We start from the raw sequence: 115,343 nt of genomic DNA, 5'->3' as shown, positions 1-115,343 counted from the left end.
TGTCCTTCCGGAGTCAGACCCGTATAATAAAAGAATAATATACAAAACGCGAGCGAAATCAGAATTGAAAGGACGAACTTGGTTCTCGCGCGCATCCCGCCCTTGATCTTTTTCACGGACTTCATGTAATCGTCCGCAAAACCGAGGGCCGAAAAACAAAGGGAAAATACGGACAACAAAACTATATTCGAATTTTTTAAATTACCCCAAAGAAGAACCGAAAGCAGAAGCGATCCGATGATCATCAATCCCCCCATCGTGGGAGTTCCCTTTTTCGCTTCGTGGGTTTTGGGACCGTCGTCTCGCACCGATTCGCGGAACTTGAGTCCGTATAAAAAGTCGATCACCCTGTGTCCGAGCCAAAACGTAACGAGCATGGAGGTCAAGCCCGCCATCAAAGCGCGAAAGGTGACGTAGCTGAAAATCCTAAGAGAATCGAGATGATTGAAGTAAAGATCGTAGAGATAATAAAACATTTTGCCTGTCCTGTTTTCCAGAAAACGGAGGGTTCTTTTTTTGTATCGGAAAATTTCTAAAAAAGGCCGAACGCTTTTTGAACTTCTTCCACGTCGCTGAAATGACGTTTTTCTTTGCCGACGATCTGATATTCCTCGTGCCCTTTTCCGGCCACAAGAAGACATCCGCCTTCGGGTAAAACCGCCACGCCTTCCGCGATCGCCTTGGCCCGATCCGCCTCGCGCAACAGAGGGATAAACCCTTGCGAAAAGCCGGCTTGAATCTCGTCTAAAATCGCCTCGGGTTGTTCGGTTCTCGGGTTGTCCGAGGTCAAAATCACCTGATCGGAAAGTTCTTCCGCGATACGCGCCATCTTCGGCCGTTTGGTTCGATCCCGATCGCCTCCGCAGCCGAACAACGTAATCAAATATTTCGGGCGAGAATCCCTCACACTGGAGATTATATTTTCAAGAGCGTCCGGCGTATGCGCGTAGTCCACAACCGCCATCCGCGAACGGTCCTTGCTGTAAACGATCTGAAACCGTCCGGGAATCTGAGGAATTCTTTCCAAAGAAGAAAGCATCTTCTGGCGATCCCAACCCAAACGCGCGCCCGTAATAAACGCAAGTGCGGTATTCCGAACGTTAAACGAACCCAATAGATTCGTTCGAATCGTGCAGGAACGATCGCCTGCCTGCGCGTTCCCGTCGTCCGGCAAACTCAAATCGTATGAAGTTCCTTGCAGAGTGAGAGAAGCGTTCGCGACCTGCCATTCGCTTGCTGTTCCGTCTAACGCGCTCACGGACAAACCCGGCAATCTGTTTAGAAGTTTCCGATAGAGTTCCTTTCCTCCGGGAGAAGCGAAGTCCAAAACCGCAAACGGAGATTTCGAAACGTCCAGGATCTCGAAAAGACGAAACTTGCTTTCAAAATAATCTTCCATGCTCGGATGGAAATCGAGATGATCCTGAGTGAGATTGGTGAACACCCCCGCCTTCAGGGAAATTCCGCCGATTCTCCCGAGCTTCAAGCCGTGAGAACTCGCTTCCATAAAGACGGTGTTCACACCCTCGTCCTTCATCTGTTTGAGAATGAGGTTTAAGGAGGAAGCGTCCGGCGTCGTATAACCCGTGTCGATCAGTCGATCACCGAATTTGACTCCGATCGTTCCTATGAGGCCGCAGATTCTTCCCTGATCTTTTGCTAATGCGAAGAGAATATTGGTCAGGGAGGTTTTTCCGTTCGTTCCCGTAACGGCGACGATTTCCAAATCGCGAGAAGGATGACCGAGCAGAAAAGAAGCGATTCGTCCTTGAAGTTGTTCCGGATCGTCTTCGCATTCCAAAACGGTTTTGGAAGAAGGAATCTTGAAAGCGGCGGAAAAACCTTCGTTTATCGAATGAGAAGCGGAATTTCCGCCCTGCGAAGCCGTCGTGTTCGAAGTTTCATTTCCCGAGTTTGCGGCCGCGCTCGAACCCGCGCGCACTAAAATCAAAGAAGCCTTCGTGTTCGCAATAAATTCTTCCCTTTTTAAACCGATCGAATCGGAAACGCAGAAGATATCGTTTTCGTTCGTTCTTCTCGAGTCGGATTGAATGTATTCGACTTCGATCGAATCGGCGCTCTTTCCGGGAGAAAGAGACTTCAGTTTGAGTTCGGGAAATTCATGGAGAAGATTGGTTAACTTCATTCTCATCTTCGTTCTTTTCAGGAGGTAAATTCAATGTAATGATTCTATCTCCCACGGTGATGGGAAGATAGTTGTATGTTTTACGATAAAGAGTTTCGATTCTTCTCGCGGAAGTATAAGTCGCGACTCCGATCTTTAAGTCGTCGTTTTTTTTGATTTGTTTGATCTTTTCACCCGTTGCGATTCCGATCTCGCGGTTCAGTCTCGCAACCTGCACGTTCTGCCAAACGTAAAGAAAGAATAAACTTAAGAATAGAATCACCTTTCCCAGGTTCCAAAATAAAATCCCGAGATCCTTCCAAACGGGTCGGCTGAAAAACGCGGAAAGCGACGACATTCTATTCTTCCTCTTCCTCGAAATCTTCCTTTCTATATTTCTTATCGACCGATTTCGTTTTTCGGAGCACTCTCAATTTTGCCGAACGGGAAGCGGGATTCTCCTTTGTCTCCTCTTCGGAAGGAAGAATCGGTTTTTTAGTAAGCAGTGTAAATCCGTTTTGTTTCGCATAATCGCGAAACGCGTTCTTTACGATTCGATCTTCGAGAGAATGAAACGAGATGACTTGGATCACGCCGCCGAGGCGCAGAAGATGGAGAAGGGAATCGAGTCCCTTTTCGATATGAGCGAGTTCTTGATTGACTTCGATCCGAAGCGCTTGAAAGATCCGAGTCGCCGGATGTCTTCCCGGGGGCCAAAACTTGCGCGGTATGATTTTGGAAACGAGATCGGCGAGTTCGGAAGTAGATGAGATCGAATTCTGCTTTCTTCGATCGACGATCACCTCGGCGATTTTTTTGGACCAGCGCTCTTCTCCATAGGTATAAAAGATGTGCATGAGTTTGTCTTTGGAATACGTATTGAGAACGTCTTCCGCGCTGAGCCCCGCGCTCGGAGACAAACGCATATCCAAGGGCTCTGCTTCCCGAAAACTGAAACCTCTTCCCGAATGGAAAAGATGAAACGTGGAAATCCCGAGATCCAAAAGAATTCCCTGAGGAGCTTCCGCGACTCCGTGCGATTGCAAAAGGGAAGAATCGATTTCGGAGAAGTTCGTTTCGATCGGAATGACTCTGCTCTTGAACTCGTCGATGCGTGCCATCGCTCGGGACAACATCACAGGATCGCGGTCGCAAAGAATCACTTTGGAATTGGGGAATTCCTTTAAGAACAAAAGGCTATGTCCGCCTTCTCCCGCTGTTCCATCTAAGAACAACACGGGATCTTCTTTGGAGAAATTCTCCGCAAAGATTTGAAGGATCTCCTTTCCCTGAACTGAATAATGAACCGGTTCCAAACTGTTTCCATTCTTTTCCAAACAGTCGGTCCTGCAAGGAGATTCTCTTTTGACACGGATCGGCTCGGAATTATTCTGGGGTCAATGGAAGAATCGAATTCGCAATGGGACGAACCTCGTAAAAATCTTTTTTCAATTCATAAGCTGGATTACGCCCGAGGAAAAAGACCCGAAGTGGATTGTATCCTTTGCGGAATTTGCAGAAACGATCCCGAGGTTCCGAACCTGATCGTTTCCGAAACGGAACTCACCGTAGTTTCCGTGAACTTATATCCATACAATCCCGGACATCTCATCCTCTTTCCGAAACGTCATATTCTTTCCTACGAAGAACTCACCCGAGAAGAAGCCCTTGAGATTCACGAAGGAACGGTGAAAGCGATTTCCATTTTGAAAAAACTTTGGAACGTTCAGGGTTTCAATCTCGGTTATAATTTAGGGAAGAATTCAGGCGGATCGATTCCTCATATCCACGAACATATCGTTCCTCGCTTTCCGAACGAGGCCGGGTTTTTGGACGTATTAGCAAATTCAAGAATTGTAATCTACGAACCGTTCGAGATGCAGAAAGAATGGATTCGAATCTGGAAAGAATTCAAATAGGGAAATTTTGTCGGACTTCCGACGATTTGACCGTGAAACGCCCCCACCCGAGTTAGGGTGGTGGAGGTGGGTTTGCGGGAAGTCTTGTGCAAATTTCCTATATCAGAAAAATAGCATAGAGTCAAACAGAATTTGTTCGTCGTTGTTTGTCGGAACTCCGACAATTCTTACCCGAATTCCCGTAGTTCAAATAACCGGCTTTTTCTGATAGATCGTGTGCCCGAGAAACTTATAACTTTCCGAAATTCCGAACAAGGTCTCCGAATGACCGATCACGAGAAGTCCGCGGTCCTTTAAGACCTTTTCAAAATTCTCGAAAATCTTTTTCTGAGTCTGCTTATCGAAGTAGATGATTACGTTTCTGCAAAATACGCAGTCCATCTTTTCGGAAATAGGATACGGGGTTTCCAAAAGATTGACCTTTCTAAAATCGATCAAAGCCTTGAGTTCCGGTTTGGCCTGATACGTGAGCTCGCCTCGATCCGGGTCCTTGTGTTTGATGAAGTATTTGTTTTTGAGTTTTTCGTCCACGGGTTGAAGACGATCCTCTCTGTAGATTCCTTCCTTCGCGGTATTGATGACGTTCGTATCGATGTCCGAAGCGTAGATCTTGATGTCCCATCCGGGTTTAAATGCGAAGTATTCGAGACATGTGATCGCGATCGTATACGGTTCTTCTCCCGTCGAACACGCGCTAGACCAGATTCTCAAGGTTTTTTTCCCGTTCTTGGATGCCTTCTCTTCCACGGAAGGAAAGAATGTGGATTTCAAAAATTCAAAGTGATGATTCTCCCGAAAGAAATCGGTCTTGTTGGTCGTGATCCGATTGATGAGTTCGGTCAGTTCGCTCTTAAAAAAACCGTGATCGGCCCGGAGTCTTCCGATGTATTCCGAAACCGTCTTTAAACCGAAATGTCTGGCCCTTCCGTTCAAACGGGATTGAACCATGATTTTTTTATGATCCGCGAGAAAGATTCCGGTCTCTTTATACATAAGAGATTTGATGAATTGAAATTCCTCGTCGGAAATCGTAGTCATGCCGAATTGGCTTTCTGTCATAGTATGATGGTTTATAAAGAGCCGAAAACTCTGTCAAGAGATACAAGTCTTAGAATCTGCTTCAGACGCGGAGAAACGTTGATCGCTTCCACTGCGATTCCAAGACCGCGCACGCGATTGGTAAATCCCACCAGAGTGCCGAGAGCAACGGAAGAGATCACTTCGATTTGGGAAAAATCCAAGACGACGGAGGTCGGATTCGTTTCAAGATAAGAATTCAGATAATTACGCAGGTCCTCATATTCCATAGTTAGGTCGTTCAATTTCAGAGAGATAGTAACTTTCTCGTTGAAAACCATTGATAAAATAAGACGATATAAAAAATAGAATTCAACCGTAATATTTTTTTGAATCAGCCATGGAACCATTCGAAAGAAACGAACAAGAAGACGAGGGAGATTTTTCGGCCCACTGGGAAACCGGGGACCCGATTCTTCTTTCTATCGTAAAATCTTTCCTGGACGCGCACGAAATCCATTATTTCGTCGTGGGGGAAGAATTGTTCTTTTTGGAAGGAGCGGCCGTTCCGGCAGCAAATCACAGCGCGATTCTATACTTGTCCAATCGGGACTATCCAGTCTTATTAGAGTTTTTAGAAAGAGAGCACAGTTGAAAATAGGAATCGTCAAACATCTGAACGCAAGACCCCTGACTTGGGGTTTCGAAAAAAACAAAGAACACGAAATCATTCCTGAAAACCCGGCGGTCCTCAAGGACTATCTTTTAAACGGAACGATCGATCTGGGTTTGATCTCTTCCATAGAATGTCTTCGGAACGCGGATGTTCTCAACACATATTACGCGACTGGGGTTTGCGCGAAGGAAAAGGTTCGATCGATTTTATTCTTTAAAAATAAAAAGGAAGCCTTTCCTCCCCGACTGATCTTAACGGACAACGGTTCCAAAACGAGTATGTCCTTAGTGCGGGTTTTGGTGCATGAAGAAAGCGGATTCGTTCCCGAAGTGGAGCCGACCGATTCCAAACTGATTCAGGAAAGAATCGCGAACGGAATCGGATCGCACATGCTTTTCGGCGACAACGCGCTGCTCGCACAGTGGAACCCCGATCATTACGAAGTCAAAGACTTGGCGCAGTGGTGGAACGAAATCACGGGTCTCGGATTCATATTCGCGTTGTGGGCGAGCAAAAAGCCTTTGCAGGTGAACGACTCCATCTTCATTCAATCTTTGGAATATGGAATCTCCCACATAGAAGAGATCATCACGCACGAGTCCCGCATGTCCGAATCCGTGGTCCGCGAATATCTCACGAATGAACTTCACTATAAAGTCACGGAAGAGGACTATAAGGGTTTTCTTTTGTTCGGAGAGAAGTGCAGAAAGTTGAATTTGTTGTAGAGCGGATTCTTAAAATGCCTTTTTGAAAACGTAAATCTTAAACGATCATTACGATCTAAGAACGATATTGATTTTTGGATAAAAATTCGGAATTGTTTGAGAAACTCACGTTTCATTATGACAAGAATTTAATTTTACTTGTTCCGACAAACCATTGAGCTGAAAAATTGCTTGTAGTCGAATTTTAAGTTCGGTCAGAACGGCGAGGCGCTTTGTGAAAAATAAAATCCCAAAAGAAGAATTCGAATTCCATCATACTCTGCGAGTGCGTTATGCGGAATCGGACCCGCAAGGAATCGTATTCAACGCGAATTATCTGGTTTACTTCGACGTCGCGATTACGGAGTATTTCCGTTCCTTCGGTCTTCCCTACGGAGAATCGGTTTCGAAATACGGAATCGACTTTCATGTCGTTCATTGTTCCATAGATTACAAATCTCCCGCTCGTTTCGACGAAGACATTCAGATCTACGTAAAGGGTTCGTATTCGGGCGTGAAAATTTTCTGGGACATCGCGATCTTTCGCGGCGAATCCTTTCTTTGTTCCGGTGTTTTGATCTACGCCTGCGTGGATGCAAACGGCGGAGGCTTGAAGAAAATCGATCCGCAACTCGCCGCTCTCTTGAAGTTAAAAGTAAAAGATTGAAGACTTCGACAAACCCTGCTTTGTAAAAATTTATTTCTCGAATGCGAACCTGCGTTCCAACTATTTCTTTGGAAAAAAATTCACTCCGACTAAATCTTTAAAATCTTCATCTTGCGTCCATAAGACCGCATCGTGTTGATAAGCGGTCGCTAAAATAATACTGTCTGCCATTGGAATTTTACGATCCTTACTTAACTTTGCGGCAAGAATCGAAATAGAAGTATCAAGATCGATTACTCGACCTTGTTGCATATGAGCGATCGCTTTTAAAGCGCTGTTTTCGTCCCTTTCCAAATAAATTTTTTTGAATACTTCAAAGAGTGAAATCGTAGGAACTAAGAGTTTATCCGTCTTTTCGATAGCTTCCGCAAACAAATCAGCCCTCTTTGTTCCCGCAAAATACTCCAACCAGCCGGAGGAATCTACGATATTCAAAAACGATCTTTTCCCCGATCGATTTTCGTATCCATTCCGTTTAAAAACCCTTTTAGCTTTTTGATCGGTTCCAAAGGAATCAATTCGATCCGATTTCCATAAGAAAGCACTTCGAAATGACTTCCTATCCTAATTCCGGCTTTTTCACGTATTTCTTTCGGAATTACTACCTGAAATTTTGGGGATACGGTTACCTTGTTCATAAGATCGATCATACAAACGTAAGACAAACTGTCGATCGATAAATCGAAGTTTTAAATTACGAATAACCGATCCATTTCGAATCAATAGATAACCGTGATTCTATAATCCCAGGAGTTGTTCCCGGTTTTTTCAATGGTTTCGGCGAGAGGCAAACGATAACTGAGTCGACCGAGATTTACGTCTCCTCGATTGGATCTGCAAACGGACGCGATCGGAAAGTTCACCTTAAACAAAATGGAACTCGTCCGAAGCAAACGAAGCGTTTCGGAATAGATCTTCTTTTCGCCGTCTTTTTTGAGAGTTTCGGGAGCGCGGCTGATCGTAGGAATTTCCCGTTTCACGTAGATGGTATTTCCTTTTTTACGAACCTGGACTTTTCCGAGCATCGCATCTTCGATCTGAGAAAGGTCCTGAAATTCTATCTTGTAATAGACCTTCGCTTTTTCGCGGAACAAACTCGGATCGGTTTCGGGAGTCACGATCTTTTGAAACGTGTAATCCTTGACGCCAACGTTCTTGGAAAAGAACCCCTTGTTAAGTCTTCCCAAGATTTCGTCTTTTTGGGTCGGTAAAAATTTAATAAGAGATTCGTCCGAATTTCTGCGGGTCGGAACTACATACGAAACTTCTAATGTTCCGGAAAAATCCGAGTTGATCGTAAGAGTTTCCTCGTAATCGAAACAATTGGAGATGAATAGTAGCAGAATACCGAAGAGGAAAAACTTGGAAATTCGGCCGGAAACGAGGCTCATGCATCAAATCTGAGACCGAAAAGGATTCCGTCAACGAAAACTGTTCCACGAGATTGGCGAAGGTCCGACAAACTCGGCATGATTGACGTTCGTTTAACTCCGGGTTCCGTCCCGATTTCTCCGTTAGAGCAAGAAATGTGGGAACTCCTGCAAAGTACGGGACTTACCGTAAAACTTGGATTGTGGGAACTCTAACAAAAAACGGCGGCCTCTTGCAAGACCGCCGCCTTTTCCCCTAACCAAATGAGACCAAAAGCTATTTGGAAATCGGATATGCCTCGTTTCCGTGTTCCAGAATATCCAATCCCATGATTTCTTCGTCTTCGGAAACCCGTAGTCCCAAAGTGTATTTCAGAATCAAAAAGATGATCGAGCTGACTCCAAAAGACCAGACAAAGGCGATTCCGATTCCGGTGAGCTGCGTAAGAACCACGCTCAATTCTCCCCCGAAAAAGAGACCGTTCACCCCGCCGTAACTCTCCTGTGCAAAAAGTCCCGCGGCCAAGGTTCCCCAAGCCCCGCAAACTCCGTGAACCGAAACTGCTCCGACAGGATCGTCGATATGAATCCGATCAAAGAACAGAACGCTCAACACCACGAGAATTCCCGCGATAAATCCGATGATGACCGCGGAAGAAATGCTGACGTTCGCGCAAGGAGCGGTGATCGCCACAAGACCGGCTAACGCGCCGTTTAAGGAAAGACCGATATCCGGCTTTTTGAACATGATCCAAGTCACGATCATCGAAGCCAACGCTCCTGAAACCGCCGCCATGTTGGTCGTAACCGCGATGACCGCAAAGTTCCCTCCGTTTACCGAAGTCGTGGAACCGGGGTTGAATCCGAACCAACCGAACCAAAGAATAAAAACTCCGAGCGCGGCCATGGACATGTTGTGTCCGAGAATCGGAAATAATTTTCCGTCTTGGTATTTCCCGATCCGAGGTCCGAGGATTAACGCGCCTGCAAGACCGGCCCAACCTCCGACCGAGTGAACCACGGTCGAACCCGCAAAGTCGATGAATCCTTGTTGTTCCAAAAATCCTTTTCCGAGTCCCCAAAGTCCGGCCCAAGCCAAACTACCGAAGAACGGATATACGAGCGCGGTCATCAAAACGGAGAAGATGATATACGAAACGAACTTGGTTCTTTCCGCCATCGCACCCGAAACGATCGTCGCCGCCGTTCCCGCAAACACCATCTGAAAGATGAAGAATGCGAATCCCCACTTATCCGGAACTCCGTCTTTGACGATCAGATTCTCCGCAAGCCCGGGCATTCCGATTCCGAAACCGGGCAACAACTGAGGACCGAACATGATCGAAAAACCGAGAAGCCAGAAAAAGATCGAACCCAAACAGAAGTCGATGAAGTTCTTCATCAGAATATTCACGACGTTCTTAGCTCGGGTAAAACCCGCTTCCACATAGGCGAAGCCCGCCTGCATAAAAAATACCATAAAGGCCGCGATACAAGTCCAAAGCCAATTGATCTCCGATCTAAGAGTTGCAACTTCGTCGCTGACCGCTTTAACGGCCGCAGGGTCCGGAGTCGCAACGACGGTTTCGGCGACCGGCGCCTCTTGTGCGAAAATTCCCGTAGTCAACAAAGCGAGGATTAAAATAAAACACCAACGCATGCAGAGCTAATCTCCTTTTTTATTTATTTGAATCGAATCGGTTCGTTAAACCGCAAGTTTCGCTTGTGCTTCTCCGGAGGGAGAAGAGTCTTCTTTCTTACGCATCAGATCCTCCAATTTTTTGAGAGAGATCTTTAAGTATTCGTTCGTAGGTGCGGATTTGATTCCTTGCTGAAGAACCTTGATCGCTTTCGGACTTTGATTCTCCTTGAGATAACATCTCGCCAAACGAAGACTCGCTTTCGAATACGTGTGATCGATCGCGAGAGAACGTTTGAGCGAACGTTTCGCTTCGTTGATGTTCTCCGTCTCGTAATACGCTCTTCCGATCAGATAATGGATGTAAGCCGAATCTTCTCCGGAGGTTTTTACGAACTTATCCAGGAATTGAATGGCCTTCGGAAAATTCCGGTCCCTGTAGTACATTCTTCCCAAAAGAAGAAGGCTGTCCTTGATCGAATCGTCCAAAGAATACACGTCGAGAGCCTTATCATACGCGAGAGAATCGTTCTTCTCCTTCGCGGCTGCCTTTGCGACGTTCATCATCGACTTCGCCTTATTCAAAAGCGGATTACATTGAAGAGCCATGATGGAAATGTCGTCTCCGTTTCTCGCTTCTCCCTTATAACGTTTAAAACGGGAAATCAAAGAATCGACCAGATCCGCAACGTAGATGCGGTCTCTTTGTTCTTCGAGAGTTTGTTTTTCCTGACGAATCCATTCCAAAAAGCGCGCGTTGCCGAGTTCCTGACGTTCGGGATTTTTTTGTTCCACGATTCCGTCCGAGGTGAGAATGAGAATGTCTCCCGGATTGATGCGTCCGTGTTTTTCCTCGAAGTTGCTTCTGCTGACTTCGAAAATTCCCATCGGAACGCCGTTGGAATCGAGTTCGTCGATCACACCGGTATCGTTTCTGAAATGAATGAGCTTTTGATGCGCTCCGTTCACATAAGAATACGAATAATCTCCGTAGATTCTCAGGATAAAGGCCGTAAAATACGTTCCGTCCGGAAGCTGAGGACGAATCGATTCACCGAGTTCGGTTAACGTTTCGGTCAAACCCAAACCGAGGGACGTACATCTTCTGAATTGATAGTGAATCGACATCGTTACGAGGGCCGCGGGAATCCCGTGACCGGAAACGTCCGCGATGATGACCGTAACCGCGTTCCCGTGACGCACAACGTCGAAGTAATCGCCCGAAACTTCGGTCATCGGTTCGTAATACGTTCCGAAATGAATTCCGTTCCAAGGCGAAATGCTCGTGTTGATGATCTGACTCTGAACGTTTCTTCCCATCTTCATATCGAACTCGAGCTGCTTCAGGATGGAAGCCTCTCTTTGGTTCGCTTCGACGAGACCTTCGATCAAACGAACCGAGGTCAGAGCCAGCGCGAGTTGTGCCGCGAGCGCCTCGAGAATTTCGATATCATCGTCGATGTAAAAGAAACTGTGTTCCGATTCGACCGCGATCGTTCCGAGAACTTCGTCCTTGTAAAGAATCGGAACGCACATCACGGAAAGAGTGGATTCTCCCTCGTCGATGTATTCCGGGTGATAGGCGAGATTTTGAACGAGCAAAGAGGACTTCGTTTTGAACGTGTGACCCGAATAACCTTCGTTTTCACTAACGCTTCTTCTCGGAGGGGTCGTTTCCAAAAGATAACGGACCGGAACGAGAAGTCCCTTCTCCCAAATTCTCAATGTCGTATTATCGCACTCGAAGATGTCCTTACAGATGTTGATTACGGATTCATAAAGTTCTTCGTGTTTATCGACCGAGGAAAATTCCTTACTGATGTAGAGAAGAATATCGATCTTATTCTTTTCCGTAAGGCCGCCGACGACCTTATGACTTCCCCGAAAACTGACTACTTTGCGCTGACCAAATTTTATATCTATCATAAACTGCACTCCAAGGAAAGGATTGAGCTCCTTGAATTCGCTTCTGCTCTTATCTTGCAAGAAACGTACCAACGAAAATGCACAAAAGTTTGCTCTTTTTATAAAAGAAAAGGACAGTTTCGAGACCATACGCCGAAAAATGCCCTTTTTACAGGCAGAGAAAAATCAGATTTATTAAAAATATAGCAGCTTTTAGGTGAGAAATTATCTACGGAAACGGGAGAATGTGGAGAGAATTCCTTCTTTGATTTTGGAAGCAAAACCCGGTTGCGCGCGCAACCCGTATTTTTTCAAAAAAGCTTCCACGTATTGAAAGACGTCGTCTTCGGCCCGATCCCCCATCACGAGACAAGCGTGACCGTAGTCGTCCGAAGATCCGTTGGCCTTCGAGATCACTCTGAATTCTTTTTTCTTCGAGCTTGCGTTCTCGTAAACGGAGCGAACCGCGTCCGGCGTTGCGATCACGTCCTTCTCCCCCGCGATGAACAAAGCGGGAACGGAAATATTCTTTTGAAGTTCGACGTAATCGTAAAAACCGTTGAGGGAATGCATGCGTTTGGTTTCGATCCAGTTCATGAATTGTTCGGTGACTCCGTCGCTGATGTTTTCGATCGCGTTCTTCATGATCTTCTTCACGGTTTTGGAAGAAGTCACCTTCGGGTTGTAAAGAATTTCATCAATCGGAGTGTACAATTCTCCGGCGAGGGGCGCCAAGATCGAAGCTCCGAATTTCAAATCCAGCATCTTTCTCGCGCGGGGAAAACGGGACAAAAGACCGATGAGGGTGATTCCGATATGATTCAGATTTCCCGGACCGCCGAGAGAAACGAACGCCGCGATATCCTTGGTTTCCTTTTTGTTTTCGGACATGCAAAAATGTGAATATAGAATCATCGCCCCCATCGAATGTCCCACATACGAAACACGATCGGAACCTGAAATTTTTTTCACCTTTTCGATCATCGCGGGAACGTCGTATTTCACGATATCGTCGAACGTAAAATCCTCGTAACGGGTCGGACTTTCGTGATAGGATCGGCCGCAGCCCCGCAAGGAAACCGCAAAAACTTCGTATCCTCTCAACTTGAGATAATACGGAAGGGAATGTCTTCGATCGAGATCGACCACGAACTTGTTCGTCGCGATTCCGTGAACGACCAACACCGGAGCGAGTTTGGGATTCGGCTGCGGAGGAATATGTCTGTGAAGCGCGAGATTCCATCCGTCCTTCGTTTTCGCAAAGTGAACCTCGTCCGCGATGTCTTCCTGTCCGTATAACTTTCCGATCCAGTTTAACAAAAGAGGATGGATGAGAAGAATGAGAATCAGAACGCCGGTAAAGATAAATGCGAGCGTGGATGCGAACAACGCGAATAAAAGAAGAATGAGAAACGTAGTCGCTAAGTAGAAAGGACTTCTACGATTCTTAAGAATGGCGATCACAGAATTAAAAATAATCGAAATTCCGAATTGTCAACCAATAGAAGCTGCTTGCCCGAAAAATCCAAGAAAAGAATCTGGTAAGGAATCCAGAGTTCCACGATGTCTCAAAACCCGGAATATAAGCTCTACACTTCCCCCAACGGATGGTATTCCATGGTCGTTCCCGCGCATTGGGTTCACATGGTGATCGAAGGAATTCCCGCATTCTTTGAGGAAAACGGAACGGGCGCTCTGCAAGTTTACGCGTTTGAAAACAAAGCCGGAAGTTATAATCTTCGGGAAGAATTGGAACGTTATCTCAAAACCCACGAGATCGACTTTGAAGAGGATAAGATCGCTTCTTTTGAAAACGAAGAAGGAAGCAAGATCATGGCCTGCGAGTTCGTAAAGGACGATCGTTTTTGGATGATCTATATGATCGCCAACCAAAAAAGAATGACTTTGCTAACGTATAACAGTGATGAGATGCCTCCCGCGTATCTCGTAGGCGAACTCACCACCGTCATCAGTTCCATTCGATTCAGCCGATAATCGGCTTCGTTCAAAGGATGAAGCGAATCCGATTTCCGCAGAGATGAAAGGAATTCCTCCTTTCATCCGCTAACGGTTTTAGAAACAATACAAGTCGTTGCCGAAACGTTCCGATTTTTTATTCGATCGAAAGAGTAGCTGCGACCGCCTTCTTCCATCTCTGAATCTTTTGCGTTCTCTTGGTCGGATCCATTTTCGGATCGAAAGACTTGTATCCTTTCTGAAGAGTCTTGAGTTCTTCGAGATTCTTCCAAAAACCGATCGAAAGACCCGCGAGATAAGCGGCGCCCGTTGCGGTCATATCCGGTTCGGGCGCGCGATCGACGCGAACACCCGAAAAATCCGCAAGACATTGCAGAAGAATATCGGACTGAGAAACTCCTCCGTCCACTTTGATCTCCTTGATCTTTACTTTCGTATCTTGTTGAATTCCTTCTAAGATTTCATAAAGACTCAAGGAGATTCCTTCGAGGACGGCTCTTGCAACATGTCTTCTGTGAGTCGCAAGGGAAAGTCCGATCACGGACGCTTTGGCGCGCGGATTGAAATACGGAAAGCGGGCGCCGGTCGGAGTCGGAATAAAGACGACGCCTTCGGTGTCTTCGGATTGGGACGCGAGTTCGTTTAACACTTTTGGAGTGTCGGAAAGTCCGATCCCTTTTCCGAGCCAGTCGATCAGGGTTCCCGCGGTCGCGACAAAACCTTCGAGCATGTAAGTCGTCTTACCGTCGATTCTCCACGCGATCATAGGAAATAAACCGCGACGGGAAAGCTTCGCCTTCGGTCCTATGTTGATATCCACGAACGCTCCCGAGCCTTGGGAAATTTTCACTTCTCCCGGTTCAAAACAACACTGACCGAAGAGAGCCGCCATCTGATCGCCGATCGAAGCGCGAATCGGAACGGAATGTCCGCCCAACAATTCCGGCAAAGTATGACCGAAGTCCCCGTTGCTGTCTTTGACTTCGGGAAAGAGTTTGGAAGGAATTCCGAAGATCGAAAAGACGGGCTGGTTCCAGATCAGCTGAAACGGATTGAACATTCCCGTAGCGACCGCGTTAGACGAATCGGTGAGATGTTGTTTCCCGCCGGTGAGTTTGTAGATGAACCACGTATCCAACGTTCCAAAAAGGACTTCTCCCTTTTTGCATCTTTGTCTGAGTTCCGGATTTCCGTCCAAAACCCATTTGAGTCTGCAAGTCGCGTGATCGGTCGTGAAGCGCAACATCGATGTCGCGATCATCATCGGATGATTGGTAAGAGTTCCTATGATCGTGGAAATAAAACGGATGAACAACCAGATCGGATTGCGGTTCATCTTTTCCGCGGTTTTATGAGAACGAACGTCGGCCCAGCTGATCAGCGGAGTCAACGGTTTCCCGGAAGACTTTTCCCAAAGAAGAAAGGAGCCGCGTTGATTACAAATTCCTAATGCAGCGATTTCTTTTGCGACCTGTTTGTTCTTTTGAATTTTTTTCAGAAGAGACGTTAGAGCCTTCCAGAGAACTTCCGGATCGTGTTCCAAGGCTCCCGCTTCGGGAATATTCGGAGGAGTTTTTTCGTATTGTCTTTCGACGATCTTCCCTTTGCGATCGAGTAAAAACGCGCGGATTCCGCTTCCTCCGCTATCGATGGAAAGGACGTATTTGCCTTGAGATTGGGCCATGAGTATCTCCGAATTTCTATCTTAAAAACGCAAACGTATCCATAACGGATTCAGATCCGAAATGAAATCAAAAAATTAGATAACCGAAGATGGACGATTCTGTCTATTTTTTTACGAATGGAAAAGGTCTTATTTCAAACGAAAGAAGCGGGCAAAAAAATGCCTCCCGAAACTCGGAAGGCATTTCCATCGAACTCCAATTGAGGATCGGATTCGGATTTTAAACGAGGATTCCTCGAAGGTGAGAAAGGATTTCGCGGTTGTTCGTCGCGGTAATGTCCTTTCCCATCTTATGAAAGATCATCGATTGGGATTTTCGATCCATCTTGTCCAAGAGCATTCCTAAAAATCGGGGTTCGGAAACGAGAACGAGGCTGAGGAAACGATTCGACTTTCTTCCTTGAGTGATCACGTCGGAGATCTGGCTGGCGAAGGATTCTGCAACTTTTCGTTTTGGTTCTTGTAGGGAGGACGTGTCATAAGCCACCCTTTGTGCTTTAGCGCTTTTTGCGGGACCGGAGACTCCGATCAATTCGCGGTTTCTCATTCTTCCTTTCGGATTTTCAATACTTTCGAGAAGTTCAAGACCGTTCTTAGATCCCTTATACTCGAAAATTTTCGCTTCGGATCGATTTGCGACCACTACCCATTTATTCTTCATACAGATTCCCTCCAATTTTCAGATCAGAGTTCGTTTGAGAAAAAAGCTCAAACTCGCTCTACAAAAAAGAAAGCAAACAATCTCAGAAAACTATAAATCAAGCTACGAGTGCGGAAGTTTCACCTTGTTCTATACGAGTTGTAAACAAAGTTCAATCCCTTTTTAGGAAAAGGATCAGGAAAGAAGGATCGGCGATGCGGTTGTAGAACGAACGTTTGATTTTGGTCCAAATGTCCGGTGGGAAAATCGGGATCAACCTGTGCGGCAGGCGTACTCTTTTCAGGAAATCGAAACTCTGCCCTTACAAATTGCGGAGGGTTAGTTTTGGCTGGAAGAAGTGATTGGAGACTTCCCAACATCAACGAATTGTTAAGCATCGTCGATTATGCGAGTGCAGGAAATCCTTCGATCTTAACGGCTACATTTCCGAATTTTCCATCGAACGTTTTTTGGACCTCGACCACGAATCAAGAAGCGGGATTGCTTACACAAAGTTTGGCGATCAGCTTCACCAATGGACAAGTAAGCAGCATTGCAAAAACAATAGCTGCAAGCGCGATCTGCGTTACCAGTCCGCCGTAATTCGTTCGGATTACTTTCACATAAAATTCTTCTTATGATCTTTTATGATTTCGATCTGAAGAGAATCAAAAGATAGAATTCTTCCTTTCGATCGCGTCAAGCCGTCCGCGATTCGTGAACCAGGCTATAACCTGAACACTTGAATCCGTAAATTCCGATTCCCAAAATTCCGCGCCGATGTATGTACGATCGAATTCAAAATCCATAATCTATCTTCCAAGAGAGTGTCGTATATGCGCTTCATTCTATTCTTTATTTTATTGATACCCTATTTGTTTTGCGTAAAAGCTCCCGATAAAGTCGATCCTCCTTATTCGATTCTTCAATATCTAAAGGATCAAAATTCTACCGCGAGTCAAGATACAGAGCAGAATACTGTAGATGCCTGCGGACAACCCACAGGACCGTTTAGCCCCGGCTTACTGTTTGATACGGGCTTGACTACTTGCTGGGCCGGAACGTTCGCCATCCTCTGTACGAATACGGGTCAAGACGGAGAATACAACAATATTCCCAACGCCCGCACATTCTCCGGTCCCACGCAACACTGCCAATATCCCGCGGATTATACTACATTAGATACTTTGCATGGACTTACTTGGAAGACATGTGCGCAAGGTCAAAGCGGTCCTACCTGTGCAGTCGGCGGCCCGATTTCAATTTCTTGGGACGATGCGACCGCCGGACTTCCGGGAAGCTGCGCGGATTTAAACATCCAAAACGGCGGCGTAGGTTATGCGGGAAAAACGAACTGGAGAATTCCGAATATTCGAGAAATTGCATCTTTGATTCATTATGGAAACGCACCGCACATCGATACGGCTCGTTTCCCGAACACCTTTTCCGGAAATCACTATTTGAGTGTTACGAATAACGCTCTCGGAGCGGGTTCGGCTTGGGTTGTCAACATAGCGCTTCCCACAGTAGGTGCGTTTACCATCGCAAAGAACCTTCCGGTCAATCTTCGCTGTGTTTCCGGAAATCCGCTCCCGGCTCTTGCCTTGACGGATAACGGAGATCAAACCGTTACCGATCCGAACACCGGACTTCTTTGGGCGCAATGCCAGGACGGAACGTCCGGTTTGGCTTGCGCGTTGGGCGGGGCCAATTTATTGGACTGGAATCAAGCGTTGAACGCCTGCAATGTGATGAATTTTGCCGCCCGAAACGATTGGAGGCTTCCGAACGTAAACGAACTGCAAAGCATCATCAACTTCAACCAAGGCTTTGCGCCGGTTGTCCCGAATATCATCTTTCCCGGTATTGCGGCGGGTCTTTTTTGGACCTCGACCACGTTCGACAATAATAAAGACCGTGCTCACATCGTCGATCTCGGCAGTGGACAAATCGCGACAAACGACAAGGCCAGCACTCTGAATGTGCTTTGCGTTACTACGCAGTAATCCACGCTATTTTTATCACGAATCCGTTCATCCACACGAAACGCCACCGGGTTTCAATGAAAATTCAAACCCAGGAGATTACAAAATATACGAATCGCAAGAAATATCCATTCCACAGGATATAGATTGAGTTCTTCTCCCAGAGTAGAACGGTTCGCAGACCCGCTCTCCTCTATAAGAACGCGAGATTCCGCGTTCGACCTACATCGAATACTCCATCCTTTGTAGGTTATGCTATGAACAATTGAGGGAGCATTTATGATCCGTACCAAACACATTCACTTCCTTGAATGTGTTTTCAATGCGAGGAAACTACAGTTTATAACCGATTTCCTGAGTCAAAGGAATTGCACTCTTTGCGAAATTCCCGATTCCTCGTCCTACTTCTCTTCCTCTCTCATCCCAAAGAGAAGCCTCCGCGATGATCTGATGCGTCGCGTTTTGAACGACCAACCCTTTTGCGAGAAGAACGCCGGATTGAATCGGCCGAAGCAACGTCAAATTGAACGTGGAAGTAAGAACGAAATTCCCTTTTACAAGCGAATTGGCCGCAAAGAAGGCCGCATCATCCGCAGCTTTGAAATAAACGACTCCGTGGGTCGCACCCGCCGCGTGAAAAAAATCTTCTCGAATTTGAATTCGTAGTTCGGAGGAACCTTTTGCGATCGTGAGCTTCGGTTTAAAATATTCATTCACGGGAGCCCCGTGATACATATTCTCGAGCTTACGATAATGTTCCTCTATATTTTGTGCAATGGCCTCGGACATGAACGCATCCTTTCCTAATTCTTCTTTCGATCCCTTTTAGTTTCATATCAAACAAAAGGAGAACAGGTTCTATACAATTGTCCGGAAGTCCTACTTGCAATGATTTTTTCGTTCCGTTTCAACTTGGAAAAGTGCGGAATCCTCACTTAGAAAAAAGGAATCAACGGCAAATCGCAATCCGAGAGAATTTCAGACGCTCTTTTGTTTTTCCCGGAACTCGCTCGGGGTCATTCCCTTCTCTTCCTTAAACGCGCGGAGAAAGGCAGTTTTAGAGTTGAACCCCGCGTCGAGGCCGACGCGCAAAACCGGCAAATCCGTTGTGTGGAGAAGTTTTTCCGCCTCCGCAACCTTGAACTCGCGGCAGAGTTCCAAAAATCCTTTTCCGAAATATCTTCCGATCACCTGAGAAGTCGCATGAACGGAAATTCCAAGCGACGCAGCGAGAGTCCCCAGATCGAAATCCGAATCCAAAAACGGTTTTTGTTCATTCAATATTTGGAATATTCTTTTTCCATGATTCGTTACCGATTCTTCGCTGAGATACGCCTTTTTGTATTTCGCGCCTTCCTTATCCTCCGAACGTTCCGCCGCGTTTTCGGAATAAACCCGAAACCAAGCGAAGACGATCACCCAGATCGACAAGGCCGCAGTGCTGACCGTTTCGGATCGAAGTCCCGGAAAAGTGAAAAACAAACAAACCGAGACCGCCAAAAGGAGAATACAAATCGAGACAAATCTTCTAAAAACGTGCAGTTCCTGAAACGAAGGACCGGAGAATTCTTCGCCTAACGCTCCCAGGCGATAGTAGACCCTTAAAAAAACGGCTAAATTGAAACACAAGGTTACGGCTCCGATGACTACGCATTCCAAATGAGGAGACACCCGATCTTCCAGAACGTATTTCAGTTTTTCGTCCCAGCCCATCGCGTAATGCGGGATCGAATAAAGAAGAATCAAAGCAGGAACCGAGAAGAAGAATAGAACCCAGATTCTTCTTTCCTTCGGATATCCGAAATATTTCTGAAGAGCCAAGGCGAACAAAGGAGCCGCGAGCGCGCTCAGCGGATGTCCTACGCGGGACAAATGCGGGAACTCCAATACGAATCCGGTTTGAAACGCAAGTCCCAAAGAGAACAAAACGGACAATAGCAGGAACGCCCAACCCAAAAGCAAAGCCCTTCCTCCGAACCGATCGGAGCGGAAGAAAAAGAACGCAAGCAATACGGACTGAATCAATCCGCCCATGATTGCAAAGGCTCCTAAATTTAAACCGATCAAAAAATTCTCCTGAAAAACGGGTTCCACCCCATGGGGCGGGGCGACGACACCTTGAATCCGCGGTATTGTAGACTCGTTCGGAGGAACGTCATGTCAAGAATCTTAATCAAAACCCGAATCTCTCTTCTTCTTTTGATTCCCAATCTTTTATTTGCGGAAGGATTTTCCGTGCAAGGCGGTTTGTCGCAGCCGCTGTTGGGCGGTTGGAATTTAGCCGGAACCTACTACGGTAAGAATTTCGTGTTCGAATATTCTCACGGTTCCGATCTTCATTTGGATCGGATGGGCGGCGCCGGTTTAAACGAAACCGAACGAAAACAGGATCTCAAGGTTCACCTGCCTTATACCACGGGCGTCGGGATCGGTTATCTCATCACTCCTAACTTCGATATTCGTCTCGAATTCAAGGAACATTTTTACCGCGTGCAATCGGGGACCTCGCCCGATGAATTGTATCTTTCGCAAGCCCTTGGAATCCGTTCCGATCTTCCGATCGCGGGAAACGGCGCCGAGAATTGGGTTCCTCCTCTTTCTCAAAACGATCACTTTATGGATCTGACCGTTCGCAAAGCGATCGAAGCCGAATTCTTATACGGCGCCAAATACGTTATGCCCGGTTCCACGCATCGTTATCGCAGTCGATCCGCGGGACTCGGCGTTTATTATCGATTCTTTCCGTTCGGCGGTAAGGAGGGTCTTATGATCGAGCCTTCGATTCGTTTCTGGCCGAACGCTTGGACGGATTCGCCCGATCGAGTCGCCTTTGAAAATCAATACGGGGTTTTAGGTCTGCACAAGGCCCACGATCAAGGCCTTTTCGTGAACGTTTCGATCGGGTATTACAAGAGGTTGGAGTGAGGGGCGATGAAACGGCTTTCGATTTTTATCGCACTCCGCGAGAGCGATGCGGAGGGCTTGTCTCTTCGCCATTCTTTCCAAAATTAGTTTCCAGTAATACTGAAAGACGCGAAGAGATGAGCGAACAGCGAACCCGTAGCAGCGCGTTTCCCGCGTTAGCGGGAACTCGCCCATGCAAATATTCGAATATTCTTAAGGAATCTTCGGCGGAAACTTCAGGTTCAAAATTTCCCGCATCGTATTTTCCAATTCGCTGCGGAGAGTTTTATCGTTTTCGGAAACGTAGGCTTCAAAGATCGAAGGAAGGCTGTCCGGATCGTTGATCATCCGGATCGTGATGACTGCCTCGATTCTCAAGTTCAACTTTTCGCGAGAATTACGGGCAAGCACGAGTAACGCAGGCACCGCATTTTTATCTTTCAGTTCTCCCAAGGAATGAATCAACTGCCACTTGACCATATTCTCCTTTTCATCGGAGAGAATTTTCGTGAGCTCGACCGCGCTCGTATTCGCTCCGAGCTTTCCGACGGCAAACGCGGCCTTCGTTCTCAGTTCGGTCTCTTCGCCGTTCGTCAAAACCGCAAGAATTCCCTGACCGCCTCCGTTGCTTCCGAGATCCAAAAGAAGATCGATCATTCTCGCTTTTAGAAAAATCGTATCTTCTTTAGCGAGTTGTTCTGAGACCGCTTTCGCGCCCTGTTTGTCCTGAAAGATCAACAAGGCTTCTAGAGAAATTCTTCGTATATCGGGATTGGGATCGGTAAGGCCCTTGTAAAATAAGGAAATGTTCTGGCGGTTCTTTTTGTTTTTGAGAATTTCCAGCGCGACCAGCTTTACGTCGTCGTCCGGATCGCTCGTAGCCGACTTTTGAAACTGCGAAAACTTTTCGGTGATTCCGAGACGATTGATCGAGATCAGATATTTTTTACGAACGCCCGGACTTTCGTCGTTTGCAAGTTTATGAATCTGAGTTTGAATCCGTTCGTCCTTGATGATCAAAGAAGCTTCCAAAAAATACATTCTCTGAACCGGATCTTTGGAAAGGGACATGTCCAAAAGAATCGGAAGCGCGCGATCGTCCTTGAGAAGATGCATCAGACGATAACTCAACATTCGAACCTGCGTAGAAGGATCGCTGAACGCGGCGATCACCGAATAAATCAGGCGCTTCTCTTTTTTCTTTTCCGCTAAAAGAAGAATTTCCTTTTTCAGGAGATCGTTCGTCGTCTTTTGAAAGACTGCGTCGAGCGCCGAGGTCCAGTTCGGCGCGATCGCATCGAGATCCTCGTATTCTCCGAACAATCGAAGAATCGCGAGTTGGACTTTTTCATCCGCGGATTCGTTTTGAAAGATAACGGGTAATTCTTTGACGAGATCGTTGCGGTTTTTTACGCGGATCTCTCCGATCGCCTGCGCTTGCGACTTGGATGCGTTTAAAACTTTTTCCTTAAATTCGTCTTTAGGAGTTTCGGCCGCGGAAATCGGAAAAAGGAGAAAGAATACAAGTAAAACGCTTACGGAAAAAAGTTTCAGAAGAATCCCTCTCTGCGCGTGGATTCTTCCAGAGCGGCGGAAGCGGCTCGTTTGTTTTCGTAAGCCTCGGACAACGATGGATCCAAGTCGATCGAGCTTTGAAACGCGCGAACCGCACGTTTGAATTCCCCGTTTTTATAATAACAGATTCCGAGATAGTTGTAAGCCGTCGCGGCGGTTTTCGGTCTTACGTCCGAACGCACGATCGCCGTCAATTCGTCGATCGCCTTTTCGCGATCCAGAATCGAATTGGAGTCTATTAGAATTTTTGCAAGTACCAAACGCCCTTCCATATCGTTCGGGTCCATGTGCGCCGAGCGGAATGCTTCGTCCTTGGCGCGGTTTTTTAAATCCGGATCCTTGGATTTGTTGTATAACAACGCGAGCTTTTTGTGGGCGTTCTTCAGATCCGCTCCGTCCCTCGAAGTGTTCAGCACTTTCAAAAGAATCTTTTCCGCGTTCGAATCGTCCTGCATTCCCATATAGGCTTCGGCCATCTTGAGATAAACTTTGTAGGCGTCGTTCTTGTGTTTCACGACTCCCGTATATTCCTCCACCGCCTCGCGGAAGAATTTATTCTCGAGAAGATAATCGCCTAGGGCTTCGCGGCTCTGAACGTTTTCCGGTTCGATCGCCGTGGACTTTCTCCAGTTTTCGATCGCAAGAGTTCCGTTGCCCGAATGTTTATAAACAAGTCCTAATGTATGATACGCCTTTGCGTTTTTCGGATTGAGTTCGATGACTCGGTTCAGCGCGGTGATCGCTTCGGAATACCGTTCCATCTGATCCAACACGACTCCCAAGTTGATGAGCGCCGTTTCGGTAAAACTATCACCCGGAGTGGAAGATACGATTCTTCTGTAGGTTTCTTCGGCGGAAAGAAGATCGCCTTTGTTGTAATACGCTTCCGCGAGTTGAAAGAGGGAATCGATGTCGGTCGGATTGTATTTTAAACTTTTCTGAAGCGCGGAGATGGACATTTCTCCCTGATTCAAATTGGAGAATCCTTCCGCGATCAGTCGATAAATTTCCGGATCGTTCGCTCCCGCGTCCCTCGCAAGTTCGAGATATTTCAACGCTTCTTCCTTGTTTCCGTTCTTTTGCAGAACCACCGCAAGGTTGTAGAGATACTTCGCTTCGTTCGGAGAAAGATTGCTCGCCTGACGAAAATGATATTCCGCGGCGCGATAATCCTGTTTGTTATACGCGATGTTTCCCAGATAAGAATGCGATAAGGCAGCGAGTCTTCCCGAAGGAGATTTTAATACGACTTTCTTAAATTCTTCCTCGGCTTGCGGAATCTCCCCTTTTTTAAAATAACTGACCGCGAGATTGTAAGTCAGATACATGTCGTCGGGTGCGGCGGACAAACCTTCCTTATACGCGTCGATCGCGGCATCGGGATCGTTCAACTCGTTGAACAAGTTCCCCGCAAGAAGAGAAACCCTCGGATCGTTCGGAGCGATTTCCTTCGCTTTGAGCGCGGCCATTCTCGCGTCGGCGAATCTTCCGGCGTGTTTATAAGCGAGGGTCAGGTTGTAATATGCGTAAAAATTCTTTGGATCGTATTGAACCGCTTTTTGCAGCCGCTCGATCGCCTGCGGATAACGCCCGCTTTCGTCGTGAATGACGCCTAACACCGTCAATGCAATCGACTTCTCTTCCTGCGTTCCGGTGGAATCGAGGAACTCGTTGCAATAGTCGAACGCCTGTCTGGTAAAACGTTCCTTATAAAGATTGATGCACTTGGTCAGCTGCGGGTTCGCGTTTCCGTCCGGGAGATACGGTCTTTCCAAAAGGCGATTGATATCGGATTTATTCTGAACGAGATCCTTATTGAACGCGCCGGCAAATTCGGATTCGGGGGATTTAGCGCGGAAGAATTGATAGTAAACGGCAAAACCGAGTCCCCCCAGCACGAGGGCTCCCATCGAAATCCAGAATATTAGAAGTTTATTATACGATCTGCGGATCCGAACAGGTTCTCTGTCTTCCGGGAAATAAAGTTCCTTCTCCTCCATTCCCTCTAAGAACAACCTGTTTTTTCGGATTTCTTTATCCATCGGATTTGATTTCGTTTTTGAGAATCGCGTCTAAGACTCCGTTTACGAAACGGGCCGATTCTTCGCTTTCGAATTCCTTCGTAAGCTCGACTGCCTCGTCGATCGTAACGTTCTTCGGAACTTCCCAGGTGTACAACAACGCGTACACGGACAACCGGAGAATCGCTTTGTTCACGACGCTGATTCTGGAAAAGTCCCAATTCTTGGAGTACTTCTTGATCAGAGTATCGATCTGTTCCTGATTTTTCACAACCCCATTTACGATCGAAACCGCGAAATCCCTTTCTTCTTGTTCCGTTTTTTTATCATACCATTTGAACTTGAGAACCTCTTTGAGAGGAGGCCCCGTTAGTTCCAATTGGTAAAGCGCCATGACGGCGATTTCTCTGGATGTGCGTCTGGCTGACATTTAAAGGAGGGAAAGCAGGTTCACCATTTCCACGGCGGTCGCGGCGGCTTCTGCGCCCTTGTTCCCCGCCTTGGTTCCCGCTCTTTCGATCGCTTGTTCGATCGTATCCGTGGTCAAAACTCCGAACACGACGGGAATGGAATATTGAACTCCGATCGATCCGATCTTTGCGGATTCGCCCGCTACAAAGTCGAAGTGAGCGGTCGCGCCTCGGATCACTGCGCCCAAACAAATGATGGAATTGTATTTTTTGGAAGCGGCCGCCTTTGCGACGACCACCGGCATTTCATACGCGCCGGGAACTCGAACCACGGTCACGTCTTCTTCCTTGACTCCGTGCATACGGAAGGATTCGAGAGCCCCTTTCAAAAGGCTTTCGGTGATAAATTCGTTAAAGCGGGAGACGATTACGCAATGTTTTTGTCCCTTTCCGTTGAGGTCTGCTTTCAGTTCTTGGATCATAGATTCCTGATTGATTCTATTGTTGAGAAATCACATGTTACCTATTGTGGCAAATCAAAAAGTCCTCTCAGGATCGTTTTTCTCCCCTTATCTGCGTTTTGCATTCATTCTTAGTTTGATTCTCACTCTGGTCGACTGTTCGGTTTATCGCAGATGGTTTCCGAAAGAAGATCTGTTTTTAAAATCCCTCAATTTACCGGAATGGGTTTTGGAATCCAACATCAAACTCCGGGTGTTGTCGGGTTTGCAGGATCTTCCCAACCCTGAGGATTCTTTGCCTGAAGACGAGATCGCAACGTTTGAAAACAGGGCGAGAAGAATCTTGGCGACTTCTCCGCAAGCGATGAAGGATTTATTCGAAGCCACGGGTTGTATCGACGGTTCCAAACTTGCGGGAATCCGAGCCAATCGAATCACCGAACGGGAAGAGGATATTTGGTACGGAATTTGTCAGAACGGAAAAGAAGACGCGATCATCTTCCGTTTATTCCAAATGGGCAACACGGACCTTTATCGAAAATACGAAAAGGAAACGATTCCCGCTTGGGAAGAAGCGAGAAAGCTTGCGTCCAACAATCCGGACCGCGCCGTACGTCTCGCCAATCAAGTCATCGAAATGGAACCAGCGCATCCCGCAGCAAGAAAGCTTCTCGGTCAATTGTATTTGAAGGGCGGTTATTGCAGAGGATCGATTCGAAATTATCGATTGTATCTCCGAGTGATGCCTCTCGCAGGGGACAAATGGAAGATCCACGAAAAGCTTACGGAAAAATGCGGTGAGTTTTTAAAACCGGAACCCAAACGAGAAGAAGAAGTGGAACTTCCGGACTCCGATCCGGACGCGATGTAAAATCGATTTTCAAATACCGATTCTTTGTTTTTAAAACTATTTAAGAATTTTCTAAATTAGAATTTTTTTGAATAACAACTAAATTTTTCATTCAAAAAATCGTCCCGAACAGCCTCCTCCAAGAACCGATTTCGACGGAGGACAAAAAAATGCTTGCTAACTACCAGGACGAGAACGAAAATTTTGACGTGCTCTGGGTTCATTCGATTCCGGATAAGTTGGAAGAAATCCTGGGGGTCGACGGCACGGATCAATTCGTAACGTTTCTGAATTCTACTCTAACAAAATTCCGAGGTAATATGCTGACTCATGCATCCGATCGATTTGAAGGAAGACTCAAAGAGGATCATCTTTCCTTGAAGAACGAACTTGCTCTCTGGAAAAATGAGCTCAAGGAAGAATTTGCCGACTTTCGAAAAGAGGTCAACGAATCCAATTATCAATTTCGTTTTAGCATGAGAGCCGAATTGGATCGGTTCAAAGAAACGATGCGAATTGAGTTCAATCTGTTCAAAGAAGCTGTGCGAACCGAGATACACGCGTTCAAAGACGAAATACGAAGCAACCTCAATGATCACCGTTTCGAAACAAAAATCGAACTGAATCAAATCCGCTTAGATATCAGCTCTTTCAAAACCGAAGTGAAAGGCGATATCGCTGATCTTCATAAAACGATCGCGATTCAAACTCGTTGGATTTTAGCGGGGATGCTTGGAATTGGAAGTTTTCTATTGGCCGTTGCAAAAATGTTCTAACGTTGTTTTTCCTTGCCGACCCGGATCACGAGGGAGATTTTCCCGTCCGGTTTTTCCACGACCTCGAAGCCTTCTTCACGCAGGGCTTTTTTGATCTTATAAAGTCCGAAATTTACGACCTTGCCGGAACCGGAAAGAGGTTTTGGAGTGGGTTCTTCCATCCCTTTTTATATCGGATCGGCCGGGGGACGATCTTAAATTAACGAGAACGTTTTCTTTCCGAAAGAAGGTTCCTTGACAATCGACGCCGGAGAATCTGTCATGAAATCGAATGGCTTTCCGCGTTTTCTTTTATTCCACGACCTTTCTTGTTCTGGCCGGCTTGGCAACGGCGGCTTACGCGCCGGATCTATTTCAGTGGGAAACCCTGGAGTGGATCTACGAAAAGAGGACCTTCTTTCTTTTCTTCGTAATTTTTATCGTATCCGTCGTTCTGATCTATCTGATTTATTTCAAAGCGAAGAAGGGAATCCATCATTCCAAAAGCAAAACGGAAATCCATCTGCAAGAATCGTTAAACGAAGTCGTTCAGGACAACCAATCCTTATTCTCCTTTTTAAAGACCGCAAAGGACGCGCTCGAAAAACAGATCGAATCCTCCAGGCCTAATCTTTCCCCCGAGTTCTTTTCCGCGTGTTCGGCGGAATACAAAAAACTGACTCAGGAATTCGATTCTTGTTCGGACATATTCCGCGAAATTCCGCTGGCGCCCGAAGAAAAAGAGGACAAAAAGAAAAAAGCGAAGAATTTTAGAATTTCCGAATATTCGGATTTAATCAATCGTCATCGTAAATTATCCAGAACTCTCGAAAAACTCAGAGAGGATCTCACTCGACTCCGAGACAAGGTTTCCGGTTTATGAAAACTGCACTCGTTACTCCGTTCTTATTTTTGATATTCGTTCTTCAATGTGCTTCTCCTGCGACACAACAGGAAGCTTCCGCACAACCGCAGCCGAGCAAAATTCTTCCGCTTTTCACGCTGGGATTAAGCAAAGAATCCTTGGAGACTATCGGCAAAAAACGCTGGTCCTTCCGGGTAAAATCGATTCTTCTCCATCACACCAACGGACTCAAAGCGGAAGAATATTTGGAAAAAAGCAAAAGCTCCGGCTGGATGGTTCACTTTCTCGTCCTGGAAAACGGAAGCGTCTACGGAGTCGAAGATCCTTCCAAAATTCTTTACAGAGCCGCGCCGGGCATGGACGAAACTACGATTCATGTTTCTTGGGAAGGTGCAAACGAGGCAATCCTCAAAAACGAATCCCAACTCAACGCGTTATCCGAATTGATCGGAGGTTTAGCGAAAGAATATTCCATTCCTCTAAACAACCACGACATCGCTTCGGGCAAAGGAATCTTCACGCATACGCAAAGCAAAAAGAAGTTCGGCAGATTTTTGGATACGGGAGAATGCGGCAGTGAAAAGGTTTTGTCCGCGCTTCTCGCAAAAACGCAGGGGAAATTCTTTCCTGAAACCGAATGGAAGGATCGATTTATTCCGGGTTGGGTTTTACGAAAAGAGAAGTTCGTGGATTCTTCCGGCAAAAAAATCATACAGACATACACCCGCGGAAGAGGGACTACCCCCGCCCCGTCGATCGAGCTCGGTTCGATCGAAAAAACTTCGGACGGAAAAGCTCCCGAAGAAAAAAGACTTCGTTACAACCACAGAGGCACGATCCGTCCGGAGTGCATCGTTCTTCATTACACCGCGATCCCCGATTATCAAAGGACATTGGAAGTATTAGAAAAACGGAATCTATCCGCGACCTTTCTCGCCGATCAGGACGGAAAGGTCTATCAACTTCTGGATTCCATTCTGGATACGGCAGCAGCCGCGACGGGAACGAACGCGAATTGTTTTCAAGTGGAGATCGTGGGCAAGGACACAGACATGCTTCTTGCCAATCGCGAACAAACCAAAGCGGTCGCGCGCTTGGTTAAGGAATTATCCGAAAAGTACAAGATCCCTCTCAACAACGAAAGAGTGGAATCATTGCGCGGCGTATATTCCCATACGCAAGCGAAGAAGAAATGGGGCGGCTCGATCCATCTCGACGGAAAAGACTTTGATCCCGGCGAACCTTATATGAAAGCGGTGATCGAGCAAGTCGGTGGAACGTTTTATTCGGAAGAAAACTGGTTCGAAAGACAGAGCAACGACTGGATTCTCTTATTCACTTCTTTTCAGCCGTAAACCGTTTTGCCATTTTAAAAACATTCTTTGTGTGTTTCCTTTCAAACAAGGAACGAATTTTTCAACAAGTAGTTACATTTTATAATTCGCCTTACTGCTGTACTATGAATTGATACGGCGACGCCTAACGAAAACGAAACGATTCTTCTCTTCAATTCGCAAAGAATAAATTTTTTTACCGTTTCAGAATAAATCATTGATCCCACAATCCTTTGAGATTCTTTCCATACTATCCCCATTGATTTCGATCGGCCGAAATAGATACAGAAGACGTTCGAATTTGAAATTTCTCGATCCAGTTAGAACGATATGAAAAAACTCTTCAAAAATTATTACCGGACGATTCGCATCGTCTTAACTCTCTTTTTAGGAATCGACCTACCGCTGTTCGCCGATTCTCCCGCGCAGGAACTCGCAAAATCGGTGGACCCGCTTTGGATCATCGTCTGTGCCGCGTTAGTTTTCTTTATGCAGGCGGGTTTTCTGATGCTTGAAACGGGACTTTCACGGCTCAAAAACACGATCAACGTCGCTGTCAAAAACTTAATGGATTATATCGTCGGAACAATCGTATTTTTCTGCGTCGGTTTCGGATTGATGTTCGGGATTTCGGAACAGGGCCGTTTCGGAACGAACCTATTTTTTCTGGAAGGTCTCGTTTCCGGAAAAGAATTCGCATTCTTTTTATTTCAAGTCGCGTTTATGGGAACCGCCGCCACGATCGTTTCCGGTGCGGTTGCGGAACGTATTAAATTTTCTGCATATTTAGTCGTTTCCATCGTCGTGTCCGCCGTAATCTATCCGATTTTCGGCCATTGGACCTGGGGCGGAGGATGGATTGCACAAATCGGATTCGTGGACTTTGCCGGTTCTACCGTCGTACACTCGTTAGGCGGCTGGATTTCCTTGGCGGGAATCATCCTTCTCGGAGCGAGAAAGGACAAGTTCAAGGAAGACGGAACACCGCGCAAAATCCAAGGACACAATCTTACGTTTTCGGTTTTAGGGGTTTTTATCCTTTGGTTCGGCTGGTTCGGATTCAACGGAGGAAGCGCGCTTTCATTTACGGAACAAGTTCCTCTGATCATTCTCAACACAAGCCTTGCCGGAAGCGCGGGAGGCATCGTCGCCATCAGCGTTTCCTGGCTCTTTTATAAGATCGCGTCCGTGGAAGATTGTATGAACGGCGTTCTCGGCGGACTTGTTGCGGTCACGGCGGGTTGTCACGAAATTGCGCCTTCGGGCGCGCTTCTTATCGGAGGAATCGCTGGAAGTTCCGTGGTATTGACTTCTTGGATTTTGGAAAAAGTGTTCCGTCTCGACGACGTGGTCGGGGCGTTTCCCGTTCACGGAGTCTGCGGAATCATAGGAACCTTATTGCTTCCCGTTATATCAAAAAATCCTAATATTCAAATAATCCCGCAGTTGATCGGAGTAATTACCTGCGCCGCTTGGGCCTTCGGACTAGGGTTGATTCTTTTCTGGATCTTGAAAATCTCCATGGGAATCCGCGTAAAGGAAGAATACGAAGATAAAGGTTTGAACGTAGCCGAACACGGAGCCGGTTCGAGCTGGATCGATCTCATCCATTCGCTCAAGGATTTGTCCAAAGGCGGAGGCGACCTCACGAAAAAAATCCACGTGGATGCGGGAACCGAAGCCGGAGCCATCGCGTATTTGATGAACCAATATCTCAACAATCTCGGAAAGATGATCTATACGATTAAGGAAAAATCCGGGGAGCTCGAAAATTCCGCTTCCGAAATCTCCTCCGCATGGGGACACATGAGCCATGGAATCCAGCAACAAGCCGCGAGCCTGGAGGAAGTCACATCCATTTTCGATTCGTTCCGAGAATCCTTTCAAAGGATCTCCACTTCGGCGACGGAACAAAAGGAAATCGAGAAAAACGCAAAGGAATTGTTAAACGAACTCGTTTACGGATTTAGAAAGTTCGATTCCGATTTGAAAGCGAGTTCCGAAAGATCGGAAGCCTCGGTCAAAACGATCGATCTCAGCAGAAGGGAACTCAACCATCTCGAATCCGATATCAACGACATCGGAACTTCGGCAAAAAAAGTGGAAGGCCTCGTCAAACTTCTCAACGACATATCCGCAAAACTCGGAATGCTTTCGATCAACGCATCGATCGAAGCGGCTCGTTCCGGAACCTCGGGGAAGGGGTTCGGAGTCGTCGCGGAGGAAATCAACAAACTCGCTTCCGGCACGCAGGAAAGCACGAAAAAAGCCGCCGAGATCCTCGGAGAAATCCAAACCGCAGTTTTCAGGGGAAAGGCGACGGTCGGCAACACGGTGGATTTTTTCAAAAACCTAACGGAAGAATTCAGAACATTAGCACATACGAATATTACAATTCGCGAAAGCAGTTCCCGTTATTCCGATCTGATCGGGGATCTGGATCGGCTCAACTCGTCGATCGCGGCTCAGAGCGAAGTCATCATGTCGAACATCGGGGAACGTTCCTCGGAAATCGGAGGCTTGTATCAATCCGTCGAGTTCATCAACGGAGCGTTTCATGAAATTTCGGCGCAATCGGAAGAATTGTCCGCCACAGGAGAATTTTTAAAACAACTCGCGGGAATTCTCAACTCTCTTGTTCGAAACTTCCGCGTCGAAAAGGACGTGTCCCAGGATTTAATCCCGGGCTGACCGCAGTTCCGTAACGCACGATTACGGTGCAGTTTCAAAAATAGAATTCGGAATCACGACCTCGGGAAAATAATCCGCATAGACAAGTTCGGAACGTTTACTCGGAAAACTCGTATAAAGAATATCGAACGAACTCCGCTTGAGACAATAAGTTCCGCGGTGAATCAGATGCGCCGAAAACACGAGTAAATCTCCCGGAGAATGCGGAATCCTTACCGAATCCGGAAGTTCTTCGTAATTTTTATGTCCGTCCGTCTCCAGCCGGACTTTTCTTTCCAAATCCGTATCCCACCGTTTGTGCGAACCAGGAATCACTTCGATTCCGGGATCTTCCGCAAACGGAATTCGAAAATGATAAACGACATCCCTTTGTAGGATTTCTTTTTGAGTTTCCTCGTCTACTCCGAGGTATTGGACGTCCCGGTGCCAATACGGTCTTTTAGCTGCGTCCTTCGGATTGAAGAACAACTGCGTATTCAAAAAATATACTTTAGAATTGCTGAATGTTTTTGCGATGGATACGAGTTTTTCCTGCTCGATGAATCGGAATAAGAGGTTCCTTTTTTTGTCCTCGGGCAGGAATTTCTTTCGAGTTAAGTACGCGCTGTTTACGTTTTGAGGAAAATCGAATTCTTCCCTCCAACGACGATCCGCCTCCGATACGATTTCCGCGATCGGTTCCCGTTCGGAAGGAGGAAAAAAATTCTTAAATAAATAAAAGCCGTTTTTCGCAAACGATTCCGATTCGAAAGACACGATTTCATTCTGAGAATTGCGCGCTGTTCGTAAAGTAAAATCGTCAAAACTTGAACTGGGAAAGAATGGAATCCAATTCGTTGGCTTGGTGTTGAATCTTTTCCGCGACTCTGGACACCTCGTCCGAATTGGACGCGATCGATTGCGACTCAGTGGTGATCAATTGAATCGTGTCCGCGATCTGATCCGTGGAAAGTTTTTGCTCCTTCGTTGCCGTTTCGATCTGCAGGGATTCCGCGGAAACTTTTCCGATCGTATCGGTGATTTGATCGACTCGATTCGTGTTTTCTTTGACGTTATTGACGAGACCCACCACTTCTTCCTGATATCGATTCGTGTTTTCGATCAAATCCAAAAGAAAGGTCACCACAAAATTGACGTTATTCGATCCTTTGTTGACCGCTTCGTGCGTGTTCGAAACGAGTCGTTCGATATCGCGTACGCTGGAAACGGAACGATCCGCAAGTTTCGAAATCTCCTCCGCGACGACCGCAAATCCGCGTCCCGCCTCTCCCGCGCGAGCTGCTTCGATCGCGGCGTTCAACGATAATAAATTCGTTTGATCGGAAATTCCAGTAATCAACGTAGTGATCGAATTGATCTGCTTTGCCATTTCACGGATTTCATCGATGGCTTTGGTCGCCTGAAGAATCGTTTCCTTTCCTTCCACTGCGGCCGTAGCGGTTCGACGAACGGAATCGCTGAGACTGACGAGTTTTTCACCCGCGAGTCCCATAGAGCTCTTAAGTTCACCCGATCGAATCTTTAAATCCTGCGCGTCCCGCGCCTCTCCTTCCACGGATTGAAGAACGTTCTGCAAAGAAGCGGCGATCTCTTCGAGAGCGGCGGAGGATTGTTCGGTTCCCGCAGCTTGGGACTGCGCCGACTGATTGAGACTTCGTATGGACTCCGTTAGTTGGTTTACGATTTGATTGGAATTGCGCGCCATCCGCGAAAGGGTTTGAAACAACTCGGAAAGATAACGCAGGAATTCGTTCGCGGTCACGGTGATTTCACCGATCTCGTTGTCGTAGACCGCGTCGATCCGCAACGTCAGATCCCTTTCTCCCATAGCCTGCTTTAATCCGAGAGTGATCTTATGAACGGGATCGATGATAGAACGGATAACGACGAAACAGAACAAAGTCGTGACGAGCAGAAGAATCAAAAGACCGGAAATCGCGGCGACGATCCGGAATCGATCGGCCTTCAATCGTTCCTCCAAAAGAACCTGAGTCGTCGATAAAAGATCCCTTTCCAAAACCTTGTATTCCTCGACAAAGACGAGCATTCGTTTTAAGAACGCGTCCGCGGTTTCGGGAGATTGACCGGAAAACGTCTTTTTGCATTGATCCAAGTTTTCCTTTACGTGTTTGTCGAGATTGCGGATTCGTTCTTCGAATTTTTCCTTGATCACTCCGTTTTGCCCGACCGATCGTTCGAGCAACGCCGTGACTTCCTTTTGATTGCTTTCGATATGATGAATCTTATTGAAGATTTGGATCGCCTCCTTGGAAAGAAAATTCGGATTTTCGTTTTCCAAAAGCTGATACCCTGTTCCCCGAATCAGAGCCAGGTCGCTGATTATATTCGGAATATATAATATATTTACGGAAAGTACGTAGAACGTTTCCGGATAGGAATCGAGAATCAGATTGGAATCCTGAGCCACGTAATCCTGATACTCCATCAGAAGTTTAAAGAACGGGTCGTGGGCCTGGATCACTCCATCGATCGTCAGGGACGAATCGGGGATTTTCGGAAGTATTTTCCATTCCTTTCGCATGGAAGCCAGATATTCGGGAGAACGTTTCATAAACCCGATCTCCTTTTCCAATTCCTCGAGTTTGGCAAGAGCGTCTTCCACCGCTTGATTGCTTTTCTTCAAAGCCTCTACGGAAGACTTCCCTTTCATCACATAATAAAAATCCTTCCTGCGATCCACGAATTTGGAATAGAGTTCGATCGCTCCGAAGAAGAAATCGATTCCCCCCACCTCTCGTCTGGTAAATTCGCTTTTGTCCATAAACTCCTTTAAGAAGAAAAAGCTCGCGAGCAAGAGCGGAACTAGGGTCGGAAGAATGACGAGGATCAATTTTTTGATAAGGGAAAGATTGTATATTTTTTGGATCACGGGCTTCGATTCCTTGGAGGAGAAGACTTAATGGGATTGGAAGAGTTTTTTCAAGAATTTATTGCTTCGCGTTTTATAAAAACGGAAGAAAGAAGAGTCTTGTCGGCAGGGAGCCCGCGTCAGCGATGCGGAGCGTGCGAAGCAGTCGTTTCGAGCAGAGCGAGAAAGGACCGCAGCGCGGAGCAAGCGCGGTTCTCACGCAGTGAGAAGACGCCCGCTTGCCATCGTTCGAATTCTCGTTTCGGGATTTTCGATTCCCGAAGGGAATTCGGTTTAAAATTTAGGCGTTATCTACGACCAACATGCTTCGCAGCATCCAAGCCGTTTTTTCATGAACCTCGAGTCTTTGTGTCAACAGATCCAAAGTCACTTCGTCTCCTCCCGCATCGGCCGCAGGTAAGAGTGCGCGAGCCGTTCTGATCACCGTTTCGTGTCCTGCGACAAGATGACGGATCATATCTTCCGCGTGGGGAACTCCGCCTTCCTCATGAATCGAAGTCAATTTGCCGAGTTGATGCGAAGAGCTAGGAGCGTAAAATCCGAGCGAACGAATTCGTTCCGCGATCAGATCGATCGACAGCCAAAGTTCGTTGTACTGCGTTTGAAACATGAGATGCAGCGTATTGAATAACGGACCGGTTACATTCCAATGATAGCTATGCGTTTTAAAATACAGAATGTACGTATCGGCTAATAATTTTTGCAACCCGGTATTGATCGTTTCTCTGTTTTTTTCGGAAATTCCTATATCTATGTCGTTCATATTCAGATCCCCCGTTTCATTTTAGACTGTACCCGTAAAACGACAAGAAAAAACTTGCAAGGCCGTTCAAAACCAAGTTCCTTTATCGTAAAGAACGTAAGATTAGTATCTCAATTAACGAGCATATCGGAAAATTTAATTTTACTTTATTAAAAAATCGAGTAGCAAGAACCCGGTTCGATTTCAGGACAGATTGTTATATTAGAAAAAAGGAGTGGAAGATTTTCCACTCCTTAAGGCTGGAATTATTTTTTCTTGGAGTTGTAAGCGCGAATCGCCGCGAAAACCTCTTCCAATTCCTCGTCCTTCATGTACGGAAACAGTGGATAATTGAGAACGGAAGCGCAGATTCTCCCCGTCGTATGTTTATCACCGAACTTTCCTTTGATATACGGCTTTGCTCCGGGCTGATCGCTCATCGCTCCCGGATAGATATTTCCGAATCCGATTCCCTTTTCCTTCAGCACATCCTGAATATGAGGACGTTCTTCCGGTGTGGAAAGGGTCACGTTGCAATATCCGTTCTCTTCGTAATCCTTAGGCGGATGAATCACTTGGATTCCGAGGCTTGGGAGTACTTCATAATATTTTTGTGCGGCCTTTCTTCTTGAAACGATTCTCGCGTCGAGATGTTTCAGATTGATGTTCAAAAACGCAGCCTGCAGCGTATCGAGTCTGGAATTCCAACCCACGTCTCCGTACGCGTAATGCGAAATTCTTCCGTGATTGGAAAGCATTCTTACTTTGTTTGCGAGTTCTTCGTCGTTCGTAAATACGGCGCCGCCGTCTCCCGCTCCGCCCAATACTTTTGCAGGATAAAAGGAAGTCGTGCTGATCAGCGCGTCCTTGTAGATCGATGCGCCTTTGTATTTCACTCCGTAACACTGAGCTCCGTCTTCCAAAAGCGGAATCCCTTTGGACTTGCAGAGTTTACGGAAGTCTTCGATACGGGAAGATCCCCATCCGTATAGATGAACGATCATAGCGGCTTTCGGTTTTACTTTGTCCACTGCCTTTTCGAATTCGGCGAAGTCCATCTGCAGGTCTTCCGGATCGGTATCGACCGTATAAGGATCGGCCCCTACGTTTACTACGGCCTCGAAAGTCGCCCAAAAAGTGGAATCGGGAAGAAGCACCGCGTCTCCCTTTCCCACGCCTAACGCACGTAATGCGAGCTGAAGCGCGTCCGTTCCGTTCGCGCATGCTACGGAATATTTCGTTTCCGCCTGAGCGGCGAGATTTTTTTCCAGGAGGGAAACTTCTTCTCCTCCGATAAAACTTGCGTTTTTACTGAGAATTTTTACTTTTTCTTCCCATTCTTCCAGTAGTCCCGGTTCAAACCTTTTGATATCGATAAATGGAACGCCCATTCGGCTCTCCTGTTTTTAATTTTATACGTAAGAATATTCTAAAATACTACTTCTTCTTTTTCGCAGCCGTTTTCGAAGGGACTTTCTTTTTTGCCGATGAATTTTTCAGATTCGCGGAATAAGTCGAGGTCTTCTTATTGGCTGCGGCCTTCCGATTCGACGCACCCTTTTTTACGGAGTTTTTTTTGGTTGCCGCTTTGCCTGCATTTTCATCCGAAGCGTCGAGTCTCGTCCGAAACGAAGGATCCGCTTTCAAGAGGAGCTTCTCGTCGAACATCAATGCGGCGACTTCTTCGTAACGACTCACCGGAAAAAAGGTCATCCCCTTTTTCACGTAATCGGGGATCTCTTCGAGATGCTGCAGATTGTCCTTGGGATAGATGATCTTATGGATCCCCACGCGTTTGGCGGCTACGATCTTTTCGCGAAGCCCTCCGATCGCGAGGACTTCCCCCGTTAGGGTCAGCTCGCCCGTCATCCCGTAACCCGCTTTGATCCTCGTATTCAAGGCAAGAGAAAGAATCGCGGTCGCCATCGTGATTCCCGCCGACGGTCCGTCCTTCGGAGTCGCTCCGTCGGGAACGTGAAGATGAATCATCTTGTCCGAGAACAAATCGTCGTTATGTAAGAAATTCTTAATATAGCTGAGGGCGATGCTCGAGGATTCTTCCATCGTTTTACCGATCATTCCGGTTAAAAGAATTCCTCCCTTTCCTTTTACGAAAAGAGCTTCGATCAAGAGAGTCGCTCCTCCCACCGACGTCCACGCGAGCCCCAGGGCGGTGCCGGGAACGGTCGCGCGAACCATTCGTTCGTCCGTAAACTTCGGAACTCCCAAAAAGGTTTCGAGATCCTTTTCCCGAATGACTTTGGGGAAAGATTCCTTTCGTACGATCTTCATCGCGATCTTACGTACGAGCTTGTCCGTGACCTTTTCCAATCCGCGTACGCCGGATTCCCTCGAATACGAATCGATCAGCGCGACGACTGCCTTCTTATCGAATTCGATTCCGTACGGCGCGACTCCGTTTTTCTGGAGAACTTTTTTCCAAAGATATTTCTGAAAGATCTGAACCTTTTCATCCGTGATATATCCGGAAAGATTGATGATCTCCATCCGATCGAGAAGAATTCTGGAGATCGAATCCAACGTGTTCGCGGTCGCGATAAAAAATACATTCGAAATATCGAATGGAAGATCCAGATAATGATCCCGGAAATTTTTGTTCTGCTCCGGATCCAAAACTTCGAGCAGCGCGGAGGCAGGATCGCCTTGGATTCCCACGGCGAGTTTGTCGATCTCGTCGAGAAGAATCACGCAGTCCTTCTCTTTTGTTATGCGAAGCGCCGAAATGATTTTTCCCGGCATCGATCCGATATAAGTCCGTCTATGTCCTTTGATTTCGGCCTCGTCCCGCATTCCCCCCACGGAAAAACGGAAGAACTTTCTTCCCATCGCCTCCGCGATGGACTTTGCAATGGACGTTTTTCCTACTCCGGGCGGTCCGACTAAAAGAAGAATCGTTCCCTTCTCGTCGCTCTTGAGTTTTTTCACGGCGAGAAATTCCAAAATTCGATCCTTAACGTCCTCGAGTTTGTAGTGATCTCGATCGAGAGTTCGTTTGGCTTTGTCGAGATCGATCTCCCGATGGGCTGCGGGTTCCCAAGGTAAAGACTCGAGAATGTCCAAATAGTTTCGAATCACGTTGTAATCGCCCGTGTTCGGATCGGCATACGAAAACTTATCGAGTTCCCTCGTGACTTCTTCGATCACTTCCGGGTCGGCGCCGATGGATTTAAGACGTTCGAGAAATTTTTCGTATTTCTTTTCGAACTTGTCGTCCTTGATTCCGAGTTCGTTTTGAATCGCCTTGAGTTGCTCTCTTAAGAAGAACTGTCTTTGTTGTTTGTCGATCTTGTCCTGAATCTGATCGGAGATTTCCCTTTGGATCGATACGAGTTCGATTTCTTTTTTTAAGAACAGAAGAACCTTTTCGATTCTCTCTTTAAGAACGTTGGACTCGATGACGGATTGATATTCTTCCTTTTCGAGATTGAGAATGGAACATACGAAATCGGCCATCTTTCCCGGCTCGTTTACGTTGAGCATGGTGAGTTTCATCTCTTCGGTGAAGAGAGGGTTGTTCTGCGCGAGTTCGCGGGTCATGACGAGAAGGGTTCTCATCATCGCTTTGATCGTATTCTTAGGCGCGCCCGGTTCTTCCTCGGGATAAGAAACCTTGGAGAGCAACGGATCGATACTTGTATAAGACGCGATTTTAAAACGGCGAACCGTGTTGATCAGAATATTGACCGCACCGTCCGGTAAATTCACTTTTTTTAATATTTTGGCGACTACGCCGTATTGATAGATGTTTTCGGAAGTTTCTTTTTCATTCTCCTCATCCTTTAAAAGAACGAGACCGAGAAACGAATTACCTTTGATGGATTCTTCGACCGCTCTTGCAAACTTTCCGCTCGGAACGATCAACGGCGTAATGATGCCCGGAAATACGGGTCGGGACTTGATCGGAATTAAAAACAGTTCCGGGGGAAGAATCGAGTCCAACGGAATGATCGGATTCTCTTCCATTCCCGACAAATCCTCTAATGGTTCCAATCGCCCTCCTCCATTCCCGCATGTGTTCCGACAAAGGTCGAATTTGTCCAGGTTCCTACGCTGGAAAGGATTCTCAAATCAAATCCGACCCATTCTCCGTCTAAAAAAATCATGAAAGCAATCCAAATGTCCCAATTCGGCGGAAAAGAAGTTCTGGAATGGGTTTCCATCCCGACTCCGGAACCCAAGGAAGGAGAGGTCCTCGTTAAAATTCACGCGGCCGGAGTCAATCCGGTCGATTGGAAAATCAGGGAAGGCAAGCTGCAAGGGAGAATGCCGCACGAATTTCCCGTAATCCCAGGTTGGGAATTTTCGGGCGTGGTGGAAGCGCGGGGTCACGCGGCGAGACGTTTCGAAATCGGCGACGAAGTGTTCAGTTATTGCAGAAGACCTACGATTTCCAAAGGCGCCTACGCGGAATCGATTGCGATCCCGGAATCGTATCTGGCGAAAAAGTCGAAGGCCATGTCGTTCGAGGAAAGTGCGGGAACTCCTCTCGCAGGTTTAACGGCGTATCAATGTCTCTTTCAGTTGGCCGACTGCAAAGCGGGAAATACGGTTTTGATTCTCGGAGCTTCGGGCGGCGTGGGAAGTTTCGCCGTTCAACTCGCCAAGAATGTCGGAGCTACTGTGATCGGATTGGCCGGACCGGAAAATCAGGATTTTCTAAAGAACGAATGGAAGGTCGATCTTGCGTTGAACTACAAAAATCCCGATTGGAAGAAGGAGTTCCTACATTCTTACCCGAAGGGGGCCGATCTCGTGATGGATTTTGTGGGAGGTCCCACGTTCCAAGACGGAGTTTCCTGTCTTCATTCTCAAGGAAGAATCGTGTCCATCTTAGAAAGCGACTTCTCCGCAATTCCGAATGTTTCCGCCGCGTATCATTTCGTGGAACCGAACGCAAAACATCTGGAAACGTTGAGTCGGCTCGCGGACGAAGGAAAACTCAAAACCTACGTCAGTCGCACCTTCCCTCTTTCCAAGGCGGCGGACGCAATGGAAGAAATCGGGCGCTTTCATACGAGAGGAAAGATCGTGTTGAACGTTTGATTATTTTGCGTATCGATTGACTTTCCTTTATGGGAATCCTATAATTGGCGAGTTCAAAAAGATACAGGGGAACGAGAGATAGGAGTTCAACCGATGAAACGACGTGCAATAACCCTCATGGCAATTTGTCTTGTTTTCGCTTTCGCCGACTGCAAGAAAAACGACGATGACGACGACAAAACGATACTGGCTTTAGTCGTAGCGGATTTTTTATACAATCCTTATGAAAAGATCACTCCTTCCGCTGGGACGATCACCGTGGCGGGAGCGAGTTATACGAACAGAGCGTTTACCCCTTCTTGTACGGGAGCCGATGGAAATACGACATTCTCCATCTACCGCAAAAAAGTAAGCGCATCGAATAAGAAACTTCTGATTAACTTTATGGGAGGAGGCGCTTGTTGGAGCAACTATAACTGTTTCGGAAACAGCACGACGACGTATTTCAATCAACTCAATTCCGTTCCGGATCTGTTCGTAAAACTCGCGTTTCAAGGAGTGATGAACGCGGGCAACGCTTCCAATCCATTCAAAGATTATGATGTAGTTTTTATTCCCTATTGCACGGGAGATCTTCACATCGGTTCCAAGGATATGACCTACACCAACCCGAACACAGGAACGGCGACGGTCGTCAAACACCGCGGATACGATAACGTACTCGCCACGTTGAAATACATTCAATCCGAATATACGGGTGTGGAGAACGTCTTCGTGACCGGACAAAGCGCCGGTGGATACGGGGCCTTATTGAATTATCCGATCGTACGGGAAACCGTGAAAGGTCTGAACGCTTCCGTAAAAGTGAATCTACTTTCGGATGCGTCCAACGGAGTCGTGCCCGCAGGATTCTTTAACAACCTAAGCACTCAGTGGGGAGCGGACCCGAATCTCCCGACATGGGTGACGGGAATCGCCGCAAACTATCTCACAGCCGGTGCACCGTCCATTCAGGATTTCTTTACGAAGGTTTCCACGTATTACAACGGTTCGGGAGATAAAACCGGACAATACACGGCTCTCTTTGACGGAAATCAAAGATTCTTTTATAAGGTCATGAACATCATCAACGCGGCGCCGACGTATTCGGATTCTAAAACGACCGATCCTTATGATTCGAGCAAAACGTATTCGGCGTTATTCGGAGATTCGGATGGAAGTTCCGCTCCGGACGGAACACCGGCCTCGACGAACGGATCCAGTTGCGGCTGGTCCCAACAAGCGGTCACTTCTATGACGGGGATTTCAGGCGGAGCGGCGAACTACTCCTATTACATCGCGCCGGGGGACGTACATACGATCACGACCTCGGAAGAAATGTACAACGTAAACGCGGGAGGAACGAACTTCGTAACCTGGCTGACGACGCTTTCCACCGGAGTCAAACCGGGGAACGCGAAGTGTTCCAATAACGGAGAAAATTGTACGAATTCCAATATGGTCAAAAGCAAGATCAATCTTGCGCTCGGGGTGGCAACCTCGGATCAATCCTACGCAAACGCGAGAAGTTTACTGACGACCTGCGGAACGATCACCGGTCTCTAAAAACGAAAATCCGCACGGTCCTTAAAGGAACTCGTGCGGATTCTCATTCTACACAAATGAAGTAATTCTTACTTCGACATCATCCCAGCATCAGATCGGCGTAATCGTCAAAAGCGCCGCAGTGGTAGAAATAGAAGCTCGAACACCATTGCAGGTATAAGGAGAAGTTGTTGAAACTCCAGTTACGCTAATCGAATAAACTGCGTTCGCCGCAACGGTGATGTCTGCCGTTGCACCGGTCGCGGAGCTGGTCAGAACTGTGGTATTTCCACCGTCTTTCACGAGAATTTCGAACTGGTCGCGCTCCGAATTACAGCGACTCGAAGTATGAAGCTGAGAACCATTGACGCCAGTCAATCGATACGTTCCTGCCTTCGTGAACGTTAGGGTCGGGGTTCCGTTTTTGTCTCCGCAAACCGTAAAAGTCTGACCTTCGGGAACGGTAAGGTTAGTCGCGCCGGAGGACAAGCGAGCGCCGCTGTTGCAGGGATTTAAGACATAGCCTGCAATTAAGAGGTTCAGGAAAAGCTTATCGGATTTTTCCTCATCGGTTTCCTTAGGTTTACATGCGATCGCCATAACCAAAATCAAAAGCGCTAAGGTGGCCTTTTTCATATTATTTATATTCCTTCAAAGAGAGTTAACGCTTGATATATGCTCGGAGTTATGCGGATACGGTCAGCAAAGGTTCCCTTTTTCGGAAAAAAAACGCGAAAAAGGATTTTTTTTAAACCGACTTGAAACTGGATGAGAAATTTGGAATATGATTCCGGGCGGCGGACGGGCTCTCCGCTTCAGTCAAGTTATTGAATTCTCCGAACGCCGTTCCTGAAACGGAACAGCAATAACTTGACTCCGCATCGATCCCTGCCGCGTTGTGAACGGGAGTTTCTTACGAAAACGGCCGGATCGGGCCGTTTCTAAACATTAAATATCCTTAATAATCAAATCCATCATACGGATAAAAACCTTACGGATATCTTCGCGGGCTTCCTCCGAAGGAAGAACCTTGTGATTCCAGATTTTTAAACCGAAGCGGATAAAGAAATTATCCAGAAACTCGGATTCCACGTGTGTTTTCAAAAGAGTTTTACCGCCGTCCCGGTTCCAGGATAAAGCGACTTTGGTTCCTTTGTCGCCGTTGGCGTGAACGAGAGTTTCGGTAAACTCGTGGATGATGGATTCCAGATTTCCGGGAATGACCAAATTGATCGCCCAAGTGGGAATCACGTAGGAAAACCCGCCCGAAACGTCGAACTTTTCGATCTTATGGATCTTAAACGAAAGAGAACCGTTATCCGGATGATTTACGAAAACGCCCGAAAGAAGAATTTCAGGATTTTCTAATAAAAGTCCGTAGAGATTGGCTTCGAGAGCGACACGGACCTGAAACGGAAAATGGTTCAGCGAAGGAATCGAAAACGAATCCTCATGATACAAATTTCCTTTCGAGTCATACGGAAGAATTCTCCCGTGAGCGGTGATAAACTTGAACGAAACGTCCGGAGTTTTGGAATTCAGGCGAATCTCCGCGAGGGTTTTTCCCTTTTGATTTTCGATCTTGATGTTCACCCAGCCGAGATACTTGATCGTATCGAGATAATCGCCTAACTCCTCGTAGTCGTCAGCGATGTTTCTGGAAATCGAACCTTTGAAGTTGAACTTGGTGATCGAAGATCCTCCCTTCGATTCCTTATCGTCGGAAAGAACAAGCAGCGAATCCAAACCGAAATAATAATTCAAAAACTTACCGAGATCCGGAAAAGATTTGGAAAGATCGTTCAGAACCTTTCTCGCTTCCGGATTGTTGACCTTTTTAAAGATCATCGTATTCGGAGCGTCGATCTGACGAACGTTATGCGGATCCAAAAATTTCAGACCGGCTTCCATCGCCATCACCGCGTGTTTGTGCGTAAATGGACCGAGATGCGTGACCAGATCCAAATTCCCCGAATAGGAAGTTCCCCCGTACAATGGCTTCGGATTGTGTTTGAGATCGAACTCCGCGCTGAAATCCCCGAACGCGGGAACGGAGATCGTCTTCATCCTTTTTTCTTCGAGACTGATCTTATAACCTTCGGAAGAAAATCTACCCTTGTACGAAACCCAATGTGTTCCGTCCTCTTCCTTTTGCAGAAATTCGGAGTGATAGAGCTTTTTGAGTTCGAACTTTTCCAGAGAAGCTTCGATGTATTTGTGGAACTCCAACGCCTTTCCGTCGTATTGAACCTTCTTGGCGACTCCGCGCAAGAATCCGAGGAATTGTTTGGAAATCTCTCTTCCGTCGGGACCGATCGAAGGGGGAATGTCCTTGAGTGATAAAGCCCCTAAGACGGGAAAAACAAGAAGAATCGAAAGTAGAACAACTCCGCGCAGAATCAAACCTTGAAGCCGAATTCTCACAATCACCACCTTTTATATAACGATCGATATATATTACTGAAGTATTCCTCCCAAACCTAATTCCCGATTTTTAAAATGCAAGATTTTTATAACGATCGCTACACAAAAGATTTCAGGGTTCGATGATAAATCGAATCGGATTTCCCTTTCGTTCGTCCAGATCTTCGAGACATTGATTCACTTCTTCCAGAGGATGGTGCGAGGTAATTGAATGCGTAAGATTGATTTTTCCTTTCAAATACAGATCGATGAGTTCGGGAATCGCGCGCCGATCCGAACCGTACGAACCGGAAACGGAAATCATCTTCTCGATGAGAATGAACGGAATCTGAAATTTGAGAGGCTGCTTGCCGATTCCGACCAAAACGATTCTTCCTCCCCGATTCATCGCTCGAAGAGATTCTTCCACGTTGGACATATAACCCGAAAAATCGGCGAGAAGATCGACTCCGTTCGTAATTTCTTTTAAGGTTTTACCGGGATTCCGAATCTCCTTCAAGTTCACCGATTCGTCGGCTCCGTATTTCGCGGCGTTTTCCAAAGACCCTTTGTCCACATCGAGCGCGATCACCTTACCGCTCGTCAACGCTCTTGCAACCGCAACCGCGTGAATTCCCAAACCGCCGCAGCCGAAAATCGCAACCGTATCTCCGTCTTGAATATTGCCTCGGTAACGAATCGCATGATACGGAGTGGAAACCGCGTCCGCAAGAATCGCTCCTTGATCGAAAGGAATCGCATCGGGAAGAGAATACAAATAACGTTCTTCGACTACGTTGTATTCGGCGAAACTTCCGTCCCGATCGAAGCCGAACACGCCTAAGTCCTTGCAGAGATTTTCATGTCCGGATTTACATTGTTTGCAGACTCCGCAGGAAGTTCCGGCCGCGATCACCACCCGATCGCCTTTTTTAAAACGACTTACGTTTTCTCCGATCTCTTCCACAACGCCGGAAGATTCATGACCGGGAACTCTTGGGTGATGTTTACACTTCATCGTTCCATGAACGACGAGATGAACGTCGGACCCGCAGATGCCGCAGGCTTTGATTTTTACTTTTACTTGGTCGGGTCCGAGCGCGGGAACGGGAACTTCGCGGATGTCTAAGATTTTTTTACCGGATTCTAAAACTGCGGCTTTCATGTTCGATTCTCCAAGGATAAGACGCAACGTAGATTAAGATCGATCGCGGACGAGTCAAGGTGATTTGGGGTTGAATTCGGATTCTACTTTTACGGATCCGTAAATTTCCGGGTATTCGAACGAGCGAATCTTTCCGAAATTTTCGCGGGTTTAGCACTTGAATCGGGAGCATCGGATTTTTTCATGGAAGGAGAATCGATTCGGTTGTAAAATCGGAGGAATTCTCCAAATAGAAAACTCCTTCCGGAGGAACACATGGAATCAGAGACAATCTACCGGGAGATCAAGGCGAGTCAGAACGGTCAAGACTGGCATCATACGAATTGTTTCGGCTGCGGTCCCGATAATCCGAAAGGAATTCACGCAAGTTTCCCCTTTCACGAAGAAAGCGGCGAAGTTCGATTTCCGTTTAAAATAGAAAAAGCCTTTGAAGGCGCTCCGGGTTTCGCGCACGGAGGAGTTCTTGCGACTCTCCTCGACGAAGCGCAAGGCGTGCTTTGTTTTCATCTCGGTCACTTCGTGATGACCGATCAGTTGTATATGCGTTATCACAAAGCGGTTCCTCTCAACGAAGAGGTGGAAGTTCGTTGTTGGGTTACGATGGTTAGAAGAAGAAGGCTTTATACGAAAGCTACGATTCATTTTTCCAAAACGGGAGAACTTCTCGTTTCCTCCAAAGCCCGCTGGTACGATATGTCCGAAAGAACGATGAGAAGAATGTTCCAAGGAACCGTATTCCCGATCGACACTCTTCTGCAGGTGTTGGAAGTGAACCAGAAACGCGGTAAGGAAATCCGCAAACGGATCAAACGGCAAAAAATCGAATCTTAAGAATTCAATTTTCCTAATACACGTTTTTCTTAAGCGTTTCGAAGCGAACGGAATACCTGGCGCACCCAGGTTTCCAAGCCGTCGAGACCCGGCTTTTTGTGTTTTAACAAAAGACGGAAATACAAACCTCCGTACAAAAGATCGATAAAACCTTCCACTTCGCCGTCGCTCACGTCCGGAAATTCTCCCGTGGCGCGTCCGCGTTTGATGTATTCGGCCGCGATCTTTCTTCTCGGCCTTAGATAATCGTCCCGTACCGCTTTTGCCAATTCCGCGTCGTCTTGCGCGGCTCCGATCACGGAAGAGATTACTTTCCCGTAGTCGCCTTGGAAAACTCCGGCAAGTCCTTTCATCTGCTTGAGAATTCCTTCCTCCAACGAAATACCTTCGGGAAAATCCAGAAACGGACTGATCAAAGTAAGAATGGTATTCATCGCAAGAGTCGCCTTGCTCGGCCATCTTCTATAGATCGTGGTCCTCGCAACACCCGTCTTTTCCACGATGTCGTCGATGGAAAAACCGTAAAATCCCTTCGACGCAAGCAACTCGAACGTTGCCTTTAAGATGGATTCTTCGTAATCCTGCGCCCTCGGCCTTCCTCGGCGGGAGACTTCTTCTTTTTCCTTCGTTTTCTTTTTTTCGGCCATATTCTCTTTTTACGAAAAAACTCTTGACCGTCAAGTGAATTACGATACTGCTGGTATCGAATATACGAAACTACCAGTATCGTAATTCTTGAAGGAGAATCATCAATGCGTGCAGCCATATCCACACTCATTCTTTCCACGGTATTCGCGTTCGCTTTAGGCGCGGAAAAAAGATCGAACAACCCGGTCGGAGTCGTAAACGGATTTTTTTCCGCGTTCGGAAAAGGAGATCTTCCCGGAGTCATCGGAAGTTTTCACGAAAACGCGTCCATCACCGCGGTCCGAAAAGCTTCGCGTAAAACCGGAGAACTCTACGGTTCGTATTCCGGTAAAAAAGGCGCGGAAGAATTCGTGACCAATCTCGGTAAGACGTTTAACACGAAGGAATTCGTCGTCGAGAACGTGATCGGAAACAAGGACGTCGTATTTGCAAACGGGCGTTTTAAACACGAATTGAAATCCACCGGGAGAATGTATGAAAGCGACTGGGCTCTGAAATGTATCGTTAAGGACGGAAAGATTTTAGAGTACGTTTTCTATGAGGATACGTCCTCGTTCGACATCGCGAATCGTTAACACATCCGATTCAGCTTCTTTTCCAAGGCGGGTTAGCGTTCGGCTCCCGCCGTTTTTTTGAATATTCTAACTTTAGAATATTTTTTACGGGAGAAATCGTATCAACACCCCGCAGAATGAACGTCGTTTATACGCTCCAAGTTCCCGGATGAATGGCGGTCTTGATCTTGTTTAAGATCTCCACGGTCGCATACGGTTTTTGTAATACTTCGATCACTCCCTCGCGCAAGAGTTCCATCTTCTTGTTCGGCTCGATAAATCCGCTCGCCAGAATCGCGCGGATCGCAGGATTGATCCGTTTCATTTCGTAATACATTTGATCTCCTTCCATTCCCGGAAGCCCTACATCCGAAAGAACGAGATCGATACGATTCCAATGCGATCGATAAATTGCAACCGCATCCAATCCGTTCGCGGCAACGAGAACCTTGTATCCTTCCTTTTCAAGAATCGCGGTCAACACTTCCTTCAGCATTTCCTCGTCCTCGATCAAAAGAACGGTTCCCGCCCCGGGATTGAGAATTCGCACGGAAGATTCTTCGTTCGTATCTTTTGCGACTTCGTATGTTTGCGCGGGAAGATAGATTCGAAACTCGGTTCCCTTTCCGATCGCGCTGTCCACTTCGATAAAACCTCGATGCGTTTCCACGATTCCGTATGTGGTTGCAAGTCCCAATCCCGTTCCTTTTCCCGGAGCCTTGGTCGTAAAGAACGGTTCGAAAATTCTTGCCTTGGTGGAAGCGTCCATTCCGATTCCCGTATCCGCAACGGTGAGTTCCAAGTAAAGAAGAGCTTCGGCTTTTTCATGTCTGCTTCGTATCTCTTCGCCGCGAACCGTTCTGGTCGACAATCGAATCTTACCTCCGTTCGGCTCCAAGGCGTCTCTTGCGTTTACACATAAGTTGAGAAGGACCTGATGGAGCTGCGTATGATCCGCAAGGACCTGAGGCAGATCGCATCCCATCGAAAGATCGATCTCGATCAATTTCGGAAAGGTTTCGTCCATCAGATGTACGATCTCATAGACTACTGAGTTCAGATGAACGGGGCCGAGGGTCATATCCCCTTTCCGTGCGATCGTCAGCAGCTGACCCACGAGATCGGCGCCGCGTTTGATCGTCGTTGCGATCGCATCCGTGCTTTTGATTCTTTTTTGACGGTCCGTGGATTCGTCCTGAAGAATCGACAAATGACAGGATATGATTCCGAGAAGATTGTTGAAATCGTGCGCAATCCCTCCCGCAAGAGTTCCGAGACTTTCCAGTTTCTGCGTCCGAAAGAGCCTTTGTTCGAGTTGCCTTCGTTTCGTGATGTCCATAATCACGCCCGCGACTCCGACTATATTCCCTTCTCTTAATATAGGACGGACCGAAATCTGAACCCAGATAGAACCGCCTTCTTTTAATTTAATGCGACATTCGCACATGTCGCGATTGCCGCCGAGGGCCGAACCCATCAGTTTGCGAAAGTATTCCCGATCCTCTTCCAATACGATTTCTTTAAACGGACTTCCTATGATCGTTTCGGGAGAATAACCGATCAAGGATTGTATGATCGGACTGATATACGTGACTCCGCTTAGAACGTTCGTGGAAAAAATGACGTCGTTTATGTTCTCGACGAGTTCCCTATATTTTTGTCTGGATTCCTGAAGAGCTTGTTCCGCTCTTTTTCGCTCCGTGATCACCGTTCCCGATGCGATCAAGAATTGAATGACTCCTAATTCGTCTCTCAAAGGTTGGATCGAAAAATCGACGACGATGTATTCTTCTTCGGCGATTCGAACTTCCGCGTCGTATCGAAGCGATTCTCCTTTGGCGGCTCTTGCTATGGCGTTTCTCAGAGTTTCCCCGCTTGCAGTTGAAAAAGACCACCAATAGGTTTGATCAAACGGTTTCCCCAATACGTCCTCAAAGCGGATCTTTGCCGCCGTCAACGGGGCCTTATTCACTTCGACTAAAACTCCGTCGGGCCGGATCAGGCCGACGAACATATCGGGAACCAATCCGTCGATGATGTCGCGCAAACGCTTCTGGTTTTTTTTTGCCGCGTCTTCGATCAATTTAAACTGCGTTATGTTTCGCGCTACCCAATAGACCGTCGTTTCGGAACGATACGAAACGCTCGCTTCGAACCACAAAACCTCCCCGCGGATTTCCAAATCGTATTCGATGCTCTGCGTTTTTCCCGTCGTGAGGGTTCTACGGATGGTCGCTTCCGCAAGGTCCGCCCGATCGGAAGTAAAAAAATCGCGCACTCGATTTCCTAAAAGTTCGTGAGCGGGGGCCGTTAAAAACTTAGCCTTGGTGGGCGCGATTTTAAGATAACGTCCTTCCACATCCATTACGAGAATGATATCGCTCATCGCGGAGAAAAGCGCTCTTAAGTCCAACTCCGAATCCTTCAGAGCGTCTTCCGCTTTCTTTTGAGCGGTGACGTCTTGAGCCATCACAAGACCGTAATCGATTTCTCCGTTTTCATTTTCGATGGGGGCGTGTTCGAGTTTGAAAATTCTTCCCATATAAGGGATTTCGATCGTCGTCGTCCTTCCTTCAAAGGCCGCCTTATATAACGGTTCGCTAATATCGCAGATTTCTTTCGGAAAGATGTCGCGGATGGTTTTACCCTGCACTTCTTCCGCTACGAGATCCACGAGCTGCAAACCTCTTCCTTCAAAAATAAGATACCGAAAATCCCGATCGAATACGGCGACTCCCCCGTTCGGAAACTGTTTGGCGATTTGTCTGTAAAAATATTCCCGTTTTTCCTGTTCCATTTTGGCGGTTCGAATCGCTTCTTTCTCCAGCATTCCCAATATAACTCCTAAGACCTCTTGAAGAATCCGCAATTCGACCAAAGCTTCGCGTCTTATCTTCAAGAACGTCGAGGCAATGAATCAGAACTTAACAATTCGTTCCGTTTGAATCGGGATAACACGTTCGGCTTAGATCGTTTTGGAACGACTCTAAACTTGATCGGAATAAAATCCCTCTATTTGAACGAATTATTAAACGAAGCGTTTTTTACAAATCATTCTCTCTGCAAAGGACTATGCTGAAAGGATTACTATTTTAAAATCTTTTTACTAAGAATTAAGTTAACAATTTGTTTCCGAAAAGAAACCGGAGTCATTCAAACAAGACCATGAAGCAAACGGAGGCAAAGAACGAGAGGATTAAAAAAGGATTCTTAAGTCCGCAGAGATCGATCCAAAAAACATTAAAATATTTTAATTTTCCTATATTCGTTCCGTCTCCGTCTTTACGAAACGAAGCGCAAACGCGAATTCAAGCGGTTTCAGAAACCAAAAACTTCAATCCCAAAACGGAAAGGATCAACGTGGAAAGAAAAAAACCTCTCCAGAAATCGATCGGCTCTCCGTGAATCAAAATTCCCACAAGCACGGTTCCAACCGCGCCGAGCCCGGTCCAAACCGCATAACCGGTCCCCATTGGAATCGTTTGTACGGCCTTATTCAAAAAAACCAAACTCAATACGGCGGAAATTGCAAACCCTACGGTCCACAACGGTTTCGAAAAATTCTCCGAAAGTTTCAAACAGGTAGTAAAGCCGATTTCAAAAACGGAAGCGATGATAAGATAGATCCAAGCCATAGATCCACGTTTTTTTACGGGCTCCGTGTATCAACTCATTGTCTTTCAGAAGATAGGGAAGAAGTTTTTTTTCGAATCGTAAATAGAAGTTTCTTCTTCCTCTTTTCAAAAGAAGAAAGTCTAATTCTAAAACGGACGGAGAAACGAACTTTGATCGAATTATATTCAGCTTCCACACCGAACGGAAGAAAAGTTTCCATTCTATTGGAAGAATTAGGAATTCCTTATACAGTGCATCCGATTGATCTCGGAAAATTGGAACAGAAACAGGATTGGTTTTTGAAAATCAATCCGAACGGAAGAATTCCCGCGATCATCGACAAAGATAACGGCGATTTTACCGTTTTTGAATCGGGGGCCATTCTGATCTATCTCGCCGAAAAAACCGGAAAACTGTTACCGAAGGATCCTAAGGAAAGAAGCGTGGTTCTGCAATGGTTGATGTTTCAGATGGGCGGAGTCGGTCCGATGCAGGGCCAAGCCGGAGTCTTTTTGAAATACGCTCCCGAAAAAATTCCGTTCGCGATCGCAAGATATCAGAACGAAACCAAACGTCTTTATTCCGTCCTCGATCGCAGGCTCGGTGAAAGTAAATATCTCGGCGGAAAGGAATTGTCGATCGCGGATATCGCGACATGGCCTTGGGTGAACGTTCACGACTATGTGGAGGTTTCTCTCGACGAGTTTCCGAATCTCAAACGCTGGGAGGCGGAACTCTCACAACGTCCAGCATTCATAAAAGGAAAGGACATTCCGAACAAAGTGGATCACCAAAAGGACGCCGAGGAAATCAAAAAGAAAGCGCAAGCTATGTTAGGAAAGTAGAATTTTCTGATATTCTAAAGCGTATGTCCGTTGCGATCCGATGCGGCGTCGGCAACCGGAAGAACGACGTAAAAAGTCGTTCCTCGATCGGAAGTCTCGAAAAAGATCCTGCCATTGTGATCTTCGATGATTCTGCGGCAGATATCCAATCCTAAACCGGTTCCGGCTCCCGAAGGTTTTGTGGTGAAAAAAGGTTCGAAGATCCGATCCCGTATCGTGTCTTCGATTCCGGTTCCGCTGTCTTCAATCGCGATCTCCCAACCCGAGGATATTTTTTTACAGGAAATCGACATTCTCCCTTTATAGTTCATCGCATAGAGCGCATTACCGATGATGTTCGTCCAGACCTGCGTCAGCGCGTCCGCATTTCCCCAAACGTAGGCGGTGTCGGGCATATTCCGGACGATTTCCACTTGAGTTTTATACTTGGAATAATAAAGCGTAAGTACGGTTTCCAATTGTTTGCGGACGTCGACCGGTCCCATCGCAGCACCCGAACGATCCTTATACGCGTATTCTTTGAGAGCTTGTATGACGAGCGACGCTTTTTCCGCCGCCTTTTCGATCGTAAAACTGGCACGGGCCAAACTGGACAAAGAAAGCGCGTTATGCGCGATCGGAAAGAATCTCTCCTTATCCGATAACTCTTGCAGAACTTCGGAAATTTCCTCCGGCGCGATTCCCAAATCCGTGAGAATATCGGCGAGCCGCATCGAGTCCCGGATTCCTACTTCGCTTAACAATCCCGAGATTTTTTTCCGTTTTGCTCGCTCCTCTTTCGTATCGTAAAATTCCCGCGGAGATATTCCTTTGGAAAAAAGTTTTTCCCAGACTTTCTTTTCGGCTTCGGAAAATTCGGAATAATTTCTTAAAAGAGTCTCCCACGAATTGGACAATACGGATTGAATTCCTTCGTTCGAGGAAACGATCGCTCCCAGCGGGGTATTGAGTTCATGCGCTATACCTGCTACCAACTGTCCTAAAACGGCCATCTTTTCGGAGCGGATCAGCTGTTTCTGCGCGCTTCTCAAATCTTCAATGGCTCGAACGACTTGTTCGTTTTTGGAAACGAGATATTGGTTTACGGTTCTTAATTCTTCCGTTCGTCTGGTGACGATTCCTTCGAGACCTTCGTTGATGGAGCGGATTCGTTGTTCGGCGTCCGTCATTTCCTTTACAAGAAACGTTTGTCTCGCACTCGCGATCACGACTACGATCGTCGTTCCCGTCCACGCTACGATCCGAACTCCTTCGGGCAGACCGGAAAGAGTTCCGGCAAGAACGATCGTGATCGAACTCGCAACTACTTCAAATAAAGGTAATAAACGGAGAGCGGCTTCGAACCTTCTTCCCCAAATCGGGTTATCGTTGAACTTAGGCTCCCAAGTCAATGCTCCGTATCCTAAGATCAACGCGGATACGGAAAATCCCGCGTTGAGAATCGTTCCGTCCGGCGGAATCTCTACGATAAAGAACGCGTTCCACAACAACCAGCAAAGCCCCGTTCCTCCCATTCCGAGTATGAACGCAAACCAGGACTTATCCGGCTGCAATCGCAAAAGCGGAATGAGCAGAACTCCCAACGCGGCCGCCGTTAAAAAGGATACGGGATGATTGATCAAAGGGAGAAGCTGCGGTATTCCGACTCCTTCGCGTTGCGGAAGATACAACGCGAGCGAGAGCGTAAGGATCGCCGTTATCAAGCCTAATGCGTCGAGAACCGCGGCGCGGATACGAGTGCGATCACATTCAATAACGATAATAGAATATCCTATCACGAAGGAAGGCGCGACCCAAGGAAACAAATAATCGCTCGGGGTAGGCGTCACATAATAATCGAGATACACTTGGATCGCCCACGAAAGCTGACCGAGCGCGTTAGCGGTAAGGCCCAGCGCAAACCAGAGTCGGAATCGATGGATTCCTCCTTCGGCGGCGAGATATCCGAGCCAAGCCAGAATCGCGGCACAGAGATAGGTGATCGTCCAATGAATATTGTCTATAAGTCGATCTACGTTTCTTTCTTCGTAATAGTAATTTCCGAAAAAAGAAACGATCGTCAAGATCGTACTGATCCAAAATATCCAAAGCCCCGCTTTGGTTAAGGAAGATCGAGATTGACTTCTCTGAATTGTCATCAATGACTCACGAACGACGAACAGTATGGACGTTAACCGTTCGACTCGTCGACCTCTTTTCTCGTTTATAAGACTCGTAAAAACGGATTCTGACTCAAATAATTCCGAAAACGGATCAAAATAGAGTGCGATTTATTTTTTCGGGAAGATGGGGAACTCCGTTGATCGAAACGGGAAGATATTTCCCTCTGACCCAACGAAAGGTACTTAAGGAGGTGTTCCAGATCCAAGGCATCCAAGCGAAACAATCCTCGTCCTGTTTTAAGAGCCGATTCAGCACCAAAGAAATGGGGGTTCCCGAAGTGAAGATGAAATTCCGTTCCTGATCCCCGGGCGAAAACCATACATTAGAAGAATGGAATATTCTTTCCTCGAAACCGCGGTAGGTTTCGATTCCTTCGGGAGTTTCCGTTCCTTCTTTCCAAAACTTGAGAATCTCTTCGGTCAGCTTAAAAAACAGAGCCGCGGATCGTATCCCGCCTTTGAGTCGAACCTTTGCGAATTGAGAAAGAGTTTTTGCAAACTCGGGCCTCTTTGCCGCGAGCAGTTTCGAGTAAGATCCCCAGAGTTCGGGTGAGAATTCGTTCCAACCCGCATCTCGATTGATAAACGAAGAGGATCGAAATTCTTCCCGTTCGCCTACGACCGAAATCACCCCTTCCAAAAAGGATTCTCCCGTCTCGACTTGTCTACGCAAGGTCCCGGTTACGATCCGATCGGGAACTTCTCCGTTCTGAGCCATGAACTTTCCGAGCGCAAACGCCTGACTCTTTCCGTGCGGAGTTAAGAGATCGTAGTTTTCACCTTGAGAATTTGCCTGTCCGTGACGGACAAGATGAACAACGGACATGAGCGACTAACTTTCCGTCGTGAATCTAGGATTGGTGACTTCCACCTTTTCGCGTACGGTTTCTTTTACGTGATTCCAATACTCCGCGTTTTCCAAAGAGAGTTTTTCCTTTCGGATCTTGTCCCTGAGTTCCGCGTTCCAAGCGTGCGCGAGATTTTTCTTTTCGTTTAACGTGGAAGGCAGGGAAGAATTCTTCTTTAAAAGTTTTACGAGACGATCGAGTTCCTTGTCGAGAAGCTCCTCTCCGGATCGAATCTCCCGAGAAACGACTCCCAACATATTCCAACTTACTAATGTTTTATACGAAAGAAGATCCTTATCCTTGAATTGCGGGAGGACTTCCTTCATAAGAAAATCCTGAATCGCTTCGAGCAAGTCCGTTGATGTCGGTTTATCCTGCATTTTCTATGATCCTCATCGCTTCGTATTCCATTTCACAGGCTCTTCTTCCGATCGCCGCAAGTTCGATTCCCTTATCCTTTCCGGAAAGATGCCGTTCCGCCTGACCGATACAACCGATCGCCCAACGGAGATTTCCCATCACTTCCCAATACGTGACCATCGCCGGATTCAACGTGACTCCGGAAGCCTTTTCATACGCTTCGTAGAATTCGGTGCGGTCCGCAAAACCGCCCGCTTCCTTATTCAACTTTCCGAATCTCCAGTCTCTCATACAAAGCCATGTGAGATCTTCGTGCCGGTCTCCCCAGTGCGCGAATTCCCAATCCACGATTCCTTGAAGCCCGTCGGGCGTTACCATAAAGTTTCCGGTTCGAAAATCCCCGTGTATTAATACGACATCGTCCGAAGGTTTCGCCTTTTTTTCGAGCCAGTTGAGAATCATCTCCATCGCAGGATACGCTTCGCTCATCCGATCCAGCTCCAATCGAAGAGAACGGATCGATCCGTTCGCGACTACCTTGTCGTTGGGATCTTGTCCCATCCAAAGAGTTTTACGAAGGGTTTCGTTTTTACAATGTTCCGGTTTTACCGAATGAATCTTTGCGAGATTGCCGGCTAGATCCGCGGTGAGTTGTTTTCTGATTTTGTTAAGCGAAGGATCTTTGACGATATATCTTCCCGTGGCTTTTCCGGAAATCTTCTGCATAAAGTAGAAGGGACTTCCCGTTACGCCTCGATTCGTTTCGAGCCAAAAAGGTCTCGGAGTGTTGACGCCGGCGTTGTAGGCGAGTTCGCAAACTCCGAATTCGTCCTCCCGACTCAACGACGCGAGAAGCGCCGCGCCTTTGTCGGTTCGAAATACGGTATCGTAAGAACCTTTTTCCGGTCCGTCCAAAACCTGGAGCTGCGCGGAAAAATTCTCCTGACAAGCTCCGCCCGAAAGAGATACCATCGAATGGATCTCCGTTTTTCCCTTCAATCTGTCCGAAAGATATCCTTCCAGAACGTTCTTTAATTCGGTGTCGTTCATAATATTCGCGTATTCTAATATTAAAAATCGTTTTTGCCGCTGACCAGGTTTCTTCCGATCACCATTTTGTGAACCTCGCTCGGTCCGTCCGCGATCCGAGCCGCCCTTGCGTCCCGATAAAACAATTCGAGTTTCATGTCCCTTCCGTATCCATGAGAACCGCAGATCTGAATCGCGCGGTCGATCACCTTGCAGAGAGTTTCGGAGACTTGCCACTTTGCCATCGAAATGATCTGCCTTGCGTCTTCTCCCGATCGAAGAGTGTGTGCGGCTTTTAAAGTAAGCATATAACCGGATTCGATTTCCAAAGCGGATTCGGCGAACATCCACTGAATCCCCTGATGATCCGCGATTCTTTGACCGAATACTTCGCGTTTGAGCGCATATTCCCTCGCGATTTCCATCGATCTTCTCGCAAGACCGATCCACCGCATACAGTGTGTTAGGCGGGCTGGTCCAAGACGCTCCTGCGACCATTTGAAACCTTCGCCCACTCTTCCGAGGATCGAAGATTCGGGAACGCGAACGTTTTCGAACTTCAATTCGCAATGACCTCCCGGACCGTGCGAACCCATCACTCCGATTTCACGCACCATCGTATAACCGGGCGTATCGGTCGGCACGAGAAACATCGTGGTTCTTCGAAACGAATCCGCAACCTTGGACATCACGATCAAAAAGCCCGCTCCGTTCGCTCCGGTGCAATACCACTTGTGCCCGTTGATCACGTATTCGTTTCCGTCTTTGACCGCGTTGGTAGTCAAGGTTTGCGGATCGGCTCCGGCGCCCGGAGGCGGTTCGGTCATCGCAAAAGCGGAACGAATCTTTCCTTCCACAAGAGGATAATAGAATTTTTTCTTTTGTTCTTCGTTTGCCGCGATATGAAGAAGGTGCATGTTGCCCTCGTCGGGCGCGTCGCAGTTACAAAGATAGGGAGCGATCGGAGAACGTCCGAGTTCGGAGAAGATGATCGCGGTTCCCACCATATCGAGTCCGAGTCCTCCCTCCGATTTTGGAAGATGCGGAGTCCAAAGACCGAGTTCCTTTACTTTCTTTCTCAGCTCTTCCGTGATCTTTTCGGGCATCCTTCCTTGATCGTAGTCGTAGTGATCCTCCGCGGGAATCGCGTGATTTTCCACGAAATCGCGGATTTTCTTTTTGATCTCCTCGACTTCCTTCGGTATCGTAAAATCCATCCCTATCTCCTTAAATCGAATCGGTTACATAAATCTATATGTTGACACTCATCGACATATACAAATCCTTCAGGATTCCAGAAATTTTACAACTTCTTTTAACGTGTCAACTATCAGACTCTTGTCCACCGAGTAATAGATTTCCTTTCCTTCCTTCCGGGAAGAAACGAGATTCAACAATTTCATCTTGTTGAGATGATGCGAGATCGTGGTTCTCGAAATGTCGAATTCCTTCGCGATGTCGCCCGCTTTCACCTCTCGATGACAGGAAAGAATTTTCGCGATCTTCAACTTTACAGGATCGGAGATCGCGGACATGAGCTGCAGCGTAGCTTCCGTTTCGAACGGGAATTTCTTTTTCTTCTTCATTCGTTATAACGTTTTTTGTTTCGATCGATCTTGCTTACAACCGAACGTATATTCCTTTTTTCGAATCTACTCACTCGGACGCTCCGGATTCCAGCCGAATTTTTCCGATCCGATCGTTATAAAGACTTCCCAAATATAGGAAACCGTTTTTATATTTTACGGAGGTGATCGCCTTCAGATGTTTTCCGGTCGGTTCCTGAAAACTGCGAAGAGGAGTTCCGTTCTCGTCCAAAAGAAGAACGAATCCGTAAGGCTGCGCTTTCGGCCAGAGAAACTTGGGAAGTTTCGCAATCGCCGACTTCAAAGCGGGACGCGGATGAAAGACGTTATCCATGAGGGAATTTCTCACCGTAAACAATGCGAGATAAAACGTTCCGTTTCCGTCCGCCGAAATATTATCCGGAAATCCCGGAAGATTCTCTATAAAAAAATCGTTTTGACCTGCCTTCGGGCCTTTCAGCCAATATCTGCGGATTCTATATCGATACGTTTCGTTGACCAATACGAAGTCCTCGTTTTTAGAAAGGGCGACTCCATTAGCAAAGTATAATTCTTTTAACAACACGGTCGTCTTCTTCGTATGAGGATCGTATTTCAAAAGTCTTCCGCGAGGTCTCGCTTCCATCAAATCGTAGAGATATTCCTTGCTACCGAACTTGTCCGAAGCGTCCGAAAAATAAATCGTCCCGTCTTGAGCGACGTCCAAGTCGTCCGTGAATCGAAACGGAACCCCGTCCGCTTCCGTGCTGAGGACTTTCACTTCTCCCTTGGTTCCGATTTCCAAAAGTCCTTTGTCGGCATCGGCTATAATCAGCCTACCATCGGCCAAAAGTTTGCTGCCGAGGGGACGCCCCGAAGTCGCGGCGTGCGCCTTAACGTTGCCTTCGGGAGAAATGTGAATCACCTTTCCATTCTCGCAAGACGCATAAATATTCCCGTGGTCGTCGACTTCCATGTCTTCGGGACCTTGCAGTTTTCCTAAACCGATCAGCTCGGCCTCGGACAACAATTGATTGGGAGCATAGGCTCCTTCCATCGGAGGAGGTTCCGGCGGGAAATACGCCAACGGATCAACGGGAGAAGGTTTTAAGATATAATAGACAATTCCACCCAAAAGAAAAATGGAAACAACGGCAAGAATCCGATTCCGGTTCATGCAACCTCCGTGTGAATTTCTAAGGACCCCAAAAAAATATTCGGGACCGGGTGCGAGTCAACAGGAATTTCCCCGCTTGTTCCGAAGGAGTTCCCACAAAAGAGAAGATTCTTCTCGGAAACTGTGGGAACTACCACATTGCTTTCTATAAATCGCCTCAACATCAGCCCCACCCTAACGCACCCGCAGATTTTAGTTGATTCCGGTTCCCAAACCTTCGAAGCTGGTGCAGACTTCTCCGAAAAATCTGAATTCCGAAAAATCGAAAAACTAATGCGAGATTATAAATAAGGTCCGTCAGAACTATGAAAATAACAGAATCTATGGTCCACAGACTCGGTGTTACATTCAAAGAATCCGATATCATCTTTGAAGAAAACCAAGAAGCGGAAGTGATGTATTTGATCGTAAAGGGGAAGGTTGGGATTCACAAAAAAGTAAAGGAGGCTTATAAACTCCTCGTAGAATTAAAAGAGGGCGATATGTTCGGCGAAATGGCACTGATCGACAAAACGCCTCGAAGCGCAAGAGCCGTCGCAAAAACGGATGTTTCGCTTATCGCGATCAACGAGGGCGCGTTTTTCAATCTGATCCAAACCAATCCGGGATTTTCGATGAAGATCGTTAAGATTCTTTCCTCTCGTTTGAGGGAAACGAATAAGACGATCGCTTCCCTTTTGAAAGCAGACAAAAAGAATTTAGTGACTTCCGCATTGATCAGCTTCTCCCAAACGAACGGAGAAAAAGACGGAACAACAGTTCGAATTCATCTCAGTCATTTTATCAAATGGGCTATCCTAAGAGTCGGGTTGGAGCATCAGGACTTGGTGAGTTCGATCAGTCTATTAGTAAAAGATAAAATGGTAGAACAGAGAAAGGAAGATCCATCCACGTTGATCATCCGGGACGCTCTATTCAAATATACGGTGGATGCTTGAGCCTTAAGCCAACCTTGTCGGAACATTCCAAAAACCGAAAGAGACTTTTTTATTTAGACAATCTTCGATCGTTCGCTCTCTTGCTCGGTCTCGTATTTCACGTCGCGATCGTGTACGCCGCGGAAATCAAATACCCGCTTCGAAACGAAGAACGATCGGAATTCTTCGACGTATTCGGAGAATGGGTTCACGTATTTCGAATGCCCCTCTTCTTCTTTTTATCGGGATATTTTACCGAAGCGATCTTTCGGGCCAAACCTCTCAAAGATTTTTTACGGATGAGAATCTTCCGGATTTTCATCCCCACGGTCGTGGGGGTTCTTTTATTCGCGCCGATGCAATCCTACATTTCGCTTTTACAGGCGGGCGATAAAATTTCTTACTTCGATTTCTATATTCAAATTTTCTTAAATGGGAACATTCGCCCTTCCCATCTTTGGTTTTTATACTTCTTGATCCTGTTTACGATCCTGCATCTTTTCGTCCGCAAGGCGACTCTGCCTTTAACGGCTCTTCTCAAAAAGGAACCGGCTCAAAAAGGATTCGCGCAGGAATGGAAAACGATCACGGTATTCACGTTCATCAGTTTTACGGGGACGTGCATGATCAACTTCTACTTTATGAAGGACGAATCCTGGTTCGCGATCGAACCGGTGAACTTCGTTTACAACTATACGTTTTTTCTCTGCGGAAGTTTACTCATCTCCAAGGAAAAGCTTCTGCTCGAACCGCAATCCGATCGTTTCTGGATCTGGGCTCCGCTGGCGCTTCTTACCTTCTGGGGATTTTACGAAATCAGCAGGATCGATCCGTTCTGGTCTTACTTCGGTTATACGGGGGATTGGAGAAGAATTCTCCACATTCTTTCCAAATGCGCCGCGGGTTGGCTGATGATCCGGCTGCTCATCGGACTGTTTCAAAAGTTCTTCGACTTTAAAAACGAACAAACGGAATACATGAGAACCGCGAGTTTGCCGATTTATCTCGTTCATCATCCGGTTTCTTTGTTGGCCGGATATTTCGTGGTTCATACGAGCCTGGGGCTTGCGGAGAAATTCCTCCTCCATCTGTTTCTCGTATTTTCAATCACATTCGCAATTTATCATTTTCTAATACGTCCTTTCCGCTGGGTGAATCTCGTCCTCGGGAATCAGACGCAGGCAAAAAAGAATCCATAGGGAGTTTCCATTGAACGTTCATCTCAAAAACATTCTCTTCAAACCCAAAGCGGCCTTTCTCATTCCGATCTTTCTGTTTCTCGTCTGCTGCGAGAGCGGAAATTCTTCTTTGATCTCCTCTCCTGCCAATCGTGAAAAAAGCGGAAGTGCGACCGTCAAATTCGGAATTCATCCTTACAAAGGAACGGTCATAAAAACGGGAGAAGAAGTTCTTCCGTTCAAGGTATTGGAAACGGACAAGAACATCGCGCTCGTGGAATTGCAGGTTCCTGTTTATTCGGACGGTAAGGGACTCGAGTTGAAACTCTCTTCTCCGGGTTTTCAAAATTCTTCCTTTAGCGTTAAGAACGCGGAAGAGCTGAACGAAAAACTGATCGCCCTCGACAAAGAAGGCGTAACGCATCGTTTTACCGCGCGATTCAAAACCGGAATGCAGCCGAAGAGCGTGCGTTTTATCGATAACACAAGACTGGCGATTCCTCTTCTCGAAGACGAAGGAATGGACGTTCTGAATATCTTAACGGGAGAAACCGTTCGACTCGCGCCTCCCGAAAAATACAAAAAGAAACTCGGCTTTGTAGAAACGATCGCGATCCCCGAACACAACGAACTCTGGGTCAGTCAGATGCAGGCGAACGCGGTGCACGTCTTCGATTTAAAAACTCTCGCGTATAAAGCGACGGTGGATCTTACGGGTAAATGGTCCAAAATTCTTCTCTACGATCCGATCCGCGATCTCGTCTATTGTTCGAACTGGATCAGCGAAGACATCTCCGTCATCGATCGCAAGACGAAAACGGAAACGCGCAAGACCGATAAGATCGGATTGCCTCGGGGACTTCTTCTTTCCAAAGACGGAAAGGAATTGTATATCGCTCAATTCTCGGCGAGCAATCAGGAATCCAGCGGCGGAAGACTCGGCATCTATTCGATGGAAAAGGAAAAGCTGATCGATACGATCGGACCTCCGGGCAACAAACGTCATATCGTTCCCGGACCTACCGAAGATAAGATCTACGTTTCGGATATGTGCTGCAGCAAAATCGAAGTCTATGATCTGAAAGAGAAGAAAGTGCAGAAGTCGATTCCAGTATTCGATAAACCGAATACGATTGCGTTGTCTCCCGATGGAAAATATCTCTACGTCTCCTGCAGAGGACCGAACAACCCGACCGAAGGTTATCTCAAAAAAGGATTGGTTCTCGGAAGAGTGTATGTCATCGACACCGCGACCGATACGGTAAAAGAATTTTGGGAAGCGGGAAATCAACCCACGGGGCTCGACGTTTCGCCGGACAACCGATACTTGGTGATCTCGGATTTTCTGGATCATCAAATTCGAGTCTATCGCAGAGACGGATTTTAGAAAAAACCGGAGAACGTTTTTTACTAAAAAACTGTTGCATTTGGGAACTCAGTTAAAAACATGTCTCTTACCGGGCCTGTAGCTCAGCTGGTTAGAGCACACGCTTGATAAGCGTGGGGTCATGTGTTCAAATCACATCAGGCCCATCCGGTACTTGAAAAGGGGCTTTAGCTCAGCTGGGAGAGCATCTGATTTGCATTCAGAAGGTCGTCGGTTCGATCCCGACAAGCTCCATACCGAATCATCCCGCTTCGATTCGGTAAACACTTCCCTTTCAATTCAATTTCAACAAGAGTTGCTCCGAGAAGAAATTTTTCTTGAATCAGTTTCGGGCGCTCCTGCGCGAATTCAACTCTACAATCAAAAACGAATCGTTCCAGCGCACAGGACTGGCTTGCGCCGCGCTACGGCTAACGCCTTCGGTCTTCTCATTTCAAAAATGAAATGAGAAGACTGCTGCGCACGCTCCGCATCCATAGCGCGGGGATCGTAAGATAAGGTTTTGCTCAAAATTCAAAAATATTAGGATTTTCTAAACTATTTTAAATCCGCGCCGCGACCCCATCCGGAAAAGGATTTGTAACTTTCCAAGACAAAAGACGAATTGAAATCAACGCGGTTGTATCGTAGAATGGAAGATACGATCCGAAAAATAATGCGACTTCCGAAACCGAGCAAACGACTATGAACGTAAAAATCCCGCTTCTCTCGCGTTATTTCTCCTGGCTTCACAACGACGCGCCGGAATCCCCCGTGGAAATCTATCCCGAAGTTTCCGATTCGTTTGAAAGCTCGATCCCGGGCGTCTCCATAATCGGAGATTTAACCGGAGTTCCTCTTCTTAAGTTCGCCGTTGAAAGCGGGGCCCAAGTCGTTCGGAAAATTTCGGCAAAACGGGGAACGTCTCGTATCACTCCCGAACAAAATTCTGCGACGGCAAAAACATCCGCCGAAAACTCCTCCGTTTACGACGTGCTGATCGTAGGCGCCGGTCCCGCGGGGATTTCCGCAGGAATCGAATGCAAAAAGTTAAATTATAACTTCTTAATATTAGAATCCAATGATCCGTTTCACACCGTAAAAAGTTATCCGAAAGCGAAGCCTATTTTTGCGGAACCGGAGGATTTAAAAACGACCTCCGAGGTTTCCATTCAAAACGGAACGAAAGAAAGTCTTTTATCCGATCTCCAAAAAGCTCTGGAAAAATGGAAACTTCCGATACGCAGCGGAACGACCGTATCTCAAATTCAAAAAATCGAATCCGGTTTTACGGTTCACACGGAAAACGGAGAATCCTTTCCAACGAAAGAAGTGATTCTCGCGATCGGAAAAAGCGGAGACGCAAAGAACCTCCAAATCCCCGGAGAAGACTTACCAAAAGTGTATCATCGATTGTTCGATCCGAAGGACTTTGAAAATGAGGACGTTCTTGTCGTCGGTGGAGGAGATTCGGCCGTCGAAGCAGCGATCGCGATCAGCAAATACGCGAACTCAACGAAACTTTCTTATCGCGGCAAAGAGCTGGTTCGACCGAAAAGCGATAACAAGGATCGGTTTGCGGATCTTGTTGCCTCCGGCAAAATCGATTTCTTAAACGAAAGCATCGTCCAAGAAATTTCCGATCGCGAAGTTCGTTTAACAAACGCGGGGCGCTTTGATTCGAAAACAGGTTTTACCGATTCAAAAAAGAACCCGGTCCAGGACGCCCGTTCCCAAGTCATTCCCAACACGAGCGTCTTAGTACAGATCGGTTCTCGAACCCCGATCGAATTTTTAAAACGAATCGGAATCCGGATTCAAAATCGAAAAAACGTTTGGGATTGGATCGGATTTGCCGCTATGTTTCTCTTTGCAAACGTGGTTTACTTCGGGAAGGCTTCGTTTTACGGAATCGAAACCTACGGAACGATCGCGACTACTTCTCTTTTTGCATTGATCGGTTTGGGAGTCCCGCTCACAATCCGTCTTTTTCAAAAACGAACGGAACTGCTTGCCAACGGCTGGGGTATATTCAGAAATTCTTATCTATTGATCGCGGCGTTGTATTTTTGTCTCGTCTATGTGGGCGGAAGGTATTTCGGATTTTTATTCCTCGGAAAACAACCGGGTTTTCACTACACTCTATTGTATTCGCTCACCATTCTTACCTTCGGTTTGAGAAGGATGAAGTTAAGACCTACACGATATATCCGAAAACAGACCTGGACCTTAATCCTCATTCAAATCTTTCCATTGTTTCTTTTACCGGAAATCATCCTTCCCTTTCTCGGACAAAACGGCCTCTTAGGAGACGGAAACGGATTTATACTGACACAAGTGTTTCCGTACGGCGCTTATTGGAACGCATACGGATTGATTCTCGCGTGGCCTCTCAACATGGGAATCTTTTACAACACGGGGATTACTACGTTCTGGCTCGTCTACGGACTCCTGCAAACCTTCGTAGTCATTCCCTATCTCGTGTACCGTTTCGGAAAAGGGGCTTACTGCGGTTGGATCTGTTCCTGCGGAGGTCTGGCCGAAACCTTAGGAGACGAAACAAGAACCAAAATGCCTCACGGCAAATTCGCCAATCGGTTGGAAAACTCGGGGCAATGGATTTTATTCTTTGCGACGATCATCACCTTACTCAAGTTAAGCGAAATTTTTCTATCGCCTTGGTTTCCGATCACTCACGTATTCGGAAGCATCGGAGACGGAGGAAAAAAAATCTACGACTTGATCGTCGATTTGATGTTAGCCGGAGTCGTCGGAGTCGGTTCGTATTTCCTTTTGAGCGGAAGGGTTTGGTGCCGATTCTTTTGTCCGCTCGCGGCTTTGATGCATATCTACGCGAGATTCAGCCGTTTTCGGATCTTTTCCGAAAAGAAACGGTGTATCTCCTGCAACATCTGCACCAAAGTCTGTCACCAAGGGATCGACGTGATGAGCTACGCAAACAAAGGAACTCCGATGGACAACGTTCAATGCGTGCGTTGTTCGGCTTGCGTCGTCAACTGCCCGACCGACGTTCTTTCGTTCGGAGAAATAAAATAATAAGGAAGAATTCTTCGTTACTGCGTTAAGAACTCGATCGCTCGTTCTCGTTGGGTCGCATTGCTGGAACCGGAATGTCCTTGATTCGGAGTTATGTACAAAGGGACCTCTGCGGTTGCAGGACATTCTTGTTTTAAGAATTTGTTTAAAGCGACCACCCAGTTTTTTGCGAGTTCCACACGGTTCTTACCGAACGAACCGTCTTTGGGAATCGCCGGATCCACCGTATCCAATTCGCCCACAGTAACGCTCAGCGGAGTCGTACAGAAATTCTTAAATTCAAGAGAGACGTTTTCGGGGAAGTCCTTCTTCTTTTTCAAGCCGCTCGGAAAGAAACGTTCCGTATCGGGAAACGTATACCATCCCGGCGCGGAGATGAAGGCTCGTTTCACCTGAGAACCGTACATTAGAATATAACGATGTGTGAATTGAGCGCCGCCAGAATGTCCATAAAAATACAAATTGTCCGTGTTTACCTCGCGTTCCGAACGCACCTTCTTCAGGATATCCTGTAAAAATAAATCCCCTCTTTGTTCGCCGTTAATGACGGTCGCATAATCTTTCCAGATTTCTTTTTTAAAAACGGGAACGATCAGAGGAATGTTGAGTTTGTCCGCGATCGGCTTTCCGAAACGGATATAACTGTCCCAATCATACGCCTTGCTGTGTATGATAACCAGAACGCCCTTATTCTTATCGTAATCTTTCGGATAGTATTCCAAGTATTCAAGACTCGGAATAGCTTGAATCGAAACCGTAAGAATCCAAAGAAACAAAAAGATCCCGTATCTAGAAATCTTCCGTTTCCACCAATCTTTATTGCTGAATCGTTCCGGCATAACTCTGAACCCTCTGAAAAAAAGCGGGATCTTCCAAAACGGAAGCGAACTCATCGAATTCTTTTTTGAGATTTTCGTATAAGTTTCCCATAAAGTAGTTATTCGCAATTCCCTTTAAGACGGATAACATGTTGAAATCCCACTGAGAAAGTTTGGACGCGACTTGAATCGCATGTCCAAGAACGTTTTCACCTTCGTAAATCTCGTCCACGATTCCGAGCGACAAAGCTTGAGAGGATCGAATCGGATCTCCTTTGAGGGTCAGGGTAAGCGCCTTAGCCGGACCGACCTTGCGCGCAAGAGTCGTAATCAAAGGAGGACCGCCGAAACGAATCTCCGGTCGAAACAGAATCGCTTTTTTTTCGGAAACGATATAATCCCCGCAAAGCGCCAGATCAAAACCGCCGGCGGACGCGAATCCCTTCAGAACGGTCACGACCGGTTTCGGGAAACTATAAAGAGCATAATGATATTCTAATATTCTATGACGAAAAGATTCCATCTTCGAGCTTACGACTTCTTCCAAATCGTAGCCGCTCGAAAAATGTTTTCCGGAGGAGGTTAAAACGATCGCCTTCACGTCCGTATTAGACGCGTTTGCCTGAAACACGTCCTCCAACTCGTCTCGAATCTTTACGTTCAGCGCGTTGGATTTTTCGGGACGATTGAGCGTAACGATAAGAATCTTATCTTTCAGATCGGTCAACAGGCACTCGTATTTCATTCTAAGATTTCGGCTCCGCAACAAAAACAGGGGCTGATCTTAAACGGTAGAGTGCTCTCTGCAAGAAGAATTTAGAAGGAAACGATCTTTTGGAAAACGAAACAAAAAGAAAATCGTTAAACGAATCGACTTCGTTTAACGACCAAACATTGGAGTTCTTTGTTTTTAGTCGTTCCAGTTCGGAAACTGGGCGAGATTCGACTGCGCGATCGAGTCGTGAGCGGGAATGATTTGAATTTCCGGTTTTTTACGAACGAGTTCGTGAACCCGAAGCAATTCTTGCCCGAGTTGTTCCGGATTTCTGTCGGCAATTCTTCTGGATAAGCGAGGTTTGTGCGCGGGAATTTGAAATCCCTCCTTAGACCAACTGATGTCTCCCGTAAAGAAATATCTTTTTTCCCGTGAAAGATTGATAAAAAGACCGATCGATCCTCCCCCGTGTCCTTCCATAGGAACAAAGATCACGCTGCCGTCCCCGAATAAATCCAAACTCTGAGAATAGGATTCGTACGGAGTTTCGCTAAAACGAATGTCTTCCCATTGGATCGAATTCCCGTCGAACTGTCTTTGAATATAACCGTGTCTCGTGTTCGAAGTCTGGGCCTCCTTACGCTCTTCTTTGGTCGTGACGATCTTAGCCCAAGGAAAATCCTTGATGCCGCTCGCGTGATCCCAGTGCATGTGCGAAAGAAAAACCTTTCCGATCTTGGAAAGATCGTATCCCGCTTTTTGCAAAATCGTAACCGCTGCGATATGATCGGTGTAAGCCATCAGAATTTTAAGATGCAAAGGTTTTAAAGCGAACTGCTCCTTGATATCCGTTCCAAGGCCCGTGTCGAAAAGAAATCTACCTTTCGGATGTTCCACAAGAAGCGCGGAATGGGCCACGATTCGTTTCTGAAAAAGATTTCCCCCTTCGAATAGAAAAGCCTCCGAAGTTCCCGCATTCGCGGTTCTCAAAAGCGTAAACCGAACTCCCGGATTTTGAAAGCCCGTATTTCGAAATTCTTTTCCTTGGACGTTCAATTCTTTATTATTTTGAATTTCTAATTTAGGATATCCTAATGCATAAACGGACCCCAACAAAAGAACGGCTGCGATTCCCGACACGATCCATACATACTTCATCTGTTTTTTTCTCCTTGTTGCACTAAAAGTTTTGCTGTTTTTGCGGCGGATCGCAACGGTTCCGGATCTTGATGCGTCCTGGAAAGAAGAATCGCTCCTTCCAAAAGGCAAAGAATCGAAGTCGATAATATCGAAGCGGATTTTTTTTCCCATCCCATCCGAACGAAGTAGGATTCAAGTCCTTGATTCCATTCGGAAAAAATATTTCTGCAGGCCTCGTTTACCGGATTTCCTTCGACTACGGTTTCGGATGCCGTGGTCGCAACCGGACAACCCTGCGTGTAATTCGTTTCGACGAGTTTATTCTCGAGAGATTTAAAAATGGCAAGCACCGCGTTGGACGGCGACTTGGAAGAAAGAAGCAAGGAAAGGAGCATGCTCCCCATTTCCCTTCCGGAAACCGTAATCGCTTCCGCGGCCAAATCCTCTTTGCCGCCCGGAAAATGAAAATAGATCGAACCTTTCGGAGCGCCGGAAGATTCCACGATATCGTTTAAACCGGTTCCGTTGTATCCTTTTGTTTCCAAGGACAAAGCCATGGCTTTGATCATTCGTTCCTTCGATGCCGTCCCTTTTTCACCCATAAGTCAAATGGGATCTTTATAAATAGACCGGTCAACATATTTTTACAACGTTCTAAAAATAAATCAGAAACCCTTTGAGTTTTCAAAATTCCGTTTCTAAACTTTGAAACGGAATTTTATTTCGTTTTAAAAACGAGATTCGGGGACATTCCCAAAAAGGAAGCGTATCGATTTGCGGCTTCGGAGATTCCATTCTTCAAGTCTTTGTTCGGTTTTATAAAGGGAGTGATTTCGATGCAAACCTCGTTCTTCTTTTGGATCGTACGTTTCCAAGTGCCCAAAACCTTTCCCCGTACTACGATCGTGGAACTGAATACTCCGTTTGCCGGAATCATACGTTTTTGATAAGCGACATCGATGGAGGCGCTCCGATCCGTATATCCCAATAGAAATTCGTCAAAGCCGGGAAGCAGATATACGGTTTCGTCCGGATTTTTCCGCGACTTCAAATTCTTAGGCATCCAATAAACGGGATCTCCGATCGTTACGCTTTTCAACTCGGACTCAATCGACTCTACGGATTTCCGCGCGTCGGTCACGCTCATACCGGACCACCAAACGTAATCGTACAAAGTCGCAGGACCTCTGCTTCGAAAATAACGTCTTGCCAATTCCGCCGATGCAAGTTCCGGAGTTTTAAAGGACAATCCCGGATCGGGAATCCACTCGTCTAACAAAACATAGGTGAATTCCTTTCCTCTTCGTTCTCCGAAACATAGGATTTGATCCAAGCCGGCCCGTTGCAAAATGAAAGACAATCGATTCTTTGTTGCATCGATTCCGTTCTTGGAAAAGAGAGAAGTCAGTTCGTCTCTGGTGAGAGAACGATTTCCCTTCAATTCACGAATCATGAGTTGATTGCATTTTTTGAATACGGAAGAATCCAGTTCGAGTTCTTCATATCGTTTTTTATTATTGGCGATCAGACGCGGACCCAATAGCCCGCACATCCAGCGGATATCCTTCGCATCGACGAAGTGAAGCGTTCCCCGGAGAGGCCAGGAACGGACGATCTTCTTTTCGGAAATGGCCGTTTCGATCGCGTCGTCCGTCGAATTTGTTAAGCGAAGTCCGATCGACCATTTCGTTCCGAAATAATCCTGACCTTGCACCGCTCCGAGACGCGAAACGACGTCCGCCGTTTTTCCTTTCGGAACGGGAGAAATCCCGTGAGAAACGAGTCGAAGTTCGGCGATGTCCGAAAGTTCCAAAAAATTCTCCTTCGATCAGTTGAGAAGACTCGCAAACGCGTCCTGATCGGAAAATTCAAGAACCGCCTTCGAATCCGTTCCCGTCGAGTCGAAATAAAAATTTCCCTTCAACTGCTGCGTCAAAGCAGAAATCAAAGTGAATCCAGTCGTCTTGGGAGAGGACCAAACCGAATGTTTTTCGATTCCCGGTCCCGCATCGGATACGATCAGAGTATAACGATTATTGGAAAATTTTAATTCGACACGGATGGGTTCTTCTTCTTTTCCTTCGGAAGAATGCAAAACCGCGTTGTTCAACAGTTCGCTCACGATCATCGCAAAGGGCACCGAAATTTCGATGCTCAAGGGCGCGCTGCCTTCGCAGGAAATCAGTTCGAACTTTCGGGACGGATGCGATAACGAAGTCAGACGGACGATTTCTTCCAGTATTCCGTTTAAATCCACTTCGTAGTCCGTCTCGGTTTTGTAGATCGCATCGTGAATTCTCGACAACATAAGAATTCTTTCGTTGAAATTTTCGATCTGTCTTTCGTCCGTCTTGCCTTGTCCCGTTCGATGCAGATTCGCAAACCCGCTTAAAATCTGAAGATTGTTCTTCACTCGATGATGGATCTCGCGAATAAAAACTTCCTTTTCCTTCGTATGACTGTTTAAAACGCGTACAGTGATGATCGCGATCGTGCAGAATAAAATCAGCTTTAAAATCGTATCGAAGATGAACGCGGAAGAAAGTTCTCCCTGCGTCCACAATTGATACAAACGAAAGGACATCAAGCCTCCCGTATAAATCGAAACCGCGATCGTTTGACGGATCTCGGAAAAATGCAGAAACAAGATGATGATGGTCGCCATCGAAAAGTAGATGTTCCCGTTCTGCATTCCGAAAAAAAGTCCGATCGTAAGAGCGATCAAGCTGAGATACAGAATTGATTTTACCGCTTCGTTCAGACGACCTAACTGAAGCAAGACGATCGAAATCAGGGCGGAGGTTCCGAATATTACGAAACCGATTCGAATTCCCTGACGGATATAAGCAAGACAGGCTGCGAGTGAAACGAAAAAGATAACGAGGTTCGTCACATACAAGTGACGCGCTTTGTTTCGGGTAAGATAATCCCTTCTTCCGTAGATTCGGTCGATTCTTTCGAATAACATTTTCAATTTTTATTTCGCTTCGAAGAGAACCCCGAAGAAAGAACGAGAAACATCTTCGAGGTTCGCATTTTAAATTACAAATATTTTTCTAATCATGCGACGTCCTTTCTCGAATTTAAAGCGACTTGGAAATAAATTGCCTTCGCAAGCGAACGCCCGCTATAAAATCGGGAACGAAATCGGATCAAACTCCCAGATTGCTCAACTGATCCAAAAAATTCACCGCAAAACTTCCCGTTCCTTTGGATTCCTTCGCGGCACGCGCACCTGCGACCGCAAAAATCAGAGAGGCGGCCACAGAAGCGGCTAACGGATCTTTTTGAACTCCTAAAAAGGAAGCAATCAGCGCGCCTAAAGAACAACCGACCCCTGTTACTTTTGTCATGATCGGATCTCCGCCGGGCACTGCAAAAACGGTCCTCCCATCCGTAACGTAATCCACTTCTCCGCTTACGGCCACGACGGCTCCCGTCTTTACGGAAAGTTGTTTAGCGGATTCTAATGCATCGTACGAACGAGCCGTGGATTCCACTCCCTTCCCTCCTCCGCTCGCTCCACCTAACGCGAGTATTTCGGAGGCGTTTCCTCGGATCACCGCGGGTTTGAAATCGAGCAGCTCCTTGGCGATTTCCGTTCTGAATGCCAAAGCGCCCGCCGCGACCGGATCCAATACCCAAGGAGTGCCCGCTTCACGCGCGGATTCAACCGCAACTCGCATCGCCTTTGCGTCGTTAGGCGTAACGGTGCCTACGTTGATCAGAAGCCCTCCCGCGATCTTCGCAAAATCGCCGGCTTCTTCTTCGGCGATCACCATAGCGGGAGAAGCTCCGATGGCGAGCAGAACGTTCGCTGTCCAATTGGTGACGACGATGTTCGTTATCACGTGGGTCAACGGAGAATGTTTTCTAAGCTCGGTTAAATCCTTTGCGACCTCGGGGTCGGGCCAGATTCTTTCTATGATTTCGTTTTTGTTCATGATCGTTGGATATATAGTTTCGGGTTCGAGCGAGGAGTTGTAAAGAACGTTTCCGTTGAAACCGAAAGGAGATCGGCAAGGTCAAACGCGACGACGCGAATACGAAACAACGATTCGATCAAAGATCCAAGGGAGAAGACGATGAAACGACTTCAGATTCTGATATTGGCAATTTCTTTCCTGCCTCTATTCACCGCGTACGCGCAGCCATCGGGAGGTCCTCCTAAGGATTCCTGCCGGACCGAAAGAGAAACGTATTGCAAGGATATGCGGCACGGACCGGAGGAACATCGTTGTTTGAAGGACAACGAATCTAAACTTTCAGCGGAGTGCAAAGCTCATCTTGCGGAACGCGAAGCGAGACATCACGCGATGAAACAGGCTTGTGCAAACGACGAGGAAAAATTCTGCAAAAACGCGGGTCGGGAACACGGGGGACCGATGCGTTGTCTCCGGTCGCACGAATCCGAACTCAGCGCGAAGTGTAGAGAGGCCCTTCCGCCTCCTCCGCCGGATAAGAGATAAAATTCGGGCATTCCCCGCCTGCAAAACGAATCGTTTACGAACGAATCACGAACAACGCAGGCGGGTCGGGCTACTCCGGGTTCGTCGCGACGCGACTCATCTCGAACGGAACCTTCCGGAATTCACAATGAAACCGAAATCGTTCGAGACGCTTCGCGCCCTTCGTATCCCTAATGCGGAGTGGACCGCAAAAATCATTGACGGATAAACGATTCCCGACCATCAATCATTCATCTTTTTAACGAAAACAAATCGGAACGATATGCGACTCAAAACGATTCTTTTTATTTTTTACGCGCTTCAAATTCTATTCACCCTTACGATGAAATTTCTATCGTATCAGGGGGATTCTTCTCCGCAACTGCATGAGCAAATTCTAAAATACTTCACGCAAGAGGACGTTCAAAAAGGAATCGAGTATGCAAGGAGCGGATTTTTTGCAAGCGTGCTTTCCGATCTGATCGATTTCGTGGTGGCTGGACTTTTCGTATTCACTCCTCTCTCCGTACGGCTGGAAGAAGCAATCGAAAAGAAAACGGGCAACCGGTTTTATCTAACCGTTTTACTTTTCTTTTTCGTATTCAGCGCGATTCAATTTCTGATCTCGATTCCGTTTCAATATTATTTCGGATTCGTATTGGAACACCAATTCGGATTTTCCAAAATGACGTTTTTGGATTGGGTCGTTTACACTTCCAAAGCGCTCGGGATCGGACTTGTGGGAGGAAGCGTAGCCGTCTTGGGGATCGCCTTTCTTTTAAAGACGTTTCAAAAAGCGTGGAAGATCTACGTTCCGATCGCTTCCCTTATATTAGGACTTTTGATTTCGATTCTGTTTCCGATCGTGATCACTCCTTTGTTTTACGAATACAAACCGATCGAAGAAGGGAGTCTGAAACGTAAGATCATCTCGCTCTGCCAAAACGCAAAGATCGAAGTAGAGAACGTCTACGTCATCAACGAGAGTAAATACTCGGGACATACGAACGCGTATTTTACCGGATGGGGACAAAACAGAAAGATCTTTCTATACGATACTCTGATTCAAAACCACACAGAAGAGGAAATCGTAAGCGTATTGGGACACGAGATCGGACATTGGACGCACGATCATCAGATCAAGGACATACTCGCCGATACGGTGATCACGTTTCTTCTATGTCTTCTTCTCGGTTATCTGTTTCAAAAATTCAAAACGGAAGGATCGGTTTCGTTACGCGAGCTGTATTCTCCTTCCACGCTTCCTTTCTTGTTTTTGATTCTTTCGCTTTTCGGATCGTTGACCAAACCGGCGTGGAGCACCTTAAGCCGTTACCAGGAAACGGAAGCGGATTTGGAAGCGCTCGTCTTGACTCAGGATAAAAAATCCTTTATCGGAACGGAAGTCAAAATGGCAAAGGACAACCAAAGCAGACTCAATCCGCATCCGAGCGAAGTTTTTTATTATCATTCCCATCCCACCACTTTGCAGCGCATCCAATTCGCGGAAGCGTGGGCGACATCGAATGGAAAATAAAACGAACCGAAACCGCTTTGGAAAGAATTTGTTACCAAGAATTTAAAAAGAAAACGATTTTATAGTTTTCAGTTTCATTCTTTTTGAAATCGTCTATCATCGATTTGGAAAGGGTTTAGAAAAAGAGAATACGATTTTTCCGCTTTTAAACCCGTATTTCCGAACGGTGACAAGATGATTACGATTTCGTCCGAAGATTTAGAAGCAGAAACCAAACGTTTAGGCGTTCGAATAATCGAACAAAACGAAAGACAATCTTCCGGATTATTTTCCAAACAGTTTTGGATCAAACGTCTGTTAGCTCTTTCCGTTCGTTATCCGAAACTGAAAATCGAACTCTTCCGCTTCGTGGACGTTTTGCCTTCCCTGCGTTCCTCGAAAGATATTACGGATCATTTAAGTCTTTATCTTCTCGAAGGAAAAACGGAAATTCCGAAATGGCTCGGTTTCTTTTTACGAACGGGCATTTCCATTCTACCGATTTCTTTTGTACTGGGAAACTCGGTCCGTTTTTTCGTGTTATACGCTTCCAAAAACTTCATCGCGGGCAAAAATTTCACCGAGGCAAAACACCGACTTCTTTCCATCCGAAAAAAGAACCGGGTCTTTACGCTCGATATTTTAGGAGAAGCCGCCTTGTCCGAAAAGGAAGCGCTTCGCTATCAAAAACAATATCTCGAAGTATTGTCCGATCTGGATTCGTTTTCGGGTTTCGAACAAACGAGTTACGGTTCCTGTCCTTACGTAAACGTTTCCGTTAAGTGTTCGAGTTTATATTCCCAAATCTCCTCCCTTGCAAAAGAGAATTCGGTTTCCGTTCTCAAGGAAAGGCTGAGACCGATCCTCAGGCTCGCAAAAGAAAAAAATGCGTTCATCAATCTGGACGCGGAACAATTCGACTATAAGGAAATCTTAATGTCTCTTGCGGAGGAGATTTTTCTGGAAGAGGAATTCAAGGATTATCCCCACTTCGGAGTCGTCATCCAAGCCTATTTGAAAAATTCCAAAGAGGATCTGCAAAGAATCATCTCCTATTCCGAAAAACGCGGGGTTCCGATCACGGTCCGTCTCGTAAAAGGGGCGTATTGGGAGTACGAAGTCATCAAAGCGAAAGAGAAAGGCTGGGAAATTCCTGTTTTTGAAAGCAAAGCGGAAACGGATCTCAATTACGAAGAATGCTCGCGGATTCTTCTGGAATCGTTTCCGAACATTCTTTCCGCATTCGGTTCCCATAATATTCGAAGTCTTGCATTCGTTCTTTCCTTTGCGGAAAAACAGGGACTAAACCCGAGGGATTTCGAAATCCAAATGCTCTACGGGATGGGTGACTCCTACAAATCCGTTTTGACGCAGCTCGGATATCGGGTTCGCGAATACACTCCGTTAGGCGAAATTCTCCCCGGAATGGCGTATCTCGTCCGAAGACTTCTGGAAAACACGTCCAACCAGGGATTTTTACAAAACTTTTTAACGGGAAGAATCAAACAGACGCATCTTTTGCAAAACCCGAAGGAAACGATTCATGACAAACTTTAAGAACGAACCCGTACGAGATTTTTCAAAAGAATCGAACAAAGAATGGATCTCGGATTCGATTTCCAAAACACGGGCCTTGTTTCCGATCTTTGTCCCCGCGATCGTATCCGGCAAAGAAATCAAAAATCTCAAAACACAATCGCACCAAAACCCCGCCCGTCAAAAGGAAACAGTTTCCCAATATTTGTTAAGCGACATTGAAGTTCTTCAAAAAGCGATAACCGCTTCCAAGGCGGGATTTCGATCCTGGAGGGGACGTTCTTCTCAAGAGAGAATCTCAATCCTTCTGAAAGCGGCCGATCTCATCGCGGAAAACAAAAACGAACTCTGCGCCTTGATGCTTTTAGAAACCGGAAAGAACATCCCCGAAGCCGAAGCGGATCTCGTGGAAGCGGTGGACTTCTGCAGATATTACGCGACCGAATACGAGCGAATCGTCCGGGGACAAAGAGTCGATCTTCCCGGAGAAGAAAACTTCTATTCGTATAAACCGAAGGGAATCGTGGGAGTGATCGCGCCTTGGAATTTTCCGGCCGCGATTCTTACCGGAATGTGCGCGGCTCCTCTCGTTTGCGGGAACGCGGTTCTCTTGAAACCCGCGGAACAATCCTCCGCGATCGCGTTGTATTTATACCGCCTTTTTTTAGAAGCGGGAGTTCCTCCCGAAGTCTTCCATTTTTTACCCGGACGAGGAGAAGAAATCGGAGCCGAGATCGTAAAACATCCCGAAGTCGCGGTGATCAACTTTACGGGTTCGAGAGAAGTCGGTCTTTCCATTCTCCGGGAATGCGGAAACGTAAAGCCCGGATCGAGAATCGTCAAACGCGCATTATGCGAAATGGGCGGAAAAAATCCTATGATCGTGGACGGGGATGCGGATCTGGATTTGGCCGTGGAGGGTGCGATTCATTCCGCGTTCGGATTTCAGGGACAGAAATGCAGCGCGCTTTCCCGATTGATCGTGTTGGATTCCTGTTACGATACGTTCCGCGCCCGGTTCATCGAAGCCGTTTCCTCGTTGAACGTGGATTCTCCCGAAATTCTCGCGTCAAAAATAGGTCCGGTGATCGATCTCGAATCCAAAAACCGATTGGAAACGATCCTGCAAGAACATAAGAATTCTATTGTATTCCAAAAAGAGATTCCGGATCGATTGAAGGAAACGGGTCATTACGTTTCACCCACGATCTTCGAGTCGAACGATTGGAAAGGCGATCTCGCAAATAAGGAATTTTTCGGACCGATCGTAACTCTTTTTCGCATTCGCAATTTTACCGAGGCGATCGAAAGAGCCAACGATTCGGACTACGCATTGACCGCGGGTTTGTATTCAAGAAATCCGGATCATATCCGGGAGGCCAAAGAAACGATCGAAGCCGGAAATCTGTATATCAACCGTGCGATCACCGGTGCGATCGTGGAACGTCAACCATTCGGAGGATACAAACTTTCCGGAGTCGGAGCCAAAGCCGGAGGTCCAGATTATCTCAAAAGTTTTTTAGAACCGGTCACGATTACGGAAAACACGATGCGGCGCGGTTTTTCTGCGGAACTGATTCAATAATGCGAACTCGTTTCGTACGCGGTTCGTCGTTTAGGGAATATAATCGGCGCAAAGTACGGCGATATCGTCTTCGGGACTTCTTCCTCCCATAAACTCCTCCAGATCGAACATCAAAAGATCCAAAAAAACATCCCCGCTTCTTCCCGCGTTCGTCGATAAAAAGTCGAGAAAGCGGGATTCTCCGTAATTCCTTCCCATCTTATTTTTCGCTTCGATCAATCCGTCCGTAAACAACATCAGTTTATCATTTTTTTCTAATGTGATGGACGCGGAGGAATATTTCCAGTTCGGTTCGATTCCGAGAATGAACGTGTTTTTCGTATTTAGTTCTCGGGTCTTCGGTTCGTTTTCCCGAACGATCAAGGCCGGCTGATGACCCGCGCTCGAATATTTCAAAAGGCCGTTCCGATTTAGAATACAATAAAAAGCGGTTACGAACAGATCCTGTTTTTCGAGCATTTCGTATAAGGACCGATTGACCAGTTCCAAAAGATCGGAAGGTTCTCCCGCTTCCTGACAATGATTTCGAAACGCGGCCTTTGTCATCATCGTGATCAAGGCGGAAGCGACTCCGTGCCCGGAAACGTCGGCGATAAAAAAACCGGTTTGGCCGTTTCCCAAATCGATGATGTCGTAAAAATCCCCGCCGATCTTTTCCACCGAATAGTATTTGGAACTCAAAAGCAGGTCGCTCCGCCGAACACGCGTTAGATCCGGTAACGCGTTCTGCTGCAGCCTTCTCGCGAGAGTCAGATCCATCGCTTGAATCCGATGCAGTCGATGCATATTCCGTTTGCGCTTTTTGGTTTCGACGAGATGCCTCGTCAATTGATTCCCCATATTCTTTACGCTTTCGGAAGCGCGCAAAAGCCAGAGGTGCATAAAAAAGAACACTACGAACAGAACCGCGATCGACTTGAGATGACTCAGGAAATATTCGGGATTCAACACGATGAGCAAACCGAAAAAAACGAAGTAATACGTGATAAACCAAAGAGTAAGATAAATCCCTCGGGCGAGTCCCAAAACCGGAAGCTGAATGCTGATGACAAAGATAAACATCACCGGAAAATACGCGGGGGCCAAATACGTGAAGTAACCGTAAAACGCGGGCAAAGGAAGCGATAACAATAAGGAACGGTTGGCCCACAAGAGCGCGGACCATCTGCCCGTCACCATTCTAAAATTAGAATATAACGTAACCGTGATCGTATAAAGAAAATTCAGAACCACCCACTGCGGTTCGGGGGTGACCGCGTCCCGTATGAGATATCGAAGCACGATCCAAAACACCAAAACTCCGAACGCGCCTTGAAAGAGAGAAAACGTGATCTCGCTTCGAAACGTTTTTTTGAGCTGGGTTAAGAATTTGGACATAACGGATCGATTGTTGAAAGCGAAACGGGTCCGCGCAACAAGGGGTATTATTTAGGACTCGAATCCGGGAAAGGAAATTACTTTTTTCCGGCGGAAACGGACCGATTTTCGAAAATCGGCCGTTCTCTTCGACTTACGGTCTTTTTGCGGTGGCGATATACGCTTCGGAGGAAAGCGAAATCGGCAATCGGGTCAATTCCTCTTTCAGATGTTCGAACATAATTCTTTCTTTTTCGAGCCAAGCCGATTCCTTCATCTTGCTCTTCATCCATTGAAGAGGGGCTCCTCCGTCGATCATCGTGTCCAAAAAATCCTTTACGTCTACGACTTCGATCGAATTGGAAAAAGGAAGAATTTCGATTTCCTGAAAACCGGCGGAGCTGAGTTGTTCGCGGATATAATCCGGATTTTCAAAACTCTGCACGTTGGTTTGCGGCGCTGGAATATCCGGATTCGCTTTTCGAAGCGCACCGAACAAACATTGCATCAAGGGAGAATTCGCGATCGGAGCCCAGCCCGAAATCGCGACCTTTCCGCCCGGCTTGAGAACGCGATAAATTTCCTTTAAACCTTGAAGTTTATCGGGAAAAAACATCAGACCGAACATGGAAAACGCAAAGTCGAAACGATCCGCTTCGAACTCTAATTTTTGTCCGTCCATTCTATACGGATGAACGTTATGCGCCTTTGTTTCTTGAATTCCGAGCTTCAATTGATCGATCATCGCTTGGGAAAAATCGATCGCATGGATTTCCCTCACGGAACGGGCAAGAGGAATGGCAAGGGTTCCCGGTCCGGCCGCTACGTCGAGAACGATCGAATCGGGCAGAGGTTTTAAAAGCTCGATCGCTTTTAAAGAAAACCCCTCTAAGAACTGTTTGGTGGATCTTGTGTATCCTTCCGCAACTAAGGACCAAGGTTCAACGGATGACAATGGATTGGACATGATTCCTAATCTATAAGGCATCCGCGAAATATTACCAGCAAAATCCTGATTTTCCAACGGCCCGCACTGCAGGTTTTATTCAACTTCGAATACATTCAAAATTTTGCAAGTTTAGAGCAGTTTGTTATCCGACTTCTCGAAATCCCAAACCGTTGTATAAATCCGGCGGATACTTCCACGGTCTTTTTTTGCCGAAGTCGAAAAGAATGCAGGAAGCCACCGAGTCGCAAGCGACCTTACCGTCGGATTTACGAATCATTTTTTGAAAGATCTTCACGCGCGAACCGTCCAAATCTCCGAAGGTCGTAACTACGGTCACCGATTCGGGATATCGAATCTCCGCTTTGTAATCGGTTTCCGATCGAAGAATCATCGGACCTACGTTTTCATCGCGTAGCTTAGTATAACTATAGCCCGCTTCTTCGAGAGCCACCATTCTTCCCTCATGAAGAAACACCTGAAAATTTCCCACGTTGAGATGTCCGTTCGGGTCGCATTGACTCCAAAGAACCGGGATCTCATATTGAAATTCTTTTGATTGAACCGCCATCTTTACCTCTCTATTTATTTTTCCAAATTTCTGAAGAGGATCAAAAGATCGATTAAATAGTTTGTTATAAAATTATTTATTTGTTGGGAAACCAAAGGAATCGAGTGGACGTCCGTTTTTTTTCGGATATATTTCTCTCCATTCTCCCCTTTTGTATCTCCCGCCGTTTGCACTTTTTATTCCTAAAGGGGTTGACAAAGATGCGATTTGGGATTAATTTAACCAAAAGGTTAATTAACCAAATGGTTCAACAAGAAGCAGAGATTGATCACTTAAGCCTTACGTTTGCGGCCCTGGCAGACCCCACACGCCGCAAAATCCTGGCGACTCTTCGTTATGGAGAGGTTACCGTAAAGCAACTTGCGGAACCCTTTGCTATGAGCCTCCCGGCGATCACCAAACACCTCAAGGTGCTGGAGCGGGCCGGACTCATTTCCCGAGGTCGTGAAGCTCAATGGAGGCCGTCCCGGCTCGAAGCGGGACCTTTGAAAGAAGTGGCGGACTGGCTCGACGAATACAGACAGATGTGGGAAGCGAGATTGGACCGACTCGACGAGTATTTGCGGGAACTCCAGCAAAGTCAGAAAGAAACAAATCAAGAAAGGAAAACGGATAATGAACAAGGAAAAAATTAAAACCATCATCTACTGGATCGTGACCGGACTTACGGCGGCGAACTACGGCTTTGCGGCATTCGCATACATCCAACGCGGGCCGGACGTCGTTGCGGGAATGGGTCAACTCGGTTATCCTCTATACTTCGCGACGCTTCTCGGAGTTTGGAAAGGACTCGGAGCGATCGCAATCGTTGCTCCTCGTTTGGCCTTGGTGAAAGAATGGGCGTATGCGGGAATGTTCATCAATCTCACCGCGGCTTCCATCTCGAACGCGGTTTCCGGAATGGAAACCTTCCACGTCATCGCTCCTCTGATCGCGTTGGTGCTGGTGTTCTTCTCTTGGGCGCTTCGTCCTGAAAGCCGCAGACTCCAAGGGGTTTGGCATCTGTAATCGAAACCGAGTTTAAGAATAGTTCATCTTTGTAATATTAGAATTTGATTTTATATTGCAAAGATGATAAAACGAAAAGGAGAATCAACATGGGCAACCCGAATCAGACCAAAGACGAACTGGTAATCACACGTATTTTCAACGCTCCCCGAGAAGTCGTTTTCGACGCTTGGACGGTTCCCGAACAGGTAATGAAATGGTGGGGACCGAAAGAATTCACCACTCCTTACTGCAAAATGGATTTTCGAGTCGGTGGAAGATACGTCTTCTGCATGCGCGCTCCGGACGGAAACGAATTTTGGTCCACGGGAGAATATAAGGAAATCGTAAGACCGGAAAGAATCGTGAAAACCGACAGCTTTGCCGACTCGAACGGAAATCCGGTTCCCGCTTCCCATTACGGGATCGACGGAGAATGGCCCGAGGTTCTTTTGATCTCTCTTCTGTTCGAAGATCAGCAAGGGAAAACAAAATTCACTCTGCGTCATACTGGAATTCCTGGAGCGGAGGTCAGCGACATGACCAGCGCAAGCTGGAACGAATCTCTCGATAAACTCGAAGCGATTCTTAAATAAGAACGATTCGATGCAGCGCCGGACGAAGCAAGGTCCGGGTTCGCATCGCTTCCTTCATAACTAAAAAGAAATCTAGATAATCCATTAGGAGTTAAGAATGAGTGCAAAGAACAATACTTCGACTGCGGACAGGGAGATCCACGCGACTCGAATCTTCAACGCGCCCCGCGATCTCGTTTTCAAAATGTGGACCGAACCGGAACACATCAATCATTGGTGGGGACCGAGAGGGTTTACGAACACATTTCAAGAGTTCGATCTAAAACCGGGAGGAGTCTGGCGTTTTATCATGCACGGTCCGGACGGAACGGATTATCCGAACCTCATCGTTTTTTTAGAGATCGAAAGACCGGAAAAGATCGTTTATAAACACGGCTCGGACATGGAAGACCATCCGGGGGATTTTCATGTCACAGTTCTTTTTTCCGAAGAGAACGGAAAAACCACCCTGGATATGACGATGCTCTTTAAAACCGCTGAACAACGCAACGAAACCGTCGAGAAATACGGAGCGGTCGAAGGTCTCAACCAGACTATGGATCGTCTCGCGGAATACCTCGCAAAACAGAAAGTTTAAAAAGTATATTAGGAGAATCTTATGTCGAAATTAAAAACAAGCCTGCTCGCAATCGCGGGAATCTTGATCCTCTTTATCCTGGGCACTCTCGCTCTTGCTTCCACAAAGCCGGCCGACTTTCATTACGAAAGATCCGCCAACATCAAGGCTTCGCCCGAAAAAGTTTTCGCACTCGTAAACGACTATCGCACTTGGACGGGCTGGTCTCCTTGGGAAAAACTCGATCCCGCGATGAAGCGAACTTACAGCGGCGCGACTTCGGGGAAAGGAGCGATCTACGAATGGGCGGGCAACGATTCCATCGGCAAAGGCCGCATGGAAATCATAGAAGCGGATTCTCCCTCTAAAATTAAGATTCAGTTGGATTTTTTCGAACCGTTCGAAGCCCACAACACCGCGGAGTTCACGTTCACTGAGGAGAAAGGAAGTACGAAAGTGACTTGGGCGATGTATGGTAAGAATCAATTCGTCTCAAAAGTGTTCGGTCTGTTCTGCGATATGGATCAGATGATCGGAAAAGATTTCGAAGCCGGTTTAAACGGCATGAAATCGATCGCGGAAGGAAAATAAAATGAGCGGTTTAGAAAATACGGCGACGGCTTCCGATCGGGAGGTCGTGAGCGTCCGTATCGTAAACGCGTCTCGTGAAACCGCGTTCCAAGCTTGGACCGATCCGAACCATCTTCAACGCTGGTGGGGACCGAAAGGATTTACGAACACGTTTTACGAATTCGATTTAAAACCGGAAGGCAATTGGCGTTTTACGATGCACGGACCCGATGGAACGGATTATCCGAATCACAGCGTGTTCGTTTCGATCGACGCTCCGGAAAAACTCGTATTCGATCATATTTCCGGTCATAAGTTCCGAGTGACGACCACGTTCGAAACGGAATCTCCGCAAAGAACAAAAATCACCTTTCGCATGTTATTCGAGACGGCGGAAGAATGCGAACGATCCAAGAAGTTCGTGATTCAAGGGAACGAACAAAACTTCGATAAACTCGAAGCCGAACTCGCGAGAATGCAGGGATAAAACCGCATGAAAAAAGTGATTCTTCAACAGATGATTTCGCTGGACGGCTACTTTGAAGGCCCGCAAAGATCGATCGATTGGCACGTCGTCGACAAAGAGTTCAACGAATACGCGGTCGATTTTCTAAATTCCGTCGATACGCTCCTCTTCGGAAGAGTCACTTACGAATTGATGGCGGGTTATTGGACGACCGCGGACGCGCTCCGAGACGATCCGATCGTCGCAGCCAAAATGAACGAATTAAGAAAAGTCGTATATTCTAAAACTCTAAAAAAAGCCGATTGGAACAATACGAAACTCATATCTTCGAACCTAATCGAAGAAATACGAGCGCTCAAAAACGAGCCCGGAAAGGACATAGCAATTTTCGGAAGTTCGGATTTAAGCGTTCCCTTGATCGACGACGGCCTGATCGACGAACTCAGAATTTTCGTAAACCCGGTTCTCTTAGGCGGAGGAAAACCTCTCTTTCAAGGCATTCAACAAAGAATCAAATTAAAACTGACGCAAACGAGAACGTTTCGATCCGGAAACGTTCTTCTCTATTATCAAATAACGTAAGAAGCAACACAAATGAACACGACAAATACGAATCTAGCGGGAAGAAAAGAATGGATCGGTCTGGCGGTCATCGCTCTTCCCTGTCTCCTCTACGCGATGGACTTGACCGTTCTCTATCTCGCGGTCCCTCATCTCACGGAGGATCTCAAACCCACCGGTTCCCAGCTTTTGTGGATCGTGGATATCTACGGATTTTTAGTGGCCGGTTTTTTGGTCACCATGGGCACGTTAGGCGATCGCATCGGTAGAAGGAAACTGCTGATGATCGGCGCCGCCGCATTCGGAATCGCCTCCGTACTGGCTGCGTTTTCCAGCACGGCTGAAATGCTGATCGCGACTCGCGCGCTACTCGGAGTTACTGCGGCGACCTTGGCCCCTTCTACTCTATCCTTGATTCGGAATATGTTTCTGGATTCCAATCAAAGAACGGTGGCGATCGGAATCTGGGGAACGAGTTTTTCCATCGGAGGAGCGATCGGGCCTTTGATCGGCGGACTTCTTCTCGAACACTTCTGGTGGGGCTCCGTGTTTTTACTCAGCGTTCCCGTGATGATTCTTCTTTTGATCGCCGGACCGAAACTCTTACCGGAGTTCAAGGATCCGAATGCGGGGAGCCTCGACATACCGAGCGCCCTCCTTTCTTTGGGTTCCGTTTTATCCGTCATCTACGGATTAAAACAAGTCGCGGAAAACGGCTGGGGAATTCTTCCGATTCTTTTTATCCTAACCGGTCTTTTGATCGGAACGTTCTTTATTCGAAGACAACAAACGCTTCAAGATCCGTTGATCGATTTGCAGTTGTTCAAGGTCCCCGCGTTCAGCGCGGCTCTCATCGCCAACTCTCTGACGATTTTTGTGGGACTCGGAAGTTTTCTTTTTCTCGCACAATATCTTCAGCTGGTGTTGGGCTTATCTCCTTTGATGGCGGGAGTTTGGACTCTTCCTTCGGCGGCGGGTAACGTGGTCGGATCGCTAACGGTTCCGATGCTTGTCCGTAAAATAAAACCCATCCTCGTGGTTTCGGGCGGTCTAATTCTCACGATGATAGGACTCGTCTGCTACGCGTTAGTCGATTCCAGCTCGGGACTCGTTTATGTGGTGATCGGATCGATCATCATTTCCTTGGGAATCTGCTCCGTCGTGATCTTAGGAACGGATCTGATCGTCGGCTCCGCACCTCCTGAAAGAGCGGGAGCCGCGGCTTCGATTTCGGAAACCGGCGCGGAATTCGGGGGCGTTCTCGGGATCGCGGTTCTGGGAAGCATAGGAACGGCGGTTTATAAAAACCGGATGGATAACGTGAGTCTCGCGGGAATCACTCCGGAATCGATCGCACCCGCCAAAGGAACGTTAGGCGCCGCCGTGGCCGTAGCCAAGGAAATGCCCGAACAGATCGGGCTTGCCCTTCTTGATCCCGCCAAACAGGCGTTCACCGATTCGTTCCAATTGGTATCCTGGATCTGCGCCGCGATCACGATGGTGCTCGCCGTGACGGTATTCACGATGAGAAAGAGCTTGGAAAAAGGGGAAGAATCATGAGCGCATTCGATTCAGTTCTAGTCGAAACTTCGGATCGGGAACTCGTTCTCACGAGAATCTTCGACGCACCTAGAAAGCTCGTCTACAAGGTTTGGACCCAACCCAAGCACGTAGCGCAGTGGTGGGGTCCGAAGGATTTTACGAATCCCGTATGTGAAATCGATCTTAGAGTCGGCGGAGAATACAGACTCACGATGCGTTCTCCGGATGGAAACGATTATCCGGTCAAAGGAGTATTCCTCGAAGTGATCGAGAACGAAAAGATCGTACGAACCGATTTGATGGACGAACATCCGATCGAATGGATGGAAGCTTTAAACAAGGAACTGGGAAACGAACAAGCCTCGCCGAATTATGTGGAGACCGTTACGTTCGAAGATTACGAAAACAAGACGAAGGTTACGATCCACAGCAGATTCCAGTCCAACGCGGTACGCGATGCGTTCCGCAATATGGGAATGGTCGAAGGTTGGACGGAAAGTCTGGTACGTTTCGAGGCGGAGTTGTCGAAAGCGGTAAAAACTATATTATAATTTTATAGTATAAAAATATAAATCTCGTACGAAGAAGACGGGAGCGCGATATGAAAAAGGGAATCAAAGACGAAAGGGGAGCGGATCCGTCCGCGGCGGAATCCGGGACAAAGATGGGGCGGTTGTTGATTCATCCGCTCGCATCCAAACGGAAAAAACGCCCTTCTCGAAAAACAAAATATAAAACCGACCGTAAATCCGAAAAACGGTTGAAGCCGGAATATATCTCCATGATACAGTCTTTGCTGTTTTAAAAGAAAGGAATCTTTGAGGAAAAAAAAATGAAAGATAAACTATTAGGACTTCAACCTATCAGCTCGGACGTCGCGGCCCTTCTGCTTAGATTGATTTTCGGCGGCCTTTTCATCTACCACGGCTATCCGAAGTTAGTCGGCTTTGACCAAATTCTCCCCATGTTTCCGGACTTGATCGGAATCGGCTCCAAGACTTCGCTGATTCTCGTCGTGTTCGCGGAATTCTTTTGCGGAATTTTTATCGTGATCGGACTTTTGACGCGTCTTACGGTGATCCCGATCTTCATCACGATGTTCGTGGCGTTTTTTATCGCGCACGCACAAGATCCGTTTCAAGCGAAAAATCTTCCGTTCGTCTACCTTTTATTGTCCTTTGTGGTGTTCGTTTTAGGAAGCGGAAAGTTTTCCGTGGATAAATACATTATCAAAGAATAATACGTTTTCACGCGGAGAAGACCGGATCGCATTCACCGCCTTCTCCGTTTTCCGATTTCGGCCCTTTTCTAAAAATTCAAGGAACGGATTCTTTTTTCCAACGTTTTCGGTCCCACCAATTCCCATTCGGGAACGAGCTTGTCTTCCTTTCCTACGATCGTTTCGCGAATCCAAACCTGCCAACGGGTAACGCCCGATTTTTTCAAAGCGTAAAGTACGGCTTTTTCTCCCGGAGGAAGGTTGGGAAAATAAACCCGGTTGTTCGGATCCTTATACGCGGGCATCACGGATCGTACGGAAGGAATGATGAGAAGATACGTCGTCTCCTCTTCATACGTGGGATAATTCGTATCGATATTTAAAGGAATCAGCTTCAATCCCATATACAAAAATCGATCGCAGTTGATCCAACCGAAGTTTAAAATCGGATAATAATACGAATTCTGGGCCGCGCCTCTCCGTTCCGCGGGGCCGCTTCCGCTCATCGTTTCCGCCCCGTCCGCATACGAAGCCCTCTGATATTTGGCAAGAACGATCCGATTTCCCTTCGATCCTTCTTTTTGATTCTCAAAATTTAGAATATTCGAATTTTCTTTTGTATCGTTCTTTGCGGTTTCGGAAGGATCCTTGTCCGCTCCCGAAGCGGAAGCGTTCGTATTTTTTGGAACCTGAGTCGACCAATCCAAAATTCCGTCGCCGGATTTGGTCCCGTAAAACATTTCATAACCGGGTTCGAAAGAGGACGCGAAAGCGACCTTCGGAGGATTTTTCGGATTCACTTTTACTTTTCCGCCGGATTCCATATAGCCGTTTAAGGAAATCATTCCCTTGGTTTGAATCGGACGTCCCGAAGAAACCGTGCTCAAACCGCTGAGCAGAATATCTTCGCTTTTATAATATTCGGAAATTTCGATTCGCACCGGAGAATTTACAAGGCCTCCGTTTTGTGCGAGGAGACTCCCTTTCGGAAATTGAATTTTAGTTCCTTCGTCCGCTTCGATTTCAACGTCCTCTTGCGGATCGATCACGAAGACCTGCGTGTTTTTGTACTGAGGAGTGCCGATCTTTTCCCAGCGAGAAGGAGAAACCAAACGTTCCCAGCCCGCACAATTGACGATCGATGCAAAAAGAAAGAAGAACATCCACTTACGAATCATAAACACCTCTTTTAAAAAGTATTATCGACCCGAATCGCAAGTAGGACAAGAATCGAACCCGAAAACGGAAGATTCAATTTTTTATTTCCAAATCTGTTGCGCTTTTTTTCGTCTTTTTGACTTGGAGAGATATATCGACGGATACAAGACAACCTTTTTTTCGAAGCCGGAATTTGGACCGACAAACGAATTCCGGATCAATTTACGGTGGAATTTTTACAAACGTCGCAGTTGCCGCATTTCGTAAACGGAGCGTCGAAGTATTCGTAGACGAATTCCCTTCTGCATCGTTCCGATTTTAAATAAAGGAGCATCTGATACAAACGTTTCAAGCTCGTCTTCTTTCTAAGTTCGAGTTCTTCGGCGGAACAAAGAACGGCCGGTAAAGAAGTTTCCAACTTTAAGGAATTCTTATCCAACTCTCCCGAAGTGACACCGTGTCTTTCGAACAGATTGAGAACCGTCTGTAGTCGATGATCGCCCCGATTTTTATGAACGATCAAGGACTGAAGTTCGTCGTATTCGATCGAAGATAATTTCTCTCCAAGACGCTGCATGGTTTGATACGCCCTTGCGATAAAAGCCGCGTCCGGATTTTGCCACTCGATAAAATCCATCAGCACCGTTAGGTCGTCCTGATTGTAAAACACGTGACAATCGGAAGCCTGGCCGTCTCTTCCCGCCCTTCCGATTTCCTGATAATAACTTTCCAAAGAAGAAGGAAGTTCGGCGTGAACGATCGTGCGTATGTTCGGTTTATCGACTCCCATTCCGAACGCGTTCGTCGCAAGAAGAATCGTATCGTCGGATTTTAAAAACTGATTCTGAACCTTCTTTCTTTGATCGGGAGCCAAACGTCCGTGATAGATACGATGCGGAATTTTTTGAACGTCGAGTTTTTCGCTGAACTTCTGCAGATTTTGGATGAGGTTAAAATAAACGACGGTGCTTTTCTTTTGTCGTTTTAGCAAATCGAGAATCGCGTCCGATTTGGAAGGTTCGTCGACGAAGGTGCGGACGTCCAAAAACAGATTCGGGCGGCAGATCCCTTCGTTGTAGATTTCGATCTCCGATTCCTTCAGTCCCATCTGAAGAATCACGTCTTTTTGAATTTCGAGCGTTGCGGTTGCGGTTAACGCGATCGTCGTCGGGAAGCGTAGAATTTCCCTGAACTCCGCGATCTTCGTGTAATCCGGTCTGAAGTCGTGTCCCCATTGACTGATACAATGAGCTTCGTCGACCGCAAGAAGGGAAATCTTCCGTTCCTGAAGAGAATCCAAAAATTCCTTTTTACGGAATCGTTCCGGTGAAACGTATACGATCTTGTATTTGCCGCGTTTTAGATTCTCGTAACTTTGAAGACGTTCCTCTTTGGAAAGAGAGGAGTTGATGTAACACGCGTCGATTCCGAGCTTCTTTAATTTGGAAACCTGATCCTGCATCAACGCAATCAAAGGTGAAAGAACGATCGTAAGACCGTCCATTGCAAGAGCGGGAATCTGATAACAGATCGACTTCCCCATTCCGGTCGGCATGATGACGAGACAATTCTTTCCCGCAAGAATGTCCGAAATGATTCTCTCTTGAGAAGTTCGAAACTCGGAAATTCCGAAAAGGGCTTTGATCGGAGTCAAAGAAGTCATTGAGATTAGAATTTGCAACCGATCTTCGAACGCAAGAGAAAATGTAATACTTGCCAGGCCGCGGATTTCTTAGAATGCTCGTAATTCGGAGACCGCGGAGAAAACGTTTGTCCATCACTCATATCACAAGTCTATCGCTCGAAGACATCGCGGTCGAACTTTCCAAAAACATCCTATCGGAACGAAAACGATTTCCGCTTCACGCTCCCGTGATCGTCGTTCCGAGTACGAACATGAAACTCTGGTTGAATCTGAATTTGTCCCGGATCGACGGACTTTCCGCCAATCTCCGTTTTTTATTTCTCGAAAAAGCTTTGGAGGAATACTATCATCTTCGATCGGATTTGAATTACGATCCGTTCGAGCGCGCTTTTCCGAGTCAGGAAGCCAATCAAAGAAAGATCCTTACGCATCTGATCGAAAACAAAAACGCAGAAGAAACGAAATTTCTGCGTTCGTATCTCAGCGGAGTATCCCGCGCATTTTTCCTCAGCGCAAAGCTGACTTCGCTTTATAAAGATTACGAATTAAACCGATCTTCCTGGATTCAAAACTGGGCAAAGGAAAAAGGTTTCGAAATTCCCTCGATCTCGCGCCGTCCGACTCCGTTTCCGAAAGAGGACGAATATTATCTTTTTCAAAAGAAGTTGTATCAAAACGTTTTCCTGCGATCGAAAGAACCGAGCACGCTCGTTCAATTTCTCTTACAAGAATCGAAAAAGAAACCGAAATCTTCCCCTTCGAACTTTCCTTCGTTACATCTCTTTTGTTTGTCCAATCTCGCGGATACGTATTTAGGAATCTTGGAATCGCTTTCTACAACGGACAAACTCCCGATCTATCTCTATCAATTTCATACGGGCGCGACAAAGACGATTCGCGCGGAAATCACCGATCCGGAACGATGGGCATCTCCGCAGATTCATCTCGCCGCAAGAATGACAGGAGTTCAAGGAGCGATTTCCAAACATCTGGAGAATTCACATTCGTATCCGAAAAGGCTGGGATTACTTCGGAAATTTCTCGCTGGAGAAGAAAGAGCGACTAACGTGTACGATGAGAAAGAGGACGCTTCGGTTCGTTTTTGGAACGCGCCTTCTCCGTATCGGGAAATGGAATGCGTCGCAAACGACATTCTCCATAAGATGAATCGCGACCCGAGTCTGACGTATCTCGACTTTGCGATTCTTGTCACCGATATGAAAACGTATCGACCCGCCGTCGAATGGGTGTTTGACGGAGGAATTCTTTTGCAGACGAAGGAAACGAGCGATCCGATCCGCAAAAAAATCCCCTATTCCTTGACCGATATCAAAGCGAACGACGCTTCGCTCTTGTATCGAGGATTGATTCATTTTTGGGAGATTTGTTCGGGAAACTCCATCGATAAGAACGGACTTCTCAAACTTTTAAGAAACCCTCTTCTGCAAAATAAAATCCGTCTTCATCCGCAAACGATTTTGGATCTGGAAACTCTGATCGAAACTTCGGGAATTCAATACGAGGAATCGGGAAGAGAAAAAGATTCATTCCAAATTTCGAATGGACTCAAACGCATTCGTCTTTCCTCCATTCTTTCGGATGATACCGCTTGGAACAAATTCAAGATCGCTCCGATCCGTATTCAATCCGAGGAGAATTCTTCCGTTCTTACGATCTTTTGGGAAAAAATTCTGCGCGCAAAAAACGAGATTCTTTCCATGCCCGCGCCTCAGGACAAAACCGTTCGATGGACTTCCGATTATCTGAGGCACGTTCGTTCCGCGCTCGAAGAACTCTTCGAGTTCACGGAAGAATACGAACAGGAAGGAAAATTATTTCAGAGCTGGCTGGAATCGCTTTCCGAATGGGAAGGAATCCTTTTACAAAATCAAGAAGAAGGAATCTCGCTCCTTCGATTTGTCACCGAACAGATCTTCGATCAGATCCCGTATCGCAAGGGAGCGTATCTCACCGGCGGCGTGACGATTTCTCTTCTCCAGCCGATGCGTCCGATTCCGTTCCGACACGTTTATATCCTCGGACTCGGCGAAGGGAAGTTTCCCGGTTCGAACGATCGTTCCCAACTCAATCTAAGAAAGGATCACAAAGAGGATTGGGATATTTCCAGAAGAGAAATTCAGGAATCCCTTCTCTGGGAAACGATCCATTCCGCAAAAGAATCGTTAACCTTCAGTTACGTAGGCAAGAATCTGCAGGAAGACAAAACATTCGAACCCTGTTCCCATCTTTTCGAGATCATGGAAGCGATGCGAATCAAAGAAGCCGTCAAACTGCCACTGCATTCGTATAGTATAAAATACGAACATACCACCGAAGGACTCGAACAAGGCCTTGTGAGCTACGACTTCGCAAGAGTATGGGTGAACGGAAACAGAAAGGATCACCCCGTTCTTACGAGATTTCAGGATCCGAACGAGCTCGTTAAAAACGAAATCGAATTCTCCCGCTCGGGGGTGGACGTACGCGAACTTTCCCAATTTTTGAGCGATCCTCTCGACACGTATCTCAAACGGAAACTCGGAATGTATTTGGACGAGGACGAAACGGGGAAAGACGAAAAAGAACCGTTCGATTTGGACGCGATCGCCGAAGCGACTCTATTAAAAAAAGTGCATGCACTTATGATGCCGAGTTTGGTCGCAGACAAACCTTGGGATTGGACGCGGGAAAAAATTTCGGAAGCATTATCCCCGATTCTTGAAAAAGAAAAAATTTCCGCGCAGTTTCCCCAATCCGTGTTCGGCAAGATTCAAGAAACCGATCTCGTGGATTATTTGGAAACGACGAGTAAACTTCTTTCCGAATGGAAGCCCCTCTTTCAAGGGGGAACGTATTATCCCTACTTGAGTTTAGGCGACACGGGACTACCCGATGCAATCTGTAAAAAACTTCCCGAGTTGAAAGTCCCTTTGGACGACGGTTCGGTTTCTCTCAAAGGCGAATGGGAACACGTCATCGAAAAAGACGGAAATTTATATTGGCTCTTTTCCAAGAGTTTGGAAGAAAGACCGAGCGACGATTATTTCGGTTATAAGGATTATTGGAAGGTGATGAGCTTTCCGTTTTTAACCGGAGTCGCGTTCGCTTCGTCCAACGAAAACTTCAAGATCTATTCCTTCAAACCGCGCCCGAAAGAAGAATCCAAAAAGAAGAATTCTCTCGAACTTCAATACGAAATCGAAAGCTCCGATCTCGGAGTCGAATACCTTGCGAAAATTCTAATGGACTACCTGAAAAAAGAACCGGTCTTTTTCCCGAGAAGAGCCTTTCTCAATTATTACGTTAAAAACATCCAAGGCGGAACGGGCAAAAATAAATCCCCGGATCGATCGGCAAAGTTCGACGACGAATCCGCGTGGATCGATTTTCTCAAAGAGGAACTGAGTTCCGTGAAGGAAGGACTTTCTCCTCTCGTAAAACTTTATCCGAAAACTCCGGATTTGATTCTGAAATCCCGAATCGCTTGGGCTAAGAATTTCTACAAACCGCTTCTGGATTGGAAAAAGGATCTATGAAACAATCGCGTCCTTATCCATTGAAATCCAGTTTTATCGAAGCTTCCGCGGGAACCGGTAAGACATATACGATTATGGAAATCGTGGGCGATCTCGTCTTAGAACATAAGATTCCTCTGACTCAAATCCTGATCCTCACGTTTACCGAAAAAGCGGCGGGCGAACTCAAAGAACGACTGAGAAAAAAACTTCTCCAGGCCGGCCTTACAAAAGAAGCGAAGGAACTCGATCAGGTTACGATCGCGACTATACACGGTTTTTGTAATATGATTCTTCAGGAATATCCGGTCGAAACGGAAACTCCTTCCCAGTGGATTCTCACCGATTCGAAGGAACGTCTCGAGGCGGCCTTATACAAACTCCAACACGAGGAATGGAAACCTTGGGTCGCGCCCGAGGATCTCGAACACTTCCTTTCTTCCTCGGATTATAAATTACAAAAAGAGAATATTCTTACCGCGGCTTCCAAACTACTCGGAGGCAAACGATATCCGTATCGCAACGACCAAACTCCGATGAACGCCGAAACCTTCGCACAAAAGACCGCTTTGATCGCCGCGGACATGGTCGAGCGGGAATTTCAAACGGGAGAATGGATGAGTTACGATCGGATGATTCTCAAAACCAGAGATTCTCTGCAAAACGCACATCTTCTCCAAGCGCTGCAAAGCCGTTATCAAATCGGAATCTTGGACGAATTTCAGGATACGGATCGGGTTCAATACGAAATTTTTTCCCGGCTTTTCCTGGAACCGAACGGAAACGAAACTTCCAAACGTGCGTTGTATCTGATCGGAGATCCGAAACAATCCATCTACGGTTTTCGAGGAGCGGATATAGGAACGTATCTTCAAGCCGAACAGGAATTGAAATCGCACCAAGCGGTCGAAATTCCGCTGAACGTCAATTATAGATCCGTTCCCGAGCTGATCTCCGCTTACAACGAAATCTTCGGGGGTAAAACGGGAGAACGGAGTTTTTTCCCGATCGTAGAACGAGGTTTCGAATCCACTCCGATCGATTATAAACCCGTACAACCTCCCGAAAACGATTTCAAAATTTTGTTAAGCGACAAGCACAAACAAGGCCCGATTCACATCGTTCGTTTCCAAGGCAGAGAATTTTGGAAAACGGACGACGCAAAAAGCGCCTGGGCTCAGTTCATCGCGGAAGAAATTCTCAAGCTGACGGACGAAACTAAACCGTTCCAATATCTTGTTTCAAACGCGGAAACAGCAAAGGACAAATTCGAAGAAAAGAAACTGAACTTTCGCGAGATCGCTGTTTTAGTGAGAGGAAAGGCCGAAGGAAAACTCGTAGAACAATCCTTAAAACTCAGAGGGATTCCCTGTTCCTTCTACAAGCAGGAAGGGATCTATCAATCTCCCGAATCGTATCAGATCTCGAACATCTTGGAATGTTTATTGGATCCGAACAAACCTTCCTCCTATCGCAAACTCTTGTTAGGCGATCTTTTCCAGGTTCATCCGGAACATCTTTCCGCATTTGACGAACATTCCATCGACTCGTATGAAAAGACGACCTTGGATCGATGGAAAACCTTCGCCATTGATCGCAAGTTTGCGGAGTTATTCCGATCGATCGAAGAAGACAGCAGAATCTTTTTAACGGAAGAAGCGACGGACATCGACTGGGAACGAAAACGAACGAACTACAGACAGATCTTCCGCAAACTTCTTCAGTTCCAAATCGTAAACCAAGCGGACCTCGAGGAAATATTGGAGGAATTAAAACGACTTCAAAGCGGTTCGAAAAGCGAAGAGGAATTGCCTCTTTTCGAAAAGGAAACCGAAAAGGACGCGGTTCAAATTCTCACTTTGCACGCGTCCAAAGGATTGGAGTGGCCCGTCGTATTCTTATTCAATCTTTCCGCGAATTTTATCCCCGACGTTTACGATTATCCGTATCTGGAAAACGGAGAACGGTTTTGGAAACTCAGCCTCTGGGACAAAGAAGACGAGATCGATACGGGCAAAAAAGAATATTCGTATCAATCCTGGAACGAAAACAAACGACTTTTGTATGTGGGAATCACGCGCCCCAAAGCGAGGCTTTATCTTCCTTTTTACACTCCCGTAAATCACGTCAAAACGAGAGATTCAGCATATTATAAAATTCTTTATCCTCGACTCGCGCATATCCTGGAAAACGATCCCGATCCGAATCTCTTTACGAGCGTTGTATGGACGCAACAACCTTTCGATCAAAGCGATCCGAGCAAACGCAATACGATCGCAAACGAGGAACTTTCTTTTTCGCCGTTGCTCCATCAGGAATCGGAACATCCGAAGACGATCCAACTCCACAGTTATTCCTCTTTGCGGACCAGAGCGAACGTAACATCCGAGGCGATCGCCGTTTCAACCTTGGAAGAAACGAGAGCCTTCAAGTCGGACGACGCGGAAGACATCGGAGATCTGATCGTGGACGCGCTTCCCTCTTCCGCGGCGACGGGATCGTTTCTACACGTTCTTTTGGAGGAATCCGATTTTTCAAAATTCAAAGTCGATCATCCGAAACGAATTCTAAACGACGAGAAAATTCTTTCCAGAATGAATCATCACCTTGAATTCTTTCCGATCTCGGGGACACAAAGAAAAAATACGAACGTCGAAAAGGAAATCTATCGCCAAAGGGCCGCCGAAATTCTCTGGAATTCCTTAAACGCGAACGTTCCGCTCCCCGGAGGCGCTGCGTTTCAACTCGCGGATATCGCGAAAGAAAATCGGATTTCGGAAATGGACTTTCATCTGGATCTGGATCCGCAAAGAAGCGGGCCGGGAAATTTTCTGAAAGGTTCGATCGATTTGGTTTTTCAAATCGGCGATCGATTTTATCTCGCGGACTATAAATCGAACCTGCTTGACGATTATTCTCCCGAATCGTTAAAACGAAACGTAGAAAACGCGGAAAGCAGATACGATCTGCAACGAGATATCTACGCGATGATTCTTTATGAATATCTGAAGAGCGTATTCGGTCAGAACGAAGCGCTTCAAAAACTCGGAGGAGTGTATTACTTCTTTCTAAGAGGAATGAAGGCCGCAACGAACTCGGGAATTTATTGCGACTTCGATTGGGATGCGAAAAGAATTTCGCAAATACGGGAAAACGTCCGCGAACTGACTTCGATCCGCTGGGGGGACGGTCTTTGATGGAAGAATCCTTTTCCGGTTTTATCGAAAGACTGAAAAACGACATTCTCGAACTAGAAGAAGCGGGTTCGAAGAAAAAACAACCGAAACGAATTTCCGAAGAGGATGAAACCATCCTATTAGAAATTCTGAATGCGATTTGGGCCGCGATGGAGGAAGGAAGCCTTTGTGTTCCGGTTCAAAAGGAATGGAAGAATCTTCTAAAGACGAAACCTCCCGGTTTCGCGGTCGATAAATTCCAAAACGAAGAATGGGTCTATTTCGACAAAACGTATCAGAGTAAAATCGAACTGGAATCTCTTTTACGGGAAAGAATTCAAAACGAAGTCGCGCCGAACTTCGACCCGGGCAAAGTAGAAGAGATTCTAAATGCTCTGGAAGCCAAGAGTTTCCCGTTGAAAAAAGGACAAAGAAAGGCGATCCTTTCCTGTCTGCATTCTTCCTTTCAGATCATCAGCGGCGGCCCGGGAACGGGTAAAACCACGGTTGTCGCCTTTTTATTAGAAATTTTGAATGCGATCGGACAACTCCCTCCTCCTGAAGAGATCGCGCTTGTCGCACCGACCGGAAGAGCCGCGCAACGACTGACCGAGTCGATCCAGGAAAATCTCCAAAAAATCGGAGATCCGCAGATGATCCGTTCCTTGCGGGGGCAGACGATTCACGGACTTCTTTCCTACAAACCCTCGTTGAACGGATTCTACTACAATCAGGAACGCTATCTTCCGCATCGATTGATCATCGTGGACGAAGTTTCCATGGTTGATCTGAATATTATGCTTTCTTTATGGAATGCGATTCCGCAAAAACCGAAGAATGCGACCGTTCCGTTTCGTTTTATCCTGATCGGAGATCCGCACCAACTTCCTTCCGTCGAAAAAGGAGCGGTGTTAAGCGACTTTCTTTCCACGCTCGAATCCCAAAAAAAGAATTTCGTTTCCAGGCTCGAAGAAAGCAACCGCCAGAAACCGAACGCAAAGGGCAACGTATCCAAGATCGTAACTCTCGCCGAGGAAATTCTGCGCTATTCCCCCGAAAATCTGAATCTCGGAACCAGGATCGACGATTCGTTTGCAAGAACCGATTTTCTCGGCGCGGATAGGACGTATGAAAGCGAGGTCGTATGGCTGCAGAATCCGGCGAGCAAAACCCCCGATCATTTTTCCAGAGACGAACTCGCGGAAACTCTCTGGGATAAGATTCTTTTTCCGCGCATTTCGGAAATCGGATCTTGGAAGGCGTACGACTCGGTCGATTTGAATGCGCCGGAGTTCGTGGAAAAATTTCAGAATGAATTGAAACGATTTCGTTGTCTCACGATTTTCAGAAGAGGTTATTGGGGAGTCGAAGCCGTTCAAAATAAACTCATGAATCTCGCAGCGCGGGATCTGTTTCGTAAAAAAGAATCCGAAACAAGTCCGCATCTCTATCCGAAAAAACTTTCTAAACGTTTGTATTTTGTCGGACTTCCGATTTTGATCACACAAAACGACTCGAGCAGAAAGTTATTCAACGGGGATATCGGAATCGTTCTGAGAATGGAATCCACTGGGGAATTAAGGGCCGTTTTTCCGATCGAAGGAAAACTATTCCCCTTCGCGCTCGACACTCTTCCCGAACACGAACCGGCGTTCGTCATGAGCGTTCACAAAAGCCAAGGATCGGAATATGATACAATTCTAATCTACATTCCCGATCATCCCGAATCCTCGGAAGACGAGCGATCGCATCGGCTTCTCAACCGTCAGATCCTTTATACGGGAATCACGAGGGCGAAAAATCAAGTCATACTCGCAGGCAATCCGAATACCTGGGAGCGAGGGATCGCCAATTCTCAAAAACGCGATACCGGTTTTAGAATTTAGATTGCGATTTCAAGCTTTCTCTTTTATGAATGGTCGTCATGCTTCGACCGCCGAAACGAACGATTCGCATTTTCGTTACGATCGCATTCTTCTGTTTCGTTTCTTTTATTGCAACGGATTGCAAACGTTCCGTCGAACCCTTTCCCAAAGCGAAGGATGGAATTCTTTCGCTAAACGGAAACACGCTCGAGAGCGGAACCATTCTTCCCTTGGAAGGAGAATGGGAAATCTCGGAAGGGTTCGGTTCGAAACAAAAGCTCGGCACGATTCAAGTTCCCGGCTTTTGGGAAACGAGTGAATTCCCGAACTTCAAAGGCAACGCGTTCGGAACCGCGACGTATAAACTCAAAGTAACCGGACTTACTCCCGGCGAATATGCGATCAAGTTTCATGAGATCCACAACGCATATCGAGCCTATATCAACGGAAAACTCGCTTTAGAATTCGGAAAACCGTCCCTCGATCCCAAAGAAGAAGTCCGCAGAATCGGCAAACCGATCGTTCACTTTCCGATCGGAGAAAAGGATACAACGCTTGAAATCACATTAGAAGTTTCGAATTGGTTTGAAGGAGTCGGAGGCATCCGGAGAACCCCCGAACTCGGCACGTTTTCTACAATCGCCGGAACGGACAAGACGAGAAGGAATTTGGACTTTCTTACGTTCGGAGCCTTATTGTTTTTCGGATTTTCAAGCTTCTTCTTTTATCTTCTCACAAAGGAAGAATCCTCGTCGCTTTATCTTTCCTCCGTATGCGCCATCCTCGCGCTGAGAATTTTATTTACCGAAGAACATTATATTTTTGAAATATTCCCGAACTTTCCTCCGATTCTCGAATTTAGAATCGACCTAGGAAGTCTCTTCGTATTAGCGGCGGTCTTTCTGAGTTACATTCGTTCCTTGTTCCCGAACGAATTCAAGACCCTTGCCTTCCGCATCTTTCTCGTTCCGAATTGGATCGTGTTCGGGATTTTTTGGTTCCTGAAGGGTGATCCGCTCGAACTTCTCGTAGAGGCCTATCTGTATTATATGATCGCGCTGATCTTAGTTGTCTTTGTAGTGATGATCCGCGCCATTCTTCATAAACGAACCGGTTCGTTCGTGTTTTTAGCCTCTTGTCTTTTGCTTTTGATCGGAGCGCTCAACGACACGTTGTCGCGCCTGGGACTTATCCCGACTCCGTTTATCGTTCCGTATACGTTTCTGTTGTTCATCGCGTTTCAATCGCTTCTGATTTCCATTCGATACAGAAGTCTCCTCAAGTTTACGGACATCCTCAATCAGGAACTTCAGATTAAATTCAGGGCGATTTCCGCATCGGTGCAGGAAGCGATTCTAGTCTCGGACATATCGGGAAAAATTCTTTTTTGGAACGAAGGCGCCGTAAAAATTTTCGGATGGAGCGCAGAAGAAATCCTCGATTCTCCCTTGGAAAAAATCCTTCCGGAAAGAAATCGAAACAAACACCGAAACGGTGTTAGGCGTTATTTCACTTCCAAACGAAGAAGAAAAACTCCGAAGCCGATCGAAATGATCGGATTGAGAAAAGACGACACGGAATTTTCGCTCGAACTTTCGCTTACGGATTGGATGGTCGAAAAGGATCATTATATCGGAATCATCATCCGGGACGTAACACAAAGAAAAAATCTCGAATTTCAGAGGGACAACGCGTTGAATCTGCTTCAATCGGATCTGCAGACCGCGGAAAAATTGCAGAAGTCCATGTTCCCGAATCCTCATTCCAAGGACTGGCCGTTTTTATGGACCGTCAAATATCTTCCGATGGGACCGATCGGCGGTGATATATACGACATTCGTAAAACCGGAAACGGATGCTGGAGATTCTTCATAGCGGATGCGACGGGTCACGGAACCCAAGCCGCGCTTTTGACGATGGCGATCAAAGCCGATTACGACGCTCTGAAGGAATCCGAATCGGAGCCCGGAATCATATTAGAACAATTGAATGAACGAATCCTCCCCATGTTCAAAACGCTGAATTCCCTTTTTACGGCGTTCGTCTTGGATTGGGATCCTAAAACGGGAAACGTACAATACGCCTCGGGAGGGCACCCCGAACAGGTGATTCTTTCCAAAAATTCCAAAATTTCTCTCCCGAAAACGGGTCCGATTTTAGGTTTAAAAACCGCCGCTAAATTTAATACGAAGTCGTTTCATTTCGAAGATCCGTTTCGGCTTTTTCTGTTTTCGGACGGAGCCTTCGAAGTATTTGATAAAAGTCTAATGCAACTCTACGGAGAAGAACGGTTCCATTCTTATTTACAGGAAAATCTTTACACTCCGATTCAGGAGATCTTGGATTCTCATCTTCAGAGCCTATATCGATTCAGGCAATCACAGGATTTAACGGACGATTTGACGTTGCTTGCGGTTTCGCTCGGAGAAGGAGCGTAAAATCTCCAAACCAAAGTACGAAAATACAATCGATATTCAAAGCGGTCAAAAAACGGATATTTATAGAAGACCTATAATTCGAAAATGATGCTGTTCTAAGAAACGGGATTTAGTATTTTAGGCATTTCAATCAATCGATTCTACAAGATCAAGATTCAGGAAAGAACATGAAACCGAAAACGAAGTCATCCGTTGTCTCCGTGAAAAATCTTTCTAAATTCTACGGGAACGGATTCCAAGCGTTGAAAAACGTCTCTTTGGAAATCGAAGACGGAGAAATCATCGCGTTGCTCGGTCCGAACGGCGCGGGCAAAACGACCTTAATTTCCGTAATCTGCGGAATCGTAAATCCGAGCGACGGCTCCGTCGAAGTCAAAGGCAAAAACATTCTCAAAGACTTTCGATTTACGAGATCGCAGATCGGATTGGTTCCGCAGGAATTGAGCGTTCACGCATTCGAATCCGTATGGGCCACGGTTTGTTTTACGAGAGGGTTGTACGGAAAATCGCCTAACCCCGATTATATTGAAAAACTTTTAAAATCCCTTTCCCTTTGGGAAAAGAAGGATCAGATGATTCTTACCTTATCGGGAGGAATGAAACGCAGGGTTCTGATCGCAAAGGCCCTCGCCCACGAGCCTAAGGTCCTCTTTTTGGACGAACCTACCGCGGGAGTCGACGTGGAACTCCGAAAGGATATGTGGAACATCGTCCGCAATCTCAGAGAAAACGGAGTCACGATCATCTTAACGACGCATTACATCGAGGAAGCAGAAGAAATCGCGGATCGGATCGGCGTAATGAACAAGGGAGAATTGATCCTTGTCGAAGATAAAAAGGAACTCATGCACAAACTCGGCAAGAAGCAGTTGCTGATCGATTTGAATCAGACGTTGAAGAAGATTCCGGCCGGTTTAAAAACGAAAGGGCTCGAGATCGTAAACAACGGGAAACAACTTCTATACACGTATGATTCCCACGGAAAACAGACTGGAATCTCCGCGCTATTGCAAGACTTGAAAAAAGCGAAGATCGATTTCAAGGATCTGAATACGACTCAGAGTTCTCTGGAAGAAATTTTCGTTCAATTGGTAAAGGAGTCACAATGAATCTGCAAGCCATCAAATCCATTTATCTCTTCGAGATGTCCAGAACCTGGAGAACCCTATTTCAAAGCATCGCTTCTCCCGTAATTTCCACGTCGCTCTACTTCGTCGTCTTCGGTTCGGCGATCGGTTCCAGAATTCAGGAAGTGGACGGAGTCGGTTACGGTTCGTTTATCGTTCCGGGACTCATCATGTTGTCCTTGCTGACGGAAAGTATTTCCAATTCCTCCTTCGGAATTTATTTCCCTAAGTTTACAGGAACGATTTATGAAATTCTCGCGGCGCCGATTTCCATGTTCGAAATCGTGATCGGTTTCGTAGGAGCGGCGGCAACCAAATCCGTGATTCTCGGAACGATCATGCTTGCGACGGCTTCGTTGTTTGTTCCCGTTAAAATCGCGCATCCGTTCGTGATGGTTTTGTTTCTTTTACTGACTTCGATCTCTTTCAGTTTATTCGGATTCATCATCGGAATCTGGGCCGATAGTTTCGAAAAACTTCAGATCATTCCTTTGCTGATCATCACGCCCCTCGTGTTTTTGGGAGGAAGTTTTTATTCCGCGAATATGCTTCCGCCGTTTTGGCAAAAGGTCACCCTCTTCAATCCGGTTCTGTATTTGGTGAGCGGATTCCGCTGGAGTTTTTACGAAATCGCCGACGTAAGCGTAGGCGTAAGTCTTACGATGGTATTCGTGTTTCTTACGATCTGTCTAACTCTCGTTTGGCTGATTTTTAAAACCGGTTATAAAATCAAAAAGTGAGAATCCGTTATGAAAGTCCTTCCTTCTCAACTCGCAGGTAAGAAAGTTTTTATTTCCGGTGGTTCCACGGGAATCGGAAAAGGACTCGCCGTAGCGTGTGCAAAAGCGGGCGCAAGCGTAATCGTATCCGCGAGAAAAAAACAAACCCTAGAAGCGGCGGTCCGCGAACTGCGTAAGGTCGGATCTCAAGACGCGATCTTCGATTCGGTCGTCGCCGACGTTTCCAAACCGGACCAGGTAAAAAAGGCCGCAAAAAGCGCGCTTAAAATATTGGGAGGACTCGACCTGCTCGTATGTAACAGCGGTTATGCGAAAGTGGGCAGAGTCGGCGATCTGGAAGAATCCGATTTTCGCGATCTAATGGAAGTGAATTATTTCGGACACGTCAACGTGGTCCGCGCCTTTCACGATCACTTCGTCAAACAAGGATCAGGCGATATCATCCTGATTTCCTCCATGCTCGCCACGTTTTCGATCTACGGATACGGAGCTTATTCCGCGAGTAAGTTTGCGATCACAGGATTTGCACAATCCCTGCGGCAGGAGATGATGCTCCACGGGGTTCGGGTGAAAATTTTTCTGCCGCCTACTACGAACACGCCCGGATTGGAAAAAGAGAATCGGGACAAACCGGATCTCGTGAAGGAGATCGAGATGGGTTCGGCGATCAACGCGGTTCATTCCGTGGAAAAAGTCGCGGACGCATTCATACGTTGGCTGCCTAAGAAAAAGTTTCTCGGATACGCAACTTGGGATTCTTGGCTTCAGTATTTTTTAGCGAGACATTTTCCGGAATGGACGTTGCAGATCGCGGACGGAGAACTTAGGTCCGCTCAAAAACGTTTGAATCAAAAAGCGCAAGCGGGCTCTTGATAACCGAAACGACTCGGGCGTTCCCCGCCAAGGCGGGTCGGGCCGCTACGAGCTTCGCGTTCGCTTCGGCCATGCGGATATCCGCCTTTAATCGCAATCCGTTTTGAGACTGTCGCAGGAAGACAAAGAAAAAGCATGTCCGCTTCGCGCTCTCCGCGTCCCTAACGCTTTGTTCCAAGAAAGTTTTGTCGTAGTTCCGACAACTAATTCTGCCTGAAAATAATTCTTGCGAATATTCGATTTTTCTGATATAGAGGACTTTCTCGAGTTTCTCCCGCAAGCCCACCTCCTCCACCCTACTCGGGTGGGGGCCGACTCGTTTCACGGTTTGTTTGTCGGAGCTACGACAAATAAACTCGAAAATGTCTTTCCGAAACTAAACCGCTTGTTTCGAGAAATCCTTATACAGCTTCTTGTTACCGCCCGGCGGTTTGCCGATATCGATCCCTGCTTTGAGAAGTTCCAATTGAAGTTCTTTACGGAACGCGTGATAATCCACTTCGACGGCGTGTCTTTGGCCGCCGCCGAACGTAAAGTGAGGGTGTTCGATTTCGTATCGAATCGCTTCCTTTAAATTCTTAGGTCGTTTGTATTTACCGAGAATTTCCATACACGCGAGTTTCGCCTGATAATCCGCCATCGGCCAAATACAACCCACCGGCTGAAACAAACCGATAAAATACAAATTCTGATAATCGTTGTGCATCATTTTACGGAAGAGAGGAATCTTTTCGACGTGTTGAAAATCGATAAACGATTTATCAAAGAACGGAAACGTCGTCCAAAATCCGGTGCAGGCGCAGATGATGTCGAACTTCTCCTTGGTTCCGTCCACGAACTCGACTTCCTTTCCGTGAAGTTTTTTGATCGCAGGACGAGGTTTGATTCTTCCGTGACGGATAAAATCGAGAAGATCCGAATTCAAAGTCGGGTGATGACTGAGCGCTAATGTCGTATTAACGGGAAGACCGTAATTCTTATAAGAACCCTGTAAGACGTGAAGCATCTTCGTAAGAGTCCATTGTTTTATGATGGACGGAATCCAACTCGGCGTCTTTGCCGCGAACACGTCGGAAGGCATACCGAAAAGAAATTTCGGAAAAAACCACTGAGGACTTCTCATCGACAACTTCACGCTGTTTGCGACGCGCGCGGATTCGACCGCAACGTCGCAGGCGGAATTACCGCCTCCGATCACGAGAACGTCCTTACCCTTCCACTCGTTGGTCACTCCCTTAAAGTCGTGCGAATGCAGGAACTTGCCCGTGAATTTTCCTTCGTATTCCGGATATTTCGGATTCCAGTGATGACCGTTGGCTACCATGAGAACGTCGAAGATTTCGGTCTTCTTCTTTTTGGAAGCGTCGAGAAACTCCACCTTCCAATCTCCGTCTTCCGTTCTTGTGATTTTTTGAATCGTATGATTGAATCGGATCTTCTTATACACTCCGAAATGTTTCGCGTAGGATTCGAAGTAAGCCTGAAGTTGTTTATGATTCGGATATTCCGGATAATCGTCCGGCATCGGGAAGTCTTCGTATTCGGACCAAGCCTTGGAGCTGATGATATGCGTGTTTTCGTAAACGCTGGAGTGTCCGGTTTTCGAGTTAAAGACCCAGTTCCCTCCGACCTTGTCGTTCTTTTCGAAAACGACCACGTCCAACCCGTATTGAACGCAATTCTTTGCGGCCGCGATACCGCTAGGCCCCGCGCCTACGACGCAGACTTTGACATTCGACTTCATCCGATTCTCCCCTTTGCGTTTCAGGAACATTCGTTGACGAAATTTAAAATCCAACAAATGTTACATTTTCGAGAGATCTTACTTATGTTGGATTTGAGTGCAAGAATTTTTTGGCTTCGATCAAACCGGATCGAAAGAACCTAAACGGTCTGCGATTGATGCAAATCCTCTAAAACGAACGAAATAGAATGCAGAACTCGACAATCCGAAAAAACAAAACCGATTCGCGTAACGGGAAAAAGACGAATGGAACTCGGATTCCTTTGCAGGAACGTTCTCAAGTAAGAATGGCTCTTGTATTGGAAACCGCGGAACGAATGCTCGAAAAGTTCGGACCGGAAGAAACGTCCATTCCTGAAATCGCGAAAAAATCGGGTGTTCCCCGAGCGAGCATCTATCAATTCTTTCCTGATAAGTATTCTTTGTTTACTCGACTCGCCGAAAAACATCTCGCCAAAGTGGGGGAAATTCTCGCTCTCGAAGGCTCCAAGAACGCGAATCTCTCTTGGAAAAAACTCGTTCGCATCTTAGTGGACGCCGCATCGGATTATTACGATTCGACACCCGTTGCCAGCATACTCGTGTTAGGCGGCCCATTCAGCAGAAACGCGTATCTTGCGCAGGAGATCACGATCGCTCATATCGGAGCGGGAGTCCGCGTTCAACTCTCGAATCTTAAGGTTCCGTTTACGATCCCGAAACAACCGGACGTCGCAACGCTCGGAGTGGAGATCGCATTCGCCTGTATGAAACGAGGATATTATCAGGAAAATAAAATCTCCAAGAGAATGCGGACCCAAGCCGCAAACGCGGTCATCGCCTACTTCTCCGCTTGGGAATAAGGAAAAAAATCTTCCGTTCTGTCACAAAAATCTCCAAGCCGCGTCTTCCTTTGTATAGGAGACAACATGGAAACTAGATTGAACTACGCAACGGTTTATCCCGAGTCGTTGCAAGCGATGCTGAAAATGGAGGAATTCGCGAAACAAGGAGGAATCGACCCCGTTCTCTACGAACTCGTAAAAATCCGCGCGTCGCAACTCAACGGATGTGCGTTTTGCATCAACATGCACACGAAGGACTTGAGAGATATGGGAGAAGTCGAAAAAAGAATCTATCTTTTGGACGCTTGGAGAGAAGCGACCTTTTATACGGAAAAAGAAAAAGCCGCCTTGGAATTAACCGAAACGGTGACGAAGATTTCCGAAAAAGGAGTTCCGGACGAAACCTACGAAAAAGTCAGAAAACATTTCAACGAAAAAGAATTCGTGGCTCTGATCGTTCTGATCAACACGATCAATTCCTGGAATCGAATCGCGATTTCAACGCGGATGACTGCGAAATAAAAACGAAAGAATCGTGAAGAGGCTATGCGAAACCGAACGGCTTAAAGCACTCCGTAAAAAAACGCTTCACAAGTCGGAAAGCGATCCATTCGAATAAACGCGTCATTCCTAATGGATCGCTCGTTGTCTTCCTGCTCAAAGTCAACAAAGAACCATTCAAAGAATCGAATATTCGATTCTTTTTAATAATCCTCGTCCGACCAACCCACGTCGTTCAAGAAGTCGTCGTATGTACCGTCAAAAACCCGGATCGTATCGTTGTCGAAAACGATCAACTTGGTCGCAACGGCGCGTAAGTGCAATTCGTCGTGAGTCACCATAATGACCGAGCCTTCAAAACCGTCGATCGCCTCGATGAGAGAATCGCAGGACTGCATATCCAAGTGGTTCGTAGGTTCGTCCAGATACAAAAGATGACAAGGGGTCACGAGAATCTTTCCGAGAAGAACGCGGCTTTTTTCGCCTCCGGAAAGAACCTTGATCTTTTTCAAAGCCTGGTCGTCCGAAAACATCAAACCGCCCGCGATCGTTCTCGCTTGATACTCCGTACAGGATTTGTCCGAGATCATAATCTCTTCCACGACGGTTGCGTTCTCGTTCATGTTGAGTTTATTCGTCTGACCGAAATAACCTTCCTTCAACACGGGATGTTTTTTGATCGTACCTTGGGACGGTTCCAATTCTCCCGCGAGAACTTTAAGCAGAGTCGATTTTCCCTTTCCGTTCTTACCGATGATGCAGATTCTTTCGCGGTTTCCTACGCTGATCGAAAAGTCCTCGATCAAAAACGGAGGTTTCCCGTCGTACGAGAAAGCGAGATTCTCCGCGGAAAGCATTTGGCTCGCCGCAAACGGAGCGCTGTTGAAAAACAATTCCAAATCCTGAATCTGTTCGAGGGCCTTCATCTCTCCCTGCTTTTCGAGCTTCTTCACTCTGGATTGGGCGCGGCTCGCGAAACTCGCTTTCGCTTTAAATTTCGCGATAAAGATTTCTTCCTGTTTTCTTTTTTTGGCTTCGTTCAATCGGGTCTTTTCGTAAATTTCTTCGGACTGATTGATCTGATTGTAGAGCTTGTCGGTGTCGCCTTGAACCTTGATCGCCTTCGTTCTGTGAATCGCGATCGTATGCGTGACGACGGCGTCCATAAAACCTCTATCATGAGTTACTAATATGATTTCGCCTTCCCATTCGCGCAGAAATTCCTCGAGCCAACGGATCGTAACGATGTCGAGATAGTTGTTCGGCTCGTCGAGCATCAGCATATCGGGAGCGGATACGAGCAGCTTTGCGAGATTCATTCGGATCTGATAACCGCCCGAAAATTCGTTCGGATCTCTTTCCATATCCTTTTCGGAAAAACCCAAACCGGAAAGAATTTTCTCCACTTGCCAAGTTTCGTATTCTTCGCCTTCGGGAAGACCGAGTGCGCATTCCTCCAAAACGGTGGGTTTGGTAAAATGAAGATGCTGCTGCAAGTGACCGATCTTATAACCCTTCGGAACGGAGATCGTGCCGGAATCCGCTTCCACGTTTCCGAGAATCATTTGAAAGAGCGTTGATTTACCGTGACCGTTGCGGCCTACGAGACCGATCTTCTCGCCTCGATTGATGCTCAAATTCAAATCGTCAAAAAGAACCTTGGAAGTATAAGCCTTATTGAGGCCGGAAATTTTAATCATGAACTGCGAACCTACTCGTTATATCCAAGTTTTTGAAAAGACCCTATATTTCACTCAAAAATGAACGGGCGCTCCTGCTCGATCGGCGACGAAAACGGAATTCTTCGGAAGAAATCGCAGGCCAGGCTTGCTCCGCGCTCCGGCTAACGCCTTCGGTCTTCTCATTTCATTTTTGAAATGAGAAGACCGCTTCGCGCGCTCCACATCCTTAGCGCGTAGGATGGATCCCGATTCCTTGCGGGTTTTCCCCTAAAACCGATCGCAAACGTGAAAAAGACTTGCTATAATTTTTATATAACCGTATGGTTATTGAAGTATGAGCATCCCAATGAGTGCGTCGGAACGTTTGGATGCGACGTTCGCGGCGTTAGCAGATCCAACCAGACGGGCGATTCTGGCGCGTTTAGCGGAGGGAGAAGCTTCCGTAATGGAATTGGTAAAGCCCTTTGCCATGAGCCAACCGGCGATTTCCAAACATCTCAAAGTGTTGGAAAAAGCCGGATTGATTACGCGTGCAAAAGACGCGCAAAAAAGACCGAGACAAATCGAGGCTCAGCCGTTGGCGGAAGCGAGCGATTGGCTGGAAAAATACCGCCAGCTTTGGGAAGAGCGTTTTGACAAACTCGACGCGCTCTTGGACGAACTGAAAGTCGGGAAGAAAGAAAAAGAAAGCGGAACGAGATCCGTTTAAGGAGAACTCCTATGGAGAATACGAAAAAACTGAAAGTAATCGCGCAAGGAGAACGAGAGATTCTCATCACACGCACATTCAACGCGCCGCGGCCGTTGGTCTTCGATGCGATGACCAAACCGGAATTACTCAAACGCTGGTTCGAAGGTCCGCCCGGTTGGACTTTGATCGTTTGCGACGTCGATCTTAAAGTCGGCGGCAAGTATCGTTACGTCTGGCGCAACGAAGGCGGAAGAGATATGGGAATGGGCGGCGTCTATTTGGAAATCGCAGCGCCCGAACGACTCGTCGCCACGGAAGTTTTCGACGAATCCTGGTATGCGGGAGAAGCGATCGATACGTCCGTCTTAACGGAGATCGATTCTAAAACGACATTGCTTTCCATAAACGTTCTTTACGAATCCAAAGAAGCGAGAGAAAGCGTTATTCTTTCACCGATGGAAGACGGACTCGGAGCAAGCTATGACAAACTCGAAACCCTGCTCGCAACGCTCGTATAACTCATGTTAAAGGAAGAACCACGATGAATCGCAAATTTCTCAAAAGCGTCTGGGCCGTGTTCGCTGGATTTCTCACGATCTTTATCTTATCGACCGCAGCGGACGTAATTCTGCACCAGACGGGCGTTTATCCGCCGTTCGGTGTTATCATGTCCGACTCTTTGTTCGCCCTTGCGACCGCGTATCGAATCGTATTCGGAATTTTCAGCGGTTACGTTACGGCGAGAGTCGCACCCGATCAACCGATGAAACACGCGTTAGCGCTTGGAATTCTGGGTGTGATCGTAAGCGTCACGGGCGCCATCGTAATGTGGGACGCAGGGCCGGCTTGGTATTCGCTCGGGATCATCGCGATCGCTTTACCCTGTAGTTGGGCCGGTGCAAAGATCTTTGAAAGAACGGAATTAGTATAAACAGAGGTTTTTATGCAGAAGATATCCCCCTTTTTGATGTTCAACAATAACTTAGGAGAAGCGACCGAACTATATACTTCTTCTTTTCCCGATGCAAAAGTTTCCGGCGTAGCGAAAGCGGGGAATCAGGTGATGTCCGCGACGTTTTCCATTTACGGAAAGGAGCTGCTTTCCTTCAACGGAGGTCCGCATTTTCGGTTTACTCCCGCCGTTTCTTTGTTCGTAAATTGTAAAACCGAACAGGAAGTGAATCAGCTTTGGAACAAATTGAAGGAAGGCGGTTCCGTGCTGATGGAATTGGGCGCCTATCCGTTCAGTGAAAGATTCGGATGGCTTCAGGACAAATGCGGAGTCTCTTGGCAGATTCATCTTTCAAAGCAAGAACAGAGCATCATTCCTTTCCTATTGTTCGTAGGAGACAAACACGGTAAGGCGGAAGAAGCGATTCGTTTTTACGCTTCCCAATTTCCGAATTCCAAAATCGGAACCATCCAACATTTTTCCGCAAACGATCAGTCCGGCGAAAAAGAAGGAACCGTCAAACGGGCGGACTTTACGATAGCCGGTCAGAATTTTATGGCGATGGATAGCGGGCTTGCGCATGCGTTCACGTTCACCGAAGGGATTTCCTTTTTCGTCCGTTGCGATACGCAGGAAGAAATCGACGAATATTGGGAAAAACTTTCCTTAGGAGGAGTGAAACAGCAATGCGGTTGGGTGAAAGACAAGTTCGGAGTCAGCTGGCAGATCATTCCTCCGATTTTAGGCGCATATTTGCAGGATAAAGATCCGCAAAAGTCGCAAAGAGTGATGCAAGCTATGCTTCAAATGGACAAGATCGACATCGCAAAACTGGAAGCGGCTTATAACGGAGACTAATCCCGTTCGATTCGGAAGGATCGTAATTTTACGGGATAAATCCTCGCCAGCGATCGAAGCGGAAATACTGCAATGCGCCATGATTTCGAAAAAATCCGACGAGAATAATCAACAAAATAGAATATACAAAAAGATTAAAATGGTGCGTTGCAGATTGGAGCGAAGAGCGCGGTCCTTCCGATTGCAAATCGGAAGGAGGCGTCCGATCTTTTCGACGACGGTTTGTCGATGAATGACACCAAAGTCCTGAAAACGGCGGACGAAACGAAAAACCGAAAGAATCAAACTTCGACTTCTAAGGACGGGGTTGTTTGTAAAAATCTAGGCGGAGTTACTACGATCCGCTTTGAAGAAAAAGGAAAGAATACGGAAATTCTCAAGCAAATGAGCCACGATTAACTTTGATCGTATTTCCAGGGTCCGTAACTTTGCGTCCAACCCTTCGTTTTATATCTAAACAAGAAATGAACGGTCAACGAAATCACGAATGCGCTTAACAAAACAAGCCAAAGATATTCGGAATCCCGAATCAGATACAAGAGAATCAGCATTACGCAATACTTAACGATTCGAAACCAGAGCGGTTGTCCGTGTTTTGAAAACGCGACTTCCAATTCCCGTTTCACTACTTTCGAAAAACTCATAAAGACATCCTCTTTGAAAACGATAACATATAGAATTGCGTTCAAGCATCGCACGGAAGCAAGCGCGTTTTTTCCCGTTGTAACGCAGCGACACGCACCGTTTTCGACGAATCCGAACAAAAAATCCGTCCGCTTCTGTTGTTCGCTTTTAAGCAACGGATCGGATTTCGATTTTTTCGAAATTCTCCAAAACAAAGAAAAAGAAAGGACGATCTAAAAGAATAGGTTAGAATGCAGAACGAATGATTTTTGCGTTGGAATTCTGTATCAAAAATCCCGAATCGATCCTTACCGTCGTGCCGAAAGACTTTGAGGAGATCCGAGAAAGACTTCCCTTTCGAAAACAAAAAGAAGTCGCGGCGTATTGGGGTTTTCATCCGAGTTCTTTGCGGGTTTTAGGAAGAATCACCGAATCGGCCGTTCTCAAAGGATATTTAAAGCCGTTTCAAAACCTGTATTCGATTCCGGTTTTTCAAAAGGCGTTTCATCACCTTCCGATCATCAACGAATTCATCCTTCAATTTTTCAACTATGCGTTGTCGAAGGGCTGGAACGAAAAATGGGAATCCTTGTTTTTAAAGGATCTTTCGATTCGATTTTCGGATTCAAATTTCAAAAAAGAAGATTACGAAGGCGCGTTCCAACTCTATGAAGAAGTGAAACGTTTTTCTCCCCAGTGGAAGATTCGATCGCTCGAACATCTGCTCGGTCTCGAACAGGAAATGATCCGCAAGATTCAGAAGAACGAGTTCAACGGACCCGATCAACCGTATCCTGCTCCCCCTATGGAAAAAGAAGATTGGATAGAACCGATCGACTCGAGAAAGGAATTATTCCTCGAATCCAGAATCCAACACAATTGTATCTTCAGCTACGATACCCGCATCTTAGAAGGAAAATATTATATTTATAGAATATTCTTTCCGGAACGATGCACGTTGTCTCTCTTTCATATCAACGGGGATTGGTATCTCGATCAAGTCGCGGCCGCTTTCAACAAAGAAGTAAAGGCGGAGACGCTGAAGAAAGTGGAAGAATGGAGAATGCAAAACGGAATTTTCGTTTTGGGCGACGCGTTTCGTTTGGGGATTCCGCCGGATTGGATCTATAACCGCTGAATTTCTAAGAAACACGCGGCCCGCGCCCGAACGGGGAACATACGGGCGCCGCGCCAACCGGCCAAAGACCGGATGTCATCGCAATCGTGATCAAACCCGCGCTTCGTAAACGATATTGAAGGGGGATTCCGCCGCGCGACGAAAACGAGTGAATCCGCCTTTCGTGACTACGTCGCGCATGCGCGCTTCGCCCGCTTGTGCTCCTAGTCCCAAAGCCACCTCCTGACTCAAAGAACTAGGCGTACAAAACATGGTCGACGCCGAATAATAGATGCGACCGATCGGATTCAGGTTCTGTTCAAGATGATCGTGGGCAAACGGCTCGACGATAATCACGCTGCCGTCCTTGTTTAAAACCTTACGTGCATGAGCCGCGGCGCCTACCGGATCTCCCATATCATGAAGACAATCGAACATAGCCACTAAATCGTAATCGTTTGCCGGATAATTCTTCGCCGTAGCGACCTCGAAGGTGACGTTTTTCAAACCCGCTTGACGCGCCGCGTCACGCGCCTTTTCGATGGAAGGAGAATGTGCGTCAAAACCGTAAAAATGGGAATTCGGAAATTCCTTGGCTAAGATAACGGTCGAAGTCCCGAAACCGCAACCGACGTCCGCAACCTTCGCGCCTTTTCTCAACTTCTCCTCTATGCCTCCTTCAAGCGCAGGAATCCAAGATTGTAATAGCTGAGAAAGATACGTGGGACGAAAAAATTTGGCGGTCGCGCAGAAGATATGTTCGTGTTGTTCTCCCCAAGGAACGCCTTTGCCGGTCTTGAAAGCGTCGATCAATTTGGGAACGGCCGAATAAGCCGCGGAAACGGCGTAAAAACCGCCCATCAAATATGCAGGGCTATCCTCATTGTTAAAGATCATATCTTGTTCCGGCGATATGGAGAATTTTTTTTGCGCCGGATCGTATTGCAGATAATCCGCCGCCGCCTGCGCAGACAACCATTCGCGGGCATAACGCTCCGTCGTCTTCGTTTTCTCCGCAAGTTCGGAGGAAGTGAGCGGACCTTTTGCGAGTTCCTTATAATAACCCAACGCATCGCCGATCAGGACCAGCGCTCCGCTGTAACCGGCCGAAATCTCGCCGAACAACTTTCCGACAAGCTGTTCCACTTTCTGTGAATCGATCGCCATGTAATTCTCCCATTGATTTTTATTTTATAAAAATATAATATTTTACGTAAGAATTTCATCGTTACGCACTTGCTACGATTCAATCGAAACACGTAAAAGGTAAAGCTATTTTCGCGCTCCTATTCTCGCCGGGAACAAACTCAACAGGAAAGAGAATAAACGTTCCGCAATTATAGATTCATACTTCCGCACGAACCGTTTATTCCATTTTTATAATGTCATAAGCAAATCGATCGAGGGTTATTTATCGGAATAAAATCGTTTCACCGCATTCGCGATCATTCTATCCACGAAGGCCGGTGAAAAAAGTCTGACCCAAGGAATCAGTTTTCCTCCGAAAGTCATAATCAATTCCCGTTCCCGCTTGGAGATCGATTTCGCGACCAAACTCGCGCATTCTCCCGGTGACATGATATTTCTCCTTCCTTCTTTCGGATCCTCTTCCTGAACGATGATTCCGTTTGCGTCGAATTTTCTAAAATTCATTTTGGTGGAAATCGGTCCGGGAGAAACTACGAGTACGTCGACTCCGCTTCCCATCAATTCGATTCGTAACGAATCGCTGAAACCTTGAACGGCGAACTTGGAAGCCGAATATCCCGTGGATCTTGGAAAGCCAGTTTTCCCTTGTAAGGAAGAGATGTTTACGATCATCCCTTGACTCTTCTTCAAATAAGGCAACGCGTAATAAGAAGTATGAACCACTCCGAGATAATTTACGGCCATGAGTTTTTGAAATACAGATAGATCCTGCAAAGAATCGAACGAAGCGCTCATGGAAATTCCGGCGCTATTGATTAGAATGTCGATTCTTCCGAATCGTTCTACGGCTCGTTCCATTGCGTTCTTACAATCCTCTGCGGAAGATACGTCCGTTTGAACCGCAAGCGCTTGTGCGCCCATTCGTTCGCTCTCGGACGCCAAATCTTCAAGCGCGTTTTGGTTGCGGGATGCGAGAACGAGTTTGGCTTTCCGTTTCGCGTATAAAAGAGAAAGCTCTCTTCCGATTCCTTCGCTCGCACCCGTTATGAGGATAACCTGATTTTTTTCCGTTCGTTTCATGCAACTTCGAGTTTACGAGCTTAAAGAGTCTTCGTCGACCGGTGTTATAACGGCTTACATGTTTTTTTGGGGAAGTGGAAAGGAGTGAGATGTTTCGGAATAGAAGGCGTTTTTGCGGTTCCGTCTCCCAGCTCCAAATAAAAAAGCCAGACATTGATTGCCTGGCTTTTTTGTGATCCCGGTTCTCCGGATTGATTGTATTCCTTAACAACATATAAACTGCGATGAGAGAAATGTAAGCGTTTGTCTAAATTGAAATCTTCTTTTAGATTTCTTCCTGGCGTTGTTGCCATTAGCAAGGCCTTGAGTGTCCTCAAGGCTTTCGTAATATGGTCAAGCCTC

Annotated in this window: 105 protein-coding genes, 2 tRNA genes and 3 pseudogenes (1 of these 110 running past the window's edge); 53 read left to right on the top strand and 57 right to left on the bottom strand. The window is 46.7% G+C overall.

Annotated features, from left to right (window positions below; genetic code table 11):
* The 4 genes in view from mraY to rsmH are tightly spaced (at most 56 nt apart) and all read right to left on the bottom strand, a layout consistent with a single transcriptional unit that may run on beyond the window.
* A protein-coding gene (gene mraY, locus DLM76_RS09255; protein WP_118965027.1) for a phospho-N-acetylmuramoyl-pentapeptide-transferase crosses the window boundary here: on the bottom strand, positions 1–476 show its start. 637 nt of this gene lie to the left of the window's left edge; the window shows 476 of its 1,113 coding nt (coding positions 1–476); the start codon lies at positions 474–476; its stop codon lies beyond the left edge, outside the window.
* Between the two features lie 56 nt (positions 477–532).
* Positions 533–2,152: a UDP-N-acetylmuramoyl-L-alanyl-D-glutamate--2,6-diaminopimelate ligase gene (locus DLM76_RS09250; RefSeq protein ID WP_118965026.1), complete on the bottom strand. Its 1,620-nt coding sequence runs from the start codon at positions 2,150–2,152 to the stop codon at positions 533–535.
* A complete protein-coding gene (locus DLM76_RS09245; RefSeq protein ID WP_118955609.1) occupies positions 2,121–2,483 on the bottom strand; it encodes a hypothetical protein in 363 nt (120 codons plus the stop codon). Before DLM76_RS09245 ends, DLM76_RS09250 begins: the two co-directional genes overlap by 32 nt.
* Position 2,484: 1 nt before the next feature.
* On the bottom strand, positions 2,485–3,441 hold the full coding sequence (rsmH, locus tag DLM76_RS09240; RefSeq protein ID WP_118955667.1) for a 16S rRNA (cytosine(1402)-N(4))-methyltransferase RsmH: 957 nt from the start codon (positions 3,439–3,441) through the stop codon (positions 2,485–2,487).
* An 84-nt stretch (positions 3,442–3,525) separates the two neighbouring features.
* Between rsmH and DLM76_RS09235 the strand changes: the two genes are divergently transcribed.
* Positions 3,526–4,044: an HIT family protein gene (locus DLM76_RS09235; RefSeq protein ID WP_118955610.1), complete on the top strand. Its 519-nt coding sequence runs from the start codon at positions 3,526–3,528 to the stop codon at positions 4,042–4,044.
* Positions 4,045–4,230: 186 nt separating this feature from the next.
* Here DLM76_RS09235 and DLM76_RS09230 read toward each other — a convergent pair whose 3' ends face one another.
* A complete protein-coding gene (locus DLM76_RS09230; RefSeq protein ID WP_118955611.1) occupies positions 4,231–5,103 on the bottom strand; it encodes a CheR family methyltransferase in 873 nt (290 codons plus the stop codon).
* Between the two features lie 11 nt (positions 5,104–5,114).
* Positions 5,115–5,351 carry an STAS domain-containing protein gene (locus DLM76_RS09225; protein WP_240009098.1) on the bottom strand — a complete coding sequence of 79 codons (237 nt, stop codon included), beginning with the start codon at positions 5,349–5,351 and terminating at the stop codon, positions 5,115–5,117.
* Positions 5,352–5,461: 110 nt separating this feature from the next.
* On the opposite strand from DLM76_RS09225, the gene DLM76_RS09220 reads away from it, so the two are divergent.
* From DLM76_RS09220 to DLM76_RS09210, 3 genes are all read left to right on the top strand, one after another.
* Entirely contained in the window at positions 5,462–5,716 is a 255-nt protein-coding gene (locus DLM76_RS09220; protein WP_118955612.1) for a putative signal transducing protein, read from the top strand.
* Positions 5,713–6,462, top strand: coding sequence for a menaquinone biosynthetic enzyme MqnA/MqnD family protein (locus DLM76_RS09215; RefSeq protein ID WP_118955613.1), 750 nt, complete (start codon positions 5,713–5,715; stop codon positions 6,460–6,462). The genes DLM76_RS09220 and DLM76_RS09215 overlap by 4 nt, the downstream gene beginning before the upstream one ends.
* 214 nt (positions 6,463–6,676) lie before the next feature.
* Positions 6,677–7,108: an acyl-CoA thioesterase gene (locus tag DLM76_RS09210; protein ID WP_118955614.1), complete on the top strand. Its 432-nt coding sequence runs from the start codon at positions 6,677–6,679 to the stop codon at positions 7,106–7,108.
* A 60-nt stretch (positions 7,109–7,168) separates the two neighbouring features.
* Here DLM76_RS09210 and DLM76_RS09205 read toward each other — a convergent pair whose 3' ends face one another.
* From DLM76_RS09205 to DLM76_RS09180, 6 genes are all read right to left on the bottom strand, one after another.
* Positions 7,169–7,543 carry a type II toxin-antitoxin system VapC family toxin gene (locus DLM76_RS09205; protein ID WP_118965025.1) on the bottom strand — a complete coding sequence of 125 codons (375 nt, stop codon included), beginning with the start codon at positions 7,541–7,543 and terminating at the stop codon, positions 7,169–7,171.
* Positions 7,540–7,746: an AbrB/MazE/SpoVT family DNA-binding domain-containing protein gene (locus DLM76_RS09200; protein ID WP_118965264.1), complete on the bottom strand. Its 207-nt coding sequence runs from the start codon at positions 7,744–7,746 to the stop codon at positions 7,540–7,542. The genes DLM76_RS09205 and DLM76_RS09200 overlap by 4 nt, the downstream gene beginning before the upstream one ends.
* Before the next feature lie 81 nt (positions 7,747–7,827).
* On the bottom strand, positions 7,828–8,499 hold the full coding sequence (locus DLM76_RS09195; protein WP_118955617.1) for an LIC11874 family lipoprotein: 672 nt from the start codon (positions 8,497–8,499) through the stop codon (positions 7,828–7,830).
* 256 nt (positions 8,500–8,755) lie between these two features.
* Positions 8,756–10,138: an ammonium transporter gene (locus DLM76_RS09190; protein WP_118955618.1), complete on the bottom strand. Its 1,383-nt coding sequence runs from the start codon at positions 10,136–10,138 to the stop codon at positions 8,756–8,758.
* 45 nt (positions 10,139–10,183) lie between these two features.
* Positions 10,184–12,043, bottom strand: coding sequence for a SpoIIE family protein phosphatase (locus tag DLM76_RS09185; RefSeq protein WP_118955669.1), 1,860 nt, complete (start codon positions 12,041–12,043; stop codon positions 10,184–10,186).
* Positions 12,044–12,247: 204 nt separating this feature from the next.
* Positions 12,248–13,486 carry an alpha/beta hydrolase gene (locus tag DLM76_RS09180; RefSeq protein ID WP_118965024.1) on the bottom strand — a complete coding sequence of 413 codons (1,239 nt, stop codon included), beginning with the start codon at positions 13,484–13,486 and terminating at the stop codon, positions 12,248–12,250.
* On the opposite strand from DLM76_RS09180, the pseudogene DLM76_RS09175 reads away from it, so the two are divergent.
* A pseudogene (locus DLM76_RS09175) lies at positions 13,476–14,017 on the top strand (hypothetical protein). The gene DLM76_RS09180 and the pseudogene DLM76_RS09175 overlap by 11 nt on opposite strands.
* A 118-nt stretch (positions 14,018–14,135) precedes the next feature.
* On the opposite strand, the gene DLM76_RS09170 reads toward DLM76_RS09175, so the two are convergent.
* Both DLM76_RS09170 and DLM76_RS09165 read right to left on the bottom strand, forming a co-directional pair.
* On the bottom strand, positions 14,136–15,683 hold the full coding sequence (locus DLM76_RS09170) for a glycerol kinase 5 (protein ID WP_118955621.1): 1,548 nt from the start codon (positions 15,681–15,683) through the stop codon (positions 14,136–14,138).
* Positions 15,684–15,903: 220 nt separating this feature from the next.
* Complete coding sequence (locus DLM76_RS09165) at positions 15,904–16,344, bottom strand: host attachment protein (RefSeq protein WP_118955622.1); 441 nt, start codon at positions 16,342–16,344, stop codon at positions 15,904–15,906.
* Between the two features lie 222 nt (positions 16,345–16,566).
* Here DLM76_RS09165 and DLM76_RS09160 point away from each other — a divergent pair.
* A pseudogene (locus DLM76_RS09160) lies at positions 16,567–16,926 on the top strand (Lcl C-terminal domain-containing protein); the annotation flags it as partial.
* 233 nt (positions 16,927–17,159) lie between these two features.
* Positions 17,160–18,329, top strand: a complete 1,170-nt coding sequence (locus tag DLM76_RS09155; RefSeq protein ID WP_118965022.1) for an Lcl C-terminal domain-containing protein — start codon at positions 17,160–17,162, stop codon at positions 18,327–18,329.
* 312 nt (positions 18,330–18,641) lie between these two features.
* On the opposite strand, the gene DLM76_RS09150 is transcribed toward DLM76_RS09155, so the two are convergent.
* Both DLM76_RS09150 and DLM76_RS09145 read right to left on the bottom strand, forming a co-directional pair.
* Positions 18,642–19,097, bottom strand: a complete 456-nt coding sequence (locus tag DLM76_RS09150; protein ID WP_118965021.1) for a PaaI family thioesterase — start codon at positions 19,095–19,097, stop codon at positions 18,642–18,644.
* Between the two features lie 189 nt (positions 19,098–19,286).
* Positions 19,287–20,375, bottom strand: coding sequence for an AraC family transcriptional regulator (locus DLM76_RS09145; protein WP_118965263.1), 1,089 nt, complete (start codon positions 20,373–20,375; stop codon positions 19,287–19,289).
* Between the two features lie 90 nt (positions 20,376–20,465).
* Between DLM76_RS09145 and DLM76_RS09140 the strand changes: the two genes are divergently transcribed.
* A complete protein-coding gene (locus tag DLM76_RS09140; RefSeq protein WP_118965020.1) occupies positions 20,466–21,233 on the top strand; it encodes a hypothetical protein in 768 nt (255 codons plus the stop codon).
* A gap of 192 nt (positions 21,234–21,425) precedes the next feature.
* Here the strand turns inward: DLM76_RS09140 and DLM76_RS09135 are convergent, their stop codons facing one another.
* Genes DLM76_RS09135 through ribH form a run of 4 tightly spaced genes read right to left on the bottom strand, consistent with a single transcriptional unit; the run spans position 21,426 to position 25,700 of the window.
* Entirely contained in the window at positions 21,426–22,715 is a 1,290-nt protein-coding gene (locus DLM76_RS09135; RefSeq protein WP_118965019.1) for a HEAT repeat domain-containing protein, read from the bottom strand.
* A gap of 47 nt (positions 22,716–22,762) precedes the next feature.
* Positions 22,763–24,829 (bottom strand): tetratricopeptide repeat protein, encoded by a 2,067-nt coding sequence (locus DLM76_RS09130; RefSeq protein WP_118957598.1) that lies wholly within the window; start codon positions 24,827–24,829, stop codon positions 22,763–22,765.
* Positions 24,822–25,238, bottom strand: a complete 417-nt coding sequence (nusB, locus tag DLM76_RS09125; protein WP_118957599.1) for a transcription antitermination factor NusB — start codon at positions 25,236–25,238, stop codon at positions 24,822–24,824. The genes DLM76_RS09130 and nusB overlap by 8 nt, the downstream gene beginning before the upstream one ends.
* On the bottom strand, positions 25,239–25,700 hold the full coding sequence (gene ribH, locus DLM76_RS09120; RefSeq protein WP_118957600.1) for a 6,7-dimethyl-8-ribityllumazine synthase: 462 nt from the start codon (positions 25,698–25,700) through the stop codon (positions 25,239–25,241).
* 34 nt (positions 25,701–25,734) lie between these two features.
* Between ribH and DLM76_RS09115 the strand changes: the two genes are divergently transcribed.
* A complete protein-coding gene (locus DLM76_RS09115; protein ID WP_118965018.1) occupies positions 25,735–26,550 on the top strand; it encodes a tetratricopeptide repeat protein in 816 nt (271 codons plus the stop codon).
* A 149-nt stretch (positions 26,551–26,699) separates the two neighbouring features.
* Complete coding sequence (locus DLM76_RS09110) at positions 26,700–27,305, top strand: LA_3696 family protein (protein ID WP_118965017.1); 606 nt, start codon at positions 26,700–26,702, stop codon at positions 27,303–27,305.
* Here the strand turns inward: DLM76_RS09110 and DLM76_RS21705 are convergent.
* Positions 27,302–27,466 carry an iron-containing alcohol dehydrogenase gene (locus DLM76_RS21705; protein ID WP_147455786.1) on the bottom strand — a complete coding sequence of 55 codons (165 nt, stop codon included), beginning with the start codon at positions 27,464–27,466 and terminating at the stop codon, positions 27,302–27,304. The two genes, DLM76_RS09110 and DLM76_RS21705, sit on opposite strands and share 4 nt — an antisense overlap.
* Before the next feature lie 110 nt (positions 27,467–27,576).
* Here DLM76_RS21705 and DLM76_RS09105 point away from each other — a divergent pair, with 110 nt between their 5' ends.
* From DLM76_RS09105 to amt, 3 genes are all read left to right on the top strand, one after another.
* Entirely contained in the window at positions 27,577–28,167 is a 591-nt protein-coding gene (locus DLM76_RS09105) for a hypothetical protein (protein WP_118957604.1), read from the top strand.
* Positions 28,164–29,504 carry a peptidoglycan recognition protein family protein gene (locus tag DLM76_RS09100; RefSeq protein ID WP_118965016.1) on the top strand — a complete coding sequence of 447 codons (1,341 nt, stop codon included), beginning with the start codon at positions 28,164–28,166 and terminating at the stop codon, positions 29,502–29,504. Before DLM76_RS09105 ends, DLM76_RS09100 begins: the two co-directional genes overlap by 4 nt.
* A gap of 309 nt (positions 29,505–29,813) precedes the next feature.
* The gene (gene amt / locus DLM76_RS09095) at positions 29,814–32,174 is read left to right on the top strand and encodes an ammonium transporter (protein ID WP_118957606.1); all 2,361 of its coding nucleotides are present in this window, start codon (positions 29,814–29,816) and stop codon (positions 32,172–32,174) included.
* Between the two features lie 21 nt (positions 32,175–32,195).
* On the opposite strand, the gene DLM76_RS09090 is transcribed toward amt, so the two are convergent.
* The 5 genes from DLM76_RS09090 to lon all read right to left on the bottom strand — a co-directional run bounded on the left by DLM76_RS09090 (position 32,196) and on the right by lon (position 39,790).
* The gene (locus DLM76_RS09090; protein WP_241548213.1) at positions 32,196–32,930 is read right to left on the bottom strand and encodes a phytanoyl-CoA dioxygenase family protein; all 735 of its coding nucleotides are present in this window, start codon (positions 32,928–32,930) and stop codon (positions 32,196–32,198) included.
* Positions 32,931–32,973: 43 nt separating this feature from the next.
* Positions 32,974–35,064 carry a methyl-accepting chemotaxis protein gene (locus tag DLM76_RS09085; RefSeq protein WP_118957608.1) on the bottom strand — a complete coding sequence of 697 codons (2,091 nt, stop codon included), beginning with the start codon at positions 35,062–35,064 and terminating at the stop codon, positions 32,974–32,976.
* Positions 35,065–35,344: 280 nt separating this feature from the next.
* On the bottom strand, positions 35,345–35,827 hold the full coding sequence (locus tag DLM76_RS09080; protein WP_118957609.1) for a Dps family protein: 483 nt from the start codon (positions 35,825–35,827) through the stop codon (positions 35,345–35,347).
* 245 nt (positions 35,828–36,072) lie between these two features.
* Positions 36,073–37,197 carry a DegT/DnrJ/EryC1/StrS aminotransferase family protein gene (locus DLM76_RS09075; RefSeq protein ID WP_118965014.1) on the bottom strand — a complete coding sequence of 375 codons (1,125 nt, stop codon included), beginning with the start codon at positions 37,195–37,197 and terminating at the stop codon, positions 36,073–36,075.
* Between the two features lie 46 nt (positions 37,198–37,243).
* Positions 37,244–39,790, bottom strand: a complete 2,547-nt coding sequence (lon, locus tag DLM76_RS09070; RefSeq protein ID WP_241548226.1) for an endopeptidase La — start codon at positions 39,788–39,790, stop codon at positions 37,244–37,246.
* A gap of 138 nt (positions 39,791–39,928) precedes the next feature.
* Between lon and DLM76_RS09065 the strand changes: the two genes are divergently transcribed.
* The gene (locus DLM76_RS09065) at positions 39,929–40,870 is read left to right on the top strand and encodes an NADP-dependent oxidoreductase (RefSeq protein ID WP_118965013.1); all 942 of its coding nucleotides are present in this window, start codon (positions 39,929–39,931) and stop codon (positions 40,868–40,870) included.
* 93 nt (positions 40,871–40,963) lie between these two features.
* Positions 40,964–42,415, top strand: coding sequence for a pectin acetylesterase-family hydrolase (locus tag DLM76_RS09060; protein WP_118965012.1), 1,452 nt, complete (start codon positions 40,964–40,966; stop codon positions 42,413–42,415).
* Positions 42,416–42,505: 90 nt separating this feature from the next.
* On the opposite strand, the gene DLM76_RS09055 is transcribed toward DLM76_RS09060, so the two are convergent.
* From DLM76_RS09055 to DLM76_RS09045, 3 genes are all read right to left on the bottom strand, one after another.
* Positions 42,506–43,030 carry a hypothetical protein gene (locus tag DLM76_RS09055; RefSeq protein ID WP_118965011.1) on the bottom strand — a complete coding sequence of 175 codons (525 nt, stop codon included), beginning with the start codon at positions 43,028–43,030 and terminating at the stop codon, positions 42,506–42,508.
* A 312-nt stretch (positions 43,031–43,342) separates the two neighbouring features.
* Positions 43,343–44,818: a hypothetical protein gene (locus DLM76_RS09050; protein WP_241548212.1), complete on the bottom strand. Its 1,476-nt coding sequence runs from the start codon at positions 44,816–44,818 to the stop codon at positions 43,343–43,345.
* A 112-nt stretch (positions 44,819–44,930) separates the two neighbouring features.
* Positions 44,931–45,962, bottom strand: a complete 1,032-nt coding sequence (locus tag DLM76_RS09045) for a zinc-binding dehydrogenase (protein ID WP_118965010.1) — start codon at positions 45,960–45,962, stop codon at positions 44,931–44,933.
* 255 nt (positions 45,963–46,217) lie between these two features.
* On the opposite strand from DLM76_RS09045, the gene DLM76_RS09040 reads away from it, so the two are divergent.
* Positions 46,218–46,793, top strand: a complete 576-nt coding sequence (locus DLM76_RS09040; protein WP_118965009.1) for a PaaI family thioesterase — start codon at positions 46,218–46,220, stop codon at positions 46,791–46,793.
* Between the two features lie 29 nt (positions 46,794–46,822).
* On the opposite strand, the gene DLM76_RS09035 is transcribed toward DLM76_RS09040, so the two are convergent.
* Positions 46,823–47,440, bottom strand: coding sequence for a TetR/AcrR family transcriptional regulator (locus DLM76_RS09035; RefSeq protein WP_118957617.1), 618 nt, complete (start codon positions 47,438–47,440; stop codon positions 46,823–46,825).
* Positions 47,441–47,545: 105 nt separating this feature from the next.
* Between DLM76_RS09035 and DLM76_RS09030 the strand changes: the two genes are divergently transcribed.
* A complete protein-coding gene (locus DLM76_RS09030) occupies positions 47,546–48,016 on the top strand; it encodes a nuclear transport factor 2 family protein (RefSeq protein WP_118957618.1) in 471 nt (156 codons plus the stop codon).
* A 127-nt stretch (positions 48,017–48,143) separates the two neighbouring features.
* Here DLM76_RS09030 and DLM76_RS09025 read toward each other — a convergent pair whose 3' ends face one another.
* Positions 48,144–50,825, bottom strand: a complete 2,682-nt coding sequence (locus tag DLM76_RS09025; protein ID WP_118965008.1) for a hybrid sensor histidine kinase/response regulator — start codon at positions 50,823–50,825, stop codon at positions 48,144–48,146.
* A gap of 478 nt (positions 50,826–51,303) precedes the next feature.
* Positions 51,304–51,630: a DMT family transporter gene (locus DLM76_RS09015; protein WP_118957622.1), complete on the bottom strand. Its 327-nt coding sequence runs from the start codon at positions 51,628–51,630 to the stop codon at positions 51,304–51,306.
* A gap of 150 nt (positions 51,631–51,780) precedes the next feature.
* Between DLM76_RS09015 and DLM76_RS09010 the strand changes: the two genes are divergently transcribed.
* On the top strand, positions 51,781–52,455 hold the full coding sequence (locus tag DLM76_RS09010; RefSeq protein WP_118957623.1) for a glutathione S-transferase family protein: 675 nt from the start codon (positions 51,781–51,783) through the stop codon (positions 52,453–52,455).
* A 14-nt stretch (positions 52,456–52,469) separates the two neighbouring features.
* Here DLM76_RS09010 and DLM76_RS09005 read toward each other — a convergent pair whose 3' ends face one another.
* From DLM76_RS09005 to DLM76_RS08975, 7 genes are all read right to left on the bottom strand, one after another.
* Entirely contained in the window at positions 52,470–54,593 is a 2,124-nt protein-coding gene (locus DLM76_RS09005) for a sensor histidine kinase (RefSeq protein WP_118957624.1), read from the bottom strand.
* A 115-nt stretch (positions 54,594–54,708) separates the two neighbouring features.
* Entirely contained in the window at positions 54,709–55,443 is a 735-nt protein-coding gene (locus DLM76_RS09000) for a histidine phosphatase family protein (RefSeq protein WP_118965006.1), read from the bottom strand.
* Positions 55,444–55,449: 6 nt separating this feature from the next.
* Positions 55,450–55,845: a DUF6285 domain-containing protein gene (locus DLM76_RS08995; RefSeq protein ID WP_118957626.1), complete on the bottom strand. Its 396-nt coding sequence runs from the start codon at positions 55,843–55,845 to the stop codon at positions 55,450–55,452.
* Positions 55,835–56,875 carry a phosphotransferase family protein gene (locus DLM76_RS08990; RefSeq protein ID WP_118965005.1) on the bottom strand — a complete coding sequence of 347 codons (1,041 nt, stop codon included), beginning with the start codon at positions 56,873–56,875 and terminating at the stop codon, positions 55,835–55,837. The genes DLM76_RS08995 and DLM76_RS08990 overlap by 11 nt, the downstream gene beginning before the upstream one ends.
* A gap of 20 nt (positions 56,876–56,895) precedes the next feature.
* Positions 56,896–58,071 carry an acyl-CoA dehydrogenase family protein gene (locus DLM76_RS08985; RefSeq protein WP_118965004.1) on the bottom strand — a complete coding sequence of 392 codons (1,176 nt, stop codon included), beginning with the start codon at positions 58,069–58,071 and terminating at the stop codon, positions 56,896–56,898.
* Positions 58,072–58,140: 69 nt separating this feature from the next.
* Positions 58,141–58,440, bottom strand: coding sequence for an ArsR/SmtB family transcription factor (locus tag DLM76_RS08980; RefSeq protein WP_010575786.1), 300 nt, complete (start codon positions 58,438–58,440; stop codon positions 58,141–58,143).
* Between the two features lie 70 nt (positions 58,441–58,510).
* The gene (locus tag DLM76_RS08975; RefSeq protein ID WP_118965003.1) at positions 58,511–59,596 is read right to left on the bottom strand and encodes an SMP-30/gluconolactonase/LRE family protein; all 1,086 of its coding nucleotides are present in this window, start codon (positions 59,594–59,596) and stop codon (positions 58,511–58,513) included.
* A 305-nt stretch (positions 59,597–59,901) separates the two neighbouring features.
* Between DLM76_RS08975 and DLM76_RS08970 the strand changes: the two genes are divergently transcribed.
* The 6 genes from DLM76_RS08970 (at position 59,902) to DLM76_RS08945 (ending at position 66,114) form a co-directional block, all read left to right on the top strand.
* The gene (locus DLM76_RS08970) at positions 59,902–60,534 is read left to right on the top strand and encodes a Crp/Fnr family transcriptional regulator (RefSeq protein WP_118957630.1); all 633 of its coding nucleotides are present in this window, start codon (positions 59,902–59,904) and stop codon (positions 60,532–60,534) included.
* On the top strand, positions 60,531–61,712 hold the full coding sequence (locus DLM76_RS08965; RefSeq protein WP_118957631.1) for an acyltransferase family protein: 1,182 nt from the start codon (positions 60,531–60,533) through the stop codon (positions 61,710–61,712). Before DLM76_RS08970 ends, DLM76_RS08965 begins: the two co-directional genes overlap by 4 nt.
* Before the next feature lie 10 nt (positions 61,713–61,722).
* Positions 61,723–63,078, top strand: coding sequence for a YncE family protein (locus DLM76_RS08960; RefSeq protein WP_118965002.1), 1,356 nt, complete (start codon positions 61,723–61,725; stop codon positions 63,076–63,078).
* A gap of 72 nt (positions 63,079–63,150) precedes the next feature.
* A tRNA-Ile gene (locus DLM76_RS08955) sits at positions 63,151–63,224 on the top strand.
* A gap of 15 nt (positions 63,225–63,239) precedes the next feature.
* A tRNA-Ala gene (locus DLM76_RS08950) sits at positions 63,240–63,312 on the top strand.
* Positions 63,313–63,762: 450 nt separating this feature from the next.
* Entirely contained in the window at positions 63,763–66,114 is a 2,352-nt protein-coding gene (locus DLM76_RS08945; protein WP_118965001.1) for an NAD(P)-binding domain-containing protein, read from the top strand.
* A gap of 17 nt (positions 66,115–66,131) precedes the next feature.
* Here the strand turns inward: DLM76_RS08945 and DLM76_RS08940 are convergent, their stop codons facing one another.
* From DLM76_RS08940 to thiM, 7 genes are all read right to left on the bottom strand, one after another.
* A complete protein-coding gene (locus tag DLM76_RS08940; protein WP_118965000.1) occupies positions 66,132–66,953 on the bottom strand; it encodes an alpha/beta hydrolase in 822 nt (273 codons plus the stop codon).
* The gene (locus tag DLM76_RS08935; RefSeq protein WP_118964999.1) at positions 66,931–67,677 is read right to left on the bottom strand and encodes an enoyl-CoA hydratase/isomerase family protein; all 747 of its coding nucleotides are present in this window, start codon (positions 67,675–67,677) and stop codon (positions 66,931–66,933) included. Before DLM76_RS08935 ends, DLM76_RS08940 begins: the two co-directional genes overlap by 23 nt.
* Positions 67,678–67,842: 165 nt before the next feature.
* Entirely contained in the window at positions 67,843–68,805 is a 963-nt protein-coding gene (locus DLM76_RS08930; protein WP_118964998.1) for an MBL fold metallo-hydrolase, read from the bottom strand.
* Positions 68,802–69,356, bottom strand: coding sequence for a helix-turn-helix domain-containing protein (locus DLM76_RS08925; RefSeq protein WP_241548211.1), 555 nt, complete (start codon positions 69,354–69,356; stop codon positions 68,802–68,804). The genes DLM76_RS08930 and DLM76_RS08925 overlap by 4 nt, the downstream gene beginning before the upstream one ends.
* A 149-nt stretch (positions 69,357–69,505) precedes the next feature.
* A complete protein-coding gene (locus DLM76_RS08920) occupies positions 69,506–70,600 on the bottom strand; it encodes a winged helix DNA-binding domain-containing protein (RefSeq protein ID WP_118964997.1) in 1,095 nt (364 codons plus the stop codon).
* 15 nt (positions 70,601–70,615) lie between these two features.
* Positions 70,616–71,755, bottom strand: a complete 1,140-nt coding sequence (locus DLM76_RS08915) for a sensor histidine kinase (protein WP_118964996.1) — start codon at positions 71,753–71,755, stop codon at positions 70,616–70,618.
* Positions 71,756–71,939: 184 nt separating this feature from the next.
* Positions 71,940–72,731, bottom strand: a complete 792-nt coding sequence (gene thiM, locus DLM76_RS08910; protein WP_118964995.1) for a hydroxyethylthiazole kinase — start codon at positions 72,729–72,731, stop codon at positions 71,940–71,942.
* 141 nt (positions 72,732–72,872) lie between these two features.
* Between thiM and DLM76_RS08905 the strand changes: the two genes are divergently transcribed.
* From DLM76_RS08905 to DLM76_RS08890, 4 genes are all read left to right on the top strand, one after another.
* Complete coding sequence (locus DLM76_RS08905; protein ID WP_118964994.1) at positions 72,873–73,256, top strand: hypothetical protein; 384 nt, start codon at positions 72,873–72,875, stop codon at positions 73,254–73,256.
* Positions 73,257–73,518: 262 nt separating this feature from the next.
* A complete protein-coding gene (locus DLM76_RS08900) occupies positions 73,519–74,772 on the top strand; it encodes a M48 family metallopeptidase (RefSeq protein WP_118964993.1) in 1,254 nt (417 codons plus the stop codon).
* Between the two features lie 174 nt (positions 74,773–74,946).
* The gene (locus DLM76_RS08895) at positions 74,947–76,308 is read left to right on the top strand and encodes a proline dehydrogenase family protein (protein WP_118964992.1); all 1,362 of its coding nucleotides are present in this window, start codon (positions 74,947–74,949) and stop codon (positions 76,306–76,308) included.
* The gene (locus DLM76_RS08890) at positions 76,295–77,872 is read left to right on the top strand and encodes an aldehyde dehydrogenase family protein (protein WP_118964991.1); all 1,578 of its coding nucleotides are present in this window, start codon (positions 76,295–76,297) and stop codon (positions 77,870–77,872) included. The genes DLM76_RS08895 and DLM76_RS08890 overlap by 14 nt, the downstream gene beginning before the upstream one ends.
* 30 nt (positions 77,873–77,902) lie before the next feature.
* Here the strand turns inward: DLM76_RS08890 and DLM76_RS08885 are convergent, their stop codons facing one another.
* From DLM76_RS08885 to DLM76_RS08875, 3 genes are all read right to left on the bottom strand, one after another.
* Positions 77,903–79,249 carry a PP2C family protein-serine/threonine phosphatase gene (locus tag DLM76_RS08885; RefSeq protein WP_118964990.1) on the bottom strand — a complete coding sequence of 449 codons (1,347 nt, stop codon included), beginning with the start codon at positions 79,247–79,249 and terminating at the stop codon, positions 77,903–77,905.
* 133 nt (positions 79,250–79,382) lie between these two features.
* Entirely contained in the window at positions 79,383–80,195 is an 813-nt protein-coding gene (locus DLM76_RS08880; RefSeq protein WP_118964989.1) for a class I SAM-dependent methyltransferase, read from the bottom strand.
* A gap of 124 nt (positions 80,196–80,319) precedes the next feature.
* Positions 80,320–80,745: an acyl-CoA thioesterase gene (locus DLM76_RS08875; protein ID WP_118957647.1), complete on the bottom strand. Its 426-nt coding sequence runs from the start codon at positions 80,743–80,745 to the stop codon at positions 80,320–80,322.
* Positions 80,746–80,987: 242 nt separating this feature from the next.
* Between DLM76_RS08875 and DLM76_RS08870 the strand changes: the two genes are divergently transcribed.
* The 10 genes from DLM76_RS08870 to DLM76_RS08820 all read left to right on the top strand — a co-directional run bounded on the left by DLM76_RS08870 (position 80,988) and on the right by DLM76_RS08820 (position 87,263).
* The gene (locus DLM76_RS08870) at positions 80,988–81,380 is read left to right on the top strand and encodes an ArsR/SmtB family transcription factor (RefSeq protein WP_118957683.1); all 393 of its coding nucleotides are present in this window, start codon (positions 80,988–80,990) and stop codon (positions 81,378–81,380) included.
* A complete protein-coding gene (locus tag DLM76_RS08865) occupies positions 81,361–81,753 on the top strand; it encodes a DoxX family protein (protein WP_118957648.1) in 393 nt (130 codons plus the stop codon). The genes DLM76_RS08870 and DLM76_RS08865 overlap by 20 nt, the downstream gene beginning before the upstream one ends.
* 89 nt (positions 81,754–81,842) lie before the next feature.
* Entirely contained in the window at positions 81,843–82,328 is a 486-nt protein-coding gene (locus DLM76_RS08860) for an SRPBCC domain-containing protein (protein WP_118957649.1), read from the top strand.
* Between the two features lie 97 nt (positions 82,329–82,425).
* Positions 82,426–82,905: an SRPBCC family protein gene (locus DLM76_RS08855; RefSeq protein ID WP_118957650.1), complete on the top strand. Its 480-nt coding sequence runs from the start codon at positions 82,426–82,428 to the stop codon at positions 82,903–82,905.
* A 21-nt stretch (positions 82,906–82,926) separates the two neighbouring features.
* Positions 82,927–83,475: an SRPBCC family protein gene (locus tag DLM76_RS08850; RefSeq protein WP_118964988.1), complete on the top strand. Its 549-nt coding sequence runs from the start codon at positions 82,927–82,929 to the stop codon at positions 83,473–83,475.
* A gap of 1 nt (position 83,476) precedes the next feature.
* A complete protein-coding gene (locus tag DLM76_RS08845) occupies positions 83,477–83,941 on the top strand; it encodes an SRPBCC family protein (RefSeq protein ID WP_118964987.1) in 465 nt (154 codons plus the stop codon).
* A gap of 6 nt (positions 83,942–83,947) precedes the next feature.
* Positions 83,948–84,502, top strand: coding sequence for a dihydrofolate reductase family protein (locus tag DLM76_RS08840; RefSeq protein ID WP_118964986.1), 555 nt, complete (start codon positions 83,948–83,950; stop codon positions 84,500–84,502).
* 12 nt (positions 84,503–84,514) lie between these two features.
* Positions 84,515–86,041, top strand: coding sequence for an MFS transporter (locus DLM76_RS08835; RefSeq protein ID WP_118964985.1), 1,527 nt, complete (start codon positions 84,515–84,517; stop codon positions 86,039–86,041).
* Positions 86,038–86,574 carry an SRPBCC domain-containing protein gene (locus DLM76_RS08830; protein ID WP_118964984.1) on the top strand — a complete coding sequence of 179 codons (537 nt, stop codon included), beginning with the start codon at positions 86,038–86,040 and terminating at the stop codon, positions 86,572–86,574. Before DLM76_RS08835 ends, DLM76_RS08830 begins: the two co-directional genes overlap by 4 nt.
* Positions 86,575–86,855: 281 nt before the next feature.
* Entirely contained in the window at positions 86,856–87,263 is a 408-nt protein-coding gene (locus DLM76_RS08820) for a DoxX family protein (protein ID WP_118957657.1), read from the top strand.
* Positions 87,264–87,331: 68 nt separating this feature from the next.
* On the opposite strand, the gene DLM76_RS08815 is transcribed toward DLM76_RS08820, so the two are convergent.
* Entirely contained in the window at positions 87,332–88,420 is a 1,089-nt protein-coding gene (locus tag DLM76_RS08815; protein ID WP_135582895.1) for a hypothetical protein, read from the bottom strand.
* A 197-nt stretch (positions 88,421–88,617) separates the two neighbouring features.
* The gene (locus DLM76_RS08810; protein WP_118964981.1) at positions 88,618–90,063 is read right to left on the bottom strand and encodes a RecQ family ATP-dependent DNA helicase; all 1,446 of its coding nucleotides are present in this window, start codon (positions 90,061–90,063) and stop codon (positions 88,618–88,620) included.
* Positions 90,064–90,137: 74 nt separating this feature from the next.
* On the opposite strand from DLM76_RS08810, the gene DLM76_RS08805 reads away from it, so the two are divergent.
* The 7 genes from DLM76_RS08805 to DLM76_RS08775 all read left to right on the top strand — a co-directional run bounded on the left by DLM76_RS08805 (position 90,138) and on the right by DLM76_RS08775 (position 103,779).
* The gene (locus DLM76_RS08805) at positions 90,138–93,581 is read left to right on the top strand and encodes an exodeoxyribonuclease V subunit gamma (protein WP_174714643.1); all 3,444 of its coding nucleotides are present in this window, start codon (positions 90,138–90,140) and stop codon (positions 93,579–93,581) included.
* Positions 93,578–96,757: a UvrD-helicase domain-containing protein gene (locus tag DLM76_RS08800; protein ID WP_118964980.1), complete on the top strand. Its 3,180-nt coding sequence runs from the start codon at positions 93,578–93,580 to the stop codon at positions 96,755–96,757. The genes DLM76_RS08805 and DLM76_RS08800 overlap by 4 nt, the downstream gene beginning before the upstream one ends.
* Complete coding sequence (recD, locus tag DLM76_RS08795) at positions 96,757–98,622, top strand: exodeoxyribonuclease V subunit alpha (RefSeq protein WP_118964979.1); 1,866 nt, start codon at positions 96,757–96,759, stop codon at positions 98,620–98,622. The genes DLM76_RS08800 and recD overlap by 1 nt, the downstream gene beginning before the upstream one ends.
* Before the next feature lie 38 nt (positions 98,623–98,660).
* Entirely contained in the window at positions 98,661–101,039 is a 2,379-nt protein-coding gene (locus DLM76_RS08790) for a SpoIIE family protein phosphatase (RefSeq protein ID WP_158586379.1), read from the top strand.
* Positions 101,040–101,206: 167 nt separating this feature from the next.
* Positions 101,207–102,148 (top strand): ABC transporter ATP-binding protein, encoded by a 942-nt coding sequence (locus DLM76_RS08785; protein ID WP_118957663.1) that lies wholly within the window; start codon positions 101,207–101,209, stop codon positions 102,146–102,148.
* Positions 102,145–102,906 (top strand): ABC transporter permease, encoded by a 762-nt coding sequence (locus DLM76_RS08780; protein ID WP_118957664.1) that lies wholly within the window; start codon positions 102,145–102,147, stop codon positions 102,904–102,906. The genes DLM76_RS08785 and DLM76_RS08780 overlap by 4 nt, the downstream gene beginning before the upstream one ends.
* A 9-nt stretch (positions 102,907–102,915) precedes the next feature.
* Entirely contained in the window at positions 102,916–103,779 is an 864-nt protein-coding gene (locus DLM76_RS08775; RefSeq protein WP_118964977.1) for an SDR family oxidoreductase, read from the top strand.
* Between the two features lie 376 nt (positions 103,780–104,155).
* Here DLM76_RS08775 and DLM76_RS08765 read toward each other — a convergent pair whose 3' ends face one another.
* Positions 104,156–105,523: a flavin-containing monooxygenase gene (locus DLM76_RS08765; RefSeq protein WP_118957685.1), complete on the bottom strand. Its 1,368-nt coding sequence runs from the start codon at positions 105,521–105,523 to the stop codon at positions 104,156–104,158.
* 188 nt (positions 105,524–105,711) lie between these two features.
* Between DLM76_RS08765 and DLM76_RS08760 the strand changes: the two genes are divergently transcribed.
* On the top strand, positions 105,712–106,365 hold the full coding sequence (locus tag DLM76_RS08760) for a TetR/AcrR family transcriptional regulator (RefSeq protein ID WP_118964975.1): 654 nt from the start codon (positions 105,712–105,714) through the stop codon (positions 106,363–106,365).
* Positions 106,366–106,431: 66 nt separating this feature from the next.
* Positions 106,432–106,869 (top strand): carboxymuconolactone decarboxylase family protein, encoded by a 438-nt coding sequence (locus tag DLM76_RS08755; RefSeq protein ID WP_118957667.1) that lies wholly within the window; start codon positions 106,432–106,434, stop codon positions 106,867–106,869.
* A 182-nt stretch (positions 106,870–107,051) separates the two neighbouring features.
* On the opposite strand, the gene DLM76_RS08750 is transcribed toward DLM76_RS08755, so the two are convergent.
* On the bottom strand, positions 107,052–108,548 hold the full coding sequence (locus DLM76_RS08750) for an ABC-F family ATP-binding cassette domain-containing protein (RefSeq protein WP_118957668.1): 1,497 nt from the start codon (positions 108,546–108,548) through the stop codon (positions 107,052–107,054).
* Positions 108,549–108,876: 328 nt separating this feature from the next.
* On the opposite strand from DLM76_RS08750, the gene DLM76_RS08745 reads away from it, so the two are divergent.
* From DLM76_RS08745 to DLM76_RS21545, 5 genes are all read left to right on the top strand, one after another.
* Positions 108,877–109,239, top strand: a complete 363-nt coding sequence (locus DLM76_RS08745; RefSeq protein WP_118964974.1) for an ArsR/SmtB family transcription factor — start codon at positions 108,877–108,879, stop codon at positions 109,237–109,239.
* An 11-nt stretch (positions 109,240–109,250) separates the two neighbouring features.
* The gene (locus DLM76_RS08740) at positions 109,251–109,739 is read left to right on the top strand and encodes an SRPBCC family protein (RefSeq protein WP_118964973.1); all 489 of its coding nucleotides are present in this window, start codon (positions 109,251–109,253) and stop codon (positions 109,737–109,739) included.
* Between the two features lie 23 nt (positions 109,740–109,762).
* On the top strand, positions 109,763–110,152 hold the full coding sequence (locus DLM76_RS08735) for a hypothetical protein (protein WP_118957671.1): 390 nt from the start codon (positions 109,763–109,765) through the stop codon (positions 110,150–110,152).
* A 12-nt stretch (positions 110,153–110,164) separates the two neighbouring features.
* Positions 110,165–111,031 (top strand): VOC family protein, encoded by an 867-nt coding sequence (locus DLM76_RS08730; protein ID WP_118964972.1) that lies wholly within the window; start codon positions 110,165–110,167, stop codon positions 111,029–111,031.
* Between the two features lie 228 nt (positions 111,032–111,259).
* The gene (locus DLM76_RS21545; protein WP_158586378.1) at positions 111,260–111,430 is read left to right on the top strand and encodes a hypothetical protein; all 171 of its coding nucleotides are present in this window, start codon (positions 111,260–111,262) and stop codon (positions 111,428–111,430) included.
* Here the strand turns inward: DLM76_RS21545 and DLM76_RS08725 are convergent.
* Positions 111,427–111,675: a hypothetical protein gene (locus DLM76_RS08725; RefSeq protein WP_118957686.1), complete on the bottom strand. Its 249-nt coding sequence runs from the start codon at positions 111,673–111,675 to the stop codon at positions 111,427–111,429. The genes DLM76_RS21545 and DLM76_RS08725 overlap by 4 nt on opposite strands.
* 242 nt (positions 111,676–111,917) lie before the next feature.
* Here DLM76_RS08725 and DLM76_RS08715 point away from each other — a divergent pair, with 242 nt between their 5' ends.
* Positions 111,918–112,793 carry a PcfJ domain-containing protein gene (locus DLM76_RS08715; RefSeq protein WP_118964971.1) on the top strand — a complete coding sequence of 292 codons (876 nt, stop codon included), beginning with the start codon at positions 111,918–111,920 and terminating at the stop codon, positions 112,791–112,793.
* A gap of 90 nt (positions 112,794–112,883) precedes the next feature.
* Here DLM76_RS08715 and DLM76_RS08710 read toward each other — a convergent pair whose 3' ends face one another.
* The 3 genes and pseudogenes from DLM76_RS08710 to DLM76_RS08700 all read right to left on the bottom strand — a co-directional run.
* Positions 112,884–113,939, bottom strand: coding sequence for a class I SAM-dependent methyltransferase (locus DLM76_RS08710; RefSeq protein WP_118964970.1), 1,056 nt, complete (start codon positions 113,937–113,939; stop codon positions 112,884–112,886).
* A gap of 240 nt (positions 113,940–114,179) precedes the next feature.
* On the bottom strand, positions 114,180–115,001 hold the full coding sequence (locus DLM76_RS08705) for an SDR family oxidoreductase (protein ID WP_118964969.1): 822 nt from the start codon (positions 114,999–115,001) through the stop codon (positions 114,180–114,182).
* 44 nt (positions 115,002–115,045) lie between these two features.
* Positions 115,046–115,343 (bottom strand): annotated as a pseudogene (locus DLM76_RS08700) (hypothetical protein); the annotation flags it as partial.

The sequence above is a fragment of the Leptospira yasudae genome (assembly GCF_003545925.1).
In the GTDB taxonomy this organism is placed as follows: Bacteria; Spirochaetota; Leptospiria; order Leptospirales; family Leptospiraceae; genus Leptospira; species Leptospira yasudae.
This window is presented reverse-complemented; position numbering and strand designations above follow the sequence as displayed.

Bases quoted from the DNA above. Each gene is read 5' to 3' on its own strand.
- DLM76_RS09250 (WP_118965026.1), bottom strand. From the start codon at position 2,152: ATGAGAATGAAGTTAACCAATCTTCTCCATGAATTTCCCGAACTCAAA.
- DLM76_RS09245 (WP_118955609.1), bottom strand. From the start codon at position 2,483: ATGTCGTCGCTTTCCGCGTTTTTCAGCCGACCCGTTTGGAAGGATCTC.
- DLM76_RS09235 (WP_118955610.1), top strand. From the start codon at position 3,526: ATGGAAGAATCGAATTCGCAATGGGACGAACCTCGTAAAAATCTTTTT.
- DLM76_RS09230 (WP_118955611.1), bottom strand. From the start codon at position 5,103: ATGACAGAAAGCCAATTCGGCATGACTACGATTTCCGACGAGGAATTT.
- DLM76_RS09225 (WP_240009098.1), bottom strand. From the start codon at position 5,351: ATGGAATATGAGGACCTGCGTAATTATCTGAATTCTTATCTTGAAACG.
- DLM76_RS09220 (WP_118955612.1), top strand. From the start codon at position 5,462: ATGGAACCATTCGAAAGAAACGAACAAGAAGACGAGGGAGATTTTTCG.
- DLM76_RS09200 (WP_118965264.1), bottom strand. From the start codon at position 7,746: ATGAACAAGGTAACCGTATCCCCAAAATTTCAGGTAGTAATTCCGAAA.
- DLM76_RS09195 (WP_118955617.1), bottom strand. From the start codon at position 8,499: ATGAGCCTCGTTTCCGGCCGAATTTCCAAGTTTTTCCTCTTCGGTATT.
- DLM76_RS09190 (WP_118955618.1), bottom strand. From the start codon at position 10,138: ATGCGTTGGTGTTTTATTTTAATCCTCGCTTTGTTGACTACGGGAATT.
- DLM76_RS09185 (WP_118955669.1), bottom strand. From the start codon at position 12,043: ATGATAGATATAAAATTTGGTCAGCGCAAAGTAGTCAGTTTTCGGGGA.
- DLM76_RS09170 (WP_118955621.1), bottom strand. From the start codon at position 15,683: ATGGCCCAATCTCAAGGCAAATACGTCCTTTCCATCGATAGCGGAGGA.
- DLM76_RS09165 (WP_118955622.1), bottom strand. From the start codon at position 16,344: ATGAAGAATAAATGGGTAGTGGTCGCAAATCGATCCGAAGCGAAAATT.
- DLM76_RS09155 (WP_118965022.1), top strand. From the start codon at position 17,160: ATGCGCTTCATTCTATTCTTTATTTTATTGATACCCTATTTGTTTTGC.
- DLM76_RS09150 (WP_118965021.1), bottom strand. From the start codon at position 19,097: ATGTCCGAGGCCATTGCACAAAATATAGAGGAACATTATCGTAAGCTC.
- DLM76_RS09140 (WP_118965020.1), top strand. From the start codon at position 20,466: ATGTCAAGAATCTTAATCAAAACCCGAATCTCTCTTCTTCTTTTGATT.
- DLM76_RS09130 (WP_118957598.1), bottom strand. From the start codon at position 24,829: ATGGATAAAGAAATCCGAAAAAACAGGTTGTTCTTAGAGGGAATGGAG.
- nusB (WP_118957599.1), bottom strand. From the start codon at position 25,238: ATGTCAGCCAGACGCACATCCAGAGAAATCGCCGTCATGGCGCTTTAC.
- ribH (WP_118957600.1), bottom strand. From the start codon at position 25,700: ATGATCCAAGAACTGAAAGCAGACCTCAACGGAAAGGGACAAAAACAT.
- DLM76_RS09115 (WP_118965018.1), top strand. From the start codon at position 25,735: ATGTTACCTATTGTGGCAAATCAAAAAGTCCTCTCAGGATCGTTTTTC.
- DLM76_RS09110 (WP_118965017.1), top strand. From the start codon at position 26,700: ATGCTTGCTAACTACCAGGACGAGAACGAAAATTTTGACGTGCTCTGG.
- DLM76_RS21705 (WP_147455786.1), bottom strand. From the start codon at position 27,466: ATGGAAGAACCCACTCCAAAACCTCTTTCCGGTTCCGGCAAGGTCGTA.
- DLM76_RS09105 (WP_118957604.1), top strand. From the start codon at position 27,577: ATGGCTTTCCGCGTTTTCTTTTATTCCACGACCTTTCTTGTTCTGGCC.
- DLM76_RS09100 (WP_118965016.1), top strand. From the start codon at position 28,164: ATGAAAACTGCACTCGTTACTCCGTTCTTATTTTTGATATTCGTTCTT.
- amt (WP_118957606.1), top strand. From the start codon at position 29,814: ATGAAAAAACTCTTCAAAAATTATTACCGGACGATTCGCATCGTCTTA.
- DLM76_RS09080 (WP_118957609.1), bottom strand. From the start codon at position 35,827: ATGAACGACATAGATATAGGAATTTCCGAAAAAAACAGAGAAACGATC.
- DLM76_RS09075 (WP_118965014.1), bottom strand. From the start codon at position 37,197: ATGGGCGTTCCATTTATCGATATCAAAAGGTTTGAACCGGGACTACTG.
- lon (WP_241548226.1), bottom strand. From the start codon at position 39,790: ATGGAAGAGAATCCGATCATTCCGTTGGACTCGATTCTTCCCCCGGAA.
- DLM76_RS09065 (WP_118965013.1), top strand. From the start codon at position 39,929: ATGAAAGCAATCCAAATGTCCCAATTCGGCGGAAAAGAAGTTCTGGAA.
- DLM76_RS09060 (WP_118965012.1), top strand. From the start codon at position 40,964: ATGAAACGACGTGCAATAACCCTCATGGCAATTTGTCTTGTTTTCGCT.
- DLM76_RS09055 (WP_118965011.1), bottom strand. From the start codon at position 43,030: ATGAAAAAGGCCACCTTAGCGCTTTTGATTTTGGTTATGGCGATCGCA.
- DLM76_RS09045 (WP_118965010.1), bottom strand. From the start codon at position 45,962: ATGAAAGCCGCAGTTTTAGAATCCGGTAAAAAAATCTTAGACATCCGC.
- DLM76_RS09040 (WP_118965009.1), top strand. From the start codon at position 46,218: ATGGAATCAGAGACAATCTACCGGGAGATCAAGGCGAGTCAGAACGGT.
- DLM76_RS09035 (WP_118957617.1), bottom strand. From the start codon at position 47,440: ATGGCCGAAAAAAAGAAAACGAAGGAAAAAGAAGAAGTCTCCCGCCGA.
- DLM76_RS09030 (WP_118957618.1), top strand. From the start codon at position 47,546: ATGCGTGCAGCCATATCCACACTCATTCTTTCCACGGTATTCGCGTTC.
- DLM76_RS09025 (WP_118965008.1), bottom strand. From the start codon at position 50,825: ATGCTGGAGAAAGAAGCGATTCGAACCGCCAAAATGGAACAGGAAAAA.
- DLM76_RS09015 (WP_118957622.1), bottom strand. From the start codon at position 51,630: ATGGCTTGGATCTATCTTATCATCGCTTCCGTTTTTGAAATCGGCTTT.
- DLM76_RS09005 (WP_118957624.1), bottom strand. From the start codon at position 54,593: ATGACAATTCAGAGAAGTCAATCTCGATCTTCCTTAACCAAAGCGGGG.
- DLM76_RS09000 (WP_118965006.1), bottom strand. From the start codon at position 55,443: ATGTCCGTTGTTCATCTTGTCCGTCACGGACAGGCAAATTCTCAAGGT.
- DLM76_RS08995 (WP_118957626.1), bottom strand. From the start codon at position 55,845: ATGCAGGATAAACCGACATCAACGGACTTGCTCGAAGCGATTCAGGAT.
- DLM76_RS08990 (WP_118965005.1), bottom strand. From the start codon at position 56,875: ATGAACGACACCGAATTAAAGAACGTTCTGGAAGGATATCTTTCGGAC.
- DLM76_RS08985 (WP_118965004.1), bottom strand. From the start codon at position 58,071: ATGGATTTTACGATACCGAAGGAAGTCGAGGAGATCAAAAAGAAAATC.
- DLM76_RS08980 (WP_010575786.1), bottom strand. From the start codon at position 58,440: ATGAAGAAGAAAAAGAAATTCCCGTTCGAAACGGAAGCTACGCTGCAG.
- DLM76_RS08975 (WP_118965003.1), bottom strand. From the start codon at position 59,596: ATGAACCGGAATCGGATTCTTGCCGTTGTTTCCATTTTTCTTTTGGGT.
- DLM76_RS08970 (WP_118957630.1), top strand. From the start codon at position 59,902: ATGAAAATAACAGAATCTATGGTCCACAGACTCGGTGTTACATTCAAA.
- DLM76_RS08945 (WP_118965001.1), top strand. From the start codon at position 63,763: ATGAACGTAAAAATCCCGCTTCTCTCGCGTTATTTCTCCTGGCTTCAC.
- DLM76_RS08940 (WP_118965000.1), bottom strand. From the start codon at position 66,953: ATGCCGGAACGATTCAGCAATAAAGATTGGTGGAAACGGAAGATTTCT.
- DLM76_RS08935 (WP_118964999.1), bottom strand. From the start codon at position 67,677: ATGAAATACGAGTGCCTGTTGACCGATCTGAAAGATAAGATTCTTATC.
- DLM76_RS08930 (WP_118964998.1), bottom strand. From the start codon at position 68,805: ATGAAGTATGTATGGATCGTGTCGGGAATCGCAGCCGTTCTTTTGTTG.
- DLM76_RS08925 (WP_241548211.1), bottom strand. From the start codon at position 69,356: ATGATCAAAGCCATGGCTTTGTCCTTGGAAACAAAAGGATACAACGGA.
- DLM76_RS08915 (WP_118964996.1), bottom strand. From the start codon at position 71,755: ATGTTATTCGAAAGAATCGACCGAATCTACGGAAGAAGGGATTATCTT.
- thiM (WP_118964995.1), bottom strand. From the start codon at position 72,731: ATGAACAAAAACGAAATCATAGAAAGAATCTGGCCCGACCCCGAGGTC.
- DLM76_RS08905 (WP_118964994.1), top strand. From the start codon at position 72,873: ATGAAACGACTTCAGATTCTGATATTGGCAATTTCTTTCCTGCCTCTA.
- DLM76_RS08900 (WP_118964993.1), top strand. From the start codon at position 73,519: ATGCGACTCAAAACGATTCTTTTTATTTTTTACGCGCTTCAAATTCTA.
- DLM76_RS08895 (WP_118964992.1), top strand. From the start codon at position 74,947: ATGATTACGATTTCGTCCGAAGATTTAGAAGCAGAAACCAAACGTTTA.
- DLM76_RS08890 (WP_118964991.1), top strand. From the start codon at position 76,295: ATGACAAACTTTAAGAACGAACCCGTACGAGATTTTTCAAAAGAATCG.
- DLM76_RS08885 (WP_118964990.1), bottom strand. From the start codon at position 79,249: ATGTCCAAATTCTTAACCCAGCTCAAAAAAACGTTTCGAAGCGAGATC.
- DLM76_RS08880 (WP_118964989.1), bottom strand. From the start codon at position 80,195: ATGTCCAATCCATTGTCATCCGTTGAACCTTGGTCCTTAGTTGCGGAA.
- DLM76_RS08875 (WP_118957647.1), bottom strand. From the start codon at position 80,745: ATGGCGGTTCAATCAAAAGAATTTCAATATGAGATCCCGGTTCTTTGG.
- DLM76_RS08870 (WP_118957683.1), top strand. From the start codon at position 80,988: ATGGTTCAACAAGAAGCAGAGATTGATCACTTAAGCCTTACGTTTGCG.
- DLM76_RS08865 (WP_118957648.1), top strand. From the start codon at position 81,361: ATGAACAAGGAAAAAATTAAAACCATCATCTACTGGATCGTGACCGGA.
- DLM76_RS08860 (WP_118957649.1), top strand. From the start codon at position 81,843: ATGGGCAACCCGAATCAGACCAAAGACGAACTGGTAATCACACGTATT.
- DLM76_RS08855 (WP_118957650.1), top strand. From the start codon at position 82,426: ATGAGTGCAAAGAACAATACTTCGACTGCGGACAGGGAGATCCACGCG.
- DLM76_RS08850 (WP_118964988.1), top strand. From the start codon at position 82,927: ATGTCGAAATTAAAAACAAGCCTGCTCGCAATCGCGGGAATCTTGATC.
- DLM76_RS08845 (WP_118964987.1), top strand. From the start codon at position 83,477: ATGAGCGGTTTAGAAAATACGGCGACGGCTTCCGATCGGGAGGTCGTG.
- DLM76_RS08840 (WP_118964986.1), top strand. From the start codon at position 83,948: ATGAAAAAAGTGATTCTTCAACAGATGATTTCGCTGGACGGCTACTTT.
- DLM76_RS08835 (WP_118964985.1), top strand. From the start codon at position 84,515: ATGAACACGACAAATACGAATCTAGCGGGAAGAAAAGAATGGATCGGT.
- DLM76_RS08830 (WP_118964984.1), top strand. From the start codon at position 86,038: ATGAGCGCATTCGATTCAGTTCTAGTCGAAACTTCGGATCGGGAACTC.
- DLM76_RS08820 (WP_118957657.1), top strand. From the start codon at position 86,856: ATGAAAGATAAACTATTAGGACTTCAACCTATCAGCTCGGACGTCGCG.
- DLM76_RS08815 (WP_135582895.1), bottom strand. From the start codon at position 88,420: ATGATTCGTAAGTGGATGTTCTTCTTTCTTTTTGCATCGATCGTCAAT.
- DLM76_RS08810 (WP_118964981.1), bottom strand. From the start codon at position 90,063: ATGACTTCTTTGACTCCGATCAAAGCCCTTTTCGGAATTTCCGAGTTT.
- DLM76_RS08805 (WP_174714643.1), top strand. From the start codon at position 90,138: ATGCTCGTAATTCGGAGACCGCGGAGAAAACGTTTGTCCATCACTCAT.
- DLM76_RS08800 (WP_118964980.1), top strand. From the start codon at position 93,578: ATGAAACAATCGCGTCCTTATCCATTGAAATCCAGTTTTATCGAAGCT.
- recD (WP_118964979.1), top strand. From the start codon at position 96,757: ATGGAAGAATCCTTTTCCGGTTTTATCGAAAGACTGAAAAACGACATT.
- DLM76_RS08790 (WP_158586379.1), top strand. From the start codon at position 98,661: ATGCTTCGACCGCCGAAACGAACGATTCGCATTTTCGTTACGATCGCA.
- DLM76_RS08785 (WP_118957663.1), top strand. From the start codon at position 101,207: ATGAAACCGAAAACGAAGTCATCCGTTGTCTCCGTGAAAAATCTTTCT.
- DLM76_RS08780 (WP_118957664.1), top strand. From the start codon at position 102,145: ATGAATCTGCAAGCCATCAAATCCATTTATCTCTTCGAGATGTCCAGA.
- DLM76_RS08775 (WP_118964977.1), top strand. From the start codon at position 102,916: ATGAAAGTCCTTCCTTCTCAACTCGCAGGTAAGAAAGTTTTTATTTCC.
- DLM76_RS08765 (WP_118957685.1), bottom strand. From the start codon at position 105,523: ATGAAGTCGAATGTCAAAGTCTGCGTCGTAGGCGCGGGGCCTAGCGGT.
- DLM76_RS08760 (WP_118964975.1), top strand. From the start codon at position 105,712: ATGCAGAACTCGACAATCCGAAAAAACAAAACCGATTCGCGTAACGGG.
- DLM76_RS08755 (WP_118957667.1), top strand. From the start codon at position 106,432: ATGGAAACTAGATTGAACTACGCAACGGTTTATCCCGAGTCGTTGCAA.
- DLM76_RS08750 (WP_118957668.1), bottom strand. From the start codon at position 108,548: ATGATTAAAATTTCCGGCCTCAATAAGGCTTATACTTCCAAGGTTCTT.
- DLM76_RS08745 (WP_118964974.1), top strand. From the start codon at position 108,877: ATGAGTGCGTCGGAACGTTTGGATGCGACGTTCGCGGCGTTAGCAGAT.
- DLM76_RS08740 (WP_118964973.1), top strand. From the start codon at position 109,251: ATGGAGAATACGAAAAAACTGAAAGTAATCGCGCAAGGAGAACGAGAG.
- DLM76_RS08735 (WP_118957671.1), top strand. From the start codon at position 109,763: ATGAATCGCAAATTTCTCAAAAGCGTCTGGGCCGTGTTCGCTGGATTT.
- DLM76_RS08730 (WP_118964972.1), top strand. From the start codon at position 110,165: ATGCAGAAGATATCCCCCTTTTTGATGTTCAACAATAACTTAGGAGAA.
- DLM76_RS21545 (WP_158586378.1), top strand. From the start codon at position 111,260: ATGAATGACACCAAAGTCCTGAAAACGGCGGACGAAACGAAAAACCGA.
- DLM76_RS08725 (WP_118957686.1), bottom strand. From the start codon at position 111,675: ATGAGTTTTTCGAAAGTAGTGAAACGGGAATTGGAAGTCGCGTTTTCA.
- DLM76_RS08715 (WP_118964971.1), top strand. From the start codon at position 111,918: ATGATTTTTGCGTTGGAATTCTGTATCAAAAATCCCGAATCGATCCTT.
- DLM76_RS08710 (WP_118964970.1), bottom strand. From the start codon at position 113,939: ATGGCGATCGATTCACAGAAAGTGGAACAGCTTGTCGGAAAGTTGTTC.
- DLM76_RS08705 (WP_118964969.1), bottom strand. From the start codon at position 115,001: ATGAAACGAACGGAAAAAAATCAGGTTATCCTCATAACGGGTGCGAGC.